Origin of the sequence: Algoriphagus sp. TR-M9, from assembly GCF_027594545.1 — a bacterium.
In the GTDB taxonomy this organism is placed as follows: Bacteria; Bacteroidota; Bacteroidia; order Cytophagales; family Cyclobacteriaceae; genus Algoriphagus; species Algoriphagus halophytocola.
The window spans coordinates 2,487,475-2,602,817 of record NZ_CP115160.1 but is presented as its reverse complement, the minus strand read 5'-3'; the positions used below and the strand labels follow the sequence as shown (position 1 = coordinate 2,602,817).

Annotated in this window: 72 protein-coding genes (1 of these 72 running past the window's edge); 57 read left to right on the top strand and 15 right to left on the bottom strand. The window is 41.6% G+C overall.

Features of this window, described 5'->3' with window-relative positions; genetic code table 11:
* Positions 1–1,275: 1,275 nt before the first annotated feature.
* The 4 genes from PBT90_RS11070 to PBT90_RS11055 all read right to left on the bottom strand — a co-directional run bounded on the left by PBT90_RS11070 (position 1,276) and on the right by PBT90_RS11055 (position 3,712).
* A complete protein-coding gene (locus tag PBT90_RS11070) occupies positions 1,276–1,584 on the bottom strand; it encodes a hypothetical protein (RefSeq protein WP_270129299.1) in 309 nt (102 codons plus the stop codon).
* A 297-nt stretch (positions 1,585–1,881) separates the two neighbouring features.
* Positions 1,882–2,331, bottom strand: a complete 450-nt coding sequence (locus PBT90_RS11065; protein WP_270129298.1) for a type II toxin-antitoxin system VapC family toxin — start codon at positions 2,329–2,331, stop codon at positions 1,882–1,884.
* The gene (locus PBT90_RS11060) at positions 2,331–3,254 is read right to left on the bottom strand and encodes a hypothetical protein (RefSeq protein WP_270129297.1); all 924 of its coding nucleotides are present in this window, start codon (positions 3,252–3,254) and stop codon (positions 2,331–2,333) included. The genes PBT90_RS11065 and PBT90_RS11060 overlap by 1 nt, the downstream gene beginning before the upstream one ends.
* Before the next feature lie 62 nt (positions 3,255–3,316).
* On the bottom strand, positions 3,317–3,712 hold the full coding sequence (locus PBT90_RS11055; RefSeq protein WP_264810637.1) for a helix-turn-helix domain-containing protein: 396 nt from the start codon (positions 3,710–3,712) through the stop codon (positions 3,317–3,319).
* 991 nt (positions 3,713–4,703) lie between these two features.
* Here PBT90_RS11055 and PBT90_RS11050 point away from each other — a divergent pair.
* The 3 genes from PBT90_RS11050 to PBT90_RS11040 are packed head-to-tail and all read left to right on the top strand — an operon-like array spanning position 4,704 to position 11,000.
* Positions 4,704–6,473, top strand: coding sequence for a TlpA family protein disulfide reductase (locus PBT90_RS11050; RefSeq protein ID WP_264810636.1), 1,770 nt, complete (start codon positions 4,704–4,706; stop codon positions 6,471–6,473).
* On the top strand, positions 6,470–9,670 hold the full coding sequence (locus PBT90_RS11045) for a SusC/RagA family TonB-linked outer membrane protein (RefSeq protein ID WP_264810635.1): 3,201 nt from the start codon (positions 6,470–6,472) through the stop codon (positions 9,668–9,670). The genes PBT90_RS11050 and PBT90_RS11045 overlap by 4 nt, the downstream gene beginning before the upstream one ends.
* Positions 9,671–9,686: 16 nt before the next feature.
* A complete protein-coding gene (locus PBT90_RS11040; RefSeq protein ID WP_264810634.1) occupies positions 9,687–11,000 on the top strand; it encodes a RagB/SusD family nutrient uptake outer membrane protein in 1,314 nt (437 codons plus the stop codon).
* A gap of 47 nt (positions 11,001–11,047) precedes the next feature.
* Here the strand turns inward: PBT90_RS11040 and PBT90_RS11035 are convergent, their stop codons facing one another.
* Both PBT90_RS11035 and PBT90_RS11030 read right to left on the bottom strand, forming a co-directional pair.
* On the bottom strand, positions 11,048–11,305 hold the full coding sequence (locus tag PBT90_RS11035) for a hypothetical protein (RefSeq protein WP_264810633.1): 258 nt from the start codon (positions 11,303–11,305) through the stop codon (positions 11,048–11,050).
* A 475-nt stretch (positions 11,306–11,780) separates the two neighbouring features.
* Entirely contained in the window at positions 11,781–12,209 is a 429-nt protein-coding gene (locus tag PBT90_RS11030; protein ID WP_264810632.1) for a MauE/DoxX family redox-associated membrane protein, read from the bottom strand.
* 454 nt (positions 12,210–12,663) lie between these two features.
* On the opposite strand from PBT90_RS11030, the gene PBT90_RS11025 reads away from it, so the two are divergent.
* From PBT90_RS11025 to PBT90_RS11015, 3 genes are all read left to right on the top strand, one after another.
* Entirely contained in the window at positions 12,664–12,879 is a 216-nt protein-coding gene (locus PBT90_RS11025; RefSeq protein WP_264810631.1) for a hypothetical protein, read from the top strand.
* A gap of 403 nt (positions 12,880–13,282) precedes the next feature.
* The gene (locus PBT90_RS11020; protein ID WP_264810630.1) at positions 13,283–14,395 is read left to right on the top strand and encodes a histidine kinase; all 1,113 of its coding nucleotides are present in this window, start codon (positions 13,283–13,285) and stop codon (positions 14,393–14,395) included.
* A complete protein-coding gene (locus tag PBT90_RS11015) occupies positions 14,361–15,086 on the top strand; it encodes a LytR/AlgR family response regulator transcription factor (RefSeq protein ID WP_264810629.1) in 726 nt (241 codons plus the stop codon). Before PBT90_RS11020 ends, PBT90_RS11015 begins: the two co-directional genes overlap by 35 nt.
* Here PBT90_RS11015 and PBT90_RS11010 read toward each other — a convergent pair.
* Positions 15,062–17,641, bottom strand: a complete 2,580-nt coding sequence (locus PBT90_RS11010) for a lantibiotic dehydratase (RefSeq protein WP_264810628.1) — start codon at positions 17,639–17,641, stop codon at positions 15,062–15,064. The two genes, PBT90_RS11015 and PBT90_RS11010, sit on opposite strands and share 25 nt — an antisense overlap.
* Before the next feature lie 362 nt (positions 17,642–18,003).
* Between PBT90_RS11010 and PBT90_RS11005 the strand changes: the two genes are divergently transcribed.
* The 6 genes from PBT90_RS11005 (at position 18,004) to PBT90_RS10980 (ending at position 22,647) form a co-directional block, all read left to right on the top strand.
* Positions 18,004–18,198 carry a hypothetical protein gene (locus PBT90_RS11005; protein WP_264810627.1) on the top strand — a complete coding sequence of 65 codons (195 nt, stop codon included), beginning with the start codon at positions 18,004–18,006 and terminating at the stop codon, positions 18,196–18,198.
* A 445-nt stretch (positions 18,199–18,643) separates the two neighbouring features.
* Positions 18,644–19,288, top strand: coding sequence for a DUF6266 family protein (locus tag PBT90_RS11000; RefSeq protein WP_264810626.1), 645 nt, complete (start codon positions 18,644–18,646; stop codon positions 19,286–19,288).
* A gap of 1,626 nt (positions 19,289–20,914) precedes the next feature.
* Positions 20,915–21,661, top strand: coding sequence for a hypothetical protein (locus tag PBT90_RS10995; RefSeq protein WP_270129260.1), 747 nt, complete (start codon positions 20,915–20,917; stop codon positions 21,659–21,661).
* 1 nt (position 21,662) lies between these two features.
* A complete protein-coding gene (locus tag PBT90_RS10990) occupies positions 21,663–22,091 on the top strand; it encodes a DUF5675 family protein (protein WP_270129255.1) in 429 nt (142 codons plus the stop codon).
* The gene (locus PBT90_RS10985) at positions 22,067–22,276 is read left to right on the top strand and encodes a hypothetical protein (protein WP_270129246.1); all 210 of its coding nucleotides are present in this window, start codon (positions 22,067–22,069) and stop codon (positions 22,274–22,276) included. The genes PBT90_RS10990 and PBT90_RS10985 overlap by 25 nt, the downstream gene beginning before the upstream one ends.
* 122 nt (positions 22,277–22,398) lie before the next feature.
* Positions 22,399–22,647, top strand: a complete 249-nt coding sequence (locus tag PBT90_RS10980) for a hypothetical protein (protein WP_264808772.1) — start codon at positions 22,399–22,401, stop codon at positions 22,645–22,647.
* Between the two features lie 1,294 nt (positions 22,648–23,941).
* Here PBT90_RS10980 and PBT90_RS10975 read toward each other — a convergent pair.
* The 6 genes from PBT90_RS10975 to PBT90_RS10955 all read right to left on the bottom strand — a co-directional run bounded on the left by PBT90_RS10975 (position 23,942) and on the right by PBT90_RS10955 (position 30,973).
* Entirely contained in the window at positions 23,942–24,169 is a 228-nt protein-coding gene (locus tag PBT90_RS10975) for a type II toxin-antitoxin system MqsA family antitoxin (RefSeq protein WP_270129235.1), read from the bottom strand.
* Between the two features lie 6 nt (positions 24,170–24,175).
* A complete protein-coding gene (locus PBT90_RS20450) occupies positions 24,176–24,472 on the bottom strand; it encodes a DUF4258 domain-containing protein (RefSeq protein WP_396127635.1) in 297 nt (98 codons plus the stop codon).
* A 974-nt stretch (positions 24,473–25,446) separates the two neighbouring features.
* Entirely contained in the window at positions 25,447–25,974 is a 528-nt protein-coding gene (locus PBT90_RS10970) for an RNA polymerase sigma factor (RefSeq protein WP_264810625.1), read from the bottom strand.
* Between the two features lie 519 nt (positions 25,975–26,493).
* Entirely contained in the window at positions 26,494–28,710 is a 2,217-nt protein-coding gene (locus tag PBT90_RS10965; protein WP_270129228.1) for a hypothetical protein, read from the bottom strand.
* Between the two features lie 2 nt (positions 28,711–28,712).
* Complete coding sequence (locus tag PBT90_RS10960; RefSeq protein WP_270129222.1) at positions 28,713–29,903, bottom strand: sialidase family protein; 1,191 nt, start codon at positions 29,901–29,903, stop codon at positions 28,713–28,715.
* Entirely contained in the window at positions 29,900–30,973 is a 1,074-nt protein-coding gene (locus PBT90_RS10955) for a polysaccharide deacetylase family protein (RefSeq protein WP_270129217.1), read from the bottom strand. The genes PBT90_RS10960 and PBT90_RS10955 overlap by 4 nt, the downstream gene beginning before the upstream one ends.
* 166 nt (positions 30,974–31,139) lie before the next feature.
* Here PBT90_RS10955 and PBT90_RS10950 point away from each other — a divergent pair, with 166 nt between their 5' ends.
* The 43 genes from PBT90_RS10950 (at position 31,140) to PBT90_RS10740 (ending at position 110,749) form a co-directional block, all read left to right on the top strand.
* Positions 31,140–32,432: an MFS transporter gene (locus PBT90_RS10950; RefSeq protein WP_270129213.1), complete on the top strand. Its 1,293-nt coding sequence runs from the start codon at positions 31,140–31,142 to the stop codon at positions 32,430–32,432.
* Positions 32,425–33,603 carry an AraC family transcriptional regulator gene (locus PBT90_RS10945; RefSeq protein ID WP_270129209.1) on the top strand — a complete coding sequence of 393 codons (1,179 nt, stop codon included), beginning with the start codon at positions 32,425–32,427 and terminating at the stop codon, positions 33,601–33,603. The genes PBT90_RS10950 and PBT90_RS10945 overlap by 8 nt, the downstream gene beginning before the upstream one ends.
* Positions 33,604–33,954: 351 nt before the next feature.
* Positions 33,955–35,145, top strand: a complete 1,191-nt coding sequence (locus PBT90_RS10940) for an ATP-binding protein (protein WP_270129204.1) — start codon at positions 33,955–33,957, stop codon at positions 35,143–35,145.
* 1,032 nt (positions 35,146–36,177) lie between these two features.
* A complete protein-coding gene (locus PBT90_RS10935) occupies positions 36,178–36,393 on the top strand; it encodes a hypothetical protein (RefSeq protein WP_270129199.1) in 216 nt (71 codons plus the stop codon).
* Positions 36,394–36,832: 439 nt separating this feature from the next.
* Positions 36,833–37,021 carry a hypothetical protein gene (locus PBT90_RS10930; protein WP_264810618.1) on the top strand — a complete coding sequence of 63 codons (189 nt, stop codon included), beginning with the start codon at positions 36,833–36,835 and terminating at the stop codon, positions 37,019–37,021.
* Positions 37,022–37,025: 4 nt separating this feature from the next.
* The gene (locus tag PBT90_RS10925; RefSeq protein WP_270129190.1) at positions 37,026–40,421 is read left to right on the top strand and encodes a SusC/RagA family TonB-linked outer membrane protein; all 3,396 of its coding nucleotides are present in this window, start codon (positions 37,026–37,028) and stop codon (positions 40,419–40,421) included.
* A 17-nt stretch (positions 40,422–40,438) separates the two neighbouring features.
* Positions 40,439–42,130, top strand: a complete 1,692-nt coding sequence (locus tag PBT90_RS10920) for a SusD/RagB family nutrient-binding outer membrane lipoprotein (RefSeq protein ID WP_270129186.1) — start codon at positions 40,439–40,441, stop codon at positions 42,128–42,130.
* A 255-nt stretch (positions 42,131–42,385) separates the two neighbouring features.
* The gene (locus PBT90_RS10915; RefSeq protein WP_270129181.1) at positions 42,386–43,708 is read left to right on the top strand and encodes a purple acid phosphatase family protein; all 1,323 of its coding nucleotides are present in this window, start codon (positions 42,386–42,388) and stop codon (positions 43,706–43,708) included.
* A gap of 11 nt (positions 43,709–43,719) precedes the next feature.
* Positions 43,720–44,574: a glycerophosphodiester phosphodiesterase family protein gene (locus PBT90_RS10910; RefSeq protein WP_270129176.1), complete on the top strand. Its 855-nt coding sequence runs from the start codon at positions 43,720–43,722 to the stop codon at positions 44,572–44,574.
* 1,310 nt (positions 44,575–45,884) lie between these two features.
* A complete protein-coding gene (locus PBT90_RS10905) occupies positions 45,885–46,508 on the top strand; it encodes an RNA polymerase sigma factor (RefSeq protein ID WP_333482145.1) in 624 nt (207 codons plus the stop codon).
* Positions 46,509–46,598: 90 nt separating this feature from the next.
* On the top strand, positions 46,599–47,612 hold the full coding sequence (locus tag PBT90_RS10900; RefSeq protein ID WP_270129172.1) for a FecR family protein: 1,014 nt from the start codon (positions 46,599–46,601) through the stop codon (positions 47,610–47,612).
* Positions 47,613–47,761: 149 nt separating this feature from the next.
* Complete coding sequence (locus PBT90_RS10895) at positions 47,762–51,304, top strand: SusC/RagA family TonB-linked outer membrane protein (protein ID WP_264810612.1); 3,543 nt, start codon at positions 47,762–47,764, stop codon at positions 51,302–51,304.
* Positions 51,305–51,315: 11 nt separating this feature from the next.
* On the top strand, positions 51,316–53,079 hold the full coding sequence (locus tag PBT90_RS10890; RefSeq protein ID WP_264810611.1) for a RagB/SusD family nutrient uptake outer membrane protein: 1,764 nt from the start codon (positions 51,316–51,318) through the stop codon (positions 53,077–53,079).
* A 77-nt stretch (positions 53,080–53,156) separates the two neighbouring features.
* Entirely contained in the window at positions 53,157–53,999 is an 843-nt protein-coding gene (locus tag PBT90_RS10885) for an endonuclease/exonuclease/phosphatase family protein (RefSeq protein WP_264810610.1), read from the top strand.
* A 1,287-nt stretch (positions 54,000–55,286) separates the two neighbouring features.
* Positions 55,287–56,363 (top strand): glycosyltransferase family 4 protein, encoded by a 1,077-nt coding sequence (locus PBT90_RS10880; protein WP_270129157.1) that lies wholly within the window; start codon positions 55,287–55,289, stop codon positions 56,361–56,363.
* A gap of 82 nt (positions 56,364–56,445) precedes the next feature.
* On the top strand, positions 56,446–58,134 hold the full coding sequence (locus tag PBT90_RS10875; protein ID WP_270129152.1) for a DUF6044 family protein: 1,689 nt from the start codon (positions 56,446–56,448) through the stop codon (positions 58,132–58,134).
* Between the two features lie 507 nt (positions 58,135–58,641).
* Entirely contained in the window at positions 58,642–59,829 is a 1,188-nt protein-coding gene (locus PBT90_RS10870; RefSeq protein WP_270129148.1) for a glycosyltransferase family protein, read from the top strand.
* A complete protein-coding gene (locus PBT90_RS10865; protein ID WP_270129144.1) occupies positions 59,826–61,007 on the top strand; it encodes a hypothetical protein in 1,182 nt (393 codons plus the stop codon). Before PBT90_RS10870 ends, PBT90_RS10865 begins: the two co-directional genes overlap by 4 nt.
* A gap of 6 nt (positions 61,008–61,013) precedes the next feature.
* Complete coding sequence (locus PBT90_RS10860) at positions 61,014–61,994, top strand: polysaccharide deacetylase family protein (protein ID WP_270129139.1); 981 nt, start codon at positions 61,014–61,016, stop codon at positions 61,992–61,994.
* 429 nt (positions 61,995–62,423) lie between these two features.
* Positions 62,424–63,233 carry a polysaccharide biosynthesis/export family protein gene (locus tag PBT90_RS10855; RefSeq protein ID WP_270129134.1) on the top strand — a complete coding sequence of 270 codons (810 nt, stop codon included), beginning with the start codon at positions 62,424–62,426 and terminating at the stop codon, positions 63,231–63,233.
* Entirely contained in the window at positions 63,230–65,683 is a 2,454-nt protein-coding gene (locus PBT90_RS10850) for a GumC family protein (protein ID WP_270129128.1), read from the top strand. The genes PBT90_RS10855 and PBT90_RS10850 overlap by 4 nt, the downstream gene beginning before the upstream one ends.
* A gap of 1,435 nt (positions 65,684–67,118) precedes the next feature.
* Positions 67,119–67,937, top strand: coding sequence for a polysaccharide biosynthesis/export family protein (locus PBT90_RS10845; protein ID WP_270129123.1), 819 nt, complete (start codon positions 67,119–67,121; stop codon positions 67,935–67,937).
* A 6-nt stretch (positions 67,938–67,943) separates the two neighbouring features.
* On the top strand, positions 67,944–70,403 hold the full coding sequence (locus PBT90_RS10840) for a GumC family protein (RefSeq protein ID WP_270129119.1): 2,460 nt from the start codon (positions 67,944–67,946) through the stop codon (positions 70,401–70,403).
* A 599-nt stretch (positions 70,404–71,002) separates the two neighbouring features.
* Positions 71,003–89,818: a PKD domain-containing protein gene (locus tag PBT90_RS10835; RefSeq protein ID WP_270129113.1), complete on the top strand. Its 18,816-nt coding sequence runs from the start codon at positions 71,003–71,005 to the stop codon at positions 89,816–89,818.
* Positions 89,819–90,971: 1,153 nt separating this feature from the next.
* A complete protein-coding gene (locus tag PBT90_RS10830; protein WP_270129109.1) occupies positions 90,972–91,970 on the top strand; it encodes a mannose-1-phosphate guanylyltransferase in 999 nt (332 codons plus the stop codon).
* 65 nt (positions 91,971–92,035) lie between these two features.
* Positions 92,036–92,407, top strand: a complete 372-nt coding sequence (locus PBT90_RS10825) for a four helix bundle protein (protein ID WP_270129105.1) — start codon at positions 92,036–92,038, stop codon at positions 92,405–92,407.
* 247 nt (positions 92,408–92,654) lie between these two features.
* A complete protein-coding gene (locus tag PBT90_RS10820; RefSeq protein WP_270129100.1) occupies positions 92,655–93,620 on the top strand; it encodes a GDP-L-fucose synthase family protein in 966 nt (321 codons plus the stop codon).
* A 377-nt stretch (positions 93,621–93,997) separates the two neighbouring features.
* Positions 93,998–95,152, top strand: a complete 1,155-nt coding sequence (locus PBT90_RS10815; protein ID WP_270129095.1) for a DegT/DnrJ/EryC1/StrS family aminotransferase — start codon at positions 93,998–94,000, stop codon at positions 95,150–95,152.
* Positions 95,153–95,223: 71 nt separating this feature from the next.
* Complete coding sequence (locus tag PBT90_RS10810) at positions 95,224–95,808, top strand: acyltransferase (RefSeq protein ID WP_270129091.1); 585 nt, start codon at positions 95,224–95,226, stop codon at positions 95,806–95,808.
* 4 nt (positions 95,809–95,812) lie between these two features.
* On the top strand, positions 95,813–96,781 hold the full coding sequence (locus PBT90_RS10805; protein ID WP_270129086.1) for a Gfo/Idh/MocA family oxidoreductase: 969 nt from the start codon (positions 95,813–95,815) through the stop codon (positions 96,779–96,781).
* Between the two features lie 291 nt (positions 96,782–97,072).
* Positions 97,073–98,278 (top strand): GDP-mannose 4,6-dehydratase, encoded by a 1,206-nt coding sequence (gene gmd, locus PBT90_RS10800; RefSeq protein WP_270129081.1) that lies wholly within the window; start codon positions 97,073–97,075, stop codon positions 98,276–98,278.
* A 39-nt stretch (positions 98,279–98,317) separates the two neighbouring features.
* A complete protein-coding gene (locus tag PBT90_RS10795) occupies positions 98,318–99,253 on the top strand; it encodes a UDP-glucuronic acid decarboxylase family protein (protein ID WP_270129072.1) in 936 nt (311 codons plus the stop codon).
* Positions 99,254–99,379: 126 nt separating this feature from the next.
* Positions 99,380–100,666: a UDP-N-acetylglucosamine 1-carboxyvinyltransferase gene (locus PBT90_RS10790; RefSeq protein ID WP_270129067.1), complete on the top strand. Its 1,287-nt coding sequence runs from the start codon at positions 99,380–99,382 to the stop codon at positions 100,664–100,666.
* Between the two features lie 25 nt (positions 100,667–100,691).
* Positions 100,692–101,555, top strand: a complete 864-nt coding sequence (gene murB / locus PBT90_RS10785) for a UDP-N-acetylmuramate dehydrogenase (protein ID WP_270129062.1) — start codon at positions 100,692–100,694, stop codon at positions 101,553–101,555.
* A gap of 4 nt (positions 101,556–101,559) precedes the next feature.
* Positions 101,560–102,837 carry an oligosaccharide flippase family protein gene (locus tag PBT90_RS10780; protein WP_270129057.1) on the top strand — a complete coding sequence of 426 codons (1,278 nt, stop codon included), beginning with the start codon at positions 101,560–101,562 and terminating at the stop codon, positions 102,835–102,837.
* Between the two features lies 1 nt (position 102,838).
* The gene (locus PBT90_RS10775) at positions 102,839–103,810 is read left to right on the top strand and encodes a glycosyltransferase family 2 protein (protein WP_270129053.1); all 972 of its coding nucleotides are present in this window, start codon (positions 102,839–102,841) and stop codon (positions 103,808–103,810) included.
* Positions 103,807–104,946: an O-antigen ligase family protein gene (locus PBT90_RS10770; protein WP_270129049.1), complete on the top strand. Its 1,140-nt coding sequence runs from the start codon at positions 103,807–103,809 to the stop codon at positions 104,944–104,946. The genes PBT90_RS10775 and PBT90_RS10770 overlap by 4 nt, the downstream gene beginning before the upstream one ends.
* A 13-nt stretch (positions 104,947–104,959) precedes the next feature.
* A complete protein-coding gene (locus PBT90_RS10765; protein WP_270129044.1) occupies positions 104,960–106,096 on the top strand; it encodes a polysaccharide pyruvyl transferase family protein in 1,137 nt (378 codons plus the stop codon).
* Positions 106,096–107,265 (top strand): glycosyltransferase family 4 protein, encoded by a 1,170-nt coding sequence (locus PBT90_RS10760; protein ID WP_270129039.1) that lies wholly within the window; start codon positions 106,096–106,098, stop codon positions 107,263–107,265. Before PBT90_RS10765 ends, PBT90_RS10760 begins: the two co-directional genes overlap by 1 nt.
* The gene (locus tag PBT90_RS10755) at positions 107,262–108,041 is read left to right on the top strand and encodes a WecB/TagA/CpsF family glycosyltransferase (protein ID WP_270129034.1); all 780 of its coding nucleotides are present in this window, start codon (positions 107,262–107,264) and stop codon (positions 108,039–108,041) included. Before PBT90_RS10760 ends, PBT90_RS10755 begins: the two co-directional genes overlap by 4 nt.
* Positions 108,042–108,043: 2 nt before the next feature.
* On the top strand, positions 108,044–109,015 hold the full coding sequence (locus PBT90_RS10750; RefSeq protein ID WP_270129029.1) for an NAD-dependent epimerase/dehydratase family protein: 972 nt from the start codon (positions 108,044–108,046) through the stop codon (positions 109,013–109,015).
* Complete coding sequence (locus tag PBT90_RS10745; protein ID WP_270129025.1) at positions 109,008–109,349, top strand: cupin domain-containing protein; 342 nt, start codon at positions 109,008–109,010, stop codon at positions 109,347–109,349. The genes PBT90_RS10750 and PBT90_RS10745 overlap by 8 nt, the downstream gene beginning before the upstream one ends.
* Before the next feature lie 5 nt (positions 109,350–109,354).
* A complete protein-coding gene (locus PBT90_RS10740; RefSeq protein WP_270129020.1) occupies positions 109,355–110,749 on the top strand; it encodes a UDP-glucose 6-dehydrogenase in 1,395 nt (464 codons plus the stop codon).
* 196 nt (positions 110,750–110,945) lie between these two features.
* Here the strand turns inward: PBT90_RS10740 and PBT90_RS10735 are convergent, their stop codons facing one another.
* A complete protein-coding gene (locus PBT90_RS10735; protein ID WP_270129019.1) occupies positions 110,946–112,631 on the bottom strand; it encodes a capsule assembly Wzi family protein in 1,686 nt (561 codons plus the stop codon).
* A 131-nt stretch (positions 112,632–112,762) separates the two neighbouring features.
* Complete coding sequence (locus PBT90_RS10730) at positions 112,763–113,467, bottom strand: sugar transferase (RefSeq protein ID WP_270129014.1); 705 nt, start codon at positions 113,465–113,467, stop codon at positions 112,763–112,765.
* A gap of 269 nt (positions 113,468–113,736) precedes the next feature.
* Here PBT90_RS10730 and PBT90_RS10725 point away from each other — a divergent pair, with 269 nt between their 5' ends.
* On the top strand, positions 113,737–114,894 hold the full coding sequence (locus PBT90_RS10725; protein ID WP_270129010.1) for a glycosyltransferase family 4 protein: 1,158 nt from the start codon (positions 113,737–113,739) through the stop codon (positions 114,892–114,894).
* A 130-nt stretch (positions 114,895–115,024) separates the two neighbouring features.
* Positions 115,025–115,343, top strand: partial view of an aminotransferase class I/II-fold pyridoxal phosphate-dependent enzyme gene (locus PBT90_RS10720; protein WP_270129006.1) — the beginning only. It continues 821 nt past the right edge of the window; 319 of the gene's 1,140 nt are visible here — the first part of the coding sequence; its start codon is at positions 115,025–115,027; the stop codon falls past the right edge of the window.

Sequence of the window (115,343 nt, the reverse complement as noted above, 5' to 3'; positions counted from 1 at the left end):
TTCTCCTCCTCCTTCGTCGTCGTCGAAATGACCCTGTAACGCGATCTCTATGCAGCGGTCATTTCGAAGGAGCACCTTAATCGGTAAGGGAAGCTAAGTCTGATTATGCGACTGAGAGATCTCAACTAACATCCAACATCGGTCACCCGCCACCCGACCTCCAAAATATTGAACTCCGAATGTCAAAGTACCGAAACGGTAACTTTAAACTTTTCACTTTAAACTCTTAACTCTTCCATCTTGCTGGCACAACCTTCGCGTTTCCAAATGAAAATCCAGGTCCAGCGCTTGTGATCTGACCTGATTTTTTTTCACCGGGTTAAAACCCGCGCTACAAATCTGTCACCCCGCTGGGGTTTTCCCAACACCAAGCATCGGTCAGCGGACACCCGACCTCCCAACCTCCAAAATATTGGATACCGAAGGTCACAGGTGTACGTCATGTTTCCTGTCCTGGGTTAGGTGCCGATATCGCTTCCCACGAAGTTATTAAAATGAAGTCGTTACTAGGACTGGGGTGCCATGGAGTATATGCGGTTTTTGGGATGCAGTCTGAGCCGTAAAGAAAATTGGCTAGCTCCCGAGTGGGCGAGGGAGATCCGCCAATTTTTAGGCTTGGACAAGTACCAAAAATCAAATCGGTGAACAATCTTTGTTTTTTTTATAATTATTGGCCGATTTGAAGCATAGCCTCTGGCAAAGACTTTTGGATACTTTTGGTCTCAAAAGTATCAAGAGAAAGCACCTTTCGCACAAGCCATTATGGTAAATAGTGGAGTTGTCGATTGAATAAAAATAGCTGTCCAATATTGGTGTTAGTTAATCTTGCTGGCAATTATACCCTCGTCTCCGACATGCGATCCCGAGCCAGCGCTGGCGATAAATTGCGATTTTCCACCCAGGGTTGCGTCGTGCCTCCTTACCCTGGGCTATAACTATGGCAGGCCTTCAGCCTGCTTCTGTTATTCGATATTTGCAAAGGCAACTCCAACTCTTAAGATTTTTGTCGCCGCCGTTCGTGTCATCACGAACGACTTTATTTCATAATATCCACCGTGGTCTGTGTCCCACAGACCATTTGATCGTTAACTTCCCCATCTGGTCTAAATCTCCAGACCTGTCCGACGACAGGTGGGCTTAGACCCTTATAATGCAGTCTCCTGACTGCCAATCTCTCCACTCCCGCTACGCGACATTTGCAATGTCTAGCAACAAACCGTAAGATTTTTATTTCGTGGTACTGCCAACTTTTGCCAACAGCCAACCGCCCACTCCCTATTTTGAATCCGGCTTAGTCTCTGGATGTTCTTGCCAATACTGGACTATAGAAGGCATGTACTCATCACTTTCTATGGTACCTTGCAGATCTACTTTTTGCCCTTCATAGAGATAGATTTTTCCATCTTCCACACGCTCTACCGTCAAACCCTCTCCATCCAATAGTCCCTTCACCTTTTTCCAATCTTCCGGATCGGTCACGAATGTTTCAAAGCGTATGTAAAATTCCTCGCCTATGGGAGGAATGGGATAATCGCTGGGGATATCTGCGCTGATCAATGGGTCAGTAGGAAAAATAAGTTTCATAATAAGGTTGATTTTGGTTTCCTAATCTAACGTAAGATTACCTCTAAAGTTAAGCTTTTGGTCGCCCCATCTGGTCTAAGTCTTTTTGACCTGATTGTAGAAAGTTGGCCCACTTCTGGTCCAAGTCTTCAGACCTGTCCGACGACAGGCGGGCTTAGACCTGCGATAATGCAGCCTTCAGACTGCCAGCTCCCGATAGAATATCAGGACAAGCAACCTTATTCAAAGAAGTATTGTTCAAGAATATTAGCCCCACTAGCTCAAACGATGATCTTTTTTTCATCGTTTTACTAAGAATCAATCGATTTTTACAAGATCAATAAACCCTTCTTTCAAATGAACAAAATCTTTGTCTTTTGTGAATAACACAGCATTGATTACAGACGCTGTAGCTGCAATCCACATATCATTTTGACCTATGGTTTTTGATTTCCCAGCGTTTAAAGTGGGATGATTATTCTGACAATATGCCTGTATTTCAGCATATGCTTGCATCAGTTTTTCATCTCTTCCGTCTATAGACAATATGATAGATTTCTCCAGAAGTTTTCTCCAACGCTCAGTCTGTTTTTGACCGTAATTTTTTCTTAGAAAAAAGCCTTCAATTTCCCCTATACTGATTGCAGAAAGTAAAATTATGGTACCGGGATCTGTCAATAAATTATATTCCTCCTCGACTCTAGTATAAGTAGCATCACCTCTCATATAATGAAGAATCAGCGATGTGTCTAGGAGAACCTTTCTCATCAATCTAATTCTTTTAATGATGCTTCAAATTCCTCGTCCGTTTCTGATCCCGGCCAGGAACCCACGATTAGGCTCAAAGGATTGATCTCCTTGCCCTCTTTCAATTGCCTGTTGATCTGCTCCTCCAGGTTTTCATGTCTGGGTTTTTTAGAGAAAAAACTATCCCCACCGCCTTGCTCAACTAGCTGCTCTATTTCTATGGCAAATCTTTTCCCAGGCTTATAATGCTTCGTTCCCACTACGGTTGCCTCCTTGCCCCACCAATCTGAAATTTTATCAGTGTCGAATTTTTCCGACAGAAAAGCATCTACCAGGCCTTCTTTGGTCAATATTCTTACTTTTTGGGTGCTGAATTTCAACTCTTCTATTCTTCCATTGATTAGGACTGCTTCTGAAGCAGGGATTTCTTCTTCTATTAACTGAATCTTTTTAAAATCTGATTTTCTTAGGGAAAGTCCAGCAAATGAACCTTCATTTTTTATTGAGAAAACCTCTTCATCACTCTTAAATGACTTTTTGAAGTTTAAAAGCTCCTTTAGTAAGGGCTTGTCCAATAGCTCACTTTCATCAGGATTATCCAACGCCGCTTGGAAGGATTCTGCTACAAGACTTATTGGAGTCTTATGGGGTAAATCCTGCTGATGGGCTATTCTGAATAGATTTGTTTGAAAAGATGGAAGGGTCTTTTCAAAAGTTTGACTGTGTAGGCATAAAATGGTACTGCCTTTTTCCAGGCCTGTCAAAGTAATTCTAAGTGCATCTTCCAGTTTAAATGATTTTTTCGCTTTGCTGAGTCCTTTGAGTCTAAGCATCAAAGCACCTTCCGCTATTTTTCTCAAACTATCTGAGATGCTGGAAAGCCTCTGTAGGTCTATGCTGCCCGCAGTATCTAATGCATGTGCTATTTTTAGTTCATACTTCATGACTCGTTTTTAGTTCAAGCTACTCCTTATACCCACATTATTCGATGGAAGGTATTGCCCATTCACTTTCCTTCCAATATTTTTTTAATCGCCTCATTCATCTGCAGCATAGTATCCATCATCTTCATCATTACCTCAGTTTGTGATTTATCCGAATAATGCGTTTCAACATTCCCATTGAATGAGAACGGAGATTTTTTTAAGTTCTCAATTACGTAGCTTGGTTGGGTAGAAATTAACTGAAGTGGATCAACCTTAAAAAACTCAGAGACTTTCTGCACCATATCCACGGTGATCTTGCTTTCGCCCCGCTCGTACTTGGTATAGGTAGCTTCCTTGATGCCTAGGAACTCAGCTACCTCCATCGCTTTGGTGTCGGTTAACTTACGGTACATATAGAAATTCCTACCGATCTTTTTATTCTCCAATACAGTGAAATCTGATTCTTCTTCTCTCATAATGAAATTATTTGTTCAAAAATACGGCTTATAAGCCTATTAGATGCCGATAATTGTGAATAGTAGTGTTAAACTACTATTTATAGAGATTATACTACCGAATTTATTCTTTTTTGATGAAACATCTAGGTAAAATTGTCCAAGAATCATTTGAAATGGGACATTCTGAGACAATTTCTGCCTTTTTTCTTTCTTCTTCTCTAATTCAAAGAGAAGGTGGACGCTCTATTGTCCATTTTGAAGTTTTGGTTCTGGCTGTACAGTTTGGAAGTATGCAATCAATGGATGATCGCCTGTATCCCCTGAAGCCCAAGAATCCTATTTGAGGATTTCTTTTTAACCTGGATTCTGCATTAGGTTTCGTAGCGAGGGGTCAAGTTGCAAAAGAATCAGGCTGTTTGGAGAATGAGGCATAGTACGGCTATGGTGAATTCGAAAACAGCAGCCAAGCGACTGATTATAAAGCAACTTTAGCCCGCAGTAGATTAGCTAATGCATATTTCAGGTTCTGACCGTGAAAGGGGAGGTGCACATCCCTGAGCAGATCGGTTACTACGCACTCAGGTCAGCAAGCTCACAGTAGCCGGTAGCGCTGACAGATTTCTTAGTATTTATTTATTGCTGGTTGGCCAAGTAGGCTAAGGTGGAAAAACTATGTCTTGTGGGAAGTAGCAAGTAGCTAGATACTAGAGCCTAGAGTCTAGAGCCAAGATTTGGTAAGGTGCACGTCATTGCGAGGAAAGGCACTCGACGATAGGAGAGTGGCTTGACAAAGCAATCTCATAATAGTTAGTGCTAAGCAGGTTGAGATTGCTTCTCCCGATTCTCGGGATCGCAATGACGGTAATATTGACGACTGTCTCCTGCGACTGCCACTGCTAATCCTGTTCCACTCACGGCCGTGGACTGTGGTCGACTATGGACTATCGACTAAGGGCTATGGACTATCAACCACTTCCGTCTTCGGTCTCCCAGCTTAAAATTCAAAAGCATGAAAAAATTAATACTCATCTGCTTACTGGGATACCTATGCGTACCCACAAGCACATCCACAGCACAAGTTGCTGATCCACCCGGGGCGGATTTTCTTCATAGATCTATGCCCCCCGTCTCCTCTGGTGTGGGGGAGACCCATCGGGGCGGGGATACCCGTCCCGATATTTTGTCACCGGAAATCGGTGTGGTCAATACCGATGATTCGGTGGGGCAGGGAAATGAAAAGCCTACTATCCAATCTCCTGGAAATGGAATACACCTACGTATGGAAGTGGCACCGCCCCCAGGCCAAACGCCGGAAGCATTAAGTTTCCGCTTGAGCTCACACGAGTTGGACCTGCGGTATGATTATAGAACTCTATACCATGATTCCATGAAGCTGCTTGAAGGGCAGTTTTTGAAGGGAACCATGGGGCTATGGGAAGCCGAGGCCCTGCTTCCGATTGCAGATGGGTTTGGGAGACTGGACCTGTTTCAGGGCAAGCGCCCGCTGGTGCAGGATATCTGGGTGCAGCCGGGAGATTCCATCAGGATAAGCCTGGACCAAAGTTCGGGTAAAATCCTTTTTTTGGGGCCTGACCAGGATCAGCTCCGCTTACAGGTGGAGCTTCAGGATCTGGCAGCTGCATGGGAGCAGACGACCAATCCCATTATCCTCACTTCTTCCATGGAAAGAGTGTTGGACTCCCCGGAAGCACAGGCTTCCTATCAAGAGATATCAGACAACTATGTACCCGGATGGAACAGGAAAATGGAGCTGCTCATCCAGCAAGAAGATCGCCTGGGCCGAGCCAGGTTTCTGTTTGCCGGTACAGAAGACAGCCATCCGGTGTTCCGTGAACTGGCACGGTTTGAAGACTTAATACAGCCGGCAATTTATGATTGGCTATGGCTCTATTGGAAAGCCAAACTCAGGATGCAGGCGCTGGAATTCATTTATCTGAACAAGTCATTCGATGTGGAATGGGCACAGCTGCTTATGGAAAACCTGCTGGAAGGACAGGCAATGGACAGGATAAAAAAACAGACTGAATTCCCGATGGAACTGCTGGAATCCCTCTATCTGGAAAATCTGCTGCTGGAAGGATATACGGAAATAGACTTTGACCACCTGACCGAAAGCCTGCCGGAACACCTCCGGCAACAGGTCCAGGCTTTCTTTCTCGTCCGGCAGTACAAAGACCTGGCAGATTCTGAAGCACGGATCTCTTCCCTGATCACAGAGGTAGAAAATCCCCATGTAGTGATGTATCTGAAAGAAATCCTCATGGGCAACCTGAAAGGGAAGGAATTCATGAACGAGCCTTTCTGGAACGAAAAAGGTGAGCAGGTTTATCCCGAATCCTGGAACGGAAAGCTGGTCTTTCTGGATTTCTGGCTAAGCGGCTGCGGGGCCTGCATGGCATTTGCCAAAAATAAATTCCTCCCACTGGTAGAGGAGTTCGGCGACCACCCGGACATCCTGTTCGTGACCATTACCGGGGACAGCGACCGGGAGCTTTGGGAATCTACTTTGGAGAAGAAGCACTTTACCGCCCTGCATACCCTGGACTTATTTGCCGGGGGAGTCACGCACCCCGCGCTGAAGCAATACCATATCCAGGCCTTTCCGGAACAGCTGCTGCTTGACAGCGGTAGGAGGATTCTTCAGACGGGGGATTTTCCCACTACACTGGAAGGTTGGCGCCAACTCATTCTGGCTTACCTCGATGACCTTTCTTCAACTGATCCTGACCCAGACCAAACCCCAATCCATACCCCATGAGAAAGTTAATAGTATCTCCTCCGGCATTCCTTGTAATGCTCTTACTGCTGTCCGTACATTGGATGCCAGTCCATGCCTACCAATCCGCTTCGGGGATCAAAGGCTCCGTACTCGAAGAATCCTCAGGAAACCCTGTTGTCGGGGCCACGGTTTTGGTCACAGATCCCAAAACATCAGCAATCACCGATGGATCCGGGAATTTCACCCTTCACCTTCCTCCCGGTGAATATGAGCTGGTTATCAGTTTTATAGGCTTCAAGACGCTGCGCCAAAAAGTGAAGGTCCAAACTGGTTTTAGCCAGCTGGATACTGTGCTGGAAACAGATGAGATAGGCCTGGATCAGGTGGAGGTACTCTCCACAGGGTATCAGGAAATCCCGAAAGAAAGGGCAACTGGATCCTTTGACTTTCTGGACCAGGAGTTGGTGGATAGAAGGGTTTCCACCCAAATCCTCGACAGACTAGAAGATGTGGCCTCTGGGGTGATTTTCAACCGTTCAGGGGCTTTGGACGATAAGATCAGCATCAGGGGCAGGAGTACGCTTTTTGGAAACACCCAGCCCTTGATTGTCATTGACAATTTGCCTTATGAAGGCCCTGTGGAAAACATTAACCCCAACGACGTGGCCAGTATGACCATATTGAAAGATGCTGCGGCCGCATCCATCTGGGGAGCCCAGGCCGGCAATGGTGTCATAGTGATCACAACCAAATCAGGAAAATTCAAGCAGCCGATCCAGGTTTCCCTGCAGTCAAATGTCACAGTGGGGGAGAAACCTGACCTGTTCTATCAGCCCTTAATGGATATGACAAGCTTCGTGGGGCAGGAAAGGACCCTTTTTGGGCAGGGATATTATGATTTCAGAATCACGAACAGTGCGCAACTTCCTGTCTCTCCGGTAGTGGAAACACTCTTGGCTGCAAGGGAAGGGCGGATTACCGAGCTGGAAGCAGCTAACAGACTCCAACAATTCACCACCCAGGATGCAAGGGCCGAACTGATGCAACACTATTATAGGCCAGAGGTCAGGTTGCAAAATGCAGTTCAGGTGAGCGGCGGTGGAGAATTCTACCGCTTCAGCTTTTCGGCTGGCTATGATGCCAATCAGGAGGAAATCAAAGACAATACCAATGACAGGCTCACACTGAATGCGAAACAGGACTGGAGACTGCTGAAAAACCGATTGGATATTTCCACGGGATTATACCTGAGCAGAAATAGACGGATGCTCCGTACGGAAGTTCCTACGCTGTACCCCTATGAAACCCTGACCGATACCCAGGGAAATGCAGTTCCTGTGGTCGGCTTACTGAACGATAGATTTGTGGAAAGCACACAGGGATCGGAACTGTTGGATTGGAACTATGTTCCTTTGGATGAATTGGGGCAAAGGAACAACCGGACTACCGCGATGGACTGGAGGGCTAATCTGGGGATTTCCTACCAGCTGGCAGAAGGGCTGAAAGCGCAGGTCTTATACCAATATTGGTCAAACCAAAGCGAAAACCGCAACATAGAAACTGAAGATCTGTATGCAGTGAGGCACCAGATCAACAGCTTCACCCAGGTAGATGACTCAGGCATGCTTCATTTGCCGGTTCCCTTGGGCAGCAGGTTTACCCACCAAACAGCAGATGCCTCCAGTCACAACCTAAGGACTAACCTCAGCTACAGCCTTACCAGAAAATCGCATGAGCTGAATGCCCTGGCAGGATGGGAAATGAGGGATATCCAATCCTATTCGGACCAGATGCGCTATTATGGCTACGATGATGCCAAGGGACTCTCCAGTCCTGTGGATTTCATTACCCAGTTTCGCCAATATTATAATCCGGGATCCTTACAGACTATTCCCTACATGGGCACCCATACCGGAATGGTAGATCGGTATGTGTCCTATTTCGGCAATGCTGCTTATACCTACAAAAGGAAATATACCCTCTCAGCCAGTGCCAGAAAGGACCTGTCCAATCTCTTCGGTGTGGAGACTAACCAGCGGGGGGTTCCGCTTTGGAGCACCGGAGCAGGGTGGATTATCAGTGAAGAAGGATTTTATGATTGGGAATGGATGCCCTATTTGAAAGCCAGGGTAAGCTATGGGTACAATGGCAATGTGGATAAATCCACCACGGCCTTTACCACAATTCTTTATCTGAATTCCCATCCCTATGCACCGGGACTGCTCAATGCCTACATTACCAATCCCCCCAATCCCAATCTGAGATGGGAGAAGATCGGGATATTTAATCTGGGACTGGATTTTGAAAATAAAAGTGGACGGCTGAGCGGTACACTGGAGTATTACTCCAAGCGGGGCAAAGATCTGATAGGGGACTCGCCGGTACCGGGTTCCAACGGCATCTATTCTATCAGGGGGAATTTTTCCGAAACGAAAACCAGTGGATTTGATCTTACCTTGAACAGCATCAATATCCTGGACCCTATACGCTGGTCCACACAGTTGTTGCTCAGCGGGGTAAAGGATGAGGTGATCCGGTATGAAGGCGCAAGAAATGCTTCCCAAATGATGGGATCAGCGGGGAACGTAGTTCCTCTGGAAGGGAACCCTCTTTTCTCGGTTTATTCCTATCCCTGGGCAGGACTTGATCCTGATACCGGGGATCCCCAGGGATTTCTGGACGGAGAAATATCCGAAAATTATTCATCCATTATCTACGGTGCCACACCGGATGGGCTCCGCTTCCATGGTCCTGCCAGGCCTTCGATATTCGGTTCCATCAGAAACGGGCTGGACTGGAGAGGATGGAGTCTTTCAGTAAATATTTCATTTAGACTGGGCTACTACTACCGCCGTAGTTCGGTGGATTACATGGCCCTGTCCAGTGGGGAGATCTCCCATGCCGACTATGAAAAGCGTTGGAGAGAACCGGGCGATGAACAGCAGACACAGATCCCTTCCCAACCTGTTGGCATGGATTTCCAAAGACAGAATTTTTATCAGTTTGCTTCGGTATTGGTAGAAAAAGGGGACCATATCCGCCTGCAGGATATCAGATTGGGATACTCCTGGGACAGGAACGTCCATGTAGGCCTGCCCTTCCAACGGCTGGAGGTCTTCTCCTATCTGAATAACCTGGGGATGATATGGAAAGCCTCCGATGATACCCAGGATCCGGATTTCCCCGGAATGAAACCTTTGAGAACAGCCGCTTTAGGCCTTCGGGTCAATTTCTAACCCTAAACTTGAAAAAATGAAAAATTACCTGATGATAGGATCGCTGCTACTCTTTGCTGCCTGCGATACCTTTTTGGATGTGAAGCCCAATAAGGCCATTGATACCCCGGATTCCTTGGAGTCCGTGGAAGCGCTGCTGGACAATGCTTCTACTATGAACTATAATTCAACACTTTCAGTGGTGCTGGGCGATGAGTTCTATGCCGATGAGACGGCCATCAGTTCCATGGAATTGTTGGAACAGAATTTCTACCTCTGGACACCCAGACCGCTTCAACCGGATGAACTGGTCTTTGATTGGCGTGATAGGTACAACCAGATTCAGATCGCGAATGTATGTTTGGAATCATTGCAGGGTCTGCCTGATGGTTTAAAGAAGAACGAATTAACAGGAACGGCTCTCTTTTTTAGGGCACATGCCTATTTCAGCTTGTCCACGCTGTTTTTGGAAGGTCCAAATCTGGAAAACACAGGTCTGGAACTGAAGATTCCCATCAGGAAATCTACCAGTATGGTGCTCAAGCCCGAGCTGGCCACTAGGCAAGCTATCCGGGATCTGATACGGGAAGACCTGGACCAGGCAGTTGGCTTGCTCCCAACTAATCCTTCTTATCTTTCCAGGCCTTCCAAGCAGGCGGCCTATGCTCTGATGGCCCGTGTGTTTTTGGATTGGGAGGATTACGAAACTGCAAAAGATGCGGCAGGGAAAGTCATAGAAATGGGAGGGGAGTTAATGGATTTCAATGAGTTGGACCCCTCAAATACTTATCCCATACCTTCGTTTAATTCAGAGATTATATGGCTGGCCAGAATAGGGGGAACCAGTTATTTCAATTCCCAATCTGGATTTCAGATGTCTCCTGAATTGCTCGGGCTATATTCCGAAGAGGACTTAAGGGCTTCTATGTTTTATGTCACCCGGTCAAGCGGGTTTATCAATTTTAGGGGAAGTTATCTCAGTGGGAGACCTGTATTTGGAGGTTTATCACTAAACGAGGCATATCTGATTTATGCGGAGTCTCTGGTCAGAACAGGTGAGTTGGAAGAAGGGGAAAAGATGCTCAGTTACTTACTTGAAAGGAGAATGGTGCCAGGCTGGGAAGGGATAGAATTTTCTAATGAAACAGATGCATTGGGGATCATTCTTAAAGAGCGGAGAAAAGAACTACCGTTTAGGGGGTTAAGGTGGTCTGATTTGCGGAGAATTAACAAGGATGACCGATTTCAAACCATACTTGTGAGGGAATTTGAAGGGACACATTATCAATTAACACCCGAATCTGAAAAGTATGTTCTGCCGGTTCCTGCTAGGGAGCTGTCTTTTTATTAAAAAAGTAGGGGTAAGGAACACCCTCCTTACCCCTTTATAAATTCAGATTAAAGAATTCTGAACTTCTTATCTGTATTTCCTATAGGATGGGCCATAGAAGGCTGGCTATAGGTACAGGCCTCATTTCCGGGGACACATTCGTAGTCCTCATCAATGACTAAATCATCCACGATTACCCAGCTGGTACCTCCATTGGGAGTCGCATAAGTAGTCGTATGGTTTTGGGGCGTGGTAAACGCAAACGCGGCTACCACAGCAAGCGAAAATACACCTCCACGTAGGAGGTTTAAAATTGAGATTTTCATAATATTATAGGTTAAATTTTTGAACTTTGACATCCGGTCACTGAGTTGTTTTCTGCGGGGCCCATAGTGCAGGTAAACCTTTTTGAGAGGGGTGGCCAGATTAAAATCTGAACTGCGCATTTCAGATTCGTTCCCCCTGCTGATGTCCGGCACCCGCCTCGCGGATTCACGGACTGTGTTTTCTTTTTCTTTCTATCGCATTGTCCTTCTTCACCTGGTCCTGCTTCTCCAGAAGCTGAACTTGAATTCATCGCGTGGTCCTGCTATACTAGCGCGAGTCTTCTGACTGCATTTTGTCTTCATCTTGCTGGCAAAATACCTTCGTTTCCGATTGGCGATCCGAGGCCAGCGCTGGTGACAATTATATCCTTAACCCAGGGACCCGGCAATCGAGGCAAGCCCTTGGCTATTGCCTTGCACACTTGCGGCATGCTTCCCCAATCCCCAATCCCCAACAATTTTAAATTCACTCACTTTAAACTTTCTGATTCTTACTTAGCCAGTACCCCATAATCGAAATCATCAAAATCACCAGATTGAAGAGAAGATGTTCGCCCCAACTAAATGATTCTAGCACACCTCCACAACTACATGGGATTTTAGCTGTCCATCCAATCCAAACCAAGGCCACATATCCTGTAAATATTCCCATTAACAGCATACTTGAAAAAAGCCCTGTTTTTCTAAGCTTTGGGAGTAATAGAAAAACTGAGATAAGGATTTCAATTCCAGGAATAACGTAGAGTATTACTTCCTTAGACCAATCTGGAATTGCCTGATTATAGAATGCAGTTTTGGTGGCTTTCCAATCATAGATTTTGCTGAGAGCAGTATACGCAAATAAGAATGCCAGTACCCAGGATATTCCTTCTGTTATTGTTTCCGATAATTTGCTGTTCTTCATTACCATTCCGGATAATTTCTAACCAACTTCAGAAGCTTTTTCGGATTTTTCGGAATTCTGTGACGTAAAGCTAAAATTGATAGGGGTTGTGACGAAAAACTATACCTTGTTAAGGTGCCACCTATTCATTGTAAGGGGCTAAACACATGTTTATTTTCTAATCGTCTTAATAGAATGAGACCTTGAATTCGTGTACTACTTGTTTGAGTTAATTTTGATTTAGTTCGCCTTTATGAATTATCCAAAGTAAGTTTTGTAAACGTGAGTTTTTTAGGGTTTATGAGTTGTTAATTTTATTTAGCAGGAATAAAAGTCTGACTAAAATTTGTTTCGTAAAAAATTATTTCTACTTTAGTTTCAATAAGGCCTTTTTTAGTTGTCCCGGGAGTGTACTGGTGGGCGATGGCATGAATATTTTTGCCTTGCCAATAGAATTAATTTGCTGAACATTTTAATGATACTTACTAAAAGAAGAATCATCTATGCTCAGGATATCATGATTTTGACCGGAAGGAGTAGGTCGTACGCTTATTATTGTATGAAGCGGGTGAGGGAGCATTACGGAAAATCAAAGCACCAACTGATAACTTTTCAGGAATTTGCTGACTTTCATGGTATCCCCGTCGACGATCTGGGGTTTTCTCTGATCCATAAAACCAAAGCAAATTAAAAACGGATCCCATCTCTGATGAAATCCGTTTGATTTGGGGTTTTCCCGCCGGAATGACGATCCGGTAAATGCATAGAATGCGAAGGTAAATTAGACATGTTTTAAACCAGGCTGCTCGCAATTAGCCTGTACCGATTGCTGTTACAAATTTCAAAGGGATAATTAGGGCCTCGTCAGGGTGGTCACACATTCACGGAAAATACTTCCAGTGATACGGGATTTCTGTTTCCCCCTAGATGAAGCTCTGTTGACCCGAGTATGGCCTGCCCGCAGGTCAAGCTGACTCATTTCGTTTTCTTTAATCATAAGCTGAATTTTCATGAAACCGGCAAGACATTTAAATGCTTAAAGTGAATTGTCAATCCTGCTAGATTTCATAGGTGTCAATAAATATTTTATACACATGAAAAGTATACTAACCCCACCTGAGATTCAGTTTTCTGGGACAAACCCAAGAATAAAGTGGATCAACGATAAAATGAGGCCTTTTTTAGCTCATCCAATATTAATTTTATTATGCTTATGGGGTGCTTATATATTACTAGACGGTAGTACGACCTATTATTTTGAATTACCTACACCTGGATTTGTCTATGCATTCATCACTACAATAATTGGCTTTTTTAGTTCCTGTCTTTATTTCTTCTGGCTTTTCCCTTCTGTATTTTATGCAAAGAAACCTTGGAGAATTATTAGCCTTTCATTGCTTGGAATCTCTGTTCTATCCGGGCTTAAATATCTTTTGTTTCTACTAGCAGGAATCCAAACTCATACCCTTCTAGACTTTTTTTTCTATGAGTTGATGAGACAATGGGTGTTTTTAGTTGTAACATTTACAGTGTGGGGTTTCTATGCACTGATCAAGGCGCTGCAGGCAAAACAGAGAACAGAAGCCAGTTTTGACAGACTTAGAATAGTTCATAATAAAGGACAGTTGAGCCCACATTTTACACTCAACCTGATCGGGGATATTTCTGCCAAATCACTTCATTTTTCACCTGAGCTATTTGAAGATATCAACCACTTCATCACCATCTTACGCTATGCATACATAGACACTGAAAATTTCAATTCCCTCTCTGCCGAGGTTCAGGCAATACTTGCGTATTTACACGGTCAGAAATTAAGGTTTGAGAATGCTATCTATATCCAGGATGAAATTGATAGACAACTACTAGATTATGAAGGGTTGTATATGCCCAAACTACTATTGATCACGCTTATCGAAAATGTATTTAAACATGGTATTTTTCAGGATCCCACATGCCCTGTACTAATCGAGGCTAAGATGGTCTATGGGAAAAGTCCTGTACCAATTCTTTCTTTCTCAACCCAAAACAAAATCAATAAAGACCTTAAACTTTCTAAGGGGAAATTCGGGTTGGAAACCGTCAGAAACCTGCTGGATTACTTTTTTGATTCTGCTACGCTTACGCCCACAGTAACTGAAGACACCTTTTCTCTTACCTTAACCATACCCTATGAAGAATCCAATCAAACTTGGCCTAATAGATGATGAATCCTTAGCGTTGGACAGGCTTAGGTATTTTATTTCAGGAATACCTGGGTACCAAGTGGAATTTGCGGAGACTAACCCCCTAGATGGATTGCGTCTTGCTAGCCAGAAAACATGTGATATTTTGATCACAGATGTTCAGATGGAGAATTTAAATGGATTACTTATTTCCGAGCAGATGGAAGAACTTGGTGTTCCCGTCATTATCTGTTCTGCCCATGAGGAGTTTGCACTTCCAAGTATCAATCTTTCGGTGGCGGGCTATCTGGTAAAGCCTGTCAATGCCTGGGGATTGAAAAAGTTGCTGGAAAAAGTGTCCAAAAAACTACATATACTTAAGGAATCAACGCTGCAAATGTCTCTAGATTACTTTCTAGTGGAGGACTATGCGAGCTTTGGGTATACCAAGGTGGGTTTTAATGAACTTTATTTCGTCGAACAAAAGCAAAATTACTCTCATTTTCATGCTCCTCCCCAGATCTATAAGCAACGCTCCACCTTGCAATCTGTAGAGGTAATGCTCCCTGAATTAACTTTTGTAAGAGTCCAAAAATCCTTTTTGATTAACATCACTAAACTACAGAAAATATTAAACAAGGAGGTGGTTCTAGACAATGGAATGGTTATCCCATTGGGAGAATCGTATAAAGCTCAGTTGTTAAATGCCTATAAACTGTTTAACCGACCGTAAATAAATTTCCCCAATTTCTTATAAAGGCCATAGATTACTTGACGTTCATACATGGCTGTTTCATATGGAAATGAGCGGTTACAGCACATGTGTAAATGATTTGGGATGATACGCATCAGAACTTCCTCTGGAATGTCTTCAATTTTTGAGAATTCAGATTTGAAAAATGCCATTGGAACACTTTTGCATGATTGTGCAGATGGATTTACCGATTTGTTTAAATCCTTACGTTCTTGTATGGGAATATCTTTGACCAGTCTTTTATAATAAGCTAAAAACTCTTCAGTTTTTCCGCAGATTTGAATAACATTATAGTAGGTCTCTATTATCCAGTATTGACGCGTTGCGTTTTCCCAGGTGATTATGGGTTTGATTTGGTACTCATCATTTCCCAGAAGAACCACCTCAGATTCCAGATGAAAAATGGATTCTGAAACACTCATATCTGCGTCCATTAGAGCGTATTTATCATATTCTGGATAATAGAGGCTAGCGTTTACCTGGTCTACCCATCCACTTTCCATCAGCGATTTAGTCAGCTCTGATTCTACTGCCCACTTTTCTGTTTTTCCCTCTGTCAGCACCCGCAGCCTTATTTCTGGTTGTGAAGTGGTATAGATCAGGAAATACCATTTCTGTATAGGGAATCGACTTTTTATATGATTAAGAATGCTTGGTAGTGGTTTGAGAAGCAAGGGTAAAATCCCTGATTCCTTCACTGCTATTCGCAAATAAATCCATCGTTCATCAGGCGAGCTTATTCTGTTAAGAAAATCGATTTTAGGATGATTGTGACCATTACCTTTCCTGGAATAAATGATTTGGGGATACAGATGATGATCAGTCTTGGTTTTAAAGGGGGAATTTTCTTTCCATGGACATTCAAAAATTGTGATCTCCCGGATTCGGTTTAGCTCCTCCCAAAGAAAATCCAATTCAAGCGTTCTGCGCCAATTAAGAAGAAGTTCCCGGTCCAGATGACCAGCTATTATGTGACAAGGAATTCCTGATTGCTTTAGAAATTTGATAAGGGCGTTTTTATCAGAGAAATCCCCCGATTTTATTACCCATTTTCTACCTTGAAGTGTGATTCCTCTCCAGCTTAGTCTGGGGGTGTAACTGGCTTTTTGAAAAGAGGGGTGCTGGTAAAGAAGAAACCTATGCTGATCCTGGTTTCCAATTTCCCAGATTAGTCTGGACAGCGTATGGGATATTTGATCTGGATTCAGAGGGTGTTGTACTACCGGTAAAATTTCCTTATTCAGTTTTACACTAAATAATACCAAGCGCTTATCTCTGATACCCAGTAGCAAATCATCAACTCCTAGGTGATTATTTTTGATACCGGTACCAAATGGATAGATGCTGTAGTGGAAGACATTGTCGTGTCTGCTGATATGGTTGGATTTGGAAGTTTCGAAAAGTATAACATCAGCTCTCATTGAAGATGCTGTGCAGCTTTCTATATTATCAACTGTCCAATTCTTTATTTCAGCATCTAGGCTAAATCTTCCTGAATAGGCAAATGGACGGTTACAAACGAAATTTTCTATATAAATATCCTTTCCGCCCATAAGTTTAAACGCAATTTGAAGGTGATGGAGGTCTGTAGGTTTCTTGTCAATAAAAACACTTAAGTCTAACTCTTCCTTATCGTCCCAAAGAATTGCTGGTAGGTCCTTATAAAGATGTTCACCTCTATCAGTTAGTGCTGCTCCATGGCTGAAAAAATCCTGTTGGTGCGCTAGTAAAGAAAGAGGCACAAAGCGATCATCATATGATTGGACAAACCAAGATTTGAAGTTCCTTAAATACTCACTTTCTACTGGAACAAACAGATTCCCAATCTCAGAAATCAAGCTTTCCAGTTTTTTATGAATTCCCTGGGATAGTGTCATTTTGGATTTTATTCTCACATCAAATCCTATACTAACAGGGTTTGACTCCACTTCCGGAAACCCTTCCCTAATAATTATTCCAGACTCCAACAACATTTCCCATAAGGTGCTTAGCTCTTGAATGTTACTTGTGTTGAAAAATTTCTGAAAATTTGAGAAATGGAGGATTTCTGATTTTTTAAAGTAGGATAGAAGAATCAGGATTAGGGGGTTTTTATCCAGATAGCTGATTCTCCATCCTTCTTCCTTACTGCAGTAACTCCAGAATTGAACCTGAGAAGTATATTCTTTTAGTCCTGGCGCTAGTCTAAATCTACCAGTAAGCTTTGGCTGTTGTTTATGGTTCAGGTATTTTTCATTTTCAATTGGACTATAGGCCAATGGGTGATCCACTTGATTGCAATCACCCCATCGTCCTAAACCTACCCCTGCCCATAGCCCAAATGGGGTTGCACGGTATCTGCCTCTGAGTAAGTACTTATGTATTTTTGCCTGAGTGGCAAAGCTTAAAGAGTCGAACTGCTTTTTTTCAATTTCCTGAAATAGTGAATCTGAGGAAAGGCGTATAGCTTCTTTAATCCAATTCCAGTTTTTTTGGATTTCACCTTTGTCCATTGGGTCGAAATCCACTAAGTGCATTCTGTATAAAAAATCCATGGTTTTTTTGCCCGCCTAATTCATGAAAACTGAGGAAAAAATCCGATTTCAGGGACATACACCAACCAGAAGGGAGGAATGATGAAATTAAGTCATTTTATTACCTGTTGATACTGGCTTTCATGATTGTTAAAGGGCGGGATACTTTTTTAGCACACACGGAATTGGCATTTAAATCTAAATCTGAATTCCAGTTTTTTACTAAGAATCCACAGAATCCATAGTTTCCACTAATACTTTGAAGAGTGAAAAATTTCTTCCAGTTTGAGCTCATAATCAATTTTTAATCAGGGGAGTAAGTAAAGGTTAATGCCCTTTGACCAATAGGCAGAACTGAGCTACTTTCCACAAATGCTATTACTATGTTGAAGAGAAGATGTATTATTTGCGCCAAGGATATCCAGATGATCACCGGAAAAAGTGAGCGATATGCCCATTACCTAATACAGAAAATGAAGGCTTTTTTTAAAAAGGAAAATCATCAATTTATCACCGTAAGGGAGTTTTCTGAATTTTCAGGAATTACTCTGGAAGAAATCAGGGAGTATTTGTATTGAGGCGGTCAGGAGCCTAAGGGAATCCATTGTGGTTTCAAAATCAGTCGAAATTAGAAGCTATTCTTCACCTGATGCTATTATTATCTGGCTCCCAGGTTTCCCCTCTATAATAGCTGATTTTCATAAAGTCTGGATACTTTCCGAGATATGCAGCTCAGACTACCTCAGCAGCTAGGTGTAGTCCAGATAAGAACTTGCTTATAACAGGTATAGTATAAGTACCCTGAATAAATAATGTAAACAGGAAAAGGCAGTAAATGGGGAACTAGTATTTGGAAGGGGTTCCTCCCAGTCTTCTCCCATATTGGTTTTACATTTCTTCGCTCAGAAGCAGGGAAACCAAGAATAAAGGAAGAATAAAATCAATAGGACTTAAAAAGCTGGTATTACCCCCGTTTTCCAGTCAGTAGTTTGTCAAACAGCTATCAATTTATACTTAGAAATCATGGGAATTATTCAAAACAACATTTTCGGAGCGATCAGAGGTTCGATGGGAAATCTGGTATTTTATCAGCTAAATGGTAAAACGGTGATCAGACAGAAACCGGGGCCCCGACAGAAACCTGCTAGTGAGCGGCAGTTATATCAGCAGGAGGCATTTAGAATTGGACAGAAGTTCGTTACACCGCTCAGGGAAGCCCTGAATTTCACCTTGAAGAAGAAGAAAGGTGGGTTTGGTTCAGGCGTAAACAGAGCTTTAAGCTGGGTGATAAGGAATGCTATAGTCAATGAAAATAAAAAGCCCATACTTTACCCTGAAAAGGTTAAAGTAACCAAAGGGTGGCTGTTAGGTCCCGAAAACCTGATGGCAGAAAGAGTTTCCTCTTTTAAAATCATATTGAACTGGTCGCCCAATGCCTGGCAGGGATCAGGTAGGGAAGAAGACAGGCTGTTTGTTATAGTGTATTCTCCTGAATCAAAAAAAGTACATACCATCTATGAAGGTAATTATAGAAAGTCAGGAAGCCAACTTGTGGAACTTCCCTGGACTGATCCTGAAATAGGGAAGGTTTATATTTATGTTTCCTTCTATTCACAGAATGGCTATGTTCGGGAATTTTCGGATTCAGTCTGTTTGGGGACGCTATGATTTTAGGGAGATAGCAATAGTCTTACTTTGCCATTCATCAGTTTTTATATAGTTGAATATCAAATCTGGTTTCCCGATATTCTTGCTGGCGCCACGCCTACGTCTCCGAATCACAATCCCGGGCCAGCGCTGGGGAAAACTTTAATTCTCGTTTTGCGCCGGGTTGAAACCCGCCGCTACCCAGATTTCGTCCCTATGGGACTTTGTTTTGATAGTTTCTACCTGACTCCAACTTCATCATTCAACATTTGGTATTCATCATTCGAACTTATCAACATCCAAAATATTGGATTCCAAATCATTATATCTCCACCTTGCTGGCACCAAACCTACGTCTCCGAATGAAAATCCCGGGCCAGCGCTGGTGAAGATTTAAATGCCCGTTTTGCGCCGGGTTGAAACCCGGCGCTACCCAGATTTCGTCCCTGCGGGACTTTGCTTTGTTAGTTTCTACCTGACTCCAACTTCATCATTCAACATTTGGTATTCATCATTCGAACTTATCAACATCCAAAATATTGGATTCCAAATCATTATATCTCCACCTTGCTGGCACCAAACCTACGTCTCCAAATGAATATCCCGGGCCAGCGCTGGTAATAGAACTTGATTTTTTACCCAGGGTTGCGTCGTACCTCCTTACCCTGGGCTGCCCGCCGTGGCGGGGCTATTGAAAGGTTGGACCACTTCGTGGTCACAGGTGTACGTCATATTTCCTGTCCTGGGTTAGGTGCCGATATCGCTTCCCACGAAGTTATTAAAATGAAGTCGTTACTAGGACTGGGGTGCCATGGAGTATATGCGGTTTTTGGGATGCAGTCTGAGCCGTAAAGAAAATTGGCTAGCTCCCGAGTGGGCGAGGGAGATCCGCCAATTTTTAGGCTTGGACAAGTACCAAAAATCAAATCGGTAAACAATCTTTGTTTTTTTCATAATTATTGACCGATTTGAAGCATAGCCTCTGGCAAAGACTTTTGGATACTTTTGGTCTCAAAAGTATCAAGAGAAAGCACCTTTCGCACAAGCCATTATGGTAAATAGTGGAGTTGTCGATTGAATAAAAATAGCTGTCCAATATTGGTGTTAGTTAATCTTGCTGGCAATTATACCCTCGTCTCCGACATGCGATCCCGGGCCAGCGCTGGCGATAAATTGCGATTTTCCACCCCGGGTTGCGTCGTACCTCCTTACCCTGGCCTGCCCACCGTAGCGGGGCTATTGAAAGGTTGGACCACTTCGTGGTCACCCAGCAACGGTCACCGGACACCGGACACCTAACTTTCTGACTTTAACTACTTTCAGCTTTCAGCTTTGACCTTCTCCCACTAAGTCTGAGACTGCCGCGGCTCGTACCTCACCTCGCAGTGACGGTCACCAACACCAAACACCCAACTTCCCGACCTCCCGGCCTCCGAAATATTGAATTCCGAATGTCAAAGTACCGAAAACGGAAACTTTAAACTTATCATTTTAAACTCTCAACTCTTCCTGCTTCCCGACTTCCCAATCATTTTACAGCAAGATCCTGAACTTATTGCAAATTCTGGATAGGAATGCACATTCAATTGAAAGTCAGTCTAATATGGTTGAATTTTCCTGCATGTTTAACCTAAAACCCATATACTTATGGCAAAACAAGCAGGAGTAATTACACTGAATGGTAGAGTAGGAAGACTCTCTTTCTACAAGACCAAGGACGGGTACCTGGCCCGTGAAAAAGGAGGAGTGAGCAAAAGCCGGATCATGAATGATCCCCGCTTTGCCCGGACCCGTGAGAATCTCAAAGAGTTTGCAGACAATGCCACCTCGGCCAAACTCTTCCGGGATGCCCTCCGACCGGTGATCGCCAAGATAGGTGACAGCCGACTGGCACTGCGAGTCACCCAGTCTATGATGAAGGTGCTGCGCTCTGATCTGGTCAACGGCCGTGGAGAGCGCATGGTGAGAGCCGGGGACTGGAACCTGATCAAGGACCTGGAGCTGAATGCTGCCAGTTCTCTGGGAAGTACGCTTTTTTTAGAGATAAGCTATGCAGATTCGGCCAGTGCCTGGGATGTCAGCATTCCGGCCTTTGTACCCCAGGATTATGTGGCACTGCCCAAGGGTGCTACCCACCTGAGGATTACCGCGACAGGAGTGGGATTGGATTTCGGGACTGCCGGGCGATCAGTGCAGACCGCGAGCTCAGATCTGCTCCCGGTGATTGATGCGGCAGCGCCTATCAGTTTGTCCATAGACAAATCGACGCTGGCAGGTACCCATCGTGTCTTTGTGCTCAGTGTGGAGTTTGTGCAGATGGTGAACGGTAGCGAGTACTCCATTAACAACGGAGCGCACAATGCCGCCAAGATCGTGGGCGTAGAACAGGCCTAAGATGCGACTGGTACTGCATAGAAAGTACCGGGCAGGGATTACCCTTGGGAGATTATTCCTGGGAGAGCAGCAGATCTGCTTTACCCGGGAGCCTCCCAAGGCTTGCTTTGGTACGGGCACTCTCTGTGTGGAGGAAGGGGTCTATGAACTGGAGCCCATCCACTCAGAGGAGAAAGGCTGGGAGATAGGAGTCGCGGATAAAGGGAAGATTTCTGCTTATCCCTGGGAGGAGCCTATGGTTTCCAACTGCATCTATCCCCTGACCTGCTACCGGGCTGACGGTATCCCTTTGTTTACCAAACTGGCATTTCTGAAACTTCTGGAAAGGCTGGAGCGGGAATGGGAGCGGGGAGAAGTGGTAGAGCTGCAGATTATATCCGAAGGAGTTCCTTACCTACTGGAATCATGTCTGGAGCAGAGCTACTCTTGAGTCTGGCGGGGGCGGTGACCATGATGCTGCTATCGGTGATCGCCTATTTCCTGAAGCTGCTGATCGAAGATACCCGTCAGTTGAGCGGGGAACTGGCCAAGCTGAAGGAGCTCTTTATCAGGTTAGAGGCTGAGCAGGCACTGCTGAAGAATGTACTGCAGCGTACCCGTAGCCCCCCGGTTTAGAATCAGTGATCTGTCAACCGTGGACAGTCGACCGTGGACCGTCGACCCCTGACACTTGTACTGAGCGAAGTCGAAGTATAGGTTTCCAGAACACTTAACATTTAACACTTAACATTTCAACAATGAATATACTATCAGAAATAAAACAAAGGGCCTCTGCCCCCACACCTCCTTTTTTCCAAATGCTTAAAAAGGCAGGTTTGCTTATAGCTGCCGTAGGAACGGCCGTGCTTACAGCACCGGGAATGGTGCCTGAACTCCTGCTGGAATATGCAGGCTATGCGATTACTGCCGGCACAGTGCTGGTCAGCATCTCCCAGCTCACCGTGGATGAGGGCTTGGAAGAGAAGCTGATGGCATCGGTGAAGTAATCAATTGAACCTTCATTAACCTTTGGGGTGTAGTTCCGATCTGTCGCAGGCAAGAGCGGAACCTCCCCGAAGGTTTTTTATTTTCTTTCTCGATAATCTTGCTGGCAAATCGCCTCCGTCTCCGAATCAGGATTCCGGGCCAGCGCTGGGGAAAACTTTGATTCTCGTTTTGCGCCGGGTTGAAACCCGCCGCTACCCAGATTTCGTCCCTACGGGACTTTGCTTTGTTAGTTTCTACCTGACTCCAACTTCATCATTCAACATTTGGTATTCATCATTCGAACTTATCAACATCCAAAATATTGGATTCCAAATCATTATATCTCCACCTTGCTGGCACCAAACCTACGTCTCCAAATGAATATCCCGGGCCAGAGCTGGGGATAGAACTTGATTTTTTACCCAGGGTTGCGTCGTGCCTCCTTACCCTGGCCTGCCCGCCGTGGCGGGGCTATAGAAAGGTTGGACCACTTCGTGGTCACAGGTGTACGTCATGTTTCCTGTCCTGGGTTAGGTGCCGAAATCGCTTCCCACGAAGTTATTAAAATGAAGTCGTTACTAGGACTGGGGTGCCATGGAGTATATGCGGTTTTTGGGATGCAGTCTGAGCCGTAAAGAAAATTGGCTAGCTCCCGAGTGGGCGAGGGAGATCCGCCAATTTTTAGGCTTGGACAAGTACCAAAAATCAAATCGGTGAACAATCTTTGTTTTTTTCATAATTATTGACCGATTTGAAGCATAGCCTCTGGCAAAGACTTTTGGATACTTTTGGTCTCAAAAGTATCAAGAGAAAGCACCTTTCGCACAAGCCATTATGGTAAATAGTGGAGTTGTCGATTGAATAAAAATAGTTTTCCAATATTGGTGTTAGTTAATCTTGCTGGCAATTATACCCTCGTCTCCGACATGCGATCCCGGGCCAGCGCTGGGGGAATCCTTCTACATTGAACCCAGGGTTGCGTCGTTACCTCCTTACCCTGGCCTGCCCGCCGTGGCGGGGCTATTAATGATTTGACCCCTTCAGGTTCTCAATATCCAGTATATGGTTCTACTTTCAGCCTCCACCGTGGTCTGTGTCCCTCAGACCATTTGATTGTTAACTTTCCCGTTTGATCCAACTCTCCAGACCTGTCCGACGACAGGCGGGCTTAAACCATAACAATGCAGTCTCCTGACTGCTCATCCACCTCCTCAAAATTCCCCAAATTTTCATCCGTTAACGGTCAACCTATATTCTCCACTGCCAACTGCCAGCCGCCACCCACCAAACTGTATACCTCCAATCCTAGTTCTATTAAGCCACCTGAAGTTTCACCACTTCAAGTTCCGCCCCCTTCGTATAAGCTTCATTTCCTTTTTCCAGTACTAATTTGGTCATTTCGCTTGAGAGGTAGTAATGGCCACAATTGGTGCATACATCTGCAGGCACTTCCTTAATCAATACAATTGTGCCACCTTTTTCTAGTGTGACGGTCACCAAACCTTTTTCAGTAGTGCCATTTTTACATAAGGTACATTCCATAGTTAGTTAAATTTTAAATTTAAAGTTCTCGGCCCATAGTTTGGGATCTGGCTCATAAGCAGTGATTATTACACATTTGCTTTCAGGTTCATTTATGGCGATGACCAAATGAAGTGGCCTTTTTGTAGCAAAACCTAACACTAAACAACTAGGGAAGGGTTTATCGTTCGGATAATTATTAATTATTTCACCCAGCCGGATCACCTCCTCGATGTCCCCAGTAGTGATGTCTCGGTTAAACATCTGATTAATGGCATGATCACTGTAGATCAGTTCTCTACATCTAAAATATACTGAGTTCATTGGTTATCCCTCACTGTTATTAGTAGGTTATAGATCCTATAGTTTTATTCTCCAGTACAGTGAAATCTGATTTTTCTGATTCTTCCATAATCTCATGCGTTTACTCAAAAATAAGGATTTTAGGATGGGTATCCTTTCCCAGTACCTACTTTTTTAGAATTTCACCCAGGTAAATTATTCTCACGCCGATTCTGGTCCTACTTCTGGTCTAAGTCTCCACGAAGTTATTAAAATGAAGTCGTTACTAGGACTGGGGTGCCATGGAGTATATGCGGTTTTTGGGATGCAGTCTGAGCCGTAAAGAAAATTGGCTAGCTCCCGAGTGGGCGAGGGAGATCCGCCAATTTTTAGGCTTGGACAAGTACCAAAAATCAAATCGGTGAACAATCTTTGTTTTTTTCATAATTATTGGCCGATTTGAAGCATAGCCTCTGGCAAAGACTTTTGGATACTTTTGGTCCCAAAAGTATCAAGAGAAAGCACCTTTCGCACAAGCCATTATGGTAAATAGTGGAGTTGTCGATTGAATAAAAATAGCTGTCCAATATTGATGTTAGTTAATCTTGCTGGCAATTATACCCTCGTCTCCGAATCACAATCCCGAGCCAGCGCTGGTGATAGAAATTGATTTTTTACCCAGGGTTGCGTCGTTACCTCCTTACCCTGGCCTGCCCGCCGTGGCGGGGCTATTGAAAGGTTGGACCACTTCGTGGTCACCCACCAACGGTCACCGGACACCGGACACCTAACTTTCTGACTTTAACTACTTTCAGCTTTCAGCTTTGACCTTCTCCCACTAAGTCTGAGACTGCCGCGGCTCGTACCTCACCTCGCAGTGACGGTCACCAACACCAAACACCCAATTTCCCGACTTCCCGGCCTCCGAAATATTGAATTCCGAATGTCAAAGTACCGAAAACGGCAACTTTACACTTTTCATTTTAAACTTTTAACTCTAAACTCTTCCTGCTTCCTTACCTAAGATAACTACCTAAACTCAATCGGGCCTTGATCAAATGATTCTTTACTGTGTTTTTGGAAATCAACATCTGGTCCGCGATCTCTTGGTAAGAAAGGTTTTCAAAATAAGAGAGCCGAATCACTTTTTTCCTTTGCTCACTCAGCATTTCTACAGCTTTTTCCAATTTCTCCAATAATGCTTCCTCTTCCAACTTTAGATCTACTGTGTTTTCTATTCTGTTCACATAGAATTCCTCAGCCTTTTTCCTCCTCATACTCAATTGATTGAAGTAATCTCTCACTTCATTTTTTGATATGGTGAAAATATAGGCCCGAATCCCTTTTTCGGTATCTAAGTCCTGCTTTTTCCGGAGGATTTTTAAAAAGACATTGTGAAAAATAACTTCGGCTTCCTCAGCATCTTTGATTAGAGATACTATAAATCTTACTATGGTAGGCTTGTAATAATAGTAGATGGTTTCAATCGCCTCCTGTTTCCCCTTTTTGAAATTCTCTATGGTCTTTGCGGTAGGTTCTGTCATATGGCTAATTATCTTGCTCCAATAAATTTTGGAAAAATAGCCGCAAACAGATACGTAAATCACGCATTTAAAACCTCAATTTGCGTAAATCTAACATGTGTTACCGATTAATAATCAAGATATTAAGCTTCTGTTAACGGGGGTGGGTTAAGATAAAATGATATTTCAAATAGGCATGCCAACCAACCTGCCATAACCTCTATTTTTATTAGGTATATCCGCTTACTAAACGGTAGCCAAATTTTATTACCATGCACCTCGACTTCGCTCGGTGACCGTCAATGTCTTAAGGCGGGGAGAGGAGGATAATGCCCCCAAGCCGGAGGGCGAGCGCAGTCGAGGCCTTTTTGGGGGACTGGCATCATTACGAATAATCATAGTTATTAATATGGATACCCACCTTCTTACCATTAGCGAAAGAAAATATGGGTTTAAGTTTCTTTCAAACTGTTGCGGACTGCGGACTGTCGTCGGTGGACATTCCGGGTCTTGAACAGCCCTATTTTGCCCTAGAAACGCTTACTCAATGACTCCCACTCCCAGGTATCGCCCCATCCAATAGGGTAAAAGCCAAATATCACCTGGACTGTAAGCGCTTCTTCCACCTCTTTCTGAATCCAGCGTGAATCGGTTGGCATTGTGCCTAGCTATTCTGGTTTCAGATGGGGGCAAAACCTGGGTGGTGCTTTGTCTCCTGAAGTTTTGATCCAAAAGCTCTATATCCTTTCTATGGCTGTTTTTAACATTCCAATGGATCAGATCTAAGGGGTGCTTTTGCAAAAACCAGATGGACTCCTCCAAATCAAATTTTTCAGGTTGAACCATGGCTGTCATAATATTCCAAAGGGCATCTTTTTCGGGTCGCTCTGCCTGCCAGTGATCCAGTATTGCTTCCTTATATTTTCTTTTTAGTTCCGGGTTAAACGCATAACGGTATAAGCCCCAGTAACCTACAAAATACATTTCATCATCCGAGTGATTCCAGGCCTCTGAAAGCATCTGACTATAGGAATCGCTTTCCTCTCCGGCCTGACCTATGACAGCCATAGGCCTCATCAAATTTTCCATATAGCCAAACTCATCCATTAGTTCAAATGCCTTTTCCTTGTATTTTTCCTTTCCGGTAAAATGATAGGCAGTTTGAAGCATGCCTATGATATTGGAGGAATTGAGTTTTCTGTCACCTACTTCTGGAGGGAAATTATTGACATAATCAGGATTCCACTTTCCCCACTGGGTGGGCTTTCCATCGTAATCATAGAGGTAGAGATCATGGCTTAGGATGTGTGACATAAGCGTGTCTATCAGCTCAATAGATTTGCTTTTCACCCAATCGTCTTCTACTATTTCGGCCAGCACTCCATAAACAAAAATATGCCCTATGGCCTCATCACTACTGGTGGTGGCCTTCCAGTCCCATTCGGGATCCGGGGCATGCTGCCAGCGGTCCGGATCTGACAACTGCTCTATGTACCCAGAGCGCTCAAATGACCTGGAAGGAAAGCCGGCCACAGGATTAATGGTAAATAGCCGTTCCATGGCCAATAAGGACTGGCGAATCTGAGCCATGGCCTCAGGTGATTTGGTGACCGCATACCTGAAGCCCTGCGAGGCCAGATACATGGAGGTCCAGAGCCCGTCATTATCGGAGTCATCCAGCTTACCGCTTTCTAGTTTACCGGGTTCACTTAATTCCAGTGTAGCATTAAATCCGTTTCGGATATGATTCTTACGGGTGTACTCATCAAAGAAAGCCGCTTTCTCCTCCAGTGTCATTTTCTCTCGGACTATAGTACCCAGTCCCTGATCTGTAAGGAGATAAATCTCATTTTCCCCAAAAGCTATGTCGTAAACTTGCTCTCCCGGAATCCAGCGCTCTAGGTAGTAATAATTGAATTCTCCGGAAGGAAGCAGAACAAATGCACCTTTGGTGGTACCAAACCAAAGCTCATCATCTTGGCTTTCCACTACCAGGATCTCGTTCCAGGGCAGTCTGCTGTTTAAATCAGATCTCTTCCCGGACAAGGCGTCATAGGTGAAGTATCCTTCAGCAGTTCCTAAGATCAATTCATTGTTTTCAGCGTGAAAGCTCATAGATCTTAGGTCTTTTCCATCCAACATTTCCCTTAACTCCTTATTAAGGGGATCAAATCTAAAGAGCCTTTCTCTGCTCAAAACCCAAAACTTTTCCTGAATGGGGTCAAATTCAATCTCTAAAATTTCCTGAGGAGCAGACAGCACCACAGCCTGCTCCAGACCTTCTTGCAAATACTGGATTTGCTTGCCATCCGAAATCAGAAAATCAAAATTACTTCCGCCTTCCAGTATATGTGGGGTAGGCAGCTCATGCCGTATAAAGAGGCTTCCAGCCCAGGCATTGCTAAAAACAGCCTCATCATCCAGGTAAACCAACTCTCCTTGGTAGCCATTGATAGCCTGGATGTTTTTGTCTGCCATAGGTAGGTAACTCTTGTCCTCTACCAGTTTTCCCCATACCTGGAACTGGGCCGAAGCTGGCTTTAAAAGTGTGTTTCCATGCAAAATCTGGATATTCCCCACTTCATTGCTGCCCAAGCTATAGGGACCTAGGTTTTGCAAGTTGCCCGGGTATAGTATAGCATGCTCCTGCACAAATGCCTTGTCTATGTGTTGCCCTCCACTCCCAGATTGGCCTAGGGCTGTAAGTTGAACCAGGCCTGAAAAGGATAAGGCCATTGCATAAAAATGTAATTTCATAATCAGTGAATTTGAGTTGGATCCAATAGTCTATACTGTATGGTTTTGCCTTCTTTTAAATGCTTGGAATAGGTGAGGTGGACCAAACCCTTTTGATCCTGTATGATGGCAGGGTAGGAATACCTTCCTTCTTTGCTGGAATCAAGCTCTAGGTACTGTGGTTTGCTCCAGTTTTCACCTTCATCATCGGATATCCAAAGGGCCAATCTATATCTACCATCTTGTATGTCATTACCAATCATCCACCATCTGCCATCCGCTAGTTTTAGGAGTTCCACACTTGCTGTATTGGGAAAGTCAGTTTTGCGGGCAGCTGACCAACTTTCGCCCAGATCCTTGGAAATGCTTTGTTGGATTCTGCTGGGAGCATCCCCGGAATCACGTAGCATGGCCACTATATCTCCATTTTCCTTTTGGATTAATGCGGGTTGTATAGGTCCTTTGCCTACCAGAGGTAAACTGGGGCTCCAGCTCTCACCAAAGTCATCTGAGATGGCCATCATGGAAAAATTAAAACCATCGGAGTATAATGGCAGAATGATTCTATCGCCAATAAGTAAGGGTTTGATGCGTGTCATCCATCCCAGGCTGGTCTTTTTGGAATCCCGGGAGGCAGTCCTGATTAAATCTTCGTATTTGGGTGCGTAGGCCGCCCAACCCAAATTTGGGGAGGGTAAATCCCTGAATCTTTTTTCCACCTCTGTGGCAAATTCATCTCCGGGTTTGAGCAGGATATTGTCCTGCCATTCCCATAGTGGCGCTCCACTGGTTTCGTATGATTTACTCCGTTTTAGTCTTAAAAGGGAATGCTCCCATTCATTGGCCAACACCGCAATCCATACTAAAAAAAGCTCATCATTCTGGTTCAGAAAAAGTACTGGATTGCAGTCTGGAATACCTGGACTGTCTGCCATTATAAAGGGAGTTGACCAGTTGGTCTCACCGCTTTTCTTTCTGGCCCCCATGAGTAGAACATCATCCGCCTTTCTTTCTCCCGAGCCCTCAAACCAAACTGTAAGCAGGTCAGCATTGGGTAAGGCTACTATGCTGCTGCCATGGGTATGTTTTTCCTGAAGGGGAAAAATAGATTCGTTAAGCAGGCTAGGTACCAGTGGTTCCTGTGCTAGCAGCACACCAGTGTGGCAAAGTAAACCTAGCAAAAGAAATGTTTTGTAAGTGTTGCTCAGTTTCATTGCGCTACTTCTTTTCTACGCTGCATCACTTCTCTCCAGGTGGTGAGTATCACCCCTTCTTCTTCTATATAATTCTTTAAGTCAGGGGAAAGCATAGCTTCCAAATCTGCCTGCCTAGACCTCCCCGAACCTGAGAACCTTTGGAAGTTTTCGGTGTTTTCGCTACAGTGAACGATGATCATGGCCAGACCTGGCTCCATGGTTTCCAGGGTTTGCTTGAACATTTCAATTTTATACCTGCTCAATTCCTCTTGGGTATAATCGGGTCGATCAGGCCTCCAGTTCCCGCTGTTTTTGTGCAGGTCATCCAGCACGGGGAAGCCCATCTCCCAGATTTTTGCTCCCATTTCCCTGGCTTCCTTTAAGATGTCCGGAGTTGGTAAGTTCATCCCTTCTTCATAACTCCCGGCTTTTTTCAACTGATCAATTATATCTTGCTGAAAATCTGCTGTAATCAACTTATTGTTGCCCCCTGGAAACATGACCGGAATCTGATATTCCCTAGCTACTTTAAGATAGACTGCTAAAAATTTAGGGCTGGCAAATAGGGTTCCCATATGCGAGTCTAAGTGGGTGGGTTCTATGCCCATCTGCAATGCCCGGTCCACCTGGGCTTTGAGCTCTAAGTAAACTTCCTCTGGATCTGCGTGCGCCAGCACCTGTGCTACACTGGGCCAAAATGAACCCTCAGTGTCCGTTAATCCGGGGACCAGGGATCTTCCCGCTAAAGGTTCCCATCTGTAGGTTTTCCACTCGGATGTAAGCACCAGATGTAGCCCTATGTCCATGCCTGGCTGCTCCTTGCTCAACCTCATAAAGGTACCGGCCCAGGGGCAGGGCATCATGACACTACAAGAGCTGGCAATGCCGTTTTGCATGGCATTAAAAGTTCCTTGATTGGACTCATAGGACATACCTGCATCATCCACATGAAAAATCACCACTTTTTTTCCTTTAGGAAATCCCAGCCTTTCAGCATAAGTCTGAGCATATCCAGTTTGTGCCAAAGCTAGAGAAGTAGTGAAAATCCAGAGCAGGTGTATAATACTGATTTTAGGGTATTTAAGCATTTTGATAAGATAAGGAATCTTTCCAAGGGTTTGATATACTGATGTTACCTTACTATTTTAGAAATGGACTATTAGATATGCGCTTTTTCTTTTAGTTTAAGAAACTGTTAACTAAGCAGTTTTGTGAAGTTTTTTCCTTAGAATTGAGCCCCTCGATTTTTACACCATGTCAAAAACACTATCAAAAACCGGAAAGAAAGGTCAAACAAAAATTCTCTTACTCATCTTTTTGATCTTTTTTGTCATCTCTCTGATGTCCAATATTCTAGGCCCTATCATTCCGGGCATTATTGATAGCTTTTCCCTGAGTTATGGCCTGGCGGGTTTTCTGCCCTTCTCGTTTTTTGTGGCTTATGGGTTTATGTCCTTGCCTTCCGGATTGCTGGTGGAGAGATGGAGGGAAAAACCCGTTTTGCTGTTGGCTTTTAGCCTGGCTGCTTTGGGAGCCCTGGTGTTCGGTTTTGTGCCAAGGTTTGGTGCAGCCTTGGGCTCCTTGTTTATCATTGGTATTGGTATGGCCATGCTGCAGGTGGTGATCAATCCACTGCTGAGAGTGACCGGGGGGGAGGAGCACTTTGCCTTCAATTCTGTCTTGGGTCAGTTGGCTTTCGGTGCCGCCTCCTTTCTCAGTCCTATGCTATATACCTATCTGAACAATTCACTGTATCAACCTGAAGCTCCTTCTTGGATCAGAATGCTGGAGCGCTGGGTACCCATGGATATGAAGTGGGTTTCCGTGTATTTTGTGTTTGCCTCACTGGCCTGTTTGATGATCATTCTCATAGGATTTACCCGCTTTCCCAGAGTGGAACTAAAATCAGATGAAAAAGTAGAGTTGGGCAGTACCTTGAAAAACCTGCTTCAAAAGCGCATGGTCTGGCTATATTTTCTGGGAATATTCTCTTATGTAGGCACAGAGCAAGGGATTGCCAATTGGGTAAGTCAGTATCTACAGGATTATCATGGTGCAGACCCCGGCACAGTGGGCGCACAGGTGATTTCTTACTTTTGGGGATTGCTGACACTAGGTTGCTTACTGGGGCTTTTGCTTTTGAAATTCATGGATAGCAAAATGGTATTGATACTGTTTACCGCTGCCGGGATACTTACCTTGTTGACAGGGCTATTGGCAAGCGGGAATTTGGTTTTATATGCCTTTGCATTTTCTGGCTTTTGCCTTTCCGTGATGTGGTCAATTTTGATATCATTGGCATTGAATTCTGTGGATTTTGCCCACGGAACTTTCGCAGGTCTGCTTTGCTCTGGAATTATGGGGGGTGCTGTGGTTCCCTTGGTAATCGGTGGGTTGGCGGATGTACTGGGGTTACAGACAGCCATGTTCTTTCTGTTTATTCCATTAGGCTTTATTCTTTTTATAGGGATATGGGCCAAGCCTCTGGTGAGTAACTCCAGAGTCAGTTCTATCCAAGAGTTATTCAAGGGGGGATCCAATGCATAGGGTTATTTTATTACTGGATTTTGCTGAGGAATACAGTAAATACCTGCTGAAAGGCATCACTACTTTTTCTTCCAAAAATGGACAATGGACCTTTTGTCGTATGCCACTTTACTATAGGGAAATGATGGGAGTGAGAGGGATCATCGACTGGGCCAAGGAATGGAAGGCTGATGGGATAATAGGTCAGCTCTACAATGAAATGGAGGAGGAATTTGTGGAAGCCGGATTGCCGGTCATTGCCCAGGACTTTAAGGAGAGATTTAGGGAGATTCCTAATATTACTGGTTCCTATAGAGATACAGGCAGAATGGGGGCGGAGTATTTCTTGAAAAAAGGGTATTATAATTTTGCCTTCTATGGATTCAATAGCATAGTATGGTCAAGGGAGCGGGCAGAGGGCTTCGAAGCTGCGATTAATGAGGCTGGCTATGAGGTAAATTACTACGAGCATAAAAAGTCCCACTCTGCTGAAATGTGGTATTATAAGAGCAAATCCCTGAGCAAATGGTTGAAAAATCTACCTAAGCCCCTGGCTTTGATGGCCTGCGATGATAATAGGGGAGTGCACATCATAGAAGCCTGCAACCACAATAACATCAAAGTACCACAGGAAGTGGCAGTGCTTGGAGTGGACAATGATATGACATTTTGTGAGCTTTCGGATCCGCAGCTTTCTAGCATAGATCTGGATATAGAGCGGGCAGGGTATGAAGCGGCCCAGCTTATGGATGAGATGATTCGCACTGGAATGAATAAAGGTAGGGATGTCAATGTGCCGCCATTAAAGGTTATAACCCGCTCATCTACTGATATGTATGCCTCATCGGATAGTTATGTGGCAGCAGCTCTGACTTTTATTCATAGGAATATAGATAGGAATATTTTGGTGGATCAGGTGGTCAGGGAAGTACCGCTTTCCCGCAGGGCTTTAGAAAAGCGATTTTTGAAAATCACAGGACAGCCTGTGTATAAATATATCACGCAGGTACGTATGGATAAGCTGGCCCAGAAGCTGTTGCATTCAGACCAAAGTGTATTTGAAATTGCAGTAGATCTGGGTTTTCAGGACAGTAATAACCTGGCCAGGCAGTTTAAGCAATTAATGGGTTTTTCACCTAGTGAATACAGGAAGCAATTCGGATCCACTTCCTTTCCAACTTCTAGTATTTAGAGCCGAGAACCAAGAGCTGAGAACCAAGAACCAAGAGCCAAGAGCCAAGAGTCGAGAACCAAGAGTCGAGAACCAAGAACCAAGAGCCAAGAGTCGAGAACCAAGAACCAAGAGCCAAGAGTCGAGAACCAAGAACCAAGAGCAGAGAGTCAAGAACCAAGAGTCAAGAGGAGGCTCCGTCGAAAAGCTCAGGGCTGGCAATCTCAGATAGGCAGGTGAACAAAAAAACACAACCGACAACCGACCCATCGGCAAGCTCAGGGCAGGCAGCTGACAACCGACAACTTGAAACAATATCGTATAACATAATATACAAAATTGACTTATATTTGTTTGTTATGATAAACAATAATGCAAGTCCTCTACGAATTATATAGAAAAATCATCACCAAGACAGACTTGGATTTCCAGCGAAGCCTAATGGATGAAATTCAGTGGGACAGGCGTCTAATAGGAATTACAGGGGCTAGGGGTGTAGGTAAGACCACTTTGATTCTTCAACATTTGAAGAAAGAATATGCGGGTAGGGAAGAGCAATCTCTGTATGTTTCCCTGGATCACATTTGGTTTGCAACCCACTCCTTAGTAGATCTGGCCGATCAATTTTCTAAGCAAGGCGGAGTCCTACTAGTCCTTGATGAGGTGCATAAGTATCCTAATTGGTCTAGAGAAATTAAAAACATCTACGATTTTTATCCAGAACTAAATCTGATATTTACAGGGTCATCTTTGCTGGAAATTCTCAATGCCTCAGCAGACCTGAGCAGAAGGGCATTTATTTATCAGATGACTGGCCTTTCGTTTAGGGAGTATGTCAACTTGGAGAAAGGACTAAGGATCCCGAAAATAAGTTTAGAGGAAATTTTCACTAATCATATAGCCTTGGCAACTGAAATATCCAGTCAAATCAGGCCTTTACAGTTTTTTCCTTCCTATCTAGAAAATGGATATTATCCATTCTATAGAGATTTCGGTGATTTCACTGCACAGCAAATTAGCGCTGTAGTGAATTTAATCCTGGAAGTAGAACTTCCCCAGCTTAGAAAGTTTGATATCGCTTATGTACCCAAAATCAAGCAACTGCTGAGTATCATTTCTGACTCAGTTCCATTTATTCCCAATGTGTCCAAGCTGAGTCAGAAAATCGGAATCAACCGAACTACCTTGCTTACTTATCTGAATTACCTTCATGAAAGTAAGTTGACAACAAACTTGTATTCTTCCAGCACTGGTATTTCTCTCTTGCAAAAGCCTGAAAAACTTTACCTGGAAAACACAAATCTAGCCTTTGCCCTTGGTAATAATGTGGATGTAGGGAACCTCAGGGAAACATTTTTTCTAAATCAATTGAGTCATAACCATTCAGTTACACTGCCAGTAGAATCAGATTTTAGAATAGATCAGAGATGGAAAGTGGAAGTAGGAGGGAGAAACAAAGATTTGCCTAAAGCAAATCCAATAGATGATTTTATAGCAGCAGATGGGATAGAAGTAGGTTTTGGAAAAAAAATCCCTCTTTGGTTATTTGGATATCTGTATTAAAAATTCACCTTTCGACAAGCTCAGGGCAGGCAATCTCCAATAGGCAGACCGAACTTTAAACTTTTCATTTTAAACTCTTAACTCTTCCATCTTGCTGGCAAAACCTATTCGTCTCCGACATGCGATCCCGGGCCAGCGCTGGCGATAAATTGCGATTTTTCACCCAGGGTTGCGTCGTGCCTCCTTACCCTGGCCTGCCCGCCGTGGCGGGGCTATTAATGATTTGACCCCTTCAGGGTCACAGGTGTACCTCATATTTCCTGTCCTGGGTTAGGTGCCGATATCGCTTCCCACGAAGTTATTAAAATGAAGTCGTTACTAGGACTGGGGTGCCATGGAGTATATGCGGTTTTTGGGATGCAGTCTGAGCCGTAAAGAAAATTGGCTAGCTCCCGAGTGGGCGAGGGAGATCCGCCAATTTTTAGGCTTGGACAAGTACCAAAAATCAAATCGGTGAACAATCTTTGTTTTTTTCATAATTATTGAGCGATTTGAAGCATAGACTCTGGCAGAGGCTTTTGCCAACTTTTGGCCTACAAAAGTTGGTGAGAAAGCAACATTGACATAGACCATGACGGTGAATCTGGAGGTTGTCGATTGTATTAGATGACACCTGCACCGTGGTCTGTGTCCGCACAGACCACTGTTTGGGTGTACGTCATATTTCCTGTCCTGGATTAGATGCCGATATCGCTTCCCACGAAGTTATTAAAATGAAGTCGTTACTAGGACTGGGTTGCCATGGAGTATATGCGGTTTTTGGGATGCAGTCTGAGCCGTAAAGAAAATTGGCTAGCTCCCGAGTGGGCGAGGGAGATCCGCCAATTTTTAGGCTTGGACAAGTACCAAAAATCAAATCGGTGAACAATCTTTATTTTTTTCATAATTATTGACCGATTTGAAGCATAGACTCTGGCAGAGGCTTTTGCCAACTTTTGGCCTACAAAAGTTGGTGAGAAAGAAACATTGACATAAACCATGACGGTCAATCTGGAGGTTGTCGATTGTATTAGATGACACCTAATCGGAGATTTGCTAATTCTTGCTGGCGACATGTCTTTGACTTCCTGCTCCGTGATCTGTGTCTCCACAGACCACTATTTTTTCCGATGTGATTTGTTGATCGGGTTGAAATCCCGATCAGAAGCTGTTCCAGACTGTAGGATTTCCAATCCGGTTTTGGTTTCCATCTTGCTGGCAAAACCTATTCGTCTCCGACATGCGATCTCGGGCCAGCGCTGGCGATAAATTGCGATTTTTCACCCAGGGTTGCGTCGTGCCTCCTTACCCTGGCCTGCCCGCCGTGGCGGGGCTATTAATGATTTGACCCCTTCAGGGTCTCAATATCCAGTGTATGGATCTACTTTCAGCTTTCAGCTTTGAGCTTCCCCCCACTGAGTCTGAGACTGCCGCGGCTCGAACTTCGCCTTCTTCCTTCGGCCAACAGGCGCAATGTCGACACCCGGCTTGTTGACTTCCCAACTTCCTAACCTCCTAACCTCCGACATATTGAATTCTGAATGTCAAAGTACCACAACCGACAACCGACAACCGACAACCGCCAACCCCTGTTTCCAAATTGTTATCGGCTCTGCATTTTTTTTACTGGTAAATTAACAAACTGGTAATCAGTGTTTAGGTAGTCCTTTTTTGTTTACCTCCAGTAGTATAGGCGAAGGTACAGCCTATGAAAAATCCGACAATCAAGGAATTACTGGAGAAACTGACAAGAGGTGAAATCTCTAAAAGTGAATTTGATCTTTTGCTAACCCTGGTAAAAGAGGAAGGAGATAGTCCCGAGTTCGATCAGGCTTTCCAGGAAATTTTCGATGAGTTGGATCCCAATTCAAATCAGGATGATACACCAAAAACCTAAACAAATGAAACACTTTTCCAAAACCAAAACCAACAATGTATTAAGGGATGTTCCCTTGATCTTGGGAATGCTGATAATCCCGCTCTTCGGGCTTTCAGCCAAGACATCGCCACTCCCAATCCTAATGGAAGATGCCCTTCAGGCCCAGCAGGTGAGAGGGAAAATAGTATCAACAGAAGACGGATCCCCACTTCCAGGTGTTACCGTACTGGAGAAAGGGACCTCTAATGGCACGGTAACTGAAATAGACGGTACCTACTCCCTCAATGTGGGCGGGCCTAACTCAGTTTTGGTATTCTCCTTTGTGGGATTCGATTCCCAGGAGGTCACAGTTGGAAATCAATCTACCATAAATATCTCCATGGCTGAGACTGCCACGGATATGTCTGAAGTGGTGGTTACTGCGCTAGGGATCAAGCGGGATCAGCGCTCCTTGGGCTATGACGTGTCCAATGTAGATGGGGAAGAGCTGACTCAGGTCTCTCAGGAAAATGTACTCAGTTCCCTTTCCGGAAGAATGCCCGGAGTGACTATCAACCAAACCTCAGGTCCTGGATCTTCTATGAGCATGGTCATTCGGGGAGCCACCTCCCTGACCACGGATAACCAACCCTTGTTTGTAGTGGATGGGGTGCCCATGTCCAATGGCCTGAATAATATCAGACAAAACGGGGATGGTAACCAGGTGGATTATGGAAATGCCATCTCGGATATCAATCCGGATGACATTGAAAGTATCTCAGTGCTGAAAGGCCCAAGTGCCGCGGCACTATACGGAACCAGGGCTGGAAATGGCGTGGTAATCATTACCACCAAATCCGGTAAAGCTGGCAAGACCATGGGTATTTCTTTCTCTACAAGTAATGTGTTTGAAAGACCAACCCGTTTACTGGATTTCCATTATAAGTATGCCAATGGTAATAGAAACGGAGTATTTAACGAAGGCTCCGCTTACTGGGGCGGACCAGATCTGGATGCTGGTAATACCGCCATTCAGTGGAATAGCCCCTTGGATGAAAATGGAGATCCCATTCCTACAGAATTGATATCCTATCCCAATGCGATGAAGGATTTCATGCAGACCGGGATCACTTCTACCAATAATATCGCCGTGGACGGAGGCTCTGAACAGACCACCTATAGAATATCCTATTCCAATATGCTGCATAAAGGGATGATTCCTAACTCTGATCTATTCAGAAATAGTTATTCTACCTCATTAAGTCATAAAATCACCCCAAAGCTGACTTTTACTTCCAACTTCAATTACACCAATAGCAAGTCCAATGACCGTCCAAGTACCGGTGATAGAAGAGCCAACCCGCTGGAAGCAGTTTATGCCTCTCCTTATGTGGATTATGAAATGATGAGAGATATCTGGGTGCCGGGACAGGAAGGTATCCAACAAATCAGAACTGCAGCAGGAGACAATCCCTACTTTATCGCTTATGGCATAGAGAACGCCTTTGTCAGAGATAGAATCTATGGAAATGTATCCTTGGATTACCAGTTTTCAGAATCCTTCAATTTCAGAGTAAGGTATTCCTTGGATAGATCTGATGAGGATCTGGAAACCAAAATTCCCTTTAGCTACAGCAGAATGGCCAGAGGTGGGTACTACACTTCAGATATTTTGACCCAAGAATCCAATGCAGACTTCCTTGCATCCTGGAATGATGATTTTGGAAACTTGGATATCAATGCCTCCTTGGGAGGAAATATCATGAACCGCTTCGGTAAAAGCACCAATGTGGGAGTAGGAGGAGATAGAAACAATGGACTGGTAATCCCGGGGATCTACAATGTGCAGAACATCCCGGCAGACAACCGCTCCATGAGCAATTCCTACTTTGAAAAAGGAATCTATTCCATTTATGGATTGGCCTCCTTTGGTTATGCGGATCAGTTGTACTTGGATATTACCGCTAGAAACGATTGGTCTTCTACCTTGCCGGCGGATAACAGATCCTATTTTTATCCTTCTGCTTCGGTGAGCTGGCTGGCAAATTATACTCTTGGCCTGAGTGAAAAAATAGATATGCTGAAGCTTAGGTTTGGCTGGGCACAGGTAGGTAATGATACAGGGCCGTACAATTTATTGCCAAATCTATCTACCGGAGTGTACAATTCCATCAATACTGCAAGCATGCCTTCCGGACTGCTAAATCCGGATTTGAAACCTGAGGAGGCAACCTCTTACGAAGGAGGAGTGGATTTGAATATGTATGGCAATAGATTGCGATTCTCAGCGACACTTTATCAGATTGACAACAGAAACCAGATTTTTTCTGTCAACCTCCCTTCCTCCTCGGGGTATTCAGGGCGCTTGATCAATGCAGGTCTGATCCGAAGTAAAGGAGTGGAACTCTCCTTAGGTGGTACCATTATCAGCAAGGGAGACTTCACTTGGGATGTGGACATGAACTGGAGTAGAAACAGAACCTCCGTCATTGAACTGGCTGATGGACTGGATAGAATTACCCTCTGGGGGGAAAATGGTGGAGGAGCTATCACCTTTGTAGGAGAAGAAATAGGGAATATGTATAGCAGTAGCTATGCTGAGGTAAAGGATCCGAATTCCCCATATTACAGATGGCCAGTGCTATCGAATTCAGGTGGATGGCAGGAACTTTCAGGCACAGAAAACCTGAAGAAAGTGGGGAATTTCAATCCTGACTTCCAAATGGGCATGCAAACTACCTTGACCATTAAAAACTTTGTGATAGGAGCAAGTCTGGACTGGAGACAGGGTGGTGAGTTTATGTCATTTACCTACAGATATGGGGAGTCTGACTGGAAATCCCAGCGCCAAATTGACAATTTGATCCCAGGCGGTCTTTACTCCACCGATGAGTTAATTGCGATGATGAAGGCTGACCCAGATAGGTACATTATCCCTTCAGCCGGAAATTATCCAAGAGTAGGTGGCTATACTGAAGCTACAGGTGGCTATTATGTAGATGAAAATGGGAATGATGGTGCTTTTGTGCCAGGAGTGATACAAACTGCAGGAGCGGATACCCCTGATGACTATAGTGATGATGTTTACGTGGAACATCTGGGCGGGGAAGGCACCAATATTTATCCGATCACTAATACCTTCCCTTGGGACTTTAATGAGCAGGTTACTTTTGACGCCTCCTTTATCAAATTAAGAGAGTTGAGCATAGGTTATAGAATCCCAAGCATCGGAAAATTCAGAAATGCGACTTTCTCCATTTATACCAGAAATCTGATGCTTTGGACCAAAGCTGACATAGGGGTAGATCCGGAAAGAGCCTTCTGGGCTAGCTCAGGAACACAGGGTAATACTTCATCCCAGTTCCGTCAGGGCATAGAACGGCAGAATGTGATGCCGTGGAGCTTTCCTCTAGGCTTCAAATTGAATTTTAATCTATAATCTCAAATCAAAGAATCATGAAATATATAGCTAAACTTTATAAGGGATTTGTGATGGCCTTGGTTTGCTGCCTAGGGTTCACGGCCTGCGATGACAAGCTTGATGAAATGAATGTCAACCCTTATGGCATAGATCCCGCGGAGGTTAACCCTAACTTACTAATGCCTTCCATCCTGGCTTCTGCTGCGCAAAGCTATGCCAGCCTTGGCGTAAATGATATGGCCGGAGCCATGCAGCATACCCAGAAAAATGGCTGGTATGATGAACACAATAACTACAGCTGGGAAGGTAAAAGCTGGACAGGCTGGTACAATATCCTTCGGGACAATAATTTGCTGTATGAAAGAGCAGTAGAACTTGATAATGCATTCTTTCAAGGAGTGTCCTTGACCATGAAATCTTTTGTTTTTGGAAATATCACTGACCTCTGGGGAGATGCCCCCTATACCGATGCGCTTCAGGGTAACCTTTCGGCTACAGAATATCAGTTTCCTAAATTTGATAGTCAGGAAGTGATCTATGATGGAGTCATTGCCGATCTGCAGGCAGCAGTTACTCTTTTTAATACTGCAAGTAATGAATCGGTGGTAGCTGCAAATGACCTCTATTTTGGCGGAAACGCGATGAGCTGGAAACGCTTTGCCAATTCACTCTTGCTGAGGTACTACATGAGGATTTCTGAGAAAAAACCTGATGTGGCTAAAGCGGGAATAGAGGGAATCTATGCTTCAGGAGAATACATTCAAAATGTCAACCAAGATGCTGTATTGGACTATACAGGGGGAGCCAGTGATATTTGGATTACCCGGCACATAGCCTTGAACCCAGATGATTTTCAGAGATATCAGGCTTGCCAGACCTTTATAGACCAGCTGATGGGGACCAATGATCCCAGGCTTTCAGTTTGGTTTGCGCCGGTACGGGTGAAGTGGGAGGCAGACGAATCTTTGGAAGTGGCCGCTGAGGATTTCATCCGAAACGATGGGGAACCTTTGGGCGTGATTACTTATCCATTCGATGACTTTGTCAATGATTACCCTAACGAGGACTTTACCAGAAGGTATAACCCGACTATGGTAAGTTATAATGATGCAGAATATGTAGGCCTGCCTCCATCCCTCATGGTACCTGAATCCTATAATGGCAATCCATCTCCTGGGCAGGGTACCCAGAATCAGCATGTAAGCCAATTGGCGGATATTTACCAGTCTGCGGGTTCTGCAGGAGATATTCTAAAGGCTAGACTGATTTCCTCTGCGGAGGTAAGCTTCATTTTTGCGGAGGCAGCCTGGAAGGGCTGGAATGTAGGAGCTGCGGAGGATCATTATTATGCAGGTATAGAAAAATCACTGACTACCTGGGAAAGGGCTGGAGATTTTGAGGCCTTTGTCGCACAGGAGGAAATTGTTTTTGACAATACTTTGGAACAGATCATGGAGCAAAAGTGGGTAGCAAGCTGGACTACAGCTACCGAGGCTTTTGCGGATTACCGTAGGACCGGATATCCTATGTTGGTGACCGGACCACAGTCTCCCCAGCCAAAAGTGGCCCTAAGATTTCAATATGGGGATGATGAGTATAACAATAATGGGGAGAGCATCAATGCAGCACTGGAAAGATTAGAGTTGACTGATTATTCAGGCAGCTTCGGAAAAGACAGCCAGTGGTCCAAGTCCTGGCTTTATCAGGGCACCAATTCTCCTTGGTAATCACCCACTAGTCATACTGAAAAAACTCCATATCAGGGATGATATGGAGTTTTTTCAATACTAAAATTCAGATATATAAAATTCGTCCCCTTTTTATTGAAACTATAGGTTACCGATAGCATTGCGGATAATCTTAAGAAATCAAGCATTACCCGAAGCGACACACATAGGAATGATTATAATTCATGCGAAGATTCCATCCCGAGGTATCGGGACAGGTATTGACCTTAAAAAAAACTATAAACACATGAAATAATGCGTGTTTTAAAACTATTGAAGAAGAGCGTTATAGTATTGGTTTTAGCTTCTCCTATTCTGGCTTTTTCACAAGAAAATCAGGTTGTTGAAGCTAATTCATATCTATTGCCCAGCCCCAAGCCGGATAGGATTATTCTGAATTTGTCAGAAAACCCCTTGCAGGAAATCCATGTAAACTGGAGAACAGATACTACACTTAAGGTATCCCACCTGGAATTTGCCAGGGCTACAGGCGGTCCTGAGTTTCGTGAAAAGACCGAGTTGATTAAGGCAGAAACCCAAGCACTGATTTCCCAGCAGGATGAGGAGCCTACCATACATGCGAATTACCATCAAGTGAAACTAAAAGGACTAGATCCTGGGAGCAGCTATGTTTATAGGGTAGGTGAGGGAGAATTTTGGAGCGAATGGTTTCAGTTTTCTATCCCAGAGGATGACGGGGAAGTGAATTTCCTGTATTTCGGAGATGTGCAAAATGAGGTGGTCTCCATGTTTAGCAGGGTAATTCGTGGAGCCTTGACCAACTTGCCAAAAATGGATTTTACAGTTTATGCAGGGGATCTGGTCAATCATGAAAGTGCGGACTTCGAATGGGGTGGTTGGTTTGAGGCAGGACAATGGATACATGCTTCTATTCCCTCTATGATGACCCCGGGAAACCATGAATTTTCTAAAAATCCAGCTACACTTACTCCTCATTGGAACGCTCAGTTTAACCTACCCACTAACGGTCCTAAAGGACTGGAAGAAACCACCTATGAGGTGAATTTCCCGGAGCTTAAAATTATATCCCTGGATGGGGAACAGATCGATGAATCCCCAAGCTATAGAAAGGCCCAAATAGACTGGCTCAGGACTGTGTTGACCCAAAACCCGCGTAAGTGGACAGTGGTTACTTTTCATTATCCTGTCTATGCCACTCACCCAAATCGATATCACGATAAAATGATTGATTATATACGTCCCGTTTTGCAGGAGTTTAATGTGGATCTGGCGATTCAGGGACATGATCATGCCTATGCCAGAGGACAGGCTATGGATGACGGGAATAGCCTAGATACTGAAAAAGGCACGGTGTACGTGGTGTCCGTGGCCGGTCCGAAAATGTATGAGCTGAAAGCGGAGGAGTGGATGGTGCGTAAGGCCTATGGTACACAAACCTACCAGTGGGTGCAGGTGAAGGGTGAGGTGCTCAGCTTTAAAACCTACACTGCGCTAGGAGAGCTATACGATAGCTTTGAGATTCATAAGAATGCTAAAGGTGAAAATTCTATCGTCAATCACCTACCCAATATTCCAGAAAGACTTCAGACCAATTGAAAAATTGAAACATGATTCCTATTAGATCAATTCGCTTAGCACTGTTAGCACCCCTTATTTTTTTCATCCATGTAGCAGCGTTTTCCCAGGTAAATCAGATTCGGGATAAGCTCTTGAATACGGATGAATTGCTGATTGTAGCCCACCGCGCTGCGCATCAAAATTATCCTGAAAACAGTCTTGAGGCAATTGAAGAAGCAATAGCTCTTGGAGTGGATATGGTAGAAATAGATGTTAGGGTAAGCAGTGACGGAATAGTATATCTGATGCATGATCAGACCATTGACCGCACCACTACCGGAACAGGTGATATAGAAAAATTGAGCAGTTCAGACTTGAAAAATGTAAGACTATTGTTTGAAAGGGTGGACTCAGGAATCGCTATTCCAACTCTGGAGGAAGCATTGAGGCTGACTAAAGGTAGGATTATGGTGGATCTGGACTTGAAGACAGACAAGATAGAGGAAGTGATGGAGGTTGTCAGGGAAATGGATATGCTGGATGAGGTTTTGTTTTTTGATTCAGACTGGTCAATCCTTCGCAAAATCAAAGCAGCAATGCCTGAGGCCTACCTCATGCCCAGGCTATATAAAACAAATCAAATTCGAAAGGCATATAGAAAACTGGATCCTGTGGTGGTGCATATAGATCCGGGTTTCAATACCCGGGAAACCATGCAGAAGGCTAATAAGTATGATGTTAGAACCTGGATCAATTCTTTGGGTGAGTTGGATAAGGAACTTCAGCTTAATCCCAATTCATCCCAGAAAACCGAGCTCTTAGAAAATGGGGCATCCATGGTGCAGACGGATTGGCCAGAGCTTTGGGTCAATTATAGAAATTCGGGTAAAACAAAAAGTCTTTAGACCTGTCTGCAGCAAGTAGGCTTGATCTGGATAAGTCCATAGGTATTAGCCCATAGCCCATGGCTTTTAGTCCATAGTCAATTGTACATAGCTGGTAGTCGATTGCTGAAAGTCCATAGTCGACAGACGAGGTCCACAGCTGTAAGTGGTTATATTAGGCAAGTTGTGCTGCTTCTTATGTTGTGCTGCTTCTCCAGAAGCTGCACTCTGAGGTGTCTGGTGAGGAAACTCATATTTGGCGCAAGTCTCATGACTTGTGCCTATCCAAATGCACTCTTCAGACTGCCATGTACCATTCACATTCCTTTTCGGGATTTGTAATATCAAACCAATATTGTAGGATTTCCAATCTGGATTTTCGGTAATCTTGCTGGCGTCACGCCTTCGTCTCCGAATCAGGATCTCGGGCCAGCGCTGGTTAACCATTAAAACCTTAATCCCAGGGTTGAAACCCTAGGCAATAATATGAACCGCCCCTATGGGGCTGATTTTCTTGTAGTTATTCCCTAACACCTTTCGAGAACCAGAAACTGGATTTTGAACAGTAATATATTTCCTTAGAATCAGTTAGCGAATAGGGACTAAAACGCTTCGACTCCGCTCAGCGTGACAGGCTTCCTACCCTTCGACAAGCTCAGGCCAGGCAACTGGCAACCGAAAACCGACAACAGACAACTGACTTCCGACTTCCCGAACTCCAAAATATTGAATTCCGAATGTCAAAGTACCGAAAACGCTAACTTTAAACTTTTCATTTTAAACTTTCAACTCTTCTATCTTGCTGGCATAATCTATTCGTCTCCGAATCAGGATCTCGGGCCAGCGCTGGGGGAATCGTTCCACTTTGAACCCAGGGTTACGTCGTGCCTCCTTACCCTGGGCTACAACAAGGCAGGCCTTCAGCCTGCTTCGGACATCGGTCACTTGGTACCTGATACTGGACACCTGATATCGGACACCCAACTTCCTGACTCTACTTTCAGCTTTCAGCTTTGAGCTTCTGCCACTGAGTCTGAGACTGCCACGGTTCGTACCTCGCGTCACATTGACGACACCCAACAACAGACAACTGACTTCCGACTTCCAAAATATTGAATTCCGAATGTCAAAGTACCAGTAAGCAACCGACAACTGACAACATACAACTGACATCGGCCACCTGACACCCGACAACCAACTTACCGAGATCACACATCCAAATACTCAAATTCAAACTCCATCCCATATTATCAATTTATTATAGTTGCTGATCCCGCTTTGATGGAGGGGTTCAAATATTTTACTTTGACTTTCTCTAATCCTTCTCAATTTTGGAAAAAGCGGATCAACTTTCATTGCAGGCGCTCGTAAGAGAAATTTCCCAAGGGAATGAACATTCTTTTGAGAGGCTTTACCAGATTTTTTCGAAGAAAGTTTACCACACCTCCCGAAAGATGAAGCTTAATCATGAAGAGGCAGAAGAGGTGGTTCAGGAAGTGTTTTTGCAGATCTGGAACTATAGAAAAAAACTGGACCCTGATCTCTCTATTAACGCCTACATGATTGCAATAATCAGGTCCTTAGTGGTGAAAAAGAAGCAGAAAGAGGCTAGGTTTTTTGCCTTTCAGCAGTATCAAATCCCTATTAGCCATGCCATGAGCTCCCAGGCAGCAGATGAGGAGATGATTTTTGAGGAATATCACCGGATCTCCATGGAAATTCTGGAGAAACTGCCGCCTGCACAAAAACAGATTTTTGAGCTCAGACACCTGGAAAATAAATCTGTGGAAGAGATCTCGGAGCATTTGAACCTCTCACCCCGAACCGTAGAAAATCAGGTTTTCAGAGCAACTAAATCCTTTAAGGAAAACCTTGGTAAGCTTGAGATTGTATCCGTAACTACCTCTTATATAGTGGTTAAGGAGCTTCTTGACTACTTGTTACATAATTGTTAATTCATTTCCTGATTCTTAACAATTACTTTCCCATCTCCCAGTGAGTATATTCTTTCTCCTGAGGCTATATAAGTCAGTAAATAGCCAAGAATGGAGTATCAAAATAAAATCGATGCCTTTTATAAAGGAGAACTTTCTCAGCAAGAAGCCGAAGAGTTTTTAGAGTTTCTGGAAAGTAAAGAAGCTGAAGAATATTTCTCCGGAGATCTAATTCAAATCTGGATTTCCAGATTGAAAGATGAGGAATACAAATGGGACAGCCAGAAGGTATGGGAAAGGATCAAAGCTAGTAAGCTAAAGGATGCTGAGCCATATTTTGCAGAAAATACAAGAACAAAGAAACTCTGGAATGCCAACTGGATAAGGGCAGCCGTGGTAGTATTTATTTTAGGCCTTACTTCGGTTTTTTACTTTCAGACCCAAAAAGTTGAATCGCCGCAAACACCTGCGATAGCCGAAGTAGAGTTTATCACAAACTCTAATCCTAAAGGACAGAAAACTAAAGTGATGCTTGAGGATGGATCTCAGGTTTACCTGAACTCCCAGAGTAGCATTACTTATGCGAAGGATTTCAAGACCAACCGATATATCCGACTTGAAGGCGAGGCTTTTTTTGAAGTAGCTGAGGATAAGGAGCACCCCTTTGAAGTGGAGGCTAACGGAATAGTCACCACAGCGCTAGGCACCTCTTTTAACATCACCACATTCCAAAAAGATGAACAGGTAGCGGTGACCCTGCTTACCGGGAAGGTGAAACTTCAGCAGCAAGGGAAAAATGAGTACCTGGAACTTCATCCGGGGGAAGAGTCTCTGCTCTCCCAGAACAAATCAAAAATGCATAAATATAAAGTCAGTGCACAGGACAGAATCCTATGGACTAAAGGCATTTTGAAGTTTGAGGAAGCATCCTTCGGCGAAATGGTGGAGGTGCTTGAACGCTGGTATGCTGTGGATATCCAGGTGTCTGGAAACCCAAATTCACTAAAAGCCTCTGGTGTGTTTGATAATCAGGAGTCGCTCCGTAATGTGCTCAATGTTATGAGTGAAACTCTGGAGTTTGACTTTGAAATAGAAGATCAAGTGATAACCATAAAATACAACTAGTGCCTATGGTATAAAAAGCGAGTAAAAAAGTAGGGACGTACTACCAATACGCCCCTAAGCAATCAAAACAAATCCAAAGCCCTTTTCGCTCTCCATGTTAGCAGGCAGAGGTCAAAGGGATGATGTTTCAATCTTTTCAATTCAAAATTATGCAAAAATTATTACTGTTAATAGTAATGTCTATCAAACTATTAGCCAGAGGGCTTGCTATGCTATGCATTACGGTAAGTCCTCTATTCGCAAACTCTTCCAAAGCCCAAATCAAGGGCATAGATGAAGTAGTTGTAAATCTGGAAGGGCAACCCAAATCATTGCTTCAGTTTTTCAGAGCCATAGAGAAGAACTCTGATTTCAAGTTTTTCTACACGGAGCAGGCTTTAAAATCAGCCGGGGAAATTGAATTTCTTCAGTCTGGAAGTACGGTAGAGCAGCATCTTTATAAGGTTGCTGAGCAAAGTAATCTACGTTTTAAGCAGGTCAATAACTCCATTTCTGTTATGATCCAACAGAGTGATGAGGATCAGTTGATTTCCAAGGAACTTGATTTTCAGAAAATATCCGGCACGGTGCGGGACGAGATGGGTGAACCCATGCCTGGTGTTTCCATATTGGTAAAAGGCACAACCACAGGTACCGTTACGGACCTGGATGGAGGCTTTACCTTAGATGTGGAGGAAGGGCAGGTCTTGCAGTTTTCCTTTATAGGGTATGAAAAACAGGAACAAATCGTAGGCTCTGCCTCTGAAATCAATGTGACCATGCTACAGGCAGCCAATAGCCTGGATGAAGTAGTGGTAGTAGGGTATGGACAACAGCGTAAAGCAAACCTCACTGGAGCTGTAGATCAGGTAGATTCAGAAGCTTTTGAAAACAGGCCAATCTCTAATGTTTCACAAGGATTGGTAGGGGTGATACCCAATTTGAATATCAAAATGCTGGATGGAAAGCCTACCCAATCTCCTTCTTATAATGTACGTGGAACTACCTCCATAGGACAGCAGGGAAGTGCTTTGGTCTTGATCGATGGGGTAGAGGGCGATCCCAAACTGCTCAACCCAAATGACATCGCCAGTGTCACCGTACTGAAGGATGCTGCATCTGCATCTATTTATGGTGCTAGGGCAGCCTTTGGGGTGGTATTGATCACTACGAAAGAAGCAACACAAGGAAAAACCAGCATCACTTATACCGCTAACTTTTCTTCCAAATCTCCTACCACTATTCCTGATAATATCACAGAATCTTATCCATGGGCAAAAGGCTTTAACGATGCTTGGTCTGCATGGAATGACAATGGAAGGACACCTACTTCCATTAACAAAACCATGTCTTTTTCTCCGGCATATCTGGAAGAAATCAAAAGAAGATGGGAAGATCCTTCTCTTCCAAGAGTAGAAGTAGATCCTTCTACAGGTGAGTACCAATACTATTACAGCACTGATTGGTACCGGGAATTGTATAAGGAGCAATTTTTTGCACAGGATCACAACCTCACACTTACAGGTGGGGATAAAAAAGCATCTTATTATGTCAGTGGCAGATACAATGGACAGGATGGCTTGTTCCGGTATAACACCGATACCTATGCCATGTATAACCTACGGGCCAAAGGTACTATTCAGCTTACTCCCTGGTTACAGATAGACAATAACACTGATTATTCCAGAATGTCTTATCATCAACCGCTGAATGTGGGCGAAGGCAGTGGGATCTGGAGAAATATGGCGGATGAAGGGCACCCTTTGGCACCACTATTAAATCCAGACGGTACCCTGTCATTTCCTGCGGCATACACTGTGGGGGATTATTATATAGGAAGAAATGCCGTTGACAATGTGCAGAGATTCCTGAAAAACCGGTTTGCGGCCAAGGCTGAGCTATTTGAGAAGCAGCTGACCCTGAATGCTAATTTCACTTTTCAATCTACGGACAATAGAGCTTTCCAAAAGCGGGTTCAGGTTCCATACAGTAGGTATGAAGGGGTGACTGGGCACACAGGTACCAATACGAATGACCTGCAGGACCGTAGAAACACCACGAACTATTACGCTACCAACTTGTATGCTAATTACCTGAAAACCTTTAATAATGCCCATAACTTGGGATTGTTGGCCGGGTTTAACTATGAGTCTTCCAAATATGAAAACCTGACCACCAGAAGGAATGGTATTGTATTTCCAGATGCTGAAGATTTGAACCTTGCCCTGGGGCAAAGTATTGTGACCAACGGAGGTTATCAGAAGTGGGCCATTGCCGGAGGGTTTTTCAGAGTGAATTACGATTACCTAGGGCGCTATTTGGTAGAAATCAACGGGAGATATGATGGTTCGTCCAAATTCCCTACAGAGCAGCAATGGGCGTTCTTTCCATCTGCCTCTGTAGGATGGGCAGTATCTGAAGAGCAGTTTTGGAAGGTGAATCCCAACCTGCTTACCAGTCTGAAAATCCGCGCATCTTACGGATCCCTGGGAAATGGTAATATACGCCCTTATTCCTTTACGGAGAATTTTTCCATTTATCAAATGGGAAGGGTCATCAATGGGCAGCGTCCACAGGCTACTAGTATGCCTGGTGTAGTACCTCAGGGCTTGACTTGGGAAACCTCTACTACTGGAGACATAGGTTTGGATTTCGCCACGTTGGGAAATAGACTGCAATTCACCGGTGACTGGTACCGCAGATGGACTACAGATATGTTTACCGTAGGACCTACTTTACCGGCTATTTATGGCACTACTGTTCCCAAAGGCAACTATGCAGATCTGGAGACCACTGGTTGGGAAGCAACTGTGACCTGGAATGATGAGTTTATCATGGGAGATAAGCCGTTCAAATACAATGTGAGACTGGCTTTGTCTGATTATAAGGCCTATGTCACCAAGTATAACAATCCAGATAAGAATTTGACAGATTACTATGAGGGACAACGCATTGGCGAGATTTGGGGATATCAGGTAGAAGGGTTGTTCCGCACAGATGAGGAAATTCTAAACTCCCCATCCCAGTCCAATATCCGTAACACCAATACCCGTAAAAACTATGTGGGGGATTTGAAATTCAAGAACCTGGATGGTGATGATGTCATCTACCATGGATCCAATCGGGTAGGGGACTCCGGAGATAAATCCATCATAGGCAATTCAGAGCCCCGCTATACCTATGGTGTTAATCTAAATGCAGAATGGAATGGATTTTTCATCGGTGCATTCTTCCAGGGTGTGTTGAAGCAGGATTGGTATCCATCAGGAGAATCCCGCTTCTGGGGTCAGTATAACAGACCGTACAACCAATATCCAAGCTGGCATGAGGACAATATGTTCAGAGAAGAGCTGGGCAACTTTGACGCTTACCTGCCTAGATTGGTAGGATATGTAGCACTAGGCAGTGACAGGGCTCTCAGCACTCCAAACGACAGGTTTATCCAAAATGTGGCTTATATCCGGTTGAGAAATATACAGGTGGGCTACACTTTTCCTGAGCATTTGACTTCAAAAATCCATGCAAACAATGTGAAAGTATACCTGTCTGCTGAGAATCTGTGGACCTGGTCTTCACTTTATAAACGTACCAAAGATACTGATGTGACCAGCATTTACGGGTCCGATAGAGATCTGAGTGGTGGTACTAGTGGGGATGGTTATAACTACCCTATGCTAAAGGCAATTTCGGCAGGATTAACAGTTAACTTCTAATTCGAACAGTCATGAAGATTCTTCATTATATACTATCATTTCTATTATTAGCTGCAGTTACCTCCTGCAATCTGGATGAATATCCGGTGGACACTGCCAGCAACCAAGCCATATTTGGCTCCGCCAATGGGCTGGAACTTTACAGCAATTCATTTTATGACATTCTCCCAGGTACAGATGTTGGGGTTTTTCAGGGTGATGATGCATCAGATCTAGTTGCCAGAAATGGGGTAGACTCCTATTTGGCAGTAAATGCGCTTAGCCCGGTGACTAGTTCCGGTTGGTCCTGGAGTGCTTTGAGAAACATCAACTATTTCATTGAAAATGCCGAAAACAGCCCGGTAACTGAAAAGAACCATTACATAGGTACAGCCAGATTCTTTAGGGCCCTGTTTTACTTTGATAAGGTAACTAGATTTGGTGATGTGCCATGGATAGACCAGACTATTGAGATCAGCGATAGTCTTACCCTATATGGGCCGAGAGACGACAGATTTATGGTAATGGATAAGGTTTTGGAAGATTTGGACTTTGCGATTGAGCATATCACGCTAACCTCCGACGCTTCCTCTACCAGAATCACTAAAAATGTGGCCAGGGCTTATAAAACCAGAATTGCACTCTATGAAGCTTCCTTTAGAAAATACCATACAGAATATGGAATGCAGGGAACCGCAAGTGCTTGGTATGAGGAAGTAGTCAATACTGCCAATGAAATACAGGGATTTTCCTTACATCAGGCAGGCCAAAATAATAGGTCTTACCGGGAAATGTTTATCACCAAAAGCCCTTATGCCGATGAGACTATTTTAGCCGTGGCTCTGGACGCTAGTCTGCAGGTGTTTAGCTCTGCCAACAGAAGGTTTATCAGTCCTACTTATGGCAATAGGCCAAGCTTAACCAGAAACTTTGTCAATACCTATCTGAAGATTGATGGAACTCCTTTTACCAGTGATCCAGCTTATAAAACTACGCCTTTTGTGGAGGAAGTAAAGAACAGGGATCTACGCCTGGGGCAAACCATCAGATTGGGAGATTATCACAGAACTGAAAATGGTGTACCAGTGGTGGCACCGCCAAATTTCAACCAGACCTTTACAGGTTACCAGCCTATCAAGTGGTGCTATGATGAACGATTCCCTTACGATGATGAGAGTAGAAATGACAATGCACACATCATCATGAGGTATGCAGAGGTCTTGCTCAATAAGGCGGAGGCTTTGGCAGAATTAGGAAAAATGACTCCTGGAGATTGGTCAGAGACTATTGGGGCACTACGGGCCAGAGCTGGAATTACAGGTTCTACCCTGAGCAACTTACCCACAGAGGCAGACCCGTATTTGCTGGAATATTATAGGGGGCAATTTACAGATCCTGTTCTTCTGGAAGTTATCAGAGAGAGAGGGGTGGAATTGGTATTTGAAGGCCTTCGTCCAGATGATTTGAGAAGGTGGCATTTGGGAGAGCTTTTTGCGGATTCACCTATGACAGGGATGTATGTGCCTGCTTTGGGAGAATATGACCTGAATAGCGATGGAGTTATGGATGTCTTGTTTTATCAAGGCGACAGACCAGATTCCAGCAATCCAGCAATTGCTTATGTGGACGTAAGCCCATCTTCTGAAACCGGTAGAATCCAACTTTCCAATGGTACCTCAGGAGAGGTGATCTGGAATCCCGGAGAAAGAGAATGGATGGATAAGAAATATCTTTATCCTATCCCTGAGGCCGACTTGATCAGAAATCCGGCTTTGGGCCAAAACCCGGGCTGGTAGAAAAAAAATAGCAAATTTTATTTCCCCGGAAGATTGATAGCCAAGGATTTTCCGGGGTGATTTTAACCCAGTTGAAAATGAAAACTTATTTAATAGTATTGCTTGTCTGGATGAGTGCTTTGGCTTCCTATGGGCAAGAAGTAGTGGATATCAAGGTAGCAAGTTTTAACCTGCGCATGGATACTCCAAAAGACGGGGTGAATGCCTGGCCGAATAGGAAGGAAAATGTGAAAGCATTGATCCAGTACCATGATTTTGATATTGTAGGCACCCAAGAAGGTTTTGAGCACCAGCTCAATGATTTGATGGAAATGCCTGGCTTTGCCTATGTAGGAGCGGGGCGGGACGATGGCAAGTCGGCAGGGGAGCATTCCGCTATATTGTATAAAGCAGATTTATATGAACTGCTTGATTCCGGTAATTTCTGGTTGAGCGAAACTCCTGAAAAACCAGGATTGGGCTGGGATGCCACCTGTTGCAAAAGGATAGCTTCTTGGGCTTTATTTAGAGATAAAAATTCAGGAAAGGAGTTTTATGTGTTCAATGCGCACTTTGATCATCAGGGTGTGGTAGCCAGAAGGGAGTCAGGCAAGCTGATGGTGAAAAAAATTAAAGAAATAGCTGGTGACAAAGCAGTGATCTGTACAGGTGATTTTAATTCCACTCCAGATACAGAGCAGATTGTGGGTATTGCGGCCATTTTGGATGATGCCTATATAGTTAGCCAGATGCCTCCTTATGGTCCAGTGGGCACCACGAACTCCTTTCAGTTCACAGCCCCAATGAAAAAGAGAATTGATTATGTTTTTGTCAGTAAGGATTTTGAGGTAGTCAAGTACGCAGTGCTTACAGATGCCTTGGATCAGCGTTACCCCTCAGATCATCTGCCGGTGGTAGCCTCCTTACGTTTGATGAAATAGTTGGTTTAGTATAATGTTAAAGGCCATTGGGGGAGACTTCGATGGCTTTTTTCATGCACGTTAGGTTATAGCTGATAGGCCATAGCAAGTATACCATAGCTGATAGATCCTAGTCGATAGTCCATAGCTAGTTTGACTTATTTGGCGCATGAGTCTCATGATTTGTGCCTATGGCAATGCAGTCTTCAGACTGCCATATACCATTTACATTGCTTTTCTAGAGTTGTAATCTCGAACCAATATACAGTAGGAGTAGGAATCCCAATCTGGATTTTCGGTAGTCTTGCTGGCGTTACGCCTTCGTCTCCGAATCAGGATCCCGGGCCAGCGCTTGTTAACTATTAAATCCTTAATCCCAGGGTTGAAACCCTAGGCAATAATATGAACCGCCCCTTTGGGGCTTATTTTCTTTTAGTTATTCCCTAACACCTATCGAGAACCAGAAACTGGATTTTGAACAATAATATATTTCCTTAGAATCAGTTAGCGAATAGGGACTAAAACGCTTCGACTCCGCTCAGCGTGACAGGCTTCCTACCCTTCGACAAGCTCAGGCCAGGCAACTGGCAACCGAAAACCGACAACAGACAACTGACTTCCGACTTCCCGAACTCCAAAATATTGAATTCCGGATGTCAAAGTACCGAAAACGCTAACTTTAAACTTTTCATTTTAAACTCTCAACTCTTCCATCTTGCTGGCGTTACGTCTCCGTCTCCGAATCAGGATCTCGGGCCAGCGCTGGTTAACCATTAAATCCTTAATCCCAGGGTTAAAACCCTAGGCAATAATATGAACCGCCCCTATGGGGCTGATTTTCTTTTAGCTACCCCTAACATCTTTCGAGAACCAGAAACTGGATTTTGAACAGTAATATATTTCCTTAGAATCAGTTAGCGAATAGGGACTAAAACGCTTCGACTCCGCTCAGCGTGACAGGCTTCCTACCCTTCGACAAGCTCAGGCCAGGCAAATGGCAACCGAAAACCGACAACAGACAACTGACTTCCGACTTCCGACTTCCGACTTCCGACTTCCAAAATATTGAATTCCGGATGTCAAAGTACCGAAAACGCTAACTTTAAACTTTTCATTTTAAACTCTCAACTCTTCTACACCTACACCGGACATCCAACACCGGACACCTAATACTTATACTGAGCTTGCCGAAGCATCATTTTCCCCTTCCATTATTCTTTACTCAGAATTCATTCTAAATTTGTTTATACATTTCACCTGACAATTGAGTACCGCTCATTTAATTGTGTCCAATGATGATTTTTATAAGTGCATAAGACTAAAATCCTTTTCTGTCCCAAATACCCCAAAATAGGTGCTTCAAGCAGATTAAGAACCTATCAGTTTTTGCCTCTTTGGGAAAAAGAAGGATTGGAAATCAAGGTTTCCTCTTTTTTTAATGAGAAATACCTGACCCGCTTTTATACGGAACGAAAGCACAGTCCATTGAATGTGCTGGGCTGTTATTTTCGAAGGTTTTGGGTATTATTGGGAGCTTGGAAATATGATGTGATTTGGATAGAAAAAGAGCTGTTCCCCTTTCTACCTTCTTATGCAGAGTGGATTTTAGAGAAAATGGGTAGAGGGTATGTAGTGGATTATGATGATGCTGTTTTTCATAATTACGATTCTCATCCCAATGCTTTGGTTAGAAATTGGATGGGAGATAAAATTGCTTGGGTGATGCGACATAGTAGATTGGTCTGTGTGGGTAATGCTTATCTGAAGGAATATGCCTTTAAGGCAGGCGCAATGAAGGTGGAAATATTGCCTACTGTGGTTGATCTAAAAAAATATCCATTAAAAAGGAAGTTTGAGAACTCCCTAATAAGGATAGGCTGGGTGGGTTCGCCTACAACCATGAAATACCTAAATTCTTTAAAAGTAGTTTTTAGAAAGTTAGGCGAGAGTTATAATTTGGAATTGCTTGTTATCAATGCTAAAGGCATAGAAGTGCCTGATATGGGCATTTCCAGTAGTTTAATTCCTTGGTCTGAAGAAAAGGAAGGAGAGCTGATATCGAGTTTCGATATTGGGATAATGCCCCTTCCTGACGATGATTGGGAGCGAGGAAAATGCGCCTATAAGTTGATTCAATATATGGCCTGCGGACTACCTGTGGTCGCATCTCCGGTAGGGATGAATAAGGAGGTGGTCAGGGAAGGGTGGAATGGTTTTTTGGCGAATGATGTACAGGACTGGGAGAACAGTCTGGTATCACTGATAAAGGATGTTGAATTAAGAAAAACCATGGGGCAGAATGGGCGTCAGTTGGTGGAGGAGAAATATACCGTGCAAAGGAATTTCAAGCTCATGCGCAGCTTGTTTGAGGATCACTTATTTTGAATAAATTAAGAAACCGGAAATCCATTAGCGTGCTGACTGCCAATAGAATTGTGATAAAAAAACAGAATGGGAAATTTGGACCATGGCATTATTAAAAGGCTTAAAAATTACTAGTCAAACCCTTGGAGCATATCTTCTTGCATTTTTAGTGTTCGTCCTACTACTTCTGCCGTATTTTATATTCGGTAAGGATGTTTTCTTACCTGTTTCGGATAACATGGACTCAAACCTGGCATGGTATAAAATGCTCAAGGATCAGGGGAAAATTTTCACATCTTGGAATACCCCCGTACAGGGCATGATGGTGGAATTACCTAGGTTTAGCTTCCCCTCAGGCTATAATTTAGAGATGCTGCTATACGCCCTTTTTCCATTTTTTAAGGCATATATTCTAAACAAAGCACTTATTATTATCATTGCTTTTTTTTCTTTTCGCTATTGGCTAAGAGGTCAAGAGTTAGTGCTGCGAAATACCTATTTAGAGGTCTTCTTATGTTTATTATGGGCCAGCCTGGCCTTTTATCCACATAGAGGTATATCAATTGCTGCTCTTCCAGCTGTTATTCAGGTGTTTACCTTGCTTCTGAATGGCAAGGCGAGCAAAAATTCAATTCTTATTCTTTTAGGATATGCAATTTATTCCATGTTTGCCCTAGCGGCACTCTATTTTATGCTGGGTATTTTAATATGGCTGATTTTTGCCTGTATTATTGAGCGAAAAATCCATTTGCCTGCTTTATTAGCCTGGTGTTTTTTGTGGGGACTTTTTTTGCTACAAGATTTTCAATTAATAAGAGGCTATTTCCTGAATCCAGATTTTGTAAGTCATAGAGGTGATTTTACTTATGATTTTGGGATTTGGATTCAACACTACCCCTGGGATTTTTTTAGTTCTGGCGATCAAAATGGAGTTCATTATACTCCTGTTTATATGGTTTTTTTGATTGGCTTGTGCCTTTACTCTGGGTATAAAAAGCTAATGTCTAAAAAGGGCTTGTTGTTTTTGGTATTATTGCTGGGCATAAGCATGCTACTTTCTATTCTGAGTATCACAGGGAATGTGAATTTGATAGGTAGGATTGTTCCACAATTAGGATCACTGAATCTTCTCAGGTTTGAATACTGGATTCCCTTCCTGATGGTAGCTTCCATTATTAATTTTTGGTCGAAACTTAAGTTTAGATGGAGCGAATATGTAATCACTGTTTTACTGATGATAAATATTTTTGCCTATCAATATGAGTGGAGATATGGAATTAATACCCATCTGCAGGTTTTGGAGCAAAAAGTACCAACCTATAAGTCTTATTTTGCTGAGGCTCAATTTGATCAATTGACGGGTTTTTTAGGAGATGGGTCAGAGCAAGCACTTTTTATCAATTTCAACCTTCCTCCAGCAGTGGCAACCTTTAATGGCTTGAAAACTTTTGACGGTTATGTGCAGGTTTACGGCAAAGCCCATAAGCAAAAGGTATTTCAAGTTATAGAGGCAGAGTTAGAAAAAGACCAATCCTTAAAAGCGCATTTTCTAAACTGGGGGAATAAGTGTTATTTTCAAAATGCTCAATATCCGGATGATTATTTTATGTACAAGTGGAGAGAGGAGGAGCCTTTGTCTGAACCCGATTTTGATTACCAGTACCTGAAAAAGGAGCTTCAGGTGGACTATATTCTATCGGCTTTGCCTGTGGTGTCAGACCAAATGAATTTGTTGAAAGTCTTTGAAAATGAGCATTCGGCATGGAGGATACACCTGTACGAGTTGAAATAGTTTTTACGTTGTCATTTAGACTATAGGGAGAAATCTCAAATGGATAGTGTACTCTAATGGTTATAGATTTCTCCTCGCGAATAAAAATCACGCTTTATTTAAAGTACTTAGACGCTCGTCGAAATGACCTAGTCCTCGCGGAATTGTTAATCCTAGGTTTTCGGTTTTAAGACGCTCCTTCGAAATGACCGCTGTACCGAGGTCGCGTTATAGGGTCATTTCGACGACGACGGAGGATGAGGAGAAATCTCTATTGGAGATTCTGCTAGGGTTACGATTGAGATCTCTCCTAGTAACTCGTCGAGATGATCCGAAGACAACGAGGAAATGTTATTCGGGTCGAAATTGCTATTGCGAGGAGAAATCTCCATGTTCTTATTAGGTGTAGCCCCTATTAGGCTTATATTCGCCTACTCAGTCGACTTTGATTAGCAAGGCATTGACTCTTGTAAAACTACGTTAAGAATAGGCCCTCATGAAAAGGTTAGCCTTACAATTTTCCAAACTTTGAAAAATATTCTATTTATCACCTGGGATTCGGATAAGACCAACTACATGGAAAATCTGTTTTTTCCGATTTTTTCGGCATTGCAGGATAGAGGGGTTGTTAGTGCCTCCATTTTTCAGTTTTCTTGGGCTTCAGCTACTGAAGTGAGTAGGATTACAGAGCTGGCGCAAAAGCAAAAGCTAGGATATGTACATGTCCCTATTTCCAGATCTTTGCCAGCAGCTCTTAGTAGCACGAAAGCAATTTTGGGCAGTAGGACCCATCTCATAGCCTATATCAAGTCACATCAAATCCAAACCATAATCGCCCGCAGCAGCATGCCGGCTTTGATTACCCTCATTTTGCGGAAAAAACTAAGGCATTTAGGCTGTGAGATTATATTTGATGCGGATGGGCTTCCTATTCAAGAGCGGTTGGATCTGGGAAACCTGAAGAAAGGAAGCTTTATGCATAAAATTCTAGCTGGAATAGAGCGGAATATGCTTAGGGAATCGGACAAAGTGCTGGTCAGAACTCGGCTCTCCATTTCGTGGCACCTTAGCCATAATTCGGACTTGAATAAGGATAAATTCTTTCAGGTAGGGAATGGGAGAGACCCTGAAAGGTTTTACTTTGACCTGGAGAAAAGAATAGCAATGCGTGATGCCCTTAATGCTAAAGATGAATTGATTTTGGTGCACTCAGGTTCCCTAGGGCCAGGGTATGCTTTGGATCTATTGTTCAATATTTTGGGTGAATTGAAAAGTCGTGGCTTAGCCTTTCAAATGTTTTTTCTATGTAGAGATCCGGGTTACCTTAAGGGACTTGTACCTGACTCAATCAAAGTACATGTGAAAGTGTTGGAACTGGACTACGAGGAGGTTCCTGCCTACTTAATGGCTGCTGATTTGGGGATAAGTTTGAGGTTAGCATCTGATAGTGCCAAAGGCTTATTGCCCATTAAAATCGGCGAGTATATGATGAGTGGCCTGCCAATCTTACTTTCAAAAGGAATAGGGGATATGGATAGCCTATTGGAAGATGAAGAGTGTTCTTATATGATTGAAAATCAATCTATTGATTTTGAAGGATTAAATGAATGGATGATCAGAATTAAAGACTTGGACAGAAGTGGAATAAGTAGCTTAGGTAATAAATTATTTTCCCTGAATTCCACGTTGGATCAATATGAAAGGGCGCTTAAGTGAGTTTGAAAGGAATGGATTACCTGGTATTGGCTTTATGTAATCTGCCAATACTATACTTTCTCAGATCCTGCTGGGCTAATAAGGCTTATACTCTGAATGAGCGGATTTTGCTTGTATTACTTTGGCTAGTTCACCTGACTTTTTCTGGTGTTTTTGCATCCTATATTCTAGAGCGTGGGGGAGATTCGCATGGGCTTTGGCACTTGACAGCAGATACTTCACAGTATGCGCAGGATTGGATGGGGTATTTTGGGATTAATACCTTTTTTGTACAGTGGCTGAATTACTTTCCCAGTAAGATTTTAGGCTTGTCCTATTGGTCTGGCACATTTATCTATTCTACTCTTTCCTTTGGTGCTATTGCCTTGCTTTTTTTCAGTTTCAGGCAACTTATACAGCAGAATAAGGAGTCGTTATCCTTAAGGTATTTGCTCTACCTTCCTTTATTTTTGCCGGGCTTACATTTTTGGACAGCCGGGGTTACTAAGGAATGCCTGCTCTTACTAGGGCTGGCCTTATTGTTTTATGCTTTTGGCAGTCAGAAGTTTAAAGGATTACCGGGTATACTGGGTTGGGCAATTTGCTTACTGACAAGACCCTTGGTAGGTATACTTTTTCTTCCTATACTCATCTGGCTGCTCTATCCCTTTTTTAAAAAGTCCTTGACAAAGACAATGCTTTTGCTTTTAGGCTTAGGGTACTTGCTTTTCATGGCAATACGGCAATTTCTGGCATATTTACATTTAGACGAGTTGTCCTGGGAAAGTCTTATGCTTCTGAGCAAAAACCAATTCGGGTTTTTGGATAGCTTCCAATCCAGCACAGCTGTTCCCATGACAGATATGAATCTTTCGGAAAGAATGGTTGCGGTATTTTTCCGACCATTTATTTGGGAAAGCTGGGATTTTTATTCCCTTGTTTTTGCCTTAGAGAATACATGGTTTATGCTGATTATGCTTGTTGCACTGTTAGTCATAATCTGGAGAAAGTCATTTAATATTCCATTTATAGCCAAATACTATCTGATAATTGCATTTGGTATGTTTTTGGTGTTTACCTTTACCCTCAATAATTTTGGATTGTTCTATAGAATGAAATCCATCTGGTTGCCATTTTTGCAATTCCCCATGCTATGGCTAATTTGCAAGGCTTATCCACATTTAAAAAAATCACCCTAGTTTCTTTTGACCAAAGCGAACCTTATTATTTCCTTAGATTTTGAGCTTCATTGGGGGAGATTTGATAAATATGCTCTAGATGAAAATGGGAAGTACTATGCCCAAACCCTAGAAGCCCTTCCTAGAATATTGGATTTATTTGAAAAGTATAATATTCGCGCTACCTGGGCCACGGTGGGCATGCTTATGGCTGAAAGCTGGGAGGAATGGAAAGCCTTTTCACCTGAGATATTGCCATCCTTTCACCAAGAGAAATATTCTGCTTTCCACTGGGCGAGCAAGCAATCTGGTAAGAGTAAACTTGGACTTTTTGCTCCTGAAATGGTAAACAAGATCCTGGAAACCCCGGGGCAGGAATTGGCTTCACATACCTTTTCTCATTTTTACACCGGAGAAAAAGGTAGCACCCTAGAGGCGTTTGAGGCTGATTTGCAGGCAAGTAAAAAGATTGCCCAGGCTAAGTTTGGAGTAGCTATGCAAAGCTTGGTCTTTCCGAGGAATCAATACCATTCCCAGGTCATGGAAGTGGCAGCTAAGACTGGGTTTACTTCAGCGAGAGTAAATCCTTCGGATTGGTTTTGGAAGGAGACCTCTAATGAAAATTTATTAAAAAAGGTGTTTCGAACCGGAGATACACTTCTGCCAATGGGCAAACCCGTGAGCTTTGATCTGAAGGAATGTGTCGCTCAGCCCTTATTCCAAGTTCCAGCCAGCAGATTGTTAAGGCCTTACAGGGAAGGATCAGTTTTTAATAGAAGGAGAATAGAGAGGATCAAATCTGAGTTGGAGCAGGTCTGTGAGAAAGGGCAATCTTACCATCTATGGTGGCACCCGCATAATTTTGGTAACTATCCCGAGGAAAATCTACGAATTCTGGAAGATCTGTTGATTTTTATTCGAAGCTATGTAGCTTCGGGTATGCTGCAGAGCATCTCTATGAAGGATGCATATAATTTGATAGCAAAGAATTATTCTTTTAGTAAATAGCAATTAAGAGCAAAAAAAAATAGTAATTTGACTTGATGGAGTATGCTAAAAATGCCAGAAAAATATTGCTTGATGATGCAGCCTGTAAGACTCGGTAATAGGAAAGAGCAGGCTTCTTTCAATCTCAAGAGGCGAACCAGCATTTCTACCCATATAGGACAGGCAATGGCCCTTAAAAATCATTGATTGACAGATGAAATCGAGCATGACTAAAAAGTCACACACTGCGATGACTATCAACCTTGCGAGATTCCATCCCGTTTCCTTCGTCACGGGACGGGTTATGATCTTTGAAAATCAATTATAGACACATGAAATCGAGCATGATTCAAGAGTCACACACTGGGATGATTATCTCCCATGCGAGATTCCATCCCGTTTCCTTCGTCACGGGACGGGTTGTGACCTTTGAAAATCAATTATAGACACATGAAAAAGATTCTTGGATTCGTTATTGTAGGACTTTTACTGAGTTCCTGCATTAGCAATAAACGGATTACCTACTTACAAAATTTACCTGGAAACCCGGAGATTGGTCTGGATGAGTTTATTCCCTATGCTAACGTAGAGTATAAATATATACTACAGCCTTTTGATGTAGTAGATATAGATTTTGCATCTTCGGACGAGGAGCTGACCAAGGCTTTTGAGTTTCAGGGATCCCGCTCCATGCGAGGTGGCGGCGGAGGTGGAGGAGTGAACGATATCTTTTATTTTACGGGGTACTCCATAGATCAGGAGGGGTTTGTGGAGATTCCGCAATTAGGAAAAATACAAATCGCAGGACTCACCGAAGAGGAAGCGCAAAAGAAAGTGCAAGAGGAGATCAACAGTTTTTTCAAAGAAGAGGTATTTGTGAAGTTAAGAATAGGAGGGATTAGATTCACGGCATTAGGTGAGTTTAGTAGTTCAGGTGCCCAGGTGATTCTGAAAAACAGGGCTACTATTTTTGATGCGCTGGCAGTGGCGGGGGAGTCCAATATTCTTGCTAAGAAGAATAAATTGTTCATCATCCGACAATACGATGGAGGTACAAAAATTCATCAAATTAACCTCAACGACCGGCAGCTGCTGGCATCCCCATTTTATTTTATTCAGCCAAATGATATTCTATATTTAGAGCCAATGAAAATCAGGCAATTTGGGAATGCTGAAAACCTAACGGCTTCCCTAGGCTTGATTATTTCTGTAACTTCATCCATTATTCTAATCGCTGCTTTGCTGACCAGTAATCTATGATTGAAGACAAGGTAGATATCTCAAAATTTCAGGATGAGGTAAAGCCCATCGACATTAAGTATTACCTGATAAAATATTCCAGGTATTGGCCTCTGTATGTGACCAGTATATTTTTGGGCTTGATTATCACCTTTTTATTCCACAGGTATTCGGTGGAGGAGTATGAGGTACAGGGCAGCATACTGATCAAGCAAAATTCCAGTCCTGAAATGAAAATTTTGGATAGGTCAAATATTTTTTCGGGTTCCTACAGGCTGGAGAATGATATTTTGCTACTGACTTCCAAAAATTTGGCGGCAGAGGCGCTGAAGGATCTTAATTTCAATGTCACCTATTATGCCTCTACCAATATCAAAGAGGTAGAGCTTTATGACCAATCGCCTATTTATGTGGAGGTAGATCCGGAATTTCCTCAGATGGAAATGGGGGAGATTACCTTCACCATGGTTTCAGAAGATGAATTTGTACTGACTAAGGAGGAGTCCGGTTTTTTTGATTTTTTAAATGCCAAAGCAGCGGGGCCGGTGGATGAGGCTATATTGAACCGTACTTTTCGATTCGGAGAGCAGATAGTTTCAGACAAAAGTAAATTCACAATCCATAAGGTGAAGAATATCAAGCCAAAAGATAAGCTGTCATTTGTGGTTCATAACACCATGAATATTATAGATGAATATTCCAGGGCAATAGTGGTAAGGCCAATCAATAGTTATGGTACCGTTCTACAAGTCACTATGGTGACCAAAGTTGTGGAAAAAGGCCGGGACTATGTGAATGCACTCATGGACTCCTATATAGAGTATAACCTGAAGGAGAAAAACCAAATGACTGAGAATACGCTCAGCTTTTTGGATGAGCAACTTTATATAGTAGAGGATTCCCTGAAAGCAGTAGAGCGCAGAATGCTGAATTTTAAAGTTCAGAATAAGCTGATGGATATCAATTCGGAATTTGGCGGTGTACTGGGGAATATGCAAACCTTGGAAGATCAGATACAGACTATTGATTTTCAGCTTCAATATTATAAATCCTTACAGACTTACCTGATTGAGAAGGGAAAAGATTACTCTGATATTTTGGCTCCTTCACTTGTTGGTATTGACGATGGTTTACTGAATAGCCTGGTTTCCAATTTGATAGCGGTTTCCTTAAACCGTAGGAGTTTGCTGTCTGTGGTGAATGAGACCCATCCCAATGTAAAAGAGCTGGATGACCAAATCTCCAAGCTTCGGGAAAATATTTTTGAAAATATCAACAACCTGGTTCAGAATACGGAAAACAGGAAAAATCAAGCCCTAGTAAAGCTGGAGCAAGAGGATAATGAGTTTGCTAAACTTCCCAAAGCGGAATCGGACTACATGGGCTTGAGCAGAGAGTTTAAGCTCAGGGAGAATTTATACAATTACTTACTTGAAAAAAGAGCAGAGGCAGGAATTGCTAAGGCTTCAAATATTTCTGATAATTCAGTGTTGGATTATGCGAGAATGGGCAGTTTGATTTTTCCCAAAAAGGCTCAAAATTATGGTTTGGCTTTTGGTTTGGGGCTTTTTATTCCCTTAGGCTTTTTATTGATTTACCATTATTTGAATAATAAGATAGTAGATCAGGTTCAGCTTAAAAATGTGTTAAGGATTCCACTATTGGGAACTATAGGATATAGTACCAAAGAAACCAATCTTTTGGTACAGGATCACCCTAAGTCCATGGTAACTGAATCCTTCAGGTCACTTAGATCTGCATTGTTTTATATAGAAAGTGAGAAAGCCTGTAAGAAGATTTTGATAACCTCCTCTGTTTCTGGTGAGGGGAAAACATTTGTAAGTATTAATCTGGCATCGGCCATGGCTCTGAGTGGAAAGAAAACCTTGTTGATTGGTTTGGATTTAAGGCGCCCTAAAATTTCAGAATATTTGGGAGTAAAGAGTGAGACAGGTTTGTCCAATTATTTAATTGGAAAGGCGGAAAGAGATGAAATCATAGTGAATACAGCCTTTGATAACCTTTCCGTTGTTCCTTCAGGGCCTATTCCTCCCAATCCTGCGGAGTTACTTTTGAAGGATAAAATGACCGAATTCTTAAATTCTCTAGACGAGGATTTTGATGTGATAGTGATGGATACTCCACCTATAGGATTGGTGTCGGAAACCATGGATTTGATGCGGTTTTCGGATATAAACCTCTATATAGTCAGGCAAGATTATACGCATAAGAGGTATCTGCTGATGATCAATGATTTATATGCCAACGATCAGGTGGATAATATTTATGCTGTTTTCAATGGATTGAAAGCCGGGGTGGATGTATATGATTTTGGAGGGTACAATTATGGCTATGGCTATAATTACTCCTATATGAAAAGAAATGAATATACGGGTACCTATTATGACCAAGAGGATAGAAAGGAAGGCGCACAGTGGTTAAAGAAGTTCCTGGCCAAATTCAGGGTATAGCCTGAGGTGTATGCTGGGGAGTTGAAGGGCTGTACTTGGTAGATCATAGTGGGTAGACCATAGTTAGTAGACCATGTGGAGAGTCCATGGTCGATAGTCGGCAGACCACGGTCCACGGCCTTGAGTGGTTATATTTAGGCACGTTGTGCTGCTTCTCATGTTGTGCTGCTTCTCCAGAAGCTGCACTCTGAAGTGGCTGGTGGGGAACTCATATTTGGCGCAAAGTCTCGCGACTTGTGCCTATCCAAATGCAGTCTTCAGACTGCCATATACCATTCACATCGCTTTTCGAGAGTTGTAATCTCAAACCTATATAGTGGTATTTCCAATGCGGATTTTCGGTGTTCTTGCTGGCGTCACGCCTTCGTCTCCGAATCAGGATCTCGGGCCAGCGCTGGTTAACCATTAAATCCTTAATCCCAGGGTTGAAACCCTAGGCAATAATATGAACCGCCCCTATGGGGCTGATTTTCTTTTAGCTAACCCTAACTCCTTTCGAGAACCAGAAACTAAATCTTGAACAGTAATATATTTCCTTAGAATCAGTTAGCGAATAGGGACTAAAACGCTTCGACTCCGCTCAGCGTGACAAGCTTCCTATCCTTCGACAAACTCAGGCAACTGACAACCGAAAACCGACAACAGACAACTGACTTCCGACACCCAACTTCCTGACACCCGACCTCCAAAATATTGAATTCCGAATGTCAAAGTACCGAAAACGGTAACTTTAAACTTTACATTTTAAACTTTCAACTCTTCCATCTCGCTGGCCTCCAAACCTCATGTTATGCTGCTTCTCCAGAAGCTGCACTCTGAGGTGTCTGGTGGGGAAACTCATATTTGGCGCATTGTCTCACAACTTGTGCCTAAGGCATCGGTCACCTGGTACCCGATACCAGACAACTGATATAGGACATCCAACTTCCTGACTCTACTTTCAGCTTTCAGCTTTGAGCTTCTGCCACTGAGTCTGAGACTGCCACGGCTCGTACCTCACCTTCTTCCTTCGGCCGACAGGCGCAGTGACTACACCCGAATTCCTGACACCCGACCTCCAAAATATTGAATTCCGAATGTCAAAGTACCGAAAACGGTAACTTTAAACTTTACATTTTAAACTTTCAACTTCCAATCCTTTCACCCTTATCCCCCAACCATAAATTTCCACCTCCATTTATTTTTTCCCTGCACCAAAAAAACTTTTACCCAACTTTTTCATTTTCCACAAACCCTACACATCCCTTACAACCCTTTTCAAATTCAATATTCTGCACTTTAATAGTTGGGATGAAGGATCCAACTGGATTCTGATCTCGTAAATCTCCTGAAGGGAAATCAAGCTTTTGTTATCAATCCAATAAAAAATCGGAGTATTTGAGGTGAAATGTTTAAGTTTGCCCAGTTTTTGAAGCAGAAAATTAAAAATACATATATGAGGAGTTTCTTGAAGGGCCTTGCTCTTGCCCTGGTTTTTTTTACGGCTTTCAGCTGTATTTCCAATGAAAAAATCATTTATCTCCAAAACCTGGAGGATAACCCACCCATAGAAGATGGGGAACTCATTACCTACGAGATTCCTGAGTACAAGCTTCAGTACAATGATATTGTGGATGTAAACATCCAGACTGTCGACGATATGATTGAAAATGGGTTTAACAACAAATCGACTACAGCCATGGCAGGTTCTGCTCAAATGGGGAATATAGCTTCTCAATCCGGAGGAGATATATACTATATGACGGGGTATACTGTGGATCAAAATGGGTTTATCCGCCTTCCTATTGTGGGGGAGGTGAATGTTAAGGATAAAACTTTGGATGAAGCAAGAATTGCTATTGAAGAGAAGCTTAGGGTATATGTAACCACAGAGCTGTATGTTAAAGTTAAGCTAGGAGGTGTGCGGTATTCTGCTTTGGGTGAATTCCGAAGACCTGGTAAATATGTGGTACTTCAGGATAGAATGACCATTTTTGAAGCAATCGCTAATGCGGGGGATTTAACCACAGTAGCAAAAAGAAATGAAGTTCTTTTAATAAGGCAATATCCTGAAGGGACCAAGCTCCATAGAATTGATTTATTGGATAGGCAGATTGTGGAATCTCCATTTTATTTCATTCAGCCAAATGACCAATTATATGTGGAGCCAATGAAGGTTCGTGAAACTGGTACAGGTGAAAATACAGCACAAACCTTAGCTCTGGTTTTTGCCGGAATCTCATCAGTTGCTCTAATCCTAAATTTACTCAAATAAGATTTTATGTATCCGAACACCCCAAATACTTCCAATTCAGGACAGAATCCATTTATGGTGCAAAAGGAGGATGAAATAGATTTAAAGGTATTAATTTTCAACTACCTGCAATACTGGCCAGTAATTCTGGTCTGCATGTTTTTTGGCATAGCTTCCGCCTTCCTTTTTAACCGGTATGCTACCAACATTTACAATGTTCAAGCAAGTATATTGATAGAGGATGAAGAGCCAGCATTGGGTATGGATCTTTTTGAATCAGCAGGCTTTGGATCATTGACTGGGAAAAACAATATTGATAATGAAATAGGAATATTGAAATCTTTTTCCCTTGCTGAAGAGACTATTTCAGAGCTGAACATAAATGTTCAGTATTATGAGGAGGGAATTGTTACTACCAAACAAATTTATGATAAGCTTCCATTTATAGTATCTGTTGATTGGAATCAAAAGCAGTGGGTAGGAGGAATGTTTAGTATTGAAGTACTCGATGAAAATAGTTTTGAGCTTCAGATTGAAAATGAGGAATTTAAGGTGTATGACCCAAAAGAGCCTTATTATAAAAGTAAATTTGAAATTGCCTTTCCAGACCAAGAAACTCCAAAATTAAAAAAATCTGTTTACTCTTTTGGGGAGGAAATTGTTGAAGAGGGACTTTCAATCAAGGTGAATAGCATTTTCGCAAGTCCTGGTGAAAAATATCAGTTCAAGCTTTCCGATACTCCAACCCTCGCCTTAAAATTTAGGGAGGAACTTGTGGTAGCCCCACTAAACAAAGAAGCAGCTATCTTAAACGTAAGTTTGGAAACTCCAGTCAGAAAATTAGGAGAGGAGTACATCAACAAATTGATGGAAATGTATCTTAGAAGAGAGCTGGATAAGAAAAATAGGGCGTCTCAAAATACAGTGAGATTTATAGATCAGCAATTAGCAGGCATTTCTGATTCCTTAACGACATCGGAAAATAGACTTCAACAATTCCGTTCTGAAAATAATGTTTTTAATCTTTCGGAAGAAGGGTCTGTAATTTTTGAAAGGTTGCAAGAATTGGAAAAGCAGAAAGGTGAGACGGAGATCAGTTTGAAGTATTACCAAACTCTGGATACCTATTTAGAAAATAATCAAGGTGGAGATTTAGTTGCACCATCAATTATTGGTGTTACTGATCCATTGCTAAATTCTTTGGTTGAGGCCCTGGCCGAATTGCAGGCAGAGCAAATTCGATTAAGATCGAATTTTTCTGAGCAGGCACCTTCTGTGAGAGAAAATGCGACTCGGATTGCAAACACCAAAAAGCAATTGCAAGAAAATGTTAATTTAGCACTAGGAAATACGGAGAATGTGTTGGCAGATCTAAATAATAGAATTAGATTAATGCAATCTGATATCAATTCTTTGCCAAAGACAGAAAGAGATTTAATAGGTATACAACGTAAATTCACAATCAATGAAAATATCTATGTATATCTATTAGAGAAAAAGGCGGAAGCGGAGATTACCATGGCTTCCAATATGCCAAAAAACTCCATACTTGACTTTGCCAAGCCTGGTGAGGAACCCATTGCTCCTAAGACAAGCTTAAATCTATTGATAGGACTGATTTTAGGGCTGATTCTTCCAATTGGCTTTATTACCGTGAAAGACTTCCTGAATACCAAGATTGAGGATCCTAAAGAATTGGAGAATCAGATCAAGGTGCCACTGATAGGGATGATTGGAAGGAATAATTCTGAGGATGCAATTCCGGTACTCAACAATCCTCGTTCTACAGTTACCGAGTCCTTCCGTTCACTACGAGCGGATATGTCCTACCTGAGTCCACATCGGGATAATCTGACCATTTTATTCACCTCCTCTATTTCTGGAGAGGGTAAAACCTTTGTGTCAATCAATGTGGCTTCTGTGTATGCCCTCATGGGTAAGAAGACTGTTTTGATTGGTCTAGATCTTCGTAAACCAAAAATCGCAGAGGATTTCGGGATGACCAATGATAAGGGAATGAGTACCTGTTTGAGTACAGATACGCCTTGGCAGGATGTGGTTAAAAAGACTGCGCACTCAGAAATGGATGTGATACTTTCCGGACCTATTCCTCCAAATCCGGCAGAATTGCTTTTGCAGGATAAGTTTGGAAAAATAGTGAAGGAGATCAAAGAAACTTATGATGTGGTAATTTTTGACTGCCCTCCTGTGGGATTGGTTTCAGAAACCAAGGAGTTGTTTGCCTTCTCTGATATTAATTTCTTTGTGTTCCGTCAGGGTTATTCTATGAAAGGAAATACCCAGATCCTAAACAATTTGGTGGAAAAAGGAGGGGTGTCCAAGATTTATGGTATACTGAATGATGTGCATATAGACAAGGGCTATGGATATGGCTATGGCTATGGCTATGGCTATGGAAATAACTCCTATGGATATCATGAGGAAGTGCAATTGCCATGGTGGAAAAGGGCGCTGAGAAGAAAATAGTTTTGTATGTTGTTAGGAATAGATGAAAATCGCAAGCTTTAGTTTGCGATTTTTTTTGCATTCTATTTTGGTAGTAATTCTATAAATTTTTATAATTTTTCTAGGTGACATTTTTAGACATTCTCGCTTCCTAAGGCGATTGGGAAATATGGGTTTACCTAGGATTGGCAATTTCCAGTATTGAGTGATTTTGCTTGATTAGGTGGCGCAGGTCTGTTATCTACCTTCCACAACCACGATGTATAGTCTTACAGTGAGAATTTTGAAAGCCAGTTTAAAATTTGACTCAATTCTTAAGCTAGAACATGGGGAGCAGGTTTTTCAGCTTTTATTTGGCCATAAATATGCCTTTATTCCAGAATATACAAGAATATAATAAATCTAATTTTGGATTGAATTAAAATCATTTTAACTCAAGGTTAAGAAAATAATTTTTACATAGATATATTTGTTTTTTAAATACATCAATGTGTTATTTATGACATTGATTTTTTGTAGAATCTTATTTGGGTAATTTGACTAACGTCAATATTTATTGATTCAAAAACGATTTTATGATTTTCAAATCATTCAAGTACACTTCGATCTAAATAGTTTGTATGGGAACATTTTACCGCGCTGAGAAAAAGAACCTGGGATTACTTTTTTTGGCATTTTTCGTATCAATTATTGGCCTATCGGCCAATCTTTCATGGGCTGCATCTTCTGAAGGCCCGCTTATTAAAAAGACAAATAGAATTGTCTATCCATTTGAACATTATTGGGAACCTTCCCTTAAATTCCTTCCCTGCGATGGAATAAGCAGCACACTTCCTTGTGCTGATATAGGTGTGTCCCTTCCATTTGCTCTTACATTTTCAGGATCTGAGGGTGGGTTAGTAGATGGATCCTCGACTCCTGCTGAAATTGGCTTTACCATGGCCCAAAAGCCATCGGCTATTTTAAGTAGTGAACAGACATTTTCAGTAGAGGGTGGATATGCACCTAGTCGGTTAGAGGTAGTCAATGGAAAATTAATTTTAACTCCTACCAAAGGGATATATTATAATACTCCATCTGCATCATCAGAGACTAACTCCCAATTGAACGCTTTAGGAGTAGGGATTGAATCTCCTAGCCGAATAATTAATATTGAAGTTGAATTGGATCAACCCAGTTTCAATTTGAGTTCGGGAAATAGTTCTCAACAGGCTGGTATTTGGTATGGTCTGGATGAAGACCATGTATTGAAAATAGTTACCTCAAAAAGTGGTGGTGATTTTTCCCAAAAAATACAGCTTCAAGTGGAGGATCTGGATCATCCAACGGTAGGTTCCCAATTACCTGAAATAAATACTCCGAATTTCAGTACCTCTGGTATCTCTACTATTAAGCTTAGATTGGAAATTAACCCTGTAGACAAAAAAGTTACAGGGTTTTATGCGTTAGATGCTGGCAATGAAGTGGAGGTAGGAGAAATTGCACTTCGAGATTTATTTTTTGATGGAGTAGACCATGATGAGAATGCAAGCACAGCCAATCAGGTATATTCTGGAGTTTTCGGAACCTTGAGAAGGGCAGATTTAATTGATGCTTTAACTTATTCATTTGATAATTTTTCTGTTTCAGAAATCCAAAGTAGTGCCAATGACATTGAAACTTTTTCATTTGCTGAACAGGCCTCAGTAGCATCATTAGATACTGAATCTCATACTGTAACCATAGAAGTTGAAAATGGTACTGTCTTAAGTTCTCTGATCCCAACGGTTACTGTTTCTGGCTTTGCAAGTATTAGCCCTGAATCTGGAATTGCTCAGGATTTCTCAAATCCAGTGAATTATACCGTAACTGCGGAAGATGGAACGGAACAAATCTGGACTGTATCAGTCATTGAAGCGGATCCACCATTAACTAAATTCATTGAAGATTTTGATTCCTATGGCACAGGAGTCCTTACTACCGTAGGATCATCTTCCTGGGAAAAAGAAAATGGAAATGGAGTGGATATTCCTGTGAATAATGTAGGGCTTTCCGCAGGAACTTCACATTCATTAAGCTTCACAGAGGGACCGCATACCACTGATTATATCCCATTACAAGATAATCCTATCGATCTAATCGGAGGGCAACCATTTTATTTTGCTACTTATTTCAAAGTCAATTCATTGGATGCTGGTGCTGGCTCTAGAATTAGAACAGCTTTGAGAATAGATGATGAGGCTTCAGGTGACGACTGGATTAGATTACAAATAGCTAAGGATGTAGATCAATTAATTGCTAGAGTAGGGTTGCTTGGAGCGGAATCAAATAATGGGTTTGCTACTATTGATTCTAATCAAACGATTCAATTTATTGTCAAAGGAGTTTGGAATGGAACTGATGAAATTGGCTATGAATGGAGTATTGATCCAAAATTAATTGAAGGAGAAACAGCATGGATTACTGCTGGAAATCACACAGTATCCGGAACTCCTCAAATTGGAAGATTATTCATTAGTTCTGTGGGAACTAATGATGGTCTTGTAGGCCCCATTCGTGTCAGTACGGATTACTCAGAAGTAGTCACCGAAGAGCTGAATGTGGTAATCCCAGTAGAACCATTTGAAGCTAAAATTAACTTTCAAGACGAGCCTACTACACCCCCAAATGGATATCAAAAAGATTTTGGTAAGCAATTTGGTTTTAGTTCTGTAAATATTAGTGGGACTATTTATTCTTACGGGTGGAAAAGTAAAGCTACTGATAACCCAATAGATATTACAGACGGAAGCAATGGAGCTGGCAGAAATAGAATTTCTGGAACCTACGGTTCTGTTTCAGACGAAGAAAAACTTGCTGGTACATTGGTTCATTTTCAAGGCGATAATATTAGAGGAAATACTGGTGGAGGTAGTTTGTGGGCAGGAGAAAATAGAGGAGGAGAATCTTTTTGGGAAATGGAAGTGCCAAATGGTATTTATGAGGTTACAGTTGGTTTAGGGGATAAGGATGGCGCTAATCTAGATAGCCGTCATTCTGCCACAATTGAAGGGTATACTGTTATCCCGGCTTTTGAACCTACTGCAGGAGAGACCAGAACGGGAACTATCATTGTGGAAGTTACTGATGGCTTGTTGACCATGACAGGTCTTGGCGGTTATAATTCTAAAGTCACCCATATCGAAATAGCTCCATCTACCGGAACTCCAGTTTCAGGAGAATTGACTTTTGAACCAAGTACACTTAGTACTGAGTTGCTTCCTGGAGAATCAGGAACTTTTACCGCAACAATCTCAGGAGCAGGAGCTGGCACACTAGGTATAGTGATTGACGATGTGGAGAACTTAATTGCTAAAAATAACACCTCATTCAATGAGTGGTTTAGTATTCCAACCACACTTGCTTTAGGTGAGTTGACTTTTCAAAAAGAAGCTTCAGCTTTAACAGCTGGAGAAAGCCATTCAGATAAATTTATTGTAAGTGCTGCAGGATTCAAACCTGCCGAACTCGATGTGACTCTTAATGTGGTTGCTGAAAATGTAGACACTCCATGTTCTCCTTTCAGTCTACTCCCTTGTGATCAAATTGTCACCAGCCTTCCGGTAAATCTTACTTTTGATGGTGCTCAGGGTGGTTTAGAAGACGCTAATTCCAATGGAACAGGTTTTACAATGGTTGATCCTCATTCCGGAGTTAGACTAGCAACAGATACACCTGTAACTTATGCTAATGTTAATGGTTACGAACCTTCAAAATTGAACCAGAATGAGGGTAATTTGATGATTACTGCCAGTAAGGGAATAGCGTTCATTGACAACAATGCTCAGGTAAATTCCTTAGGTGTAGGCATTCAAAATCTGAATCAGGCAATTGTTTTGGAAACCAAAATTTTGGATGTAAATACTGGTGGAAGTTCTGCTCAAGCTGGATTGTGGTTTGGACTTGATGATCAAAATTTTGTTAAACTGAATGTAAATAGCAATGCAAATATTGAGGTCAGAAAGGAAACAAATGACCTTACAGATACGGATGGTGTTACCTTGGATCAAATTCAATCAGACGATGTATTTACCCCTGGGGATGATGTTGTGTTGAGGATGGTAATTGATCCAGTAGAAGAAACAATTACTGGTTACTATTCTGTAAATGATGCTCCATTTGTACAGTTGACGAAAACTGAGCTTTCTGAACTTACTCTTCCTACTAGTTATATATCTGGTAAAACAATTAATGGCACTGTAGGAACAGCCAGCTTTGCCGGAGTATATGCTACTTATAGAAATGGTTCAGCACCATTTGATGCCACTTTTGATTATTTCACAGTTGAAGAAGAAGTGGTTGAAGAACCATTGACTCTATCTTTTGAGCAATCTGTTTTGAATTTCACAGGAGAGGTAGGCTCAGTTATTCCTAATCAATCTGTGAATTTACTTGCTTCTGAAGGTACACCAACCGTAGGACTTTCAGACGACCCAACTACTGAAGAGTGGTTAATTTTGCCTACTTCACCAGTTTTAGGTGCACTTGATTTTGGTGTGAATACCAATCTACCTGCTGGGTATTATACAACCACTGTAATTGCGACAGATGAACCGGATACTCAGGGTTATGAAAATGCTGAGATTACTATAAATCTCACACTTACCGATCCTGAAACTCCTGAATTGGACTTAAAAGTTAATTTTTCTGACCCTGAAACAGCTGCACCCCAAGGTTATTTAAGAGATGCAGGAAATCAATTCGGAGACCGAGGTAATGGTTATAATTATGGCTGGTTAGATGCTTCCACATCTGCTCCAGCAGATTTGCTACTTAATGGTAGAAACCGTGAAGATGTAGGTGTCTCATTGCTTGATAATACACTTATCCATATGCAGTATGGAAATGTATCTACTAATGCGGCTAATGGTTATTTGCCAGATGCCAAATGGGAGGTAGATGTTCCAAATGGAACTTATACTGTTTTAGTTGCTGTAGGTGACCCTGATGTTGATGGATCTATAGAGGATACTCCATTCCATACAATTGTAGTGGAAGGAACTATAGCCATTAATAGATATGAGGCCACAGGCCCAGCTGGGTCTTCAACAAGAGGAACCACGGGTACTGTTACCGTTAATGTGTCAGATGGTAAATTGACGCTAGAGCCTGGAAATGGATTTAATACAAAAATTAGGTACGTTGAGATTTCAAGTGAAGATATCGGATCAGGAACTCCTAGTGTATTAGGTGTTACTCCTGAAGATGGAGCAACAAATGTATCTGTAAATCCGACCATTTCTGCAAATAATCTATTCTTGCCTAATGGAGGAAACTTAGATAATTCTACTATCACTTCTTCTACAGTAACCCTTACAAAACAAGGTGCAGCTTCACCAATTGTTGCAGATTTGAATGGCACAGGTGGAGGGGATGCAATAAACCTGGTTCCTAGACAACCATTAGAAGCAAACACAACCTACATATTCGAAATTAACGGAGTCAAAGATGTAACGGGTGTTTCTTTAGAACCCTTTACCTCAAGCTTTACTACTGGAGATGGAAATACTGGCGGACCTAGTACCGATTTGGACAATGTTTCATTCAGTAAAATTGGCCAAGTCGGTTCCACAGGTAAATATTCTACGCTAGTTTTCGGTCCTGATGGACTCCTATACGGTTTAGAAATTGGAGGAGATATTAAAAGATGGACTGTGAATTCAGATGGTACCTTATCTAATCAAGAGGTACTAAATGCATGGAAAACCGGCTATAGTGCTAGGGCTGCAATAGGATTCGTATTTGATCCTGCATCAACACCGAGCAATTTAATAGCATACATTACCCATCAATCAGGTGCTCTTAATAATGCGCCTGACTGGGATGGAAAAATTTCAAAATTAACTGGACCACAGTTGGCTACTGAGCAACTACTGGTAACCAACCTACCAAGATCCAGTAGAGATCATTTAACGAACAGTTTGGCTTTCAGAAATTCAGAACCTAATGTGCTTTATTTCAATCAAGGAAGTAATAGTGCTGCAGGTGCCTATGATAACGGATGGAGAAAAGATGAGAGAATGCTGTCAGGGGCCACGTTAAGACTTGATTTAACGAAGCTTCCGAGCACTTTACCTCTGGATGTACAAACAACAGATGATATTCAGGCGATCATTAATGCGGATGAGAATTCCCCTACATTAAACGGTATGTATAATCCTTATTATACAAATGCCGCTTTAACTCTTTACGCTACAGGTATCAGGAATGCATATGATTTAGTATGGCATTCAAATGGACAATTATATGTTCCAACAAATGGTACTGCAGCAGGAGGTACCACGCCATCCTCTATAGATGGGATGCGCAGACCCGATGGATCTTTCTATGATACATCTGGAGACCCTTCTAATTATCCAAGTATTCAGGGATTTGGCTCAGTAGATACCCAACGTGATTGGTTATTTAGGATAAATCCTAGCGAACCGATAGGTTATTATGGACATCCAAATCCACTTCGAGGTGAGTTTGTATTAAATAGAGGAGATTTGGATGATGATAACCCATTGTATAATGGAGTACAACCTGATGTTAATTATCGCGGAGCAGCTTTTGACTTTGAGTTCAATAAATCTCCAAATGGGGTTATAGAATACAAGAGCAATGCAGAAAATGGAAATTTGCAAGGTGCATTACTGGTTGTGCGGTATAGTGGTGGATCAGATATAATTGCCTTAGTTCCAGATGGGCCAGGAGGAGATATTCAAACTTCAAAAGTTGGTATTCCAGGCTTTACCGGATTTGGTGATCCACTAGATTTAGTAGAAGACGTTAATTCTGGAAATATCTATGTTTCTGATTATGGAAGGAGTGAAATAATACTTCTTAAGCCAAATAATGAAGCATCGCCAAAACCATCTATCACAGTAAGTACTGAAAAGATTGTAGGAGATGCGATTGCCGCAGGAAGTGAAACTTATACAGAAGAAGTAATTATTTCCAACCTTGGAAATGCTGAATTAACAGATATCACTTCAAGTATAACCGGTGCAAATAGCTCGGATTTTGAAGTTACTAATCTTCCTACTTCCATTAATGTTCAGAATTCAGGTTCATTCCAAGTGGTATTTAACCCATCTTCTAATGGACCAAAATCTGCAACATTAACAATTTCTGGTTTTAATGCTGATCCCGTAACTATTGAATTAAGTGGATTGGGTAAACAAGGACTTGGTGGTTCGAATGAACCTTCCTTGCAATGGATACTTGATTCGCATTTAGGTGCCGGTGTTATCAATGTTGGAGATGCAGATCCTTCCAATAACATTATTACTACAGGTGCATCTACAAATTACAATACCCTTATCGGAGACGAAGTGGATATTCAGGCCTTCCAGAGAGCAACTGACGGACCTATTGAAATTGAGGTATTAAGCGTATATGGTCCTACAAGTAATGATCCGGTAGTAGCCTTCGGTTGGTACCTTAGTGGAAATGCTGGATCTGTTGAGGATATTTTCACAGTGTCAAACTCTCCTGCTTCCAATGGACAGACACTGAATCCTGTTATTTCAGGAGCACTTGAATTCGATCCAGGAAATGCAAGCTTCGGCTTTGTAAGCAGGTGGCCAGCATTCCAAAATAGACAACTGTTTAGTGAAGACGCATTAAACACCTTCTCAGGTGCTATTCCTCATCACGTAAGAGTTTATCCATTACCTGGTGAATCAAATGCTTACATCATTGCTACAGAGGAACATATTTCCGGATTTGATTACCAAGATGTAGTGGTTATTGTTAGAAATATCCAGCCATATTCAGGTGTTGTACCTACCGAAGGCTGCTCTCCGATCAGTACTCTGGATTGCGAGGATATTGATGTGACCTTACCGTTTACCTTGAACTTCAGCGGTTCAGAAGGAGGCATGGCTAATACAGGATTTACAATGGTTGATAATCCATCCGCAAGAATCGCAGCAGATGGTCCTATATCAAACCCATCAGTTCCTGGATTTGAGCCTAGTAAATTGTCTATTGAAAATGGTAACCTGACCATCAATGCGAACAATGGGATTGCATTCGTGACCAATGGCACAGCTACTGGCACAAGTTCAGATGTCAATTCGCAAATCAACACCTTGGGTGCTGGTTTCGACGCAGATGCATATGGTAACTTCAGCATCAACACCACATTGGTAGATCAGTTTTCTGACGGTTCAGCAGATGCTGAGCAGGCTGGAATTTGGTTTGGTCTAAATGAAGATAATTTTGTAAAACTAATTGTAAATAACTCTGGACAGGTTGAGCTTAGAAGAGAAGTTGCAGGTCAGTCTGTTAATGCAGATCAGCAACTAACTGCTGCAATACCTAATATTAACAGCAGCAATGTGGCCTTGCGCCTATATGTGGATATAGAAAACAGTTTACTAACTGGATACTACTCCATCAATTCAGGTGCTGAAGTTTCTACTGGTTCCTTACCATTGCCTTCTGTATATCTGAGCGGAAACTCAGCTTACAATAACCTAAGCTTTGCAGGGGTGTTTGCCTCTAAGCGTAGGGAACTTGTTGCTGATGTGAATTACAGCTTCTCTGATTTCTCCATCTCACCGGACAATGATCCAGTGCAGCCTACATTTGGTCCTTTGAGAATTAATTTCTCTAGAGCAGAAGATGCAGCTCCGGCAGGTTATGAAAGAGATAGCGGTCTACCATTTGGTGATAGAGGAAATGGTTATTCCTATGGCTGGTTCAATACAGATGGAGTAACTCCATTGGATATTTCAGCCAACACCAGAAACCGTGATATTGCAGGTGCAAGCTTTATTCAAAATACTTTGATCCATATGCAATATCAGGATGGAGTACCTCCAGGGGGAACTCCAAATGGTACTATGGTAGAAGGTATTTGGGAAGTTAGTGTTCCTAATGGAACATATTCAGTGACTGTGGGAGTAGGTGACCTAAATGTAGATGGTGATCCTGCAACTTTCCCAAGTCATACTGTTAATGTAGAAGGTGTAAATGCAGTAAATCAGTTTGTACCTACAGGTACAGAAGGCGCCTCCACCAGAATAACTTCTGCTACAGTTTCTGTAGTGGTAGTGGATGGTCAGCTGACTATTGATGCTGCAGGCGGATTTAATACGAAGATTCATTCTTTGGAAATCACGCAAACCAGTCAGAATGATCAGCCTTACTTCACAAATGTTACTCCGGCTAATTTCGCCACGAATGTGAGAATCAATGATTTCCAGATTAATGTGGAAATCTATACTCCTGAGGGATATGAGTTGGATAAAAACAGTCTTGCTAATAATGTGAACCTTTATGAGGTGAGCACAGCAGGAGCAGAAACTTTAGTTCCTTCCAACTCCAATGATACTGGTGGAGGAGATGCTATTACTTTGACTCCTCTCAACCTATTAAAAGAAAACACCAGATATATATTCAGGATTTCTGGAGTAGAGGCTAACCTTACAGGAGACTTAGAGGATAGATTGGACTTCTTAGACTTTGAATCAACCTTCGTAACTGGATCCCTTGATGATGGAGAAAACCCAATCAGAGATTTGACCGGGGTAGAGTTTACCAAGGTGAATGGTGGTTCAGCACTTGGAGATGCCACTTTGAATGAAAGATATTCTAGTTTGGCTATAGGCCCTGATGGTAAGTTATATGGATCCAATATTAACGGAACGATATCCAGATGGGTGATTGCAGAAGATGGTACCTTAACAGACCTAGAAATTTTAACTCCTGCCCTGACAGGTGCACCGCATCCAGTGACAGAGGTTAATAATAACAACAGTAGAATGATCATAGGCTTTGCCTTTGGACCTGAGGCTACAGCCGAAAATTTGGTTGCATATATTACTCATAGCTTCGCATCAGAAACTAGCGGTCCTGAGTGGGATGGTATACTGTCCAAGTTGAGTGGTCCTAATTTAGAAACTGTTGAAGACCTGGTTACTCATCTTCCAAGATCTTCTAAAGATCACCTGACAAACAGTCTGACTTTTGACGAAAGTGGAATTATGTATATCACCCAGGGTAGTAACTCTGCTGGTGGTGCCCCTGATCCAGCTTGGAGTAATAGACCAGAAAGACTTTTGGCTGCTGCAATTCTAAAAGTAGAGCTTAACAAACTTCCGGGTACCTTACCATTGAGTGCATTTACCACAGATGATATCTCTGTGATCAATGCAGCTCCAGCATCAGGACTTACTATGAGTAATGGTACTTACAACCCTTATTCTTCAGATTCTCCTGTTACCATCTTTGCTACTGGTGTAAGAAATGCCTATGATTTGGTATGGCACTCTAACGGCTGGTTGTATATACCAACCAACGGAACTGCTGGTAACAATAATAATTCTCCGAATTCCCCAGCTTACAATGGAGGAACTCTGGCCAGAAGAATCGATGGATTGACCAATATCCCGACTGTTCCAGCTATGAATGGTGGTGAAACTCAGAAAGACTGGTTGTTTAAAACTAAGGGCGGTTCTTACCACGGTCATCCAAATCCACTTAGAGGTGAATTTGTATTGAACCATGGTGGTCAGACCTATAGTGGACTGCCGGGTCAGGAAGAAGCATCTTACAAGGATGTGAACAAGTATCCTAGTACGGTATTCCCTGATCCTAACTACCGTCAGCCAGCATTCGACTTTGGTAAAAACAAATCTCCAAATGGAGTTATAGAATATAAGTCGGATGCCTTTGGAGGTAAGCTACAAGGCTTGCTGATGGTAGTGAGATTTAGTGGTCAAGATGACATTTTGCCGATGGATCCAAAATCCAACGGTGACATAGCTGAGGCGTATGGAAATATTCCTGGTCTTCAAGGATTTGATGATCCATTGGATTTGGTGGAAGATGTTAAAACAGGTAATATTTACGTATCTGAATACGATAGAGATGGAAGTGGTGTAGCAAGATTGACACTTGTAAGAGCAAATATTCCTGCCACACCTCCGGCTTTGATTGAAGCCGAGCCAAATGAAATGATTTTTGAAATTGAGGTGAATAATGGTGGAAATAATGGTTCCGTACCAGGTAGAAAAACTGATACGCAATCTGTAGTAGTTACCAATGAGAGTGAAGAAGTGGTGACCATTACCGGCGCATCAATCCGAAATGATGAGTTTGGACACTTTGGTTCTATAAGCCCAACTGGATCTACTACCCTGGCTCCTGGTGAGTCAGTGACTTATGCAGTGACTTATGCACCTGCCTTGAATAACTCAAACCTAGGTTATCATGGTGCAGAGCTTGTGTTGGCTACAGATAATAATGATCAGGAGGAGTTGATTATCGGACTTCATGCCTTGAAGAAAAATGGTTTTGAAGGTGGAAATGAACCTCCTCTTCAGGATGTGGTCAACACACTAGGAATTGGCATTGATGTGGGCTGGACTCAATTAGCTAACGGTACCAGTCCTACCCTTGAGGGTGAAGAAGTAGCTGTTCAGCAGTGGGTGAAAGCCGGACCTGGTGAAATCAATATTACTCCTGTAGGTAGATACTCACCAGCAGAGACACTTCCATTTGGTTGGTACACCAATAATTCTGGTTCAGTTAACCTGAATGAAGTGGGTGTATTGGCAGGCGACCTTCCAAACGCTCAAACCCTTTACCCTGAGATAATTTCGGGTGATGACTTCTTTGACCCTCAGAGCATGGTGTTTGGTATTTATGTTGAATCTATAGGCTTCGGTAGAATCAATTATACTGAAGATGTATTGAATGAGACGAGTGGAGGCCAAGGTCCAATAGTGCCACACAGAGTAAGAACCTATCCAGTGAGAGATAGAGATGGGGTGTTAGTACCTAATTCTTACTTGGTCAACTTTGAAGATGCATCCAATGGTGATTATCAGGATTACATGTTTATCATAGACAATGTGATTCCATTTGAGGATGGTGCTTTGAGATTGACATTGGATCCGGAGACTACCAATATCTCTACTTCAGTAAATGAGGCAGATGTGATCAGCACTCAGGTAACCCTTACCGCAAATGGTCCTGTAACAGAGTCTGAGATTAGCTTGACTTCAAACTCACCATGGTTGACTGTTCCTGAGTCTTATGTACTGGGGACTCCATTCAATGTGACTATTGATAAGTCAGGATTAGGATTGGGTACCTTCCAGGCAATAGTAACTGCCTCAGCTCCAAACTATGTGAGCGATCAGTTTATTGTGAAAATGACCATTACCAATGATCCTGAGTTTAGCTACCAGTTTAACTTCCAGTTGGGTACAGACCTGGATGTCTCTCCAGCAGGATGGATAGATGATATAGGAGGAGCCTTTGGTACTAAAACAACGGAAAAAGGACCTCTGAACTTTGGATGGGTACTTCCTGGAACCAACACACCTACATCTGCTGCTGAAAATGGTAGAAATAGAGATACCGGAGCCAGTGATGATCCATTGCTATCTACTTTCAATATCATAGGACATAACACTCCATCAAGTTATCCATTAAGAGACTGGATGGTAGAGCTACCAAATGGAACCTATGCCGTAAATATCAGTGTGGGTGATCCGGAATACGCGGATAGTTACCATAAGCTCGATGTGAACGGGGTGACTGTAGTAGATTACGACCAGGAGAATAATCCTATAGCAGGAGAGGACTGGTATAACAATACCGAAACAGTACAGGTGACTGATGGAGTAATGAGACTTTCACTTGGTAGTGGTGGAGCCAATGCCAAACCTAACTACATCAGAATCGCACCTTATATAGTAAGCGAGCAGCCTCCTTTGGTAACTGCTTCATTTGATGGATTGATGACTTCTACCAGTGTTTATAGAGGTCCGGTTTCCATTACTGTAAATGCAAGTGACAACAGCCAAAGTGAGGAAGGTATAGTAAGAGTAGAGTACATCCTGAACGGTGGAACAAAAACTCCATATACAGATGCAATTGCTATTGCAGACGTAGGTGATTACACGCTAACGGTAGAGGCAGAAGATGGCAATGGAAATGTGACTACCCAGTCCTTCATATTCACTATTGAGCCACTTACTGGAGCTCAATTAAGAGTAGAGAGTATGACCAAGATTCCGAATACCAACCGAAGTTTCCCGGCTGATGATTACTATACCTTCTATAGGTTTAGAAATCCTGGTGAAGCTGCAGTTCATGATGCAAATACCATGAGGCTGCATAACGAAGGTACCAATGACTTGGTGATCACTGAGATAAATATCTCTGATGAAAACGATTATTCTTATGAAATCCTTCCTTCAGGTTCAGCAGGAGTGACTTTACCTCTGACTATCCCTGCAGGCGGATCAAGGGATGTTTTAGTGACCTTCCTGAGTGACACTGGAAATGGTAGTAATGGTATCTTCAAGGAGACTATTAGTATAGTATCCAATGCAGATAATGGAGGAGAGAATATCTCTACGCTTCATGGTGGATTCGCTCCACAGCCAGAAGGGGGAGACGAGATCGACGCACAGGAAGTATTTGATGCATTTGGATTCTTGTCCAGTATGCGAAGCTCTGTAAACGATAACGGTGAAAATACAGGAGTTTATATTCCTCAACCTAGCTCGGCATACCCTATTCCTGCCAATATTGATGCAGGGTATGAAGGAGATATGATCTTGTCCGACAACTTTGTACAGGCAGATCCTACTAAGCCAGTGATAGGTCTTCAGCTGTCTGCGCTTCACGGTGGGCCTGGCTCCAATGGGGCACAGTTTATCCAGCCTAAGGAAGTAGGAAACTCAGTAGTAGGAGGAATGAACTTCAGCCACGGTCCAAACTGGTACCAAACCTTGTTACCTAAGAGTGGTGGTACAAGCAGTACTACTATAAATGCGGATATAGCGCAGTCTATTACAGGACCGTTTAGAATCTCGATCTCTGGATACCCAAGTTCCGGAGGAAATAATAACTCTGGCAACAGACCGGATCTATTGGGCTTGAGAATTTATAAGGCTATAGATAGAGAAGGAAATGTAATCCCTAATGAGTATATCGCTCTTCAGGATTTCGTTCAAAATGGTTGTGGAGCTGGCTCTGCAAACTGTGACTGGAACGATAATACCTTCTACTTTATAAATATTCGTCCCGAAGCTGTTCCTACAGCTGAGGCTCTGGAAGATATGAATGTGAATGAAGGAATAGCCTTTAGCAATGATATTTCAGCATTCTTCGATAAGGGATATCCAGGTAACAAACTTTCTTACAGCCTAGAGCTCGTGGGAGGAGGAGATGTCCCTGTTTGGATATCTATCTCTGATGCTGGGGTGATTACTGGTACTGCACCTGCAGATGCAGCAAGCAGCTATGCCATCAATGTGATTGCAACAGATCTGAATGGCTTGATCACAGGTTCACCATTCAATATCAATGTGAACAAAGCTCCAATACCGGTAGCTGAAGCAGATGTTGATAAAGGCTGGGTTCCATTGACTGTGAATTTCACAGGAGATAATTCCAGCGATGATTCTGCTATAGATACTTACCAGTGGAACTTTGGTGATGGCAGCGCAGCCGCAACTACAGCTAATTCAACTCATACCTATGCATCTGAAGGCACATATGAAGTAAGCTTTACAGTGACGGATGATACCGGATTGGATAGTACTGCAGTATTGTCTGTAATAGTGAAAGCAGACGGTTCGCCTCTTGCATTTGCTACTGCTGATGTAACAGAAGGAATGAGTCCACTGACTGTAGCATTCGATGGTTCATCTTCAGTGTCCAGTGCCAATATCACAGAATACCTATGGGATTTTGGCAATGGTGATACTGCTACCGGTATGACTACTACTTACACTTATACCAACAAGGGGGATTATACAGCTACACTTACGATCACAGATGCTAATTCATTGACCGATCAAGTGGAAATTCAAATAAACGTGTTGGAAAATAACGCTCCTATTGCAGTAGCTACTTCTAGTACCACTGAAGGTACAGTTCCATTAGAAGTGGTGTTTGATGCAAGCGAATCCAGTGATATTGAAGGTGAGCTAAGCTATGCTTGGGACTTTGGAGATGGTTCTACTTCTACTGCAGTTTCTCCTACTCATACATTTACCAATAAGGGTATCTATACAGTAGTATTGACAGTTACGGATGAAGGTGGGCTAACTGCAAGTGATGAGCTTGAAATAGTTGTAAATCCTCAGCCAAGCTTTGAACTTCGATTGAATGCTGGTGGACCACAAGTGACGCATGAAGGAAATGTCTTTGCCGCTGATCAATACTTCAGTAGCACCAGCAAATCCTATGAGAATACCAGTGCTACAGTACCTACACTGTATCAAACAGAGAGAAGTTCCTCTCAGCGTGCATACAATTATGCTATCCCTGTACCAAACGGTACGTATACCGTGAACCTTCATTTTGCAGAGATTTATTTCGGCGCGAATGGTGGTGGACCAGCGGGTACCGGCAACAGGGTGTTTGATGTTACACTGGAAGGCAATCTGGTATTGGATAATTTTGATATCAATGCAGAAGTGGGGCCTCAGACTGTACTCATCAAAGAATACGAGATTACTGTCACTGATGGCATGGTGAACATTGCACTATCGGCACTTGATGCTGTGGGCGGTAATGACCAGCCTAAGCTTTCAGCACTTGAGATCATAGGATTGGGCGCAGACAATGAAGATCCTGTAGCAGTAATCAATTATAGCCCTGAAGAGCCAGAGGTAAATGAAACCATTACATTTGATGGATCAGCCTCTACTGATGATGGTACTATATCTGAGTATAGCTGGACCTTCGGAGATGGAAGCACATCGGATTTGATCAGCCCATCGCATACCTACTCCACAGCGGGAACTTATGAAGTGGAACTTTTGGTAACAGATCATGAAGGGTCCAGCAATTCTACTACAGTTTCAATTGTAGTGAGTGATTCCAATGTGGCACCAGTGGCTGTGGCCAGTGCAACTCCTAATCCTGCGATAACAGGTGAAACGGTGAACTTTGTAGGTAGTAATTCTACTGACGAGGGTGAGCTAGATTATGCATGGGACTTTGGAGATGAGAGCAGTTCTACTGTAGCTGACCCAACTCATGTATATGCAGAGCCTGGTGTTTATGATGTTACATTGACAGTGACTGATGCACAAGGATTGCAGGATACAGAAACTATAGCTGTGGATGTTCTTGCCGCCAATGTAGCGCCAGTGGCCATTGCTTCAGCAGCTCCTAACACGGCCTTTGTAGGTGATGTGATTGAGTTTACTGGATCAAACTCTGAAGATGAGGGAGTACTGAACTATGCATGGGACTTTGGAGATACCTTTACTTCCACCGCAGCAGATGTAGCACACGTCTACCTTGCGGCAGGTACTTACACAGTCACCTTGGAGGTTACAGATGCAGAGGGACTCACAGACCAGACCACTTTAAGTATAGAGATTTTTGCTCCAAATGCTGCTCCTATAGCAGTAGCAGGTGCGGATAAAGAGGCGGTGTTCACAGGAGAGCAGGTAAGCTTTAATGGTAGCAGTTCTACGGATGATGTGGAGGTAGTGAGCTATGCATGGGACTTTAAGGATGGCAGCACAGCTGATGTGGCAGATCCTACCCATACATTTACTGTTGCGGGTACATATGATGTAGAATTGACTGTGACTGATGAGGAAGGATTGAGCAATAGTACTGTGATCCAGATTGTAGTAAGTATTCCTAAAGTAGATCCTATAGCTATAGCCAGTGCTACTCCTAATCCTGCAGAGGTAGGAGAAGAGGTTCAGTTTACTGGAACCAACTCTACAGATGACAGTGAATTGACCTACCTATGGAACTTTGGAGATGGAGAGGTCTCCGCTCTTCCGGACCCTGTGCATACCTACGCTAATGCTGGAGACTACCTAGTAACTCTGACTGTGATTGATGAGGATCTGAATGTGAATTTGACCAGTATTAATGTGGAGGTGGTAGAACCAGAGTTTGATTTCAGTATGTACTTGAATACCGGATCCTCTGTTACCACAGCGTACAATGATCGTGTATTTGTTGGAGACAAGACTATTTCAAGCAGTTACTACAACAGTGCTTCCACCCGAAATACTACAAGTGTAGGCTTAGAAGAATTGTTCAAGACATCGAGAACCAACTCAACCGGCCAACTGACATATTCTATACCGGTACCGAATGGAGTTTATAGGGTAACCACCTATCATACCGAGCAGTATTATGGAGTAGTAAGTTCAGGAGGAAATGGTAAGCGAGTATTTGACATCAATATGGAAGGGGTTAAAGTCAGAGAGGCATTAGACTTGTACCAGGAATCTGGCAATGGAGCAGTAATCCAGGTGTTTGAGGATATTACAGTGTTTGACGGTGTACTTACAATTGAATTTAGTTCTACAGTAAGTAGCCCGGTTGTGTCTGGAATCGCTATTGAGGGAGACTACTATGAAGGGAACTTTGCTCCTAAAGCGGCTCTAAGCTACAGTCCTACTGTAGTGATCAATGCTGGGTCAGAGGTTTCTTTCTCAGGTATTGAATCCTCAGATGACGTTGGGATTGTAGGTTATGCGTGGGATTTTGGAGATGGTAACACATCCTCCCTTGCAGAACCGTCTCACACATATGTTTCAGAAGGGAATTACTTAGTCACACTAGTAGTAACAGATTCTGAGGGGCTGAGTGATAGTAATAGCGTTGAGCTCTCTGTGACGGCCGCTTTACCAGAGTTTGATTTCAGTTTGTACTTGAATACCGGATCCTCTGTTTCCACGGCGTACAATGATCGTGTATTTGTTGGAGATAAGACTATTTCAAGCAATTACTACAACAGTGCTTCCACCCGAAATACTACAAGTGTAGGCTTAGAAGAATTGTTCAAGACATCGAGAACCAACTCAACCGGCCAACTGACATATTCTATACCGGTACCGAATGGAGTTTATAGGGTAACCACCTATCATACCGAGCAGTATTATGGAGTAGTAAGTTCAGGAGGAAATGGTAAGCGAGTATTTGACATCAATATGGAAGGGGTTAAAGTCAGAGAGGCATTAGACTTGTACCAGGAATCTGGCAATGGAGCAGTAATCCAGGTGTTTGAGGATATTACAGTGTTTGACGGTGTACTTACAATTGAATTTAGTTCTACAGTAAGTAGCCCGGTTGTGTCTGGAATCGCTATTGAGGGAGACTACTATGAAGGGAACTTTGCTCCTAAAGCGGCTCTAAGCTACAGTCCTACTGTAGTGATCAATGCTGGGTCAGAGGTTTCTTTCTCAGGTATTGAATCCTCAGATGACGTTGGGATTGTAGGTTATGCGTGGGATTTTGGAGATGGTAACACATCCTCCCTTGCAGAACCGTCTCACACATATGTTTCAGAAGGGAATTACTTAGTCACACTAGTAGTAACAGATTCTGAGGGGCTGAGTGATAGTAATAGCGTTGAGCTCTCTGTGACGGCCGCTTTACCAGAGTTTGATTTCAGTTTGTACTTGAATACCGGATCCTCTGTTTCCACGGCGTACAATGATCGTGTATTTGTTGGAGATAAGACTATTTCAAGCAATTACTACAACAGTGCTTCCACCCGAAATACTACAAGTGTAGGCTTAGAAGAATTGTTCAAGACATCGAGAACCAACTCAACCGGCCAACTGACATATTCTATACCGGTTCCGAATGGAGTTTATAGGGTAACCACCTATCATACCGAGCAGTATTATGGAGTAGTAAGTTCAGGAGGAAATGGTAAGCGAGTATTTGACATCAATATGGAAGGGGTTAAAGTCAGAGAGGCGTTAGACTTGTACCAGGAATCTGGCAATGGAGCAGTAATTCAGGTGTTTGAGGATATTACAGTGTTTGACGGTGTACTTACAATTGAATTTAATTCTACAGTAAGTAGCCCGGTTGTGTCTGGAATCGCTATTGAAAGTCTTAGCACTCTTTTAAACGCCCGCACCCTTACTACCCCAACCATCATTGCCTCTCCTATGGAGGGTGATGGACCGCTGAAAGTGGATTTTGTGGGTGATTTGACTGGGGTGGATCAGGGTAATCTGAGCTACAGCTATGAATTCGGTGACGGTTCAATATCTACCGAGAAGAATCCTAGCCATGTGTTTATGAGCCCAGGTATCCATGATGTGAAGGTGACAGTCAAAGACGGTAAGGATATTATTACCAGTGAAAGTCTGACCATTCAGGTAGGCAAATCCAATGAAGTAGGGTTTAATTCTGACTCCGGATTTGGACAGACTTCGATTAGAATGTATCCTAACCCGGCTAGCTCTGTAGTCAATCTGCAGCCTTTGGATTCCAATATCAAGATTGGGGAAATCGCAATCTTCGATATACGAGGTCGCTTGATTCAGAAATATGAGCCTAGTATGGTTCAGGATGGTAATAAGTATAGCGTCAGAGTTGATGGCCTAGCCGCTGGAGTTTATCTGGTGACCACTACTACTGAATCGGGTGCTACCCAGATGCATAGATTAATCGTGGAATAACAAATAAAATTGTTCTATTTATTAAAAGAGTTCCGGATCTTCCGGGACTCTTTTTTTATATGTTCCTATATCCGACTTTGGAAAACCCGATTCAATTTCCTGCTGATCAGGACTTGCAATCCTGATCTTCTCTGGTAGGAATTTTAATTCGAAAAAAATATATCCTTACACACCTTGGTCTGTATCTCACAGACCACTATTGGTTTCGCTGATCGGTTTGAAAGCCCGATTAGGAGCTGTTCCAAAACGTAGGATTTCTAATCTGGTATTCGTTTCCATCTTGCTGGTAAAATCTATTCGTCATCGAATCAGGATCCCGGGCCAGCGCTTGTGAAATTCCATTGCTTTTTTACCCAGGGTTGCGTCGTGCCTCCTTACCCTGGGCTACAACTAGGCAGGCCTTCAGCCTGCTTCCTTAGGTACAACACCCAAACATCGGGCACCAGACACCCAGCTTCCTGACTCTACTTTCACCTTTCAGCTTTGAGCTTACAAACTTCCAAAGAGATTTCTCCTCGCATCAGCATTTTCGAATAGTATAACATTCACATTTGCTCGTCGAAATAACCCTGTAACGCGATCTCGCTGCAGCGGTCATCTCGACGAGTGAAAGGAGGAGAGATCTCAATCAACCTTCCAACTTCCCAACATCGGCCACCGGACACCGGACACCCAACTTCCCGACCTCCCAGCTTCCCATTCCCAACGCCAAAACCCTCTACACAATCTCCCAACACTTTGTGGAGTAAATACGCTAAACCCAAATCAAAAGACCCATAAAATCAAAATCTTGCAAAATGGTTGGTTCTTTGCTAAGCCAAGGAGGAAGAAAGTATCCTGTTTTGGGTTCAAATGCATTTTTCAGTATAGGAAAATTCCATTGGAAAATAGGATAAAAAATGAGTACAAAAACTACTCACTTTGCTATCTTTACGGCACCAAATAGGGAGATAGGGGTTTAAATATTAGAAAATCAGCAAAAAAAGACATGTTTTTTGAGCGATTTGCTAATTAATCCCTTGGTTTTTAAACTCTTCTATAATGTCTCTGGTAAGTTTCAAATGGGACTGAAAGGGCGAAGCTGTGAGTAGATTAGAACATTGCAAAATTTGAAAATTGAAAAATTCATTTTTCGATATGACCGAAATCCAAAATGTCAGTTATTAACGTTATCCTCTCCGGCGGTGTAGGTTCAAGGCTTTGGCCCTTATCCAGAAAATCCAGACCCAAGCAATACCTGCCCATTTTTGAAGGGGAGACACTTTTTCAGAAGACCGCTAAGCGTAATGCTGAGGTTTGTGACAATGTATTGGTGGTTGGAAACTGTGAGAATTTTGAACTATCCAGAAAGGACTTGGCAGCCTCAGGAATTTCAGAATATTCAGAAATCATAGAAGCCTGTCCCAGAAATACTGCTGCTGCCATAGCCTTTGCGGCTTTTGCAGTTCAGCCTGAGGATATTCTTTTTGTTACTCCATCGGATCATCTCATCGAATCCGGTAAGGATTATAAAAAAGCCATTGAAAGAGCGGTTCACCTGGCATCTCAAGGTTCCATAGTCACATTTGGTTTAAAACCTAGAAAACCGGAAACCGGCTTTGGTTACATAGAAGCAGATGGGGAAGAGGTGAAGTCTTTTAGAGAAAAACCCAATAAGGAAACAGCCGAAAGCTTTATTAAGTCCGGTAATTTCTACTGGAACTCCGGGATGTTTTGTTTTAAAGCAGGAGTTTTTTTGGAGGAATTGAAATCCTTTGAACCTGAGGTTTTTGATAAGTCCAAGACTGCTTTTGAACAGGCAGGAGAAGGTTTTTTAGACAAAAGTCTTTCTCTGGAAATCCCATCCATTTCGGTGGACTATGCAGTGATGGAGAGAACAAGAAAGATTAAAGTAGTGCCATCAGAATTTGATTGGTCAGATATGGGCTCCTTTGAATCCATTTATGATTTCTTTAAAAAACAGGGTCATCCTATAGATTCCAAGGGAAATATGGTCATTGGAACCGAAATTCATACAGAATTCACAGGCCTAAAAAACACCATATTAGTTCATACTTCAGACGCTATTCTGGTTCTCAAGAAGGATAATGCACAAGATGTAAAGAAGGTGTATGAGAGCCTGGAGAAGGAGAAACCGGAGCTGGTTGAGTAGGTGAAAGTAGGAAGCTCAAAGGTGAAAGCATATAGGTCAAAGTTGTAAGCTAAAGGCAAAAGTTTATGAATGGAGATTTTGGATTTAAGGAGCTGAAAGTTTGGCAAAAATCTATTGAGTTTGCCGATGTTGTACTAGATCTTGTAGAAAACCTTAATTCATCTTTAAAACACTACAGACTGGTTGAGCAAATCGAGGCATGTTCTGTTTCAATTTCTGCAAATATTGCCGAGGGTAAAGGTAGAGAGTCAAAGAAAGAGTATATACGCTTTCTCTATATCGCCAGAGGATCCTTATATGAATCAATCTCTATTCTAACTTTGTTTGAAAAAAGGAAGTGGATATCTAAGGAAGTTTTAGAAAATTTGGAAAAACTGGGAGTTGAAATAGCATCCATGCTAAAAGGTTTAATTAACGCAATCGCTAAAACCCTTTAAGGCTCTCCTTACACCTAATTTCTTCTACCTTTATCCCTCAACCTTCCACCCTAAAAGTTAACAGCTCAAAGGTGAAAGCTGAAAGTGACCTGCAGGTCAAAAACAGTTACTATTTGAAGCGAGGAAGTTGCGTTATAATTTAGGTTAAAGGTGAAAGCAAATAGTTCAAAGCCCTTCGACCTTTCACCTTCGACCTTAACCCAAATTCCTTTTTTAATATAATTACGATTTCAATAGACATAATAAAATGAATACCACTACCAAAATATACATCGCCGGCCACCGCGGCATGGTAGGGTCCGCCATTTGGAGAGCCTTGGAAGCCAAAGGATATACTAATCTAATAGGAAAAACTTCGGCTGAACTGGATCTTAAAAATCAAGTAGCCGTATCTGACTTTTTTGAAACTGAAAAACCGGAAGTGGTTATCGATGCTGCTGCGAGAGTAGGGGGAATCTTGGCTAATAATGAGTACCCTTATCAGTTTTTGATGGAGAATATGCAGATTCAAAATAATCTCATAGACGCCTCCTTGAAAGCTGATGTAGAGAAATTTATATTTCTGGGGTCTTCTTGCATCTATCCCAAACTGGCTCCCCAGCCTTTGAAGGAAGAATATTTGTTAACAGCGCCATTGGAGCCAACTAATGAATGGTACGCCATAGCAAAGATCACTGGGGTAAAAGCCTGCGAGGCAATCAGAAAGCAATTTGGCAAGGATTATATCTCTTTGATGCCTACCAATTTATATGGACCCTTCGATAATTTTGATTTAAGGACTTCCCATGTGTTGCCAGCGATGATTCGTAAGTTTCATGAGGCGAAGCATCAGTCGACGGTCGACGGTCGACCATCGACAGTAACACTATGGGGTTCAGGTACGCCAATGCGCGAATTCCTATTCGTAGAGGATTTAGCAGATGCTGTAGTTTTTGCTTTGGAAAATAAGTTTCAGGATAATCTCTACAATGTAGGAACTGGTGTTGATTTGACAATTAGGGAACTCGCAGAACTGATCCAAAAAACGGTAGGCCATACAGGAGAAATTATCTGGGACTCCAGCAAACCCGATGGAACTCCACGAAAACTCATGAACGTTTCCAAAATGACTGATGCCGGCTGGAAAGCTAAGGTTGGATTGGAAGAAGGCATTAAGAGAACCTATGAGTGGTTTTTGGAGAATCAGGAGACATTTAAGCAGGTGAAGATATAGATAGAGGTCAAAGGTGGTAGCTGAAAGCTCAAAGCCCTTTCACCTTGACCCTTCGACCTTTCAGCTTAATCGTATCAGTAATTTAAAGAAGAAAGAAGTTGTTTAGCTCAAAGGTTGAAGTAGGAATCTCAAAGTCTTTTCACCTTGACCCTTCGACCTTACAGCTTAATCGTATCAGTAATTTAAAGAAGAAAGAAGTTGTTTAGCTCAAAGGTTGAAGTAGGAATCTCAAAGTTCTTTCACCTTGACCCTTCGACCTTTCAGCTTAATCATATCAGTGAATTTAAAGAGGAAAGAAGTTATTTAGCTCAAAGGTGGAATTAGGAACCACAAAATCCTTTCACCTCAACCCTTTCAGCTTTCACCTAAAAAAAATAATGCCTGAATCAGTAAACAATAAAAGTATCCAAATGGTAGATTTGAAAACCCAATATGAGGGGATCAAATCTGAGGTGGATGCTGCTATTCAGGAAGTGATATCCCAATCTGCATTTATAAATGGTCCTCAGGTCAAAAAATTTGCTAGTGAACTAAAAGATTATACAGGGGCAGGACATGTGATCACCTGCGGGAATGGAACTGATGCGCTACAGATTGCCATGATGGCGCTTGACTTTCAGGCTGGTGATGAAATTATAGTCCCTGCCTTCACTTATGTAGCCACAGTGGAAGTGATTGCTTTGCTGGGCTTAACCCCGGTTTTTGTAGATGTTTTCGAGCATAGCTTTGAGTTGGATGTAAGGCAACTTGAATCCAAAATTACAGAGAAAACAGTAGGTATAGTCACTGTGCATCTATATGGACAATGCTCCAATATGGAGGAGATATTGAGAATCTCCGATAAGTATAAGCTCAAGGTCATTGAGGACGGTGCCCAGGCATTAGGAGCATGCTACACCTTCTCAGATGGTACAAAGGCGCAAGCCGGTACAATGGGTGATATTGGCATAACTTCTTTTTTTCCTTCAAAAAATTTGGGCTGTTTCGGTGATGGAGGTGCCATGTTTACCAATAATGAGCATCTGGCTGAAAAACTTCAGATGATTGCAAACCATGGTCAGAAGAAAAAGTATTTTCACGATAGCATAGGAGTGAATTCCAGATTAGACAGCCTACAGGCAGCTGTTCTCTCTGTCAAATTAAAACATTTAGATAGCTATTCTGAGGCTAGGAACAAAGTTGCGGATCAGTATGATCAGGCTTTTACTAAACATCCTGGTTTTTATTTTCCGGAAAGAGTACCTTACTCTACCCATGTATTTCACCAGTACACCATAAGGCTAAGGGAATCGGCAAATCGAGATCAATTAAAGTCCTATTTACAGGAAAAGGGAATTCCTTCAATGATCTATTATCCATTGCCCTTACATCTTCAGAAGGCCTATCTTCACTTTGGAGGGAGAGTAGGACAATTTCCTGTTGCTGAAAAACTTTGTAAGGAGGTGCTTTCCTTACCCATTCATACAGAAATGAAAGCTGAGCAGCAAGAATATATCATCGATTCAGTTTTGAGCTTTTTCAAGGCAAAATAATAAACCATCAACTTTTAGCAATTAACAATTAACATTTAACTTTCAACCCTTACCACCATTCCCAACTTCACTTGAAAACTGATCCCAATTTTTTTGCCCACACTACAGCTGTAATTGATGAAGGTTGTGAGATAGGGGAGGGAACCAAAATCTGGCATTTTTCCCATATCATGCCTAACTGTTCAATAGGTGAAAACTGTAATATAGGCCAGAATGTAGTGGTCTCGCCTGGAGTGGTTTTGGGTAAGAATGTAAAAGTTCAGAATAATGTTTCCATATATACAGGCGTGACCTGTGAGGATGATGTGTTTTTGGGCCCCTCTATGGTTTTTACCAATGTGATCAATCCCAGAAGTGCCATTAATCGCAGGTCAGAATATGCAAAAACCCACGTGGGAAGAGGGGCTTCCATTGGCGCCAATGCCACTATAGTCTGTGGGCATGATATTGGGGAATATGCATTTGTAGGTGCAGGAGCAGTGGTTACCAAAAATATACCTGCTTATGCCCTTGTGATAGGTAATCCATCCCGACAAGTAGGTTGGATGTCAGCTTATGGGCATAAATTGGAATTTGATGATAAAGGCAAAGCAACCTGTTTGGAAAGTGGTGAAAGATATCTTTTGAAAAACAATTCAGTAATTAAAGAAGCCTAGTCTAATGAAAAACTTTGCGCTGATAGGAGCAGCGGGCTATATTGCCCCTCGCCATATGAAGGCAATCAAGGATACGGAAAACCAGCTTCTCGCGGCTTATGATAAATTCGATTCCGTGGGGATTATAGATAGGCATTTCCCTCAGGCTGATTTTTTCGTGGAGTTTGAGAGATTCGATAGGCATGTGGATAAATTGAAGCGTAAGGGTTCTGCTTTGGATTACGTGAGCATCTGTTCGCCTAATTATCTGCATGACTCACATATACGATTTGGATTAAGGGTAGGGGCAGATGTGATTTGTGAGAAACCCTTGGTATTGAATCCTTGGAATATAGACGCTCTGGAGGAAGTAGAAAGAGAGTCTGGTAAGCGGATCTTTAACATTCTTCAATTAAGACTACATCCATCTATAATTGCACTTAAAAAGCGGGTAGAAGAGGGGCCGAAAGACAAGGTTTATGATATAGATCTGGCTTATATCACAAGCAGAGGACATTGGTACTATACTTCCTGGAAGGGAGATGTATCCAAATCCGGAGGAATTGCCACCAATATTGGTGTACATTTCTATGATATGCTGACCTGGGTTTTTGGAGAGGTGCAGAGCAATCAGGTACATATACATACCCATGATAGGGCTGCCGGGTTTTTAGGCTTGAAAAGGGCCAATGTGAGATGGTTTTTGAGCATCAATGCAGATACCTTGCCCGAACAGGTCAAAGAAAGAGGAGGGACTACTTACAGATCTCTCACCATGGAATCCGAGGAGATTGAATTCAGTGATGGTTTTACAGAATTACATACAGAAAGCTATAAGGATATACTTAGTGGTAAGGGTTTTGGGTTGCAGGCTGCAAAGTCCAGTATAGAATTGGTGCATGCCATAAGGCACAAGAAGCCTATAGGATTACAGGGGGATTATCATCCATTGGCTAAGGGAAAATTGGTTCCTCATCCGTTTGATAAACAGTAATTCCTTTCACCTTCGACCTTCCAGCTTAATCCTGTCGGAAAATTTAAAGAACAAAGAAGTTATTTAGCTCAAAGGTGGAAGTAGGAAGCTCAAAGTCCTTCCACCTTTCACCTTCGACCTTCCAGCTTAATCCTATCGGAAAATTTAAAGAACAAAGAAGTTATTTAGCTCAAAGGTGGAAGTAGGAAGCTTAAAGCCCTTCCACCTCAAATCTTCGACCTTCCAGCTTAATACTAACATTAAAACTAAAATAGCATTCCTCAACAAGGATCTATTTTAAATTTAGAACATATGAACAAAACCGCACTTATCACCGGTATCACCGGACAGGACGGCTCTTACTTAGCCGAATTACTTTTAGAGAAAGGTTACATGGTCCATGGAATTAAGCGTAGAGCTTCTTCTTTTAATACCCAAAGAATAGATCATCTTTATCAGGATCAACATGAAAACCATGTCAATTTCAAATTGCATTACGGTGATCTAACTGACTCCATGAATATCATTCGGATTATTCAGGAGGTGCAGCCAGATGAGATTTATAATCTTGGCGCCATGTCCCATGTAAAGGTATCTTTTGATTCTCCTGAGTATGTAGCTAATGTGGATGGGATTGGTACACTGAGGATTTTGGAAGCTGTTCGGATTTTAGGTTTAGAAAAGAAAACGAGAATATATCAGGCCTCTACTTCTGAATTGTACGGGGGAATGCCAGAAAATAAAAATGCTGCAGGCTTTTATGATGAAAGTTCTCCATTCTATCCTAGATCACCATATGGAGTTGCAAAAATCTATGGTTTTTGGATTACCAAGAACTATCGAGAGGCATATAATATGTTCGCATGCAATGGGATTTTGTTTAACCACGAATCACCAAGAAGAGGAGAGACCTTTGTGACCCGCAAAATCACTATGGCTACAGCTGCTATAGCTCTGGGAATGCAGGATTGCCTATACTTGGGTAACCTGGAAGCACTTCGTGACTGGGGACATGCCAAAGACTACGTAAAAGCCATGTGGCTAATCTTGCAGCAGGAAAAACCTGAGGATTTTGTGATTGCAACCGGCAAAACCACCAAAGTTCGTGATTTTGTCCAGATGTCATTTGAGCATGTAGGATTCAAAATTCGCTGGGAGGGAGAAGGAGTGAATGAGGTCGGGATCTTGGAATCAGTCGATGAGGAGAGATATTTTGATGCTACTGGACAAAAGTTGAATGTTAATGGTCCAGAGTTAAGTGTTAACGGGTTAACCTTTAATAATTTAACATTTAACATTGGGGACACTTTCATAAAAGTGGACCCAACTTACTTCCGCCCCACCGAAGTAGACCTACTCTTAGGTGACCCCACCAAAGCCCAAACTCAATTGGGGTGGGAGCCAGAATACGATTTGGCTGGGTTGGTTGAAGATATGATGATATCTGATATTAAATTGACTCATATGGATATGCAATTAGCTGAAAAGGGATATGAGATGTATCGACATGGAGAATAATTTTTTCAATAACAATAGAATAATTAACTCATTTAATTAATGAAAAGAATATTAGTAACAGGCGGCGCTGGCTTTCTCGGCTCCCATCTCTGTGATAAATTAATAAAAGAAGGTAATGAAGTACTTTGTGTCGATAATCTTTATACAGGTAGTAAATCCAATATCCATCATTTGATGGAAAACAAGAATTTTGAGTTTATGCGTCACGATATCACCTTTCCATTGTATGTAGAGGTGGATGAGATCTATAATCTTGCCTGTCCTGCTAGCCCAGTTCACTACCAGTTTGATCCCGTTCAAACGACAAAAACTTCTGTAATTGGTGCTATCAATATGTTAGGCTTAGCAAAACGACTTAAAATTAAAATTTTGCAGGCAAGTACATCAGAGGTGTATGGAGATCCTGAGATTCATCCCCAACCTGAATCCTATAAAGGGTCAGTTAGTACTACTGGTATTCGTGCTTGCTATGATGAGGGTAAAAGATGTGCTGAAACTTTATTTTTTGATTATCACAGACAACATGGCCTTGATATCAAAGTCATGAGGATTTTCAATACCTATGGACCAAGAATGAATCCAGATGACGGGCGTGTCGTAAGTAATTTTATTGTACAGGCTTTAAAAGGGGAAGATATTACTATTTTCGGTGATGGTTCACAAACTAGGAGTTTTTGCTATGTGGAAGATAATATAGAAGGAATGTACAAATTGATGAATTCCAGAGATGGATTCACAGGCCCTGTTAATATTGGGAATCCAGGAGAGTTTACTATGTTGGAGTTAGCTAAACAGATTATAGAATTAACTAATAGTAAAAGTAAATTGATTTTTTTTCCGTTGCCTCAAGATGACCCAATGCAAAGGCAACCTGTTATAGAAATGGCAAATAAAGAATTGAATTGGAAACCAAAAATTAATCTTACAGAAGGGTTACAAGCAACAATTTCTCATTTTCAAAAACTACTTTTTTAATATTAAGTCTTACAAATAATAAACTAACCGGTTTAAATCGGAGTATAGAAAATTTTCAAAAAATAGCTAAATAAAGTTTTATAAAGTTTAAAACATATATTTTAAACCACTGAATTTTAATTTTATATGAAATCAAATATAATAGCAAAAATTACAGGAGGACAAGTCCCAAATGGAAAGGTTCGAGTTAGCGGGGCTAAGAACGCTGCTACTCGACTTTTGGCTGCAAGCTTAATTTCCGATGATCAGGTAACCCTATATAATTTTCCAACAGAATTGGTAGATGCCAATTACAAATTTGATTTTATCCGGAAAAGTGGGGGGGGGGTCGATGTCGATTCAACAAAAGAAAGTGTACGGATAGATCCTTCTTCCTTGGAAAATAGAATTTTGGAGGATTATAACTTTCCGATAAGAACGACTTACCTATTGGTACCGGGATTAATTAAGAAAGCTGGACAGGCCAGAATTCCTTATCCAGGTGGGTGTAAAATTGGTAACCGTGGTTATGATTTACATATCATGGTCTGGGAAAAAATGGGAGCAAAGGTGGAAGAACTGGATGATTATATTCAAGTAACTACCCAAGACGGCTTTCATCCTGCTGAGATAGATTTTCCAATTTCTACAATTGGAGGTACAGAGTCAGCTTTAATTTGTGCTTCTATAGCTGAAGGGGTGACCACAATAAAAAATGCATACATATCGCCAGAGATAGAATGTCTAATAGATTTTCTAAAAGGACTTGGAGCCAAAATCGAAGTGGTAGGAAATAGTTTTGTGAAGGTGACCGGAAGAAAACACCTTCAAGGATCTATTTTTGAAGTAATGCCAGATAGGATAGAAGCTCTAACTTGGATCGTATTAGGTATTTTGACAGGAGGAGATATACTTGTGGAAGATGTTCCATTTTCAGCGATGGATATCCCTTTAATTCATTTAAAAGAAGCAGGAATAGACTACTATCATAATAGCAAAAGTGTTCGTGTTTCCCCCGAATGTTTGTCAAACGGAGTAATTCAACCTTTTGAATTGGCTACTGGTACTCACCCTGGTATCATTTCTGATATGCAGCCTTTTTACACCCTTTTAGGTTTACATGCAGATGGCATCAGTAGGGTTTTCGATTACCGATATCCAGAGAGGGTCAAATATTGTGAAGAACTTGAAAAAATGTATTCAAAAGGATTGAAATGGGAAAAAGGAGCAATTACTACCTATGGAAAGAAGAACAAAAAACCTGTAGGAGCACATGTGAAATCAACTGATCTTCGCGGAAGTATGGCCTTGGTGATGGCAGGTTTGTTGGCAGAGGGAGAAACTACCGTAGAAAATGTGGAAATGGCTCTTAGAGGATACAATAAGCTGGAGGAAAAATTGAAATCCTTAGGAGTAACCCTTAGAATTGAATAGATCAATTAATTGTAGAAACTAGAGAATGAAAGTACTGGAAGATTTTGATCTCACCAATTACAATAGTTATAATGTTTATTCTAGGTGTAAAAGAGCGTTTTTTCCTCAGACAGAAAAGGATTTTGTTGCCATTTATCAGGATTTCCCTTCTGTGCATGAAAAGGTGATTCTAGGAGGGGGCTACAATGTGATATTGTCGAAGTCATATTACGAGAATGATTTTATTATAATCGGAGAGTCGTTTTCATTTGTGTCTTTTCAAAATGATGGGGTTGTGGAAGCTGAGGCGGGATTAGACCTCAAATCACTCAGTGAATTGGCTCTTCAAAATCAATTATCTGGATTGGAGATTTTTTTTGATATCCCCAGTTCCTTGGGAGGAGCTGTTGTCATGAATGCTGGCGCAGGTGGAGAAGATATTAAAGGAATTTTGATTAAAGTAAGATATTTGGATCTTCATGATTACCAGATTAAAGAAATTTATAAAGAAGATATTGGGTTCGAATATAGAAACAGTTTTTTTCAAAGAAATAAGGATAAAATTGTATTAAAAGCTTGGTTGTCTTTAAAGAAAGGGAATCCAGAAACCATAAAAGCTAAAATGAATGATATAAAAACCGCTAGATGGTTAAAGCAACCTAAAGAGTACCCAAATGCTGGTAGCGTCTTTAAAAGACCAAAAGGCCATTTTGTAGGACCCATGATCGAGGGGCTTGGACTAAAAGGTTATTCAATTGGTGGAGCCAAAGTTTCTGAAAAGCATGCTGGGTTTATAGTCAATTTTGAAAAGGCAAGTGGAAAGGATATAGTCGATTTAGCAAATTATATTAAAAAAAGAGTATTTGACCATTTTGGAGTAGATCTAGAAATAGAACAGCGGATTATATAGCATCATGTCCAAATTTCTAAGGGATTTATCAAGCGTTGGCTTGAGCAAAGGAGGGGTTATTGCTTTTGGATTAATGAAAAGTATCATTATTGCCCGGTGGCTCGGTCCAGATTTAAATGGTACACTTGCTGCCTTGACTGTTTATCCAACATTATTTATGACGATAGGCTCGTTAGGAGTTAGTCAGGCTACTACCTATCACGTCGGAAGAGGTAATTTCAGCATAGATGGAATCAAACGAGCGTTAATTCATTTATGCGTTTTTTCTTCCATTCTTTCTGTTCTTTCGTGTTATTTTCTAATCAGATATTTGGGTAATACAAACGCTTCTGATTTGGTAGTTTTCTTAGCTATTTTGCCTATTCCTTTTTCTCTTTTTATCACCTACAATTCGGGTATTTTTTTAGGGAAAAACGAAATTTCAATTTATAACCGTATCAATTGGCTTCCTCCTTTTGTAGTTCTATTCACTACTGTTTTATTTATCATTCTTTTTGAAATGAAAATTGAAGGAGCTCTAATCGCTACATTAACTGGACCTTTTTTGATGGCAATGTTTCTTCTTTTTAAAAATGATTTTATAGAATTTTTTTCTCTTCAGTTTGATTGGGGAATTATCAAATCACTGTTATCCCTGGGATCAGTTTATGCCATAGCCTTATTAATCATTAATTTAAACTATAAAATAGATATTATTTTGCTGGATAGAATGTCAAGTCCTTATGAATTAGGTATCTATTCCAAAGGTTCCCAATTAATGGAATACCTTTGGCAAATTCCGATGTTGTTAAGTACTATAATTTTTGCAAGAAGCGCAAATGCTAAAAATGGAAGAGATTTTTCATTAAAAGTTGCTCAGCTTTTGCGGCTTTCAATAATATTTATTGGAATAGCATCTATAGCTCTCTTTGTGTTATCTGATGAAATCATCCGGATTTTGTTTGGGGAAGAATTTATTGAAAGTGGTTTGGTACAGAAAATCTTACTTCCAGGTGTACTTCTTTTGACCATATTTAAAGTCTTAAATATGGATTTGGCAGGAAAGGGAAAGCCTTGGATATCAATGAAAGCAATGATTCCCGCTTTGTTTTTGAATATCATTTTGAACTATATTTTGATCCCTAGTAGAGGAGCATCTGGCGCTTCAATAGCCTCTACCATTAGCTATTCGATTTCCGCTTTATTATTTCTATACTTTTATGCTAAAGAGGTTAGGCTTTCTGTCTATTCAATTTTACGGTTTTCAAAAAGTGATTTTAATTTTAAGAAGATAGATTTTTAAAATGAAAGAAATGTTACCAAAAGTATCGATAGTTACGGGATTCTATAATAGGGAGGATTATGTTGAGGATTCGATCAAGTCCCTTTTAAACCAAGATTATGAAAACTTGGAAATAATAATTTTTGATGACTGTTCCACTGACAGAACCTTTGAAAAGATTGGTGAGATTTGTGGTGATAACTTTAAGGTCCATCTTATAAAACATGAAAGGAATTTGGGATTTGTTAAAGGGATGATTAATGCGATTAATTGCTCCTCAGGCGAATTTATAGCTGTTCATGGTTCTGGAGATATTTCTTTGCCCAATAGAGTAAGTAAGCAAGTTGGATTTCTTAATGCCAATCCGACTTTAGTTGGAGTGGGATGCTACTATGCAAATGTGGATTTTGCAAATGATGTTTATAAAAAAGTTAAAAGAGATGGTCCTTTTGATTTTAATTGTTTTTATAAGTCAAACCCTTTTTCTCATGGCGAAGTTATGTATAGAAAAAGCGTATATCACAAAGTAGGTGGATATAGGGATATTTTTAAGTTCTCTCAAGATTTAGATTTATGGTTAAGAATGTCTAAAGAGGGTGAATTTGGTTGTGTTAAAGAAATTTTATATGAGCGAATCATAAACTTCACTGGTGCATCTTATTCTCCGAGTAAGATAATTCTACAAAGAAAATATTCTATTCTTGCTAAAGAATTAAATACTTTAGGATTAGTTAAACAAAATGAAATTATATCATATGCAAATGAAATTGGAGTCCATCAATATATAAACTCGCGTCATCCTTTGGTTCAAAAACATTTATTTTATATGTTTAATGTTTTATCTGCTAAGAATCAATTGAGAGATATTGAAGTTTTTTTAAATAATTCATATGGGATTAGATATTATTATTATTATTTAATAAGTTATTTTATGAATTTTAATTTTTTCAAATATAGTATTAATCGTTTGTATAAGATTTTTATAAATAGATGAGAAATCTTTTTATTGGAATTTTATGTTTCTTATTGATTTTCTCAACTGAAATCGATTTTGATTTTATGACTAATTCAGATGCAATAAGACCAGCAGTACTTGCGTGTCTCTTGTTATTGTCATTTGTATTTTTTGCTAAAAATTTCAAAATCCCTAAATTGAATAGTCTAGCATATAAATTTTTACTTGCTTACTTGTTCTATTTATTTTTTAATATGATTTTATCAATTCCTTATGAAGGAAAAATCAATTCTATTGTTGGAATATATTCTTGTTTTTTATTTTCGTTATTTTTTTATAAAAACTTTGAATATTCTACCATAGTGAAATCAGTTAGTTATTCTGTTTTTATTGTTTCTTTTCTCGGTGTCATATTATTTTTTGTTTCCCCTGCATTTGCACTCAATCATGAAGAATTTTTTAGATTCAAAGGTCTCTTTAATCATTCTCAAAGATTTTCATTGATTTTGGCGACAGGATTAATTATTTTAGTTGTAGATAGATATAAAAGGAAATTAGAATTTTTTGATTATCTTAAATTTATAATTTTATTTGTTTTGTTGTTATTAACTAAAACAAGGGCAAATACAACGTTTGTGATTTTGATTTTTTTGATTGATTATTTTAGAAATGTAAATAAAATTTTTTTGATATTATTTTCAATAATATTTTTTATTTCATTTATATATTTCGATTTGTTAGATAATTTCACAAATATATACTCCCGAGATTCAGCTGATGTTACTGAATTAACTGGACGAACTAAATTATGGGAATTATTAATGCCAGAAATAGCTTCTAATTTATTAATTGGTCATGGCTTTGGATTATTTAAAACTGGTCCTATCCCTGTTTTTTCTTGGACTCCAACTCACGCCCATAATTTGTGGCTTATGCAACTTTATGAAACTGGAATAATTGGGACTTTGTTGTTTTCTCTTTTTTTAATATATAGTTTTTCAATAGCAATTAAACATAAAAATATTTTTGGTTATTCTTATTTATACTATTTAATTATTTTTATTTTTTTATCTAGTTTAACTGGTCTTATTATTGGGGGATTAGCAACTCCTTTGTATTTTATTTTTTTTATTTTTTTATTTAAGGAGATTGATAGGGTTTATGGAATTAGTTAATTATTACTTGTAAATGAATATTTTAATTCTTGGTCATTTCGGCGGGCACAATACTGGAGATGAGGCGATGTTATATGGATTGCTTACTCAGCTTAATGTGGATTCAGATTTTAAAATCCATCTAGTTACCAAAGGTAGGAGCGAAGACTATTTTTTTGATTTCCCCATTACTATTGTTAAGCCTGGGGTTAATCAGATTTTGGCATCCCTTAAAAATTCGGATTTTGTTATTTTATGCGGTGGTACTCATTTCCATGATGATTATGTGTTTTCTAGGTATCTTCGACATGTACGATACCTTTCTCGTTACTTGGGTATTTTCACCTTGGCAAAATTTTCCGGCAAAAAAGTATGTTTGATTGCTAATGGATTGGGACCATATAAATTTGGTTTTACAAAAGTACTGACACAAGCTGCAATTAGATTATCTAATCTCACTACTGTAAGAGATAGAGCATCCTATGAAGAAATTGAAAGTTTGGGAATGGTATCAGGTAAAACTTCATTGAGTTTTGATTTGGCTGCATTATTGCCCTTAACCCGAACTGAAACTGACCCAAACTTAATAGGAGTTTCTTTAACTCCCTTGCATTATTATAATGAGGATGGGGAAGATCTAAATCAACTCTATCAGGACCAGGTCTTTTATGGAATTGATAAAGCGATGAAGGCAAATAAAGACCTTAAGGTTAAAATATTTATTATCAGAGGTGGGGATAGGGAATCTGATGTAAAAATTTCTAATTTCCTATTTGAAAGACTTGTTGAAATATTCGGAGAGAGCAGGGTGTTATTGTCTGAATTTAATTACAATCCTATAGTGACTTTAAATGAAATAGCAGAATGCAAAGGTGGTTTCATAGCCTCTAGGTATCATTCAGCGATGTTGGGCTATATTTCATCTTTGCCTTTACTGTTTTTGGCTTATCATAGGAAGCTTGAGGATTTGGCATTTGATGTGAAGCTTGACCACGACGCATGTGTACCCTTAAGCCACAGAATCTTAAGAACAGATAAGATCAAAAATAGCATTTACGAATTATCTATTGGAGATCAGAGGTTTATAGCGGCAGTAAATCCTGAAGTAATGGTGAAAAAATCACTAGAAAATATCCACTTATTGGAAGATTTAATAAGACAAACCAATTAATGAAATATATTCTAGCTATAATTCTGACTCCGACTTTTGGGGGACCTCACAATCAAATTTTTAGGTTAAATGATATTCTTAAAAATAAGGGATATGAATACATTGTATTAACCCCTGATGAAAATGGTACTGGCACAAAACGGTTGAAAGAGAAGGGGATTCAAGTCATTAATCGAGATCTTCATAGACCTAGGAAATCATTTAATCCAGTAACTCATTTTCGATACCTGGCTAATTTTTTTTCTGATATACAGTTTATACAACAGGTAATTGTGGATTATAAGATTGATTTGGTTCAGTTATGTGGATTATTTAATATTCAAGGGGCTATAGCTGCAAATCGTAGCAATGTCCCTGTGGTATGGCAGTTACTTAGTAATTTCGCCCCCAAATGGTTGAGGAATCTCCTATCACCAGTTGTAAAAGATCGTTCTAATGTTATTATGACTACCGGATTGGGAATAGCTAAAGAACATGGGGATATAGCGAACTTCAACAAATTGGTACCATTCTACCCACCTGTGGATTGTAATTCTTTTGAATTCAATGATGACAAAAAGAAAATTGTGCGAGAGTATTTGAATGTTCCGCATGATGCTTTTCTTATCGGTACTATAGGGAATCAAAACAGGCAAAAGGCCCATGAAAATTTGGTCGAAATATGCGATAGATTTAAGCAAAAAGCTGGTAAAGAGGGTGTTTTTTTCAGGGTTATTGGAAATAGGACAGAATCGCAAAGGCCTTACTACAAAAGTAATGTAATTGAACGGATAAAAGCTAAAGGCTTAGATAGAGAAGGCTTCCTCACTGTTTCTGAACCTGAATTTGAGATATCAGATTATTTATCTGCATTTGATGTGTTTTTATTGACTTCCAAAGCTGAAGGAGTACCCACGGTCATCCTAGAATCAATGGCTTCTTCATTGCCTATAGTGACTTCTGATGTTGGTGCAATTTCTGAGGTGGTAAAAGATAAGGTGAATGGCTGTCTATATCAATTAGACGATTTGGATAAGGCTGTGGATTATCTTATACATCATAGTTTGAACCCAAATGATATAGAGAGGATAGGAGAATTAAATAAGTGTGAAGCCATAGAAAAATACGATGTGTCTGAGTGCGCCAGGATTCACATAAGTGCCTTTAAACTAGCAATGGACCAGTCATGATAAATAGAGCTATTACTGTGGTAGATATACCACTTTTTAAAGATGGATTTGATACTGCTGTTGATCTTGTTTTGTCAGAGATTATACACGGGGAGAGTAGTGGGACAAACAGGTGCATCAGTGCAACAGGTGCACATGGCATAATAGAAGCAAAAGAAGATGCGGATTTCAAAAAGGTTTTAAATGAGTTTTATATCAATTTGCCTGACGGTATGCCTGGAGTATGGGTAGGAAGGGCTAAAGGAGCAAAGGCTATGGATAGGTGCTATGGGCCGGACTTTTTTGAAGCCATGATGGTGAAATCATGTAAGACAACTATTAAACATTTTTTTTGCGGAGGCATGGAAGGGGTAGCTGATAAATTAAAGCAGGCATGTAGTGTGAAGTTTGAAAATAATAATGTAGTAGGGACGTTTTGTCCTCCATTTATGGATGTCAAAGATTATGATTATGAGTCTATTTCCGATCTAATAAACTCTTCGGGTGCAAATATTGTCTGGGTTGGGATTAGCAGTCCAAAGCAGGAGAAGTTTGCCAAATATCTTTCGCAATTTACGCAAGTGGATTTTTTAATTACAGTTGGTGCTGCATTCGATTTTCATATTGGTAATGTAAAGCAAGCCCCTAAATGGATGCAAAAGTCGGGATTAGAGTGGTTATTTAGATTAAGTGTGGAACCAAAAAGACTTTACAAAAGGTATGTGAGCATCGTACCAAAATTTGCATTTTACGGAGTAAAAGATTTAATAAATTATAAACTTAAATTAAATAAATGATTATGAAAAAAGCATTAGTTTGTGGAGCAGGAGGTTTTATAGGAGGACATTTGGTAAACAGGTTGAAAAGCGAAGGTTATTGGGTTCGTGGGGTAGATATCAAAGAGAATGAGTATGGTAATACAAATTCAGATGAATTTGTTGTAGGAGATTTACGGGATGTAAACGTGGTAAAGCAGGTCATTACTTCTGATTTGGATGAAATCTATCAACTTGCAGCTGATATGGGGGGCGCAGGTTTTGTATTTACAGGTGATAATGATGCGGATATCATGCACAATAGTGCTTTATGTAATTTGAATGTTTTAGAAGAAATGAAGAATAAGGGTATTAAAAAAGTATTCTACTCTTCTTCTGCTTGTATGTATCCAGAATATAATCAAATGGATCCAGACAATCCTAAATGTTCTGAGGATAGTGCATATCCAGCCGCTCCAGATAGTGAATATGGATGGGAAAAACTATTTAGTGAGCGATTGTATTTAACCTACAATAGAAACCATGGTTTTGATTCTAAAATAGGTAGGTTTCACAATATATTCGGTCCGCAAGGAACCTGGAATGGAGGTAGAGAAAAAGCGCCTGCTGCAATTTGTAGAAAAGTAGCAATGGCTCAGAATGGGGATGTTATAGAAGTATGGGGTGACGGAACCCAGACCAGGTCATTTTTGATTGTAGATGAATGCGTTGATGGTATTAGAAGATTAATGAATTCTGAATTTGCTGGACCAGTGAATATTGGATCGGAAGAGATGATTTCCATTCAAAACTTTACTAAGCTGGTTATTGATATATCTGGTAAAAACCTATCGATAAGAAATATCGAGGGGCCTACTGGTGTAAAGGGAAGAAATTCCGATAATAAACTAATCAAAGAAAAATTGGGATGGGCACCTTCAATTCCTTTAAGAAATGGTGTTGAGAAAACATATAATTGGATATTAGACCAGATCAAAGTCTCTGAAAATGTCTAATTATAGCGTAGATTTACAGAGGTTAACATCTGTAAACAATGCTCATGGCTTTGGGAAAAAGCTAGTCTTTAAAAATAATGATGAGCTAAATAATTCATTGACTCAAATTGCATTGGGTGTTTTTCAACCTGGTGAATCCTGCGAAGAACATAAGCATCCTACAATGTTTGAGTATTTTTACTTTCTAAAGGGTGAAGGTACATACCGTGTTGGAGGTGAGAATATTAAAATTTACAATGGATTATTAGTAGAAATCCCTGCAGGTGTACTTCATTCTCTTCACAATGAAGGGTTAGATGAACTTAGGTTTTTATATTGGGGAATTGCAATTTAGTTTATATGAAAATCACAAAAATCTGCTGTATAGGAGCAGGCTATGTGGGGGGGCCAACTATGGCTGTAATAGCCCAGAAATGTCCAGAAATCAAAGTGACTGTAGTGGATATAAACCAGGCCAGAATAGATGCCTGGAATGATGAAAACCTGGACAATCTACCGGTATATGAACCGGGCCTGGATCAGGTCGTGGCCGAAGCCCGAGGGAGAAACCTGTTTTTCTCCACCGCTGTCGATCAGGCAATTCATGAAGCTGAGATGATCTTTATCTCCGTCAATACACCTACCAAGACCTATGGAGAGGGTAAGGGGCAGGCTGCAGACCTGAAATGGATAGAACTCTGTGCCCGACAAATCGCTGCAGCTTCTGATACGGATAAAATCGTGGTTGAGAAATCAACACTTCCTGTACGTACGGCGGAAGCTGTAAATGACATCCTCTCAAATACAGGAGGTGGTGTTAAGTTCCAGATTCTTTCAAATCCTGAATTTCTCGCTGAAGGAACGGCTATAGAGGATCTGCACCATGCAGATAGAATCCTGATTGGCGGGGAGAGTACCCCTGAAGGTAAGGAGGCCATAGAGGCACTGGTGGACGTGTATGCGAATTGGATTCCTAGAGAAAAAATCCTCACTACCAATGTATGGTCTTCCGAACTTTCCAAACTCACGGCAAATGCCTACTTAGCTCAGAGAGTGTCTTCCATTAATGCACTTTCTGAACTTTGTGAGGCTACAGAGGCAGATATCGATGAATTATCCCGTGCCATCGGAGCGGATAGCCGAATAGGAGGGAGGTTTTTAAAAGCTTCTGTAGGTTTTGGAGGCTCTTGCTTTCAAAAGGATATTTTAAATCTAGTCTATATCTCCAGATCCTATGGATTAACCGAGGTAGCTGATTACTGGGAACAGGTCATTAAGATGAATGATCATCAAAAAGGGAGGTTTGCCAAGAAAATCATCAAGTCTTTATATAACACCGTAAGTGGTAAAAAGATAGCTTTCTTGGGTTGGGCTTTTAAAAAGGATACGAATGATACTAGGGAGTCAGCAGCCATTTATGTGGCTGATCATCTGTTGAGTGAAAATGCGTATATCCACGTATATGACCCGAAAGTAAAGGCACGGCAGATGTATGCGGATCTGGATTACCTGACTACACGTAAACCAGAAGCTAACAAGGAATTGCTTAAGGTAGAATCAGATCCCTATAAGGCCTGTAAGGATGCCCATGCAGTTGCCGTGTTAACAGAATGGGATGAATTTAAGGAGTATGATTGGCAAAAGATATATGATTCTATGCTCAAGCCCGCTCAGGTCTTTGATGGTAGAAATGTTCTGGATCATGAACAACTTCGGGAAATTGGCTTTAGGGTATATGCGATTGGAAAACCATAGAATTTGGTATGCTAATATATAAAGTAATACCCTAAGACTTAAAGCCCTAAAGATATATTTTGTTCTTTAGGGCTTTTTGTTAGCATTTAACGATTCCCTTATTGCTTTTTCGAATCTAAATAGTTTCAAGGATTGTTAACCTAACAACTCTATCTACGAAAGGTTTGTGTTACTACAAACCAATAACTCAGGAACATTAAAATAAATAGGCAAGATTAATCATCAAATTCATATTGAATCTTTTATCGGGACTTCCCGATAGAACTTCGCTACCAGTATTGTTCCAATGATTATAATTCTTTACTACCATAGAAGTGATGGAACTTGATAAAACTAGCCTATTAAATGTGTTTTTATAATTAAGACTGAAATTATAGTCAACCCATTTTTCTACATTGAGACCTTTACCTATTGCAAAGTAATAGTAGTTGGGATGACGCTCTAACCTTTCTAATTCTAAAGATACTTCTTTAAATCGCTGGAAGTGTCCAATTTTTAAAGAATACTCATTTCCACTCACGCCAGTACCTGCGCCTAAGTTCTCTCCTTTATATGTAAAACCGTGCTTTACTTGATAGTTATCATATAGACCTAATCCATTATCTATACCTTCTCCCCATCTAATGGTATTGTTAATACTGAATTTAGTCTGGGTCATTTCTCCAATGATGCCTATCGTATTTTGATCATTAAGTTTGATATACTTACTAAAACCAAGTAAATATCCTCTACTATGTTCTATGTTTAAAATCAGATCTCTCCAATTAAAGGGATGATCATTTCTGGAATACTCGAAGTAGAATTCGAAATTGGCTTTCGGAACAAGGTATCTTCCAAATATTCCTACATTTTGATCCTCACGAAGTTCAACATTTTCCAATATCCCTTCTCCTTCTTTTGGCAATGGGGCAAAAAATGGGAAGAAAGCTCTGAAATTGTTTCTCATGTCACCTCTGTAAACCTGAAATGCCCTCGTTGCACCTAAATAAAGATTAGGTAGGAAAATAGGAGAGTAACTGATTGATAATCCAGTGAAATATCTCCAGTCATCCTCTTTTTTTGAAAGGAGCTCATTATAGCTACCATCACTAAAGTGAGGAAAGTTTGATCCTTCTAGTTTTCCTATCCAATAATTACCTTCAAAATTACCGGCAAATGTTTTTAATGGGCGAGTAGTATTTAACTTAAAGTGTAAAAAACCCTCCGCATTGTCAGTCATTAATAAGGAATTATTCTGTCCTGGACCAATCCATATATTTTCGGTGGATACACCCAAAGCAATACCGCCGAGGTTAAGGCTAATATTGGAATTTCCTGGCAAAATCCTTGTGATAGGATCTTGTCCAAATCTGACCGGCTGATCAATTCCATTTAAACTTCTACGTAAATATTGAAAATACTCATTAGGAGCATTTTCCGGATACTCTTCAAACTTTAGATTTTGTGCATAATGGAATTGAGGGTATAGTTGGGCACTAAGCTTTCCCCATTTTAAATGAAGCCCTCCAGAAATAAGCGTTTGAAAGCCTTTCGCTGGAAGAATGGCTCCATGCCCCCAATTATACGGGTGATCAGTATTATACATACTAATCATTTGAATTGGGAGTAAAGAAACAGCGAATTTTTTATTCTTAAGAACAGAGTTTTTATCTAATTGATATCCCAGTATGGAATCATTTAAATATGGGTTTGAAAATTCCGGAAATGCTTTTTCCGTTAAGATTGGTTTGTAAATAAATGAAAAGTCAGAGTTTAAATTGCCCAAAATCTGCTCCCTCCTGAGATAATCATTTAGCACAGGAAATCCTACAGGGATGTTCTGCGCCATACCTTGAAATGCAAGTAGAAATGTGGTCAGTAAAAGTTTAAATCTCTTTTTCATTTTTAAATAGTAATAGGAGCTAAATTAATAATTCTGGACAGAACTATACAATCATAACTAAAGGAAGAGGCGCGAAATATGCGCCTCTTCCTTTAGTTTGATGAGAATTTTGGATTTTTCCATGAGGTGGATTAATACGCGTTTTCATTGTCAAAGAGAATTGAACTAGCTGTCATAGCGATAATTTTTAAATCAAGCCACAGACTCCAACTCTTAATATAGTGCACATCTAATTTATACCTGAAATACATGGAATGGAAAGTTTGAGTTTCTCCCCTATACCCCTTGGCTTGTGCCAATCCAGTTATACCTGGTTTTACCAAATGCCTATTTCTAAAACCTACAATTTCTGCTGCACTCATTTCATTTAATTTCACAGGATGAGGTCTAGGTCCTACCAGTGACATATTACCATAAATCACGTTTAAAATTTGAGGTAATTCGTCTATACTGGTTTTACGGATAAACTTACCCACTTTCGTAATCCTTGGATCGTTTTTGGTAGCCTGCTTGGTTTCCGATTCATTATTGACTACCATGGATCTAAATTTATAACATCTAAATCTCGAGTTATAAATTCCTTCGCGGGTTTGTTTGAAGAAAACAGGGCCTGGGGACTCAATTTTAATCAAGATTGCCACAAGAGGGAAAAGCCAAAAACCAATCAGAACCATGAAAAGAAAGGCTCCAATAAGGTCAATGAATCTTTTTAATGTAAGATTATACCAGTTAAAATGTTTGGAAAAAATTAATTCTGGTTCTTGCTTTTTGTAATTTTCTGATAAATCATAATTGAAATCATACCCAAGGAGCTTTTCTACATTTCTAGTTGTCATTATAGTAGGTTTTTTCTTAAAAAGTTGGTTACTGATTATTTTGGGCTTTGTAAAGGTCTTATTTTTTGTCATTTCTTCAAATAAATGGCCGGTATTTTTGTAAATACATAAAATTGTATTTTATCCTGAAAATATTTACTTCTATGTGTTTTTAAGAAATTTAAGGCATTAACCTTGCCATTTTTTTTATAAAATTACCTAAGAGTTGTAGCGGAATAGAAGTTTGACCCGTATTAGTCTATGATTTCCTAACCAACCTTACTGACACTATGACTTTTCTGTATTCTTTTTTTACCTCATTTGCGATTGGTATTCTCTTTTTTCCAGTGCTGATTAAACTTCTGCATAATTACCAAGTCTCAGACTCTCCGGGAGGACGACGTATTCACTTAGGGAAAACTCCTTCTATGGGAGGGATAGGTTTTTTCTTAGCCTCCATGATCGCTCTGGCTATTTGGGCTTGGGAATACCCAGAGCATTATCCTACTTATTTGTTTGGGGGGATTACCATCATGTTCTTTGTAGGTCTTAGAGATGATATAGTAGAGTTGAAGGCCAGTAGGAAAATCCTCGGACAACTTATAGCCGTAGTCCTAGTCATAGGAGCATCAGATATCCGTATCCGGGATTTTCATGGTTTCTTGGGAATAGGGGAACTGAACCTGTATTTCAGCTATGTGTTTTCTGCCTTTACCCTTTTGGCACTCACTAATGCCTTTAATTTAATAGACGGGCTGGATGGACTGGCCGGTACCATGGCCATGATTACCTTCTCCTGCCTGGGGGCTTGGTTTCTCTATTATGGACTGGATAGCTACGCCCTGATCTGCTTTACCTTTATGGGGGCTATTCTGGCTTTCCTGGCCTTTAACTGGCATCCTGCTAAGATCTTTATGGGGGATACCGGTTCCCTGACCTTGGGCTTTACCATGGGCGCGCTGGTGATGGCCTTTATGGAAGTGAATCAGGCTCTGCCTTCCGGGAGTACCTGGAAATTTGAACCTTCCTTCTCTGCCGGGGTTGCGCTCTTAATGTTTCCCCTCTACGATATGGGAAGGGTTTTTACCCGTAGGATTTCCCAGGGAAAAGGCCCCATGACTCCGGACAAATCCCATGTGCATCACTTCCTGATGAGAATGGGTTTCACACATGATAAAGTTACTTTCATACTAGGTTCTTTGCAGTTGGTGTTTATTTTTTTGATTTTTATTTTAAAAGATTTCTCGGACAATCTGGCTCTTCCCATAATTGTGGGACTTGCAGTTATACTTGGATTGAGGCTGGACAAGGTCACTGTTAAATATGTGAAAAAGAAAGTAGCAGTACAGCCTAGGGTGCTTGAAATCAGTGGTTTAAATGAGCGTCAAAAAAGAAAGGTAAAGCTGGAGAAAAAGGATTTTGAGCGTTCCAAGATCAATCTGAATTAGAAGGATATTAGAGTAAAAAATTTAGTTAAGGCCCCGCTGGGGTCTTTTTTTGTTTTTGGCCTGCAGTGTTCCTGGTTTGCTTTTTGTCATTTATGTACTAAGTTTAGACAGTTATTGACTCAATCAGTACATGTACAAGCAAATACCCCTGTCCTTTCCTAGCTTTAATGGTAATGAATCCCTGTACACCAGACAGGCCATAGATTCAGGTCACTTGGCTACCTATGGGGCGTTTATTGGGAAGTTTGAGTGGAAGCTGAATACCAAGTTGCGTACCCATGAGTCCGTGGTGCTCAATTCCGGAACTTCAGCCCTGCACCTTGCCATGGTTTTGATGGGCATAGGTCCTGAAGATGAAGTGATCTGTCAAAGCTTTACTTTTTGTGCCTCTGCCAATCCCATTGTGTACTTGGGCGCCAAACCTGTGTTTGTGGACTCAGAAAGCGATA

What these genes read in the sequence shown, in the direction of transcription:
- PBT90_RS11070 (WP_270129299.1), bottom strand. Translation starts at nt 1,584, where the DNA reads ATGAAACTTATTTTTCCTACTGACCCATTGATCAGCGCAGATATCCCC.
- PBT90_RS11065 (WP_270129298.1), bottom strand. Translation starts at nt 2,331, where the DNA reads ATGAGAAAGGTTCTCCTAGACACATCGCTGATTCTTCATTATATGAGA.
- PBT90_RS11060 (WP_270129297.1), bottom strand. Translation starts at nt 3,254, where the DNA reads ATGAAGTATGAACTAAAAATAGCACATGCATTAGATACTGCGGGCAGC.
- PBT90_RS11055 (WP_264810637.1), bottom strand. Translation starts at nt 3,712, where the DNA reads ATGAGAGAAGAAGAATCAGATTTCACTGTATTGGAGAATAAAAAGATC.
- PBT90_RS11050 (WP_264810636.1), top strand. Translation starts at nt 4,704, where the DNA reads ATGAAAAAATTAATACTCATCTGCTTACTGGGATACCTATGCGTACCC.
- PBT90_RS11045 (WP_264810635.1), top strand. Translation starts at nt 6,470, where the DNA reads ATGAGAAAGTTAATAGTATCTCCTCCGGCATTCCTTGTAATGCTCTTA.
- PBT90_RS11040 (WP_264810634.1), top strand. Translation starts at nt 9,687, where the DNA reads ATGAAAAATTACCTGATGATAGGATCGCTGCTACTCTTTGCTGCCTGC.
- PBT90_RS11035 (WP_264810633.1), bottom strand. Translation starts at nt 11,305, where the DNA reads ATGAAAATCTCAATTTTAAACCTCCTACGTGGAGGTGTATTTTCGCTT.
- PBT90_RS11030 (WP_264810632.1), bottom strand. Translation starts at nt 12,209, where the DNA reads ATGAAGAACAGCAAATTATCGGAAACAATAACAGAAGGAATATCCTGG.
- PBT90_RS11025 (WP_264810631.1), top strand. Translation starts at nt 12,664, where the DNA reads ATGATACTTACTAAAAGAAGAATCATCTATGCTCAGGATATCATGATT.
- PBT90_RS11020 (WP_264810630.1), top strand. Translation starts at nt 13,283, where the DNA reads ATGAAAAGTATACTAACCCCACCTGAGATTCAGTTTTCTGGGACAAAC.
- PBT90_RS11015 (WP_264810629.1), top strand. Translation starts at nt 14,361, where the DNA reads ATGAAGAATCCAATCAAACTTGGCCTAATAGATGATGAATCCTTAGCG.
- PBT90_RS11010 (WP_264810628.1), bottom strand. Translation starts at nt 17,641, where the DNA reads ATGGATTTTTTATACAGAATGCACTTAGTGGATTTCGACCCAATGGAC.
- PBT90_RS11005 (WP_264810627.1), top strand. Translation starts at nt 18,004, where the DNA reads ATGTTGAAGAGAAGATGTATTATTTGCGCCAAGGATATCCAGATGATC.
- PBT90_RS11000 (WP_264810626.1), top strand. Translation starts at nt 18,644, where the DNA reads ATGGGAATTATTCAAAACAACATTTTCGGAGCGATCAGAGGTTCGATG.
- PBT90_RS10995 (WP_270129260.1), top strand. Translation starts at nt 20,915, where the DNA reads ATGGCAAAACAAGCAGGAGTAATTACACTGAATGGTAGAGTAGGAAGA.
- PBT90_RS10990 (WP_270129255.1), top strand. Translation starts at nt 21,663, where the DNA reads ATGCGACTGGTACTGCATAGAAAGTACCGGGCAGGGATTACCCTTGGG.
- PBT90_RS10985 (WP_270129246.1), top strand. Translation starts at nt 22,067, where the DNA reads ATGTCTGGAGCAGAGCTACTCTTGAGTCTGGCGGGGGCGGTGACCATG.
- PBT90_RS10980 (WP_264808772.1), top strand. Translation starts at nt 22,399, where the DNA reads ATGAATATACTATCAGAAATAAAACAAAGGGCCTCTGCCCCCACACCT.
- PBT90_RS10975 (WP_270129235.1), bottom strand. Translation starts at nt 24,169, where the DNA reads ATGGAATGTACCTTATGTAAAAATGGCACTACTGAAAAAGGTTTGGTG.
- PBT90_RS20450 (WP_396127635.1), bottom strand. Translation starts at nt 24,472, where the DNA reads ATGAACTCAGTATATTTTAGATGTAGAGAACTGATCTACAGTGATCAT.
- PBT90_RS10970 (WP_264810625.1), bottom strand. Translation starts at nt 25,974, where the DNA reads ATGACAGAACCTACCGCAAAGACCATAGAGAATTTCAAAAAGGGGAAA.
- PBT90_RS10965 (WP_270129228.1), bottom strand. Translation starts at nt 28,710, where the DNA reads ATGAAATTACATTTTTATGCAATGGCCTTATCCTTTTCAGGCCTGGTT.
- PBT90_RS10960 (WP_270129222.1), bottom strand. Translation starts at nt 29,903, where the DNA reads ATGAAACTGAGCAACACTTACAAAACATTTCTTTTGCTAGGTTTACTT.
- PBT90_RS10955 (WP_270129217.1), bottom strand. Translation starts at nt 30,973, where the DNA reads ATGCTTAAATACCCTAAAATCAGTATTATACACCTGCTCTGGATTTTC.
- PBT90_RS10950 (WP_270129213.1), top strand. Translation starts at nt 31,140, where the DNA reads ATGTCAAAAACACTATCAAAAACCGGAAAGAAAGGTCAAACAAAAATT.
- PBT90_RS10945 (WP_270129209.1), top strand. Translation starts at nt 32,425, where the DNA reads ATGCATAGGGTTATTTTATTACTGGATTTTGCTGAGGAATACAGTAAA.
- PBT90_RS10940 (WP_270129204.1), top strand. Translation starts at nt 33,955, where the DNA reads ATGCAAGTCCTCTACGAATTATATAGAAAAATCATCACCAAGACAGAC.
- PBT90_RS10930 (WP_264810618.1), top strand. Translation starts at nt 36,833, where the DNA reads ATGAAAAATCCGACAATCAAGGAATTACTGGAGAAACTGACAAGAGGT.
- PBT90_RS10925 (WP_270129190.1), top strand. Translation starts at nt 37,026, where the DNA reads ATGAAACACTTTTCCAAAACCAAAACCAACAATGTATTAAGGGATGTT.
- PBT90_RS10920 (WP_270129186.1), top strand. Translation starts at nt 40,439, where the DNA reads ATGAAATATATAGCTAAACTTTATAAGGGATTTGTGATGGCCTTGGTT.
- PBT90_RS10915 (WP_270129181.1), top strand. Translation starts at nt 42,386, where the DNA reads ATGCGTGTTTTAAAACTATTGAAGAAGAGCGTTATAGTATTGGTTTTA.
- PBT90_RS10910 (WP_270129176.1), top strand. Translation starts at nt 43,720, where the DNA reads ATGATTCCTATTAGATCAATTCGCTTAGCACTGTTAGCACCCCTTATT.
- PBT90_RS10900 (WP_270129172.1), top strand. Translation starts at nt 46,599, where the DNA reads ATGGAGTATCAAAATAAAATCGATGCCTTTTATAAAGGAGAACTTTCT.
- PBT90_RS10895 (WP_264810612.1), top strand. Translation starts at nt 47,762, where the DNA reads ATGCAAAAATTATTACTGTTAATAGTAATGTCTATCAAACTATTAGCC.
- PBT90_RS10890 (WP_264810611.1), top strand. Translation starts at nt 51,316, where the DNA reads ATGAAGATTCTTCATTATATACTATCATTTCTATTATTAGCTGCAGTT.
- PBT90_RS10885 (WP_264810610.1), top strand. Translation starts at nt 53,157, where the DNA reads ATGAAAACTTATTTAATAGTATTGCTTGTCTGGATGAGTGCTTTGGCT.
- PBT90_RS10875 (WP_270129152.1), top strand. Translation starts at nt 56,446, where the DNA reads ATGGCATTATTAAAAGGCTTAAAAATTACTAGTCAAACCCTTGGAGCA.
- PBT90_RS10855 (WP_270129134.1), top strand. Translation starts at nt 62,424, where the DNA reads ATGAAAAAGATTCTTGGATTCGTTATTGTAGGACTTTTACTGAGTTCC.
- PBT90_RS10850 (WP_270129128.1), top strand. Translation starts at nt 63,230, where the DNA reads ATGATTGAAGACAAGGTAGATATCTCAAAATTTCAGGATGAGGTAAAG.
- PBT90_RS10845 (WP_270129123.1), top strand. Translation starts at nt 67,119, where the DNA reads ATGAGGAGTTTCTTGAAGGGCCTTGCTCTTGCCCTGGTTTTTTTTACG.
- PBT90_RS10840 (WP_270129119.1), top strand. Translation starts at nt 67,944, where the DNA reads ATGTATCCGAACACCCCAAATACTTCCAATTCAGGACAGAATCCATTT.
- PBT90_RS10835 (WP_270129113.1), top strand. Translation starts at nt 71,003, where the DNA reads ATGGGAACATTTTACCGCGCTGAGAAAAAGAACCTGGGATTACTTTTT.
- PBT90_RS10830 (WP_270129109.1), top strand. Translation starts at nt 90,972, where the DNA reads ATGTCAGTTATTAACGTTATCCTCTCCGGCGGTGTAGGTTCAAGGCTT.
- PBT90_RS10825 (WP_270129105.1), top strand. Translation starts at nt 92,036, where the DNA reads ATGAATGGAGATTTTGGATTTAAGGAGCTGAAAGTTTGGCAAAAATCT.
- PBT90_RS10820 (WP_270129100.1), top strand. Translation starts at nt 92,655, where the DNA reads ATGAATACCACTACCAAAATATACATCGCCGGCCACCGCGGCATGGTA.
- PBT90_RS10815 (WP_270129095.1), top strand. Translation starts at nt 93,998, where the DNA reads ATGCCTGAATCAGTAAACAATAAAAGTATCCAAATGGTAGATTTGAAA.
- PBT90_RS10805 (WP_270129086.1), top strand. Translation starts at nt 95,813, where the DNA reads ATGAAAAACTTTGCGCTGATAGGAGCAGCGGGCTATATTGCCCCTCGC.
- gmd (WP_270129081.1), top strand. Translation starts at nt 97,073, where the DNA reads ATGAACAAAACCGCACTTATCACCGGTATCACCGGACAGGACGGCTCT.
- PBT90_RS10795 (WP_270129072.1), top strand. Translation starts at nt 98,318, where the DNA reads ATGAAAAGAATATTAGTAACAGGCGGCGCTGGCTTTCTCGGCTCCCAT.
- PBT90_RS10790 (WP_270129067.1), top strand. Translation starts at nt 99,380, where the DNA reads ATGAAATCAAATATAATAGCAAAAATTACAGGAGGACAAGTCCCAAAT.
- murB (WP_270129062.1), top strand. Translation starts at nt 100,692, where the DNA reads ATGAAAGTACTGGAAGATTTTGATCTCACCAATTACAATAGTTATAAT.
- PBT90_RS10780 (WP_270129057.1), top strand. Translation starts at nt 101,560, where the DNA reads ATGTCCAAATTTCTAAGGGATTTATCAAGCGTTGGCTTGAGCAAAGGA.
- PBT90_RS10775 (WP_270129053.1), top strand. Translation starts at nt 102,839, where the DNA reads ATGAAAGAAATGTTACCAAAAGTATCGATAGTTACGGGATTCTATAAT.
- PBT90_RS10770 (WP_270129049.1), top strand. Translation starts at nt 103,807, where the DNA reads ATGAGAAATCTTTTTATTGGAATTTTATGTTTCTTATTGATTTTCTCA.
- PBT90_RS10765 (WP_270129044.1), top strand. Translation starts at nt 104,960, where the DNA reads ATGAATATTTTAATTCTTGGTCATTTCGGCGGGCACAATACTGGAGAT.
- PBT90_RS10760 (WP_270129039.1), top strand. Translation starts at nt 106,096, where the DNA reads ATGAAATATATTCTAGCTATAATTCTGACTCCGACTTTTGGGGGACCT.
- PBT90_RS10755 (WP_270129034.1), top strand. Translation starts at nt 107,262, where the DNA reads ATGATAAATAGAGCTATTACTGTGGTAGATATACCACTTTTTAAAGAT.
- PBT90_RS10750 (WP_270129029.1), top strand. Translation starts at nt 108,044, where the DNA reads ATGAAAAAAGCATTAGTTTGTGGAGCAGGAGGTTTTATAGGAGGACAT.
- PBT90_RS10745 (WP_270129025.1), top strand. Translation starts at nt 109,008, where the DNA reads ATGTCTAATTATAGCGTAGATTTACAGAGGTTAACATCTGTAAACAAT.
- PBT90_RS10740 (WP_270129020.1), top strand. Translation starts at nt 109,355, where the DNA reads ATGAAAATCACAAAAATCTGCTGTATAGGAGCAGGCTATGTGGGGGGG.
- PBT90_RS10735 (WP_270129019.1), bottom strand. Translation starts at nt 112,631, where the DNA reads ATGAAAAAGAGATTTAAACTTTTACTGACCACATTTCTACTTGCATTT.
- PBT90_RS10730 (WP_270129014.1), bottom strand. Translation starts at nt 113,467, where the DNA reads ATGACAACTAGAAATGTAGAAAAGCTCCTTGGGTATGATTTCAATTAT.
- PBT90_RS10725 (WP_270129010.1), top strand. Translation starts at nt 113,737, where the DNA reads ATGACTTTTCTGTATTCTTTTTTTACCTCATTTGCGATTGGTATTCTC.